This window comes from Brevundimonas sp. EYE_349 (assembly GCF_023147505.1).
In the GTDB taxonomy this organism is placed as follows: Bacteria; Pseudomonadota; Alphaproteobacteria; order Caulobacterales; family Caulobacteraceae; genus Brevundimonas.
Genome location: NZ_JAHXPB010000006.1, coordinates 57672 through 166899, shown reverse-complemented (window position 1 = coordinate 166899; position 109228 = coordinate 57672). Strand labels below are relative to the sequence as shown.

Below are 109228 nucleotides of genomic sequence, written 5' to 3'. Positions count from 1 at the left end.
GATGGCCGTGGCGGCCGGCGTCCAGGTGGCTGAATGCCGTCTGCTCGAGGAAGGCGGCCGACGACATTTTATGACCAAGCGGTTCGACCGCCTGCCGGGCGGCGGCAAGCTGCACATGCAGTCGCTGGCGGCCCTGGCCCATTACGACTTCTGCGATCCGAACGCCTACGCCTACGAACAGGCCTTCCTGGTCATTCGTCAGCTGGGTCTGCCGATGGCGGCGATCGAGGAACAGTACCGGCGCATGGCCTTCAACATCATCGCCCGCAACCAGGACGACCACGTCAAGAACATCGCCTTCCTGATGGACCGGTCCGGCGCCTGGTCGCTGTCGCCGGCCTATGACATCACCTGGAGCTACAACTCGACCGGCCTGTGGACGGCGCGTCATCAGATGTCGATGAACGGCAAGCGCGACGGCTTCACCCTCGAAGACTTCGACGCCAGCGCCCGCACCGCATCGATCAACGCGCGCCGGGCCCGAGCGATCGTCCAGGAGGTCCGCGACGCGGTCCAGCGGTGGCCTGAGTTCGCGGACGCCGCCAGCGTCGGAGAAGACTGGCGAAAATCCATCGACCCTTCACTCAGGACCACGCTCTAGCGTCGTCGCTCACTGTGCCGCGATGGCGATGGAGGACAGGTCGGTCGCGGCGTCGAGCGGGATTCCGGCCGCCTTGCGCTCGGAATAGCGGTCGACGAGCCGGGCGGCGTGCGGGCGGGTGAGGATAGTGAAGCGCACCAGTTCCTCCATCACGTCGACGATCCGTTCATAGTAGGCGGACGGCCTCATCCGCCCGGCGTCGTCGAACTCCTGGAAGGCCTTGGCCACGCTGGATTGGTTGGGGATGGTGATCATCCGCATCCAGCGGCCGAGCAGCCGCAGGGTGTTGACGGCATTGAAGCTCTGCGACCCGCCGGAGACCTGCATGACGGCCAGGGTCCGGCCCTGGGTCGGGCGTACGCCGCCCAGGCTCAGAGGAAGATGGTCGATCTGGAGCTTCATCAGGCCCGAGACCTGGCCGTGCCGTTCGGGGCTGCACCAGACCATGCCCTCGGACCACAGGGCGTGCTCACGCAGTTCGCGCACAGCCGGGTGGTCGTCGTCGCCGGGCGACCCCGGCAGAGGCAGGTCCGACGGATCGAAGATGCGGGTTTCGCATCCCATCCATTGCAGCAGGCGGGCCGCCTCCTCGACGCAGAAGCGCGAATAGGACCGTTCGCGCAGCGATCCGTAGAGGAGCAGGATCCGGGGCGGAGGGTCGTGCGGCCCCAGACCGCTGGCCGGATCGGCCGACAGATAGGCCTTGTCCAGGGCCGGCAGATAATCCGGATCGGGCAGCGATCTCAGGCGGGCGAAGGTCATCAGAGGTCCTTGATCAGATAGGCCGCCGATGCCGGGCAGAGCCCCGCGAACTCGCGGGTCCGCCGCATCGCCTCCGGCGCCGTCTGGCGGTTCGCCGTCCGGTAGCCGTTCCGGGCGAAGAAGGGTTCGGCCGTGGTGGTGAGCAGGTGCAGCCGTGCAGCGCCCATGTTACCGGCGACGATCTCGGCGGCGGCCAGCACCCGGGCTCCCAGGCCGCGCGCCTTGCGGTCGGCGAGGACGACCAAGGAGCGCAGCAGCAGATCGCGCCCCTCCCCTTCCAGCCCGACGTAGCCGACGACCGCGCCGGAGTGATCGGCGCTGAAGTAGCGGCCGGCGTCCGGCGCGGGCAGGCCTTCGGCCCGCAGCGCGGCGATGAGGCCGGCGTCGGTCGCTTCGATCAGATACAGGACCACCATCACGGGGCGTCCGCCGGCGGGACCGTGTCGGGGAACCAGCGCCGGCCCATCCAGAGGGCGACCGAGACCAGCAGGATCAGCACAGGCACCTCCACCAGCGGACCGATGACGGCCGCGAAGGCGACCGGCGAGGCCAGTCCGAACGCCGCGATGGCGACCGCGATGGCCAGCTCGAAATTGTTGGAGGCCGCGGTGAAGGCCAGGGCCGTGGTGCGCGGGTAGTCCGCCTCGATCAGCTTGCCCATCAGGAAGCTGACGACGAACATGACGAGGAAGTAGATCGTCAGCGGAATGGCGATGCGCAGGGCGTCCAGCGGCAGGGCCACGACCTCTCCGCCCTTGAGGCTGAACATGGCCACGATGGTGAAGAGCAGCGCGATCAGGGTGATCGGCCCGATGCGCGGCAGGAAGCGGCGCTCGTACCAGTCGGCCCCCTTGCGGGCGATCAGGCTGCGACGGGTCAGGAATCCGGCCAGGAACGGAACGCCGAGGTAGACGAGCACGGCTCCGGCGATGGTCCAGACGCTGACGTCCACCACGCTGCCCTGCAGGCCGAACAGCGGCGGCAGAACGGTGAGGAAGAGCCAGGCGTAGAGGCTGAAGAACAGGATCTGGAAGATCGAGTTGAAGGCCACGAGACCGGCCACATACTGGTTGTCGCCGCGCGCCAGCTGGTTCCAGACCAGCACCATGGCGATGCAGCGCGCCAGGCCGATCAGGATCACGCCGGTCATGTACTCCGGCTGATCGCGCAGGAAGATCACCGCCAGGGCGAACATCAACACCGGACCGAGCACCCAGTTCTGGATCAGGGACAGGGCCAGAACCCGTTTGTCGGCGAACACGCGCGGCAGGGCTTCGTAGCGGACCTTGGCCAGCGGCGGGTACATCATCAGGATCAGGCCGATGGCGATCGGGATGTTGGTGGTCCCGACCGAAAGGCTGTCGACCCAGGCGGGCAGGCCCGGCACCACGGTTCCGAGCAGGACGCCCACGGCCATGGCGGCGAAGATCCACACCGTCAGCCACCGGTCGAGGAACGACAGGCGGCGCGGCGCAGCGGCGGGCGCGTCGGTCATCGTCCCACCCGCCGGCCGTCGGCGTCGATGACGACCTCCCCGTCTTCCTTGGTGAAGGGCTTCAGATCGTCGGCCGGCAGCAGGTCCAGTACGGCCTCCGACGGGCGGCACAGGCCCACGCCCAGAGGACTGACGACGATCGGTCGGTTGAGCAGGATCGGATGGGCCTCGATCGCATCAAGCAACTGGTCATCCGTCAGGCCGGGGGCGTCGAGACCCAGTTCGGCGAAGGGCGTGCCCTTCTCCCGCAGCAGGTCGCGCAGCGGGGCGCCGGTCCGCTCCGCCAACCAGGCGACCATGGCGCGCGACGGCGGGGTCTTCAGATACTCGACCACATGCGGCTCGATCCCGACGTGGCGGATCAGCTCCAGGGCGTTGCGAGACGTCCCGCAGGCGGGGTTGTGATAGATGACGACGTCCATTTCAGCCTCAGTCGCAGCAGGCCAGCTCGGCCAGAAGCGGCGCGCACAGTTCCGAACGTCCCTGGCAGCAGTCCTTGAGCAGGAACATCACCAGGCCGCGCACCCGCTCCAGATCGGCGCGGTAGACGATCGACCGGCTGTGGCGCTCGAAGCTGACGAGCTTGGCGCGCGACAAGACGCCCAGATGCGACGACATGGTGTTGGCGGGCACGGCGAGCGCCTGGGCGATCTCGCCGGCGGGCAAGCCGTCAGGCTCATGGCGGACGAGCAGCCGGAACACCTCCAGCCGGGTCGATTGGGCGAGGGCGGCGAGCGCCAGGATTGCGTCTTCGGATTCCATATTTCCAAACTAATGGAATTGTGAGTCCGGACAAGCCCCTTTTTCCGGCGACCCGGTCCGGGCCGCCGGATCAGGAGGTCAGTTCCGGATACGGACGTCGAACGCGCCCGACTGGCCGGCGGCGATCACCGTGCCGCAGGTTCCGGGCGGCGAGGTGAACGGGCACTGGAACCGGGTATCGTCGAACTCCAGCGTCAGCGGCCCGGTCGTCGAGGCGCGAAACTCGCAGCGCCCGCCGATGATGCTTCGGCCGGCGATGACCTGCTGCGCGTCGCGCGGTCCCGTCATTTCGCGCTGCAGGGTGCGGCCGCCGACGCGCTGAAGGGTGCAGGTCGCCTCCCAGCCGCGCTCGCCCTCGCCCCGGAAGGCGAAGAAGCCGGCTGTCTGGTTCTGAGCGGCGGCCTGGGTCGCCAGCACGGCCATCGCAAGTCCGATCATGATCGTTCGCATGAAGATTCTCCCCCGCCTCTATGGGCGACATACCCATAATTCTGGAACGGTGGAATCATGATTAGTCACGGGATGTGACAAGTCGCGGATGGTTGCGTGACAGCGGTCCGCCACTGCCCGCGCTGCGCGGTCGGGTCGCAGCCTCGCCGTCGCCGAGCTGACACGAAACGCGGCGTATCGAGCGGGCGCGATCGACGGGGGCGGCGCCGCGAACGGCCTCTTGCGACGTCTTTTTTCAGGATCGAGGCCGACCCATCATGAGAACGCTCCGCCGTCTGACCGCCGCCGCCGTCTCCGCCTGCCTCATCCTCTCCTCGGTCCCGGCGACGGCGCAGGACGGCGCCGCGCCCGCCGCAGCGGCCCAGACCGGCGCGACGGGCCGGCCCGCGCCCGGACGGGCGCGCAACGTCATCCTCTTCCTCGCCGACGCCGGCGGCGTGCCGACGCTCTCGGCGGCCAGCCTGCTGGGCTATGGCGAGCCGCTGCGGCTGCACGTTCAGGGCTGGCCGCATCTCGGCCTGAGCGAGACCTCGCCGGTGGACGACTTCGTCTCCGATTCCGCCAACGGCATGTCCGCCATCGTCACCGGCGTGAAGACCCGCAACGGCGTGATCAGCCAGGGCCCCGACGCCGTGCGGGGCCAGACTGACGGCGCGCCGACCAAGACCCTGCTCGAATACGCGGAGGAGCGCGGCTTGCTGACCGGCGTGATCACGACGCAGGCGATTACCGACGCCACCCCGGCCGCCAACTACGCCCATGCGAACGATCGCGCGAAATGGGGCGAGATCTTCCCCCAGGCCTTTACGCCCCGGTTCGGGGACGGCGTGGACGTGCTGTTCGGCGCCGGCCGCGAGGAGATCGCCGAGCAGCTCGCGGCGCGCGGCTCGGGCTTCGACGCGCTCAGCGCGGCCCACGGCCGTCCGATCTACGCGACGCTCGCCGATGCGCCGGCCGACAATCTCCGACCGGTCGTCGTCGCCGACGCGATGGACGTTCGCGCGGCGACGCTTCGGGCGCTCGAGATCCTGGAACGGTCGGACACGGGCTACTTCCTCGTGGTGGAATGGGACGCGCACACGGACGATCCGCGCCAAGGCCTGCAGAACGTCGTGGATTTCGACAGGCTGATCGCCGAAGTGCAGAGCCGCGTTGATCTCGACGACACCCTGCTGCTGTTCACGGCGGACCATTCCTTCGGTCTGCAGGTCGACGGCGGCCGCCGCGGCGAGCCGCTTCTGGAGGGCTATGACGCCTGGAAGACCTCGGGGCGCGAAGAGGGCCTCGTTCGGCTGGAGAACGTCCTGGTCAACGACAGCCACACCGCCGAAGAGGTGCCCGTGCTGGCGATCGGCGTCGGAGCCGAGCGCGTCCGCGGCTATTTCCCGAACACCTACCTCTTCAAGGTGATGATGGACGCCTGGAGTTGGAGCGCTGATCCGACCGCGGTCGACCAGACCGCCACCCGCAGCGATGGGCCTCGCCCGTAGACGAGCGGGCGTAAGCTTGCGGCCTTCACCTCTCGCGGCCTTTCGCGTTCGAATCCTCCCGAACAGAACGGGATTTCGACATGGCCCAGGCCGACCCGCCGCTCAGGCGCACGATCAAGAAGACGCAGTTGCGCCAGATGGTGCCGCTGGCCGACAGCACCATCTGGGAGATGGAGCAGCGTGGCCAGTTTCCGAGGCGGTTCCTGCTAACGCCGAGATGCGTCGTCTGGGACCTAGCCGAGATCGAGGCCTGGCTGGCGCTTCGCCGCGCTAAGCCGATCCGCCGGGCGCCGCCGCCGGACGTGCGCAAACGGATCACCCGCCCCGTCAGAGCCGGGGATCGAAGCGAGGACCGGCCGTCTCCGGGATGACGAGCACGGGCGTGAACGCCCGTCCGGCCTCCCAGGCGTCCACGGCGTTCGACCACTCCTGCGCCATGTGACGGCGCTGGGCCTCGAACTCGGCCTTGTTGTAGACCCCGCGCGATGACCGCTCCTCGTGCGCGAGTCCCTTCTCGATCCAGTCCGAATTGAACCCCATCTCGTGCAGAAGGGTCGAGGCGGTCCGACGCAGGTCGTGGACCGTGAACGGCTCCAGAGGCAGGCCGCGCTCCCCTGCCCGTTCGGCGATGGCGCTGGTCACGCGATTGAAGGTGGCCCGCGACATCGGCGCGTCCGCGTCGTAGCGGGACGGCAGGATGTATCTCGAGTTCCCCGCACAGGTCTTCAGCGCGATGAGGATGTCGAGCATCTGGGTCGAGAGGTAGACGTTGTGCGGCCGGGACCGCTTCATCCGCTCCTTCGGGATCGACCAGACCGCGTTGGCGAAATCGACCTCGTCCCAAACTCCGTCCTGAAGCTCGCTCTTGCGGACCATGCTGAGCAGGATGAACTTCAGTCCCAACCGGATCGTCGGCAGGGTCGCCACCTCGCCGAGCAGTCCGAGCATGATCCGGATTTCGGTCGGCGACAGCGCCCGGTCCCGGGGCCGGAAGGTCGCGATGGAGGCGGGACCGACCCCGTCGGCGGGGTTGTCGATCTTCTCCCCGTGCAGGATGGCGAAGGCGTAGATCTGTTTGACGATGTCGCGGACATGGATCGCCGTCGCCGGCGCGCCGCGTTCGACGATCGTCTGGCAATGCGCCCGCAGGTCGCCGGGCGTGATCTCGTTCAGCAGCCTGTTGTCCCACTGGGGCAGAACTTCGCGATTGAAGATGGACCGCCGCATGTTGCGGGTGCTGTCCGCCATGGGCGCGTGATCCATCCAGCGGCGGGCGACATGGCCGAAGCTCCGGGCCTCCTTCAGGCGCCGCTTGGCGCGCTGCTTTTCCAGGGCGGGCGAGACGCCTTCAGCGATCAGACGCTTGGCATCGATCACCTTCTCGCGCGCTTTGGCGAGGGACAGGCCCGCCGGGCCGTAGGACCCCAGCGTCACCGATTCACGCCGGCCGTTGAAGCGGTAGTCGTACTTGAAGGCGATCCCGCCGGCGGGAGACACCAGAATGTAGAGACCGTCCCTGTCGGTCATTTTGTAGGATTTTGATTTCCCACGGATATTTCGCAATGCGGCGTCCGTAAGCATGCCGTTTGACTCCAAAAGACCGTCACCTGCTTTCGGGGTCTTTCGGAGACATTTTCCTCAACCAAGTCAGTTGCTTGGTTCGAAAAAAGACCGTCAGGCCGCCTTCAGCCCCCTGACGGTATGGAGCGGATTCCCGCCAGGCAATGGCGGCGGGGACCGTCGGAGGGACCGACACAGCGGTTCGCAGCCCCTCGAAAGGTATCGAGAGACTGCGACAGCATTTTTCTTGTAAGTCAGTATTTTAGCGAGGAAATCGAAAGCGTTCTGGAAAGTTTCAGAAGGCCCCGAATTATTCCCACTCGATCGTCCCCGGCGGCTTGGACGTCACATCGTACACGACGCGGTTCACGCCGCGGACTTCGTTGATGATGCGGGTGGCGGTCTTGGCCAGGACGTCCCAGGGGAATTGGTAGAAGTCGGCGGTCATGCCGTCGGTGGAGGTGACGGCGCGCAGGGCCAGGACTTTTTCGTAGGTGCGGGCGTCGCCCATGACGCCGACGGTCTTGACCGGCAGAAGCACCGCGAACGCCTGCCAGATGTCGTCGTACAGGCCGGCCTTGCGGATTTCGTCCAGATAGATGGCGTCGGCGTCCTGAAGCGTCGCCACGGCGTCCGGCGTGATCTCGCCGGGGATTCGGATGGCCAGGCCCGGTCCGGGGAACGGGTGGCGCCCGACAAAGGCGTCGGTCAGGCCCAGTTCGCGGCCAAGGGCGCGAACCTCGTCCTTGAAAAGTTCGCGCAAGGGCTCGACCAGTTTCAGCTTCATATAGTCGGGCAGGCCGCCGACATTGTGGTGGCTTTTGATCACATGGGCCTTGCCGCTGGACGAAGAGACGCTCTCGATCACGTCCGGATAGAGGGTGCCCTGGGCCAGGAATTCGGCGCCTTCGATCTTGGCGGACTCGCGGTCGAACACCTCGATGAACAAGCGGCCGATGGCCTTGCGCTTGGTCTCCGGGTCGGAAATCCCGGCCAGCTCGCCCAGGAATTCCGTCGATGCATCAACATGCACCAGCGGGATGTTGTAGTGTTCGCGGAACAGGGTGGTGACCTGGGTGGCCTCGTCCTTGCGTAGCAGGCCGGTGTCCACGAACACGCAGGTCAGCTGGTCGCCGATGGCCTCGTGGATCAGAACGGCGGCGACCGAGGAGTCCACGCCCCCCGACAGGCCGCAGATCACCTTGGCGTCGCCGACCTGTTCGCGAATCTGGGCGATCTTTTCGTCGCGATAGGCGGCCATGGTCCAGTCGCCCTTCAGACCCGCGATGCCGTGCGTGAAATTCTTCAGCATCTGATGGCCGCGCGGGGTGTGCATCACCTCGGGGTGGAACTGCACGCCATAGAAGCGGCGGGCCTCGTCGGCGATCACCGCATAGGGCGAACCGTCCGAGGAGGCGACGACGTCGAAACCTTCGGGGATCGCGACGATCTTGTCGCCGTGGCTCATCCAGACCTCTTCGTTCTCGCCGACGGGGGCCAGGTCCGCCAGCAGGGGCGAGGCCTTTTCGACCGTGATCTCGGCGCGGCCGAACTCGCGGGTGTGGCCGCCCTCGACCTTGCCGCCCAGTTGCTCGCACATGGTCATCTCGCCGTAGCAGATGCCCAGCACCGGCACGCCGGCCTCGAACACGCCTTGCGGCGCGCGGGGGCTGCCTTCCTCGTGGACGCTTTCGGGGCCGCCCGACAGGATGACCGCGGCTGGGTTCATGGCGGCCAGGGCGGCCTCGGCCTTCTGGAACGGATGGATTTCGCAATAGACGCTGGCCTCGCGCAGGCGGCGCGCGATCAGTTGCGTCACCTGGCTGCCGAAATCGACGATGAGGACCTTTTGGTGGTCTTGCGGCGTGGTCATGGCGTGATCGAATCCGGGGCGGGAAGTTGCGCGGGGTCTTGGCCGGGTAAGGCCGAAAGTTCAAGGGCGGCGAGGCCGTCGGTCTCGAGCACCGCGATCAGGCGATCCAGCGCGACGGCCAGGTTCCGATCGACGTGATGCAGGGTGGAGGTCCAGTCCTCCAGCGCCTTCAGCTCGGCGCGGCCATCCGATACGCCGCGAAGGGCGATCAGCGGCACGCCGAACGTCTGGGCGGCTCGGACCAGGGCCCAGGTCTCCATGTCCACCATTTCGGCGTCGATGGCGTCATAGGCGGCGCCGGACACGACATCGCCGCCGGTCGACAGGCGCGCGACCGGCACGCCGGGGATGGGGCACGGCAGGGGCAGGACCGCAGGCTGATCCAGCAGCGGCGTCACGCCCTTGGGGAAGCCCAGCGGGCTGGCGTCCATGTCGCGATAGGCGACGGACGAGGTCTGATAGACGACGGCGTGCTCCAGCACCCGTGATCCGCATGACCCCAGCGATACGATCAGGTCCGGCAGGTCGCCCGCCGCCTCCAGCCGCGCCAGAGCCGTACTCAGCACCACCGCCGCCTCGACGGGGCCGACGCCGGTCATCAGGGGCTGGATGCGGGCGCGCAGGTCTTCGCCGTACTCGGCCGGGGCCGCCATGACGCACAGGACCGAGACGTCGCCGTATCGCTCCTGGCGTCCCGTCCTCACGCCGTGCGCTCGTAAACGGCGGCGAAGAAGCCGTCGGTGTCGGCGGACAGGGGCGACAGCCTCAGACGCGCGCCGGACGTCAGTTCGGCGAACTTCGCGCGCGCTGCGTCGGTCAGTTGACCTGCCGACAGAAGCTCAGGCGCGGCGACCGGACTGAACTCGCTGTTGGCGGCCTCGAACGCATCCACGCTGGCCTCGTTCTCACGCGCCAGCATCGAGCAGGTGACATAGATCAGACGGCCGCCCGGCTTCACCAGCTTGGCCGCCTGCCCCAGGATGCGGACCTGCAGGCCGTGCAGTTTTTCGACCTCTTCCGCCGTCAGACGCCAGGCGTCCTCGGGGCGACGACGCCAGGTGCCGGAGCCCGAACAGGGCGCATCGACGAACACCAGATCCGCCTGACCGTTCAGGGCCTCCAGACCGCCGCCGTTCTGACCGATCAGGACCAGATCCGCCTCGACACCCGCGCGTTGCAGACGCGGACGGATGTTCTCCAGACGCTTGTTCACGACATCGGAGGCGACCAGTTTCCCCTGCCCGCCCATGGCCTGGGCCAGACCCAGGGTCTTGCCGCCGCCGCCCGCGCAGTAATCCACAACCGTCGTGCCGGGTTCGGCGCCCGCCAGCCAGCAGACGACCTGGCTGCCTTCATCCTGGATCTCGAACTTGCCGGCCTTGAACCCTTCCAGCGCCTGAATGTTGGGGGGCGGCTCGGACGGCACGCGCAGGCCCCATTCGGACCACGGCGTGCGCGACACGTCCAGACCGGCTTCGCGCAACTCTGTCTCGACCTCTTGCACCGTGGCGACCGCCCCGTTGACGCGCAGATCGATGGGCGCGCGCGGCGCCATCAGGGCGTGGGCTTCCTCGGCCCAGCGTTCGCCGAAGACAGCCTTGAAATCCTCGACCACGAACTCGGGCAGACCGGCTGCGACCCAGCCGGGCAGTTCGCCCTGCCCGGCCGTGATGCGGCTGCGCTCCTGTTTCGACAGCGGACGCGGGCCATAGCCGTCGCCCGAATGCAGCGCCTCGATCTCTTCCAGAGGCAGGCCGTCGATGGCGTGCAGCGAGCCGATCACCAGGGCGCGCCCATCCTCGCGCCCGCCCATGATCCACGACAGGCGACCGCGCGCGCGCAGCACCTTGTAGACGCGGTCGGCGACGGCGCGACGATCCTTGGACCCGGCGTAGCGATTGGCGCCGCCCCAGGCTTTCAGGACGGCCTCGGCCGGTTGGCGACCCTGGGCGATGGAGTCCAGTATGGAGGCGGCGGCGGCGAGACGGGCGGCTGGGGTCAAGTCAGGCTTTCAGGAAAAACAGGGACGCCAGCACCATGACCAGTCCCGCAAGCGAGACCAGCCAGACCAGCGACCGAACATAGGGAACGCCAAAGGCGTAGAGCGGCACATAGACGACGCGCGCCCAGAAATAGAGCGCCGTCCCCCACAGGGTCAGGGGGCTTTCCGCACCGATAACATGGGCGATCAACACGGCGCCGATGAACAGCGGCAGGGTCTCGAACAGATTGGCCTGCGCGCGTTCCAGACGGCCGGTCAGCGGGCGCGTCGCCGCCGGCGTCGTGTCGCGAGCGCCTGCATTCCATTTCGAACCGAACTCGACCGTCCGCGCCCCCGCCGGCAGGAAGACCTGCACCAGCGCCAGGATCAGCGTCAGGGCCAGATAGGTCAGTTCGGTCGTCATGGCCTCAACCCTGTCTGTAGTTCGGCGCCTCGCGCGTGATCATCACGTCGTGGACATGGCTTTCCCGCAGGCCCGCGCCGGTGATGCGCACGAAGCGCGCGCGCTCCTGGAAGTCGGTGATCGTGCCCGCGCCGACATAGCCCATGGAGGCGCGAAGCCCGCCGACCAGCTGGTGCAGCACCGGCGCGATCGGCCCCTTGTAGGCGGTCTGGCCCTCGATGCCCTCGGGCACCAGCTTCTCGGACGAGACTTCCTTCTGGAAATAGCGGTCGGCCGAGCCGCGCGCCATCGCCCCGACCGAACCCATACCGCGGTACGACTTGTAGGACCGGCCCTGGTACAGGAAGACCTCGCCGGGGCTTTCGTCCGTGCCGGCGAACATCGAACCCATCATGGCCACATTGGCGCCGGCCGCGATGGCCTTGGCCAGATCGCCCGAATATTTGATGCCGCCGTCGGCGATGACCGAAGCGCCCGTGCCCCGGGCGGCGCGCGCCGCATCCATCACCGCCGTCAGTTGCGGCACGCCCACACCCGCCACGATGCGGGTGGTGCAGATGCTGCCTGGACCGATCCCCACCTTCACCGCATCGGCGCCGGCGTCGATCAGGGCGCGCGTCGCGTCATAGGTGGCCACGTTTCCGGCGATGACCTGCAGACGGTTCGACTCGCGCTTGATCCGCTCCACCACCTGGGCGACCGAGGCGGAATGGCCGTGGGCGGTGTCGATCACCACGACGTCCACGCCCGCCTCCGCCAGCGCCATGGCCCGCTCGTAACCGGCGTCGCCGACGGTCGAGGCGGCGCCGACCAGCAGGCGGCCCTGCTCGTCCTTGGCGGCGGTCGGGAAGGCCTGGGCCTTCTCGATGTCCTTCATGGTGATCAGGCCGACGGCGCGGTAATCCTCGTCCACCACGATGACCCGCTCGATCTTGCGGGTCCGCAGCAGTTCGCGCGCCTCTTCACGGCTGGCGCCCTCGCGCACCGTGATCAGGTCGCCCGTGGTCATCAGCGAGGCGGCCGTGACGTTCAGATCGCTCTCGAACCGCATGTCCCGGTGGGTCAGCATCCCGACCAGTTTTCCGGTCGCCGGATCGACGACGGGGAAGCCGGTGATCTTCTTGGCCTCGACGATCTGGCGCACCTCGCCCAGCGTCGTCCGGGGGCCGACCGTCACCGGATTGACCACCATTCCGCTCTCATAGCGTTTGACGGCGCGTACCTGATCGGCCTGCTCCTCGATGGTCATGTTGCGGTGCAGCACGCCCAGGCCGCCGGACTGGGCCATGGCGATGGCCAGTCGGCTTTCCGTCACCGTGTCCATGGCGGACGACAGCAGGGGGATGTTCAGTCTGATGTCGCGCGTCAGCTGGGTCGAGACATCGACCATCGCCGGCATGAACTCGGACGGGCCGGGTTCCAGCAAAACATCGTCGAAGGTCAGTCCTTCGCGTATCTCCATAGGGGAGTCTCCGTTTTGCGGGCCGCGTATAACGGGATGCGGGGGGGCGGGGCAAGGCCCGCGCTTATGACCGGGATAGATTTTATTGCTTTGCAACCGTAACGACGGCTCACCATTCTGATCGCATGGTCGGCGTGATCCTCAGCACAGCGCGAAAACTGGCGATGAAGATCGCCAGCTATGGGCTGATGCATCTGGTGGTGGCCATTCTGACCGCCTTCGTCATCACGCGCGACTGGCGCATCGCCCTGGCGGTCGGGGTTGTCGAGCCGATCTTCCAGACCCTGGCCTATTCCATCCACGACCGCGTCTGGCACCGCATCGAACGGCGTCGCCTAGCCTCGGGACTGGAAGAGGCGACCGAGGCCGTCGCCGCGCGTCTGGACGTCATGTCGCCGGACGAACAGGCGCGGGTCCACGATCACGCGGGCCACAGCCACGCCCTGCCCCGGTCGTTGCGGCAGATCGCGATGAAGACGCTGACCTACGGCGTCATGCATTTCACCGTGGCCGTGACCGTCGCCTTCGCCCTGACCCACGACATCCGCACGGCCCTGGCCATTGGCATGATCGAACCGCTGGTGCAGACGGGCTTCTTCACCTTGCACGATCGTATCTGGTCCCGGATCGAGGCCCGACGCGCCCAGGTGGCGGCCGCCTGAGGCCTCAGCGCTTATTCAGCGCCACCAGGAAGACCTCGGCGCTGTCCTTGCGGCTGGATGCGGGCTTGACGTACTTCACCGTCTCGAATTCCTCGCGCAGCCGCGCCAGAACCCCGCCGGCGTCTCCGCCCTGGAAGTTCTTGGACACGAAGTTTCCCCCCGGCCTCAGGGTGCGGATAGCGAAATCGGCGGCGATCTCGATCAGGGCGATGATCTTCAAATGGTCCGTCTGACGGTGACCCACGGTGTTGTGCGCCATGTCCGACAGCACCAGGTCCGGCCGCCCCCCGATGGCGTCGATCAATTGCTGATCCACGCCCGGATGGGTGAAGTCCGCCTGCAACAGGGTCGCGCCGGGGATCGGCTCGATCATCAGCAGATCCACGCCCGCTACCGCCCCGGCCCCGCGATCCAGCGCCACCTGGACCCACCCGCCGGGCGCGGCGCCCAGGTCGATGACCTTCGACCCCCGCTTGATCAGCCGGAAACGATCGTCGATCTCGATCAGCTTGAAGGCCGCGCGCGACCGCCAGCCCTCGGCGCGCGCCTTCTCGGACCATTTGTCCGACAGCTGGCGCTTGATCCACTGCTGGCTGGACATCGACTTGGTGTCGGCCGTCTTCATCTTCGTGCCCATGCCGCGCCCGGCTGCGGTCCCGCCCGTGGGGGGACGCACCATCCGTCGGCGCTCTTGGGGCTGTTCGTCGTCGCTCATCGTTCCCACATAGCCCCGACCGGCGTTGCGGGCTATGTCCCGCCTCAAATCAACCCCAAGAGGACGACCGAAATGGCCGACACCCTGACCTTCACCCTGGACACCGGCGACGGCGAAGCCCGCGACGTGGTCATCAAGCTGCGCCCCGACCTGGCCCCCGGCCACGTCGCCCGCATCACTGAACTGGCTTCGGAAGGCTTCTACGACGGCGTGGTCTTCCACCGCGTGATTCCGGGCTTCATGGCCCAGGGCGGCGACCCCACCGGCACCGGCACCTCGGGCTCCACCAAGCCGAACCTCAAGCAGGAGTTCTCGGCCGAGCCGCACGTGCGCGGCGTCTGCTCGATGGCCCGCACCTCGGACCCCAACAGCGCCAACTCGCAGTTCTTCATCGTCTTCGACGACGCCACCTTCCTGGATCGCCAGTACACCGTCTGGGGCCAGGTCGAATCGGGCATGGAACACGTCGACGCCCTGCCCAAGGGCGAGCCGCCGCGCGCCCCCGGCAAGATCATCAAGGCGACGGTCAACTAGGAATACAATCTTGACGTTTTCCGACGATGGCCTTCAGTTGCGAAACTGACCCATCGTCGGGGGACGGCTGGCGTGCGTATTCTTCAGGTCATCGAGCCGTCCAGCGGCGGCTCGGGACGCCATGTCATCGATCTGAGCGCCGCCCTGATCGACGCCGGCCATTCGGTCGCCCTGGCCTATTCGCCCCTGCGCGCGGAACCGCGTTTTGAGGCTGAGGTCGCGGACGTGCCTTTCACCGCCGTCGATCGACTGATCATGCGCCGCGCGGTCGGTCCTTGGGACGTTTCCGCCCTCAAGGCGCTGAACCGACTGATCGCCCGACGGGGGCCGTTCGAAATCCTGCACGGCCACAGCGCCAAGGCCGGGGCGGTTGTCCGTTTGGCCCAGGCGCCCGGCGCCGCCAGGATCTACACCCCCCATGCCCTGCCGATGATGGGCGCCGCCGGCTTGTCCAGGGTCGTGGCCGGCGCCGCGGAATGCGCCCTGGCCCACGCATCGACCGACGCCGTCGTCGCCGTCTCGACCGAGGAAGCGGCCGTGGCCCGCAAATGGGGCCTTCCGAACGACCGCCTGCACGTCGTGCCAAATGGTCTTGCCGCCCCTCCCCGGCCCGACCGCGCCGCCGCCCGCGGAACCATGGGCGCGCTGGATGACGCCCAGATCGTCGGCTTCGTCGGCCGCCTGTGTCGCCAGAAGGACCCAGTGCGCTTCGCCAGGGCCGTGCGGCTGGCCAAGCGGTGCAATCCCCGCCTGCTGGGCGTCATGATCGGGCAGGGCGATCTGGCGGCCGCCGTGGCGAGCGCGGGCGGCGCGGCCGTGCGCCTGCTGGGCGCGGCGGACGCGAACGGACTGATGGCCGGATTCGACCTGTTCGCCCTGACCAGCCGATACGAGGCCGACGCCTACGCCCTGATCGAGGCCGCCGCCCTGGGCCTGCCCATCGTCGCGACCGAGGTCGGCGGAACCAGCCGGCTGATGGCGGCCGGCGCGCGGATCGACCGCCTGCCCGTGGATGCGCCCGCCGAAGATCTGGCCCAGGCGATGCTGGCCGCCCTGGCTCGCCCGCCCAGGCTATGCGCGGCGGCGACCCTGCCCTCGGCCGCGCAGATGGCGGCGCAGACGGCGGACATCTATCGCCGAGCCTTCCAGCGGCGCCGACTGGGTGGCTGAACCCATCCTGATAAACGGGCGGTTCCTGACCCAGCCCCTCAGCGGCGTGCAGCGCTACGCTCGCGAGATCGTCCGCGCCCTGGACCGCCTGCCGCACGCCGGCCTTCGCTATCGGCTGATGGTCCCCAGCGGCGCCGATCCCCTGCCCCTGGACCGGATTCAGACATTCCGCCTGTCCGGCCCCGGCGGCCATCTGTGGGAGCAGGTCCGCCTGGCGGATGCGACGCACAGCCATCGCCTGCTGTCCCTGTGCGGCGCCGGGCCGGTTGGACATTCGCGCCAGCTGGTGGTGATCCACGACGCCGCAGTCTTTCGTCGCCCCGACCTGTTCAGACCCCGCTACGCCCTGGCGCATCGGATTCTGGATCGACGGCTGGCCAAACGAGCGCGACTGGCCACGGTCTCGCGGTTCTCCCAGGGCGAACTGGCGGCCGTGCTGAACCTGGCGCCCGACGCCATAGCCGTGGCGCCGAACAGCGCCGATCATCTGCGGAACATCCCGCCCGACACGCACATCCTGCGGGCGCTGGACCTGCTCGAACGCCGCTACTTCGTCGCCGTCGGCAATCTGACGCCCAACAAGAACCTCGCCGTCGCGGCCCGCGCCCTGATCCGTCTTCCCGATCCAGACCTGCGGCTGGTGTTCGTCGGGGCCCGCCTGACCGGCGTGGTCAGCGCCGCCCCGACGCCCGACGACCCGCGCGTAATTCTGGCCGGTCGCCGCACGGACCCGGAGGTCGCCGCCCTGCTGCGCGGCGCGGCGGGGCTGATCTTCCCCAGCCTGTACGAAGGTTTCGGCATCCCGCCGCTGGAGGCCATGGTTCAGGGCTGCCCCGTGATCGCCTCCGACATCCCGGCGACGAGAGAGGTCTGCGCCGACGCCGCTCTCTATTTCGACCCGACCGACGACGCCGCCCTGGCCGATCGGATGGGGACGCTGTTGAAAGGCCCGAACCCCGCGCGTATCGAAACGGGCCTACGCCGCGCCGACCTCTACAGCTGGTCCCGTTCGGCGGCCATCCTCGCCGCCCTTCTGGACAGCACCTGGTCATAGAGCTCCAGATGGGCCTGAACCACCGCCGCCTGGGTCCAGCGCGGCGGTCGCGACGCGGCGAACCGCCAGCGTTCGGGCTCAGACATCGCCCCCTGCATCGCTCGCGCCAGGGCCGCGACATCGCCGGCTTCGATCAGCGCCAGCGCGCCGGCGCCGTCCGTCGCCTCGGGCAGGCCGCCGATACGCGAAGCGATCACGCCCCGCCCCTGCTGCACCGCCTCCGCCGCCGCCCTCCCGAACGGTTCGGCCCACAGCGCGGGCGCGACCAGCACATCCGCCATCGGCCAGAAATCGACGGCTTCGACCTGCCCCAGCCAGACGATGCGCGGATCGGGAAACCCGGTCCGAAGCCGCGCCACATAGGCCGGATCGCCGCGCCCCGCGATCCTCAGCCGCCAGTCTCCCTTCAACTGCGTCGTCGCGCGCAGCAGGGTTTCGATCCCCTTTTCCGGCTCGACCCGCCCCAGAAAGCCAAAGGTCAATCTCGGCTCCTGCGACCAGGCCGGCCGCCGGCTGGGCGTCGTCAGGGCCGCCGCATTGCCGATGACCGAGCCGGCGCTAGGCCGAAAATAGCCGGCGCTCCGATGCGCCTCCAGAACCGGGCCGCTCAGCCCGATCACATGATCGACCCCTTGCGACCGCGCCCGCTTGCCGGCCGTCAGGACGACGCACGACGCGCACCGCCGCGTGCAGCGCCGCCCCCGTCGAAACAGCGACGCCCGCGCGCACATCATCGACCAGTCCCGCAGCGTCTGGACCAGCGGCAGGCCCCGCCGCGCCGCCGCCCGGTGAACGGACTGCGAAAACCCGGTCGTCAGATGCAGATGGATCAGATCGGGCCGAACCTGCGCCACCACCTGGTCCACCCCGTCGTCCATCAGCGGATTGGCCGCCTCCAGCCCATGCCACAGCGCCCGTTTCGCCGCCGCGCGGGGCTCGCCGTCATAGGGCCAATACAGGTTCTTCAGCCGCCGCCGATGAACGGCGACGCCCCCGATGGTCTGCTTCGCGACATCGCTGGGCGACAGCGTCAGCACCGACGTCTCGACGCCCGCGGCCGCCAGACCCTGGGCCAGTTGCGCCACGCTGCGTTCGGCCCCGCCGACGTCCTCTGGCGGATACAGGGTGTTGACGATCAACACCCTCATGGCGGCGTCGCCCCTCGCCAGGCCAGGGCCGCGACCAGGCAACACAGAAAGACGAACCCCGCCCCCTGCGTCAGGTCCTCGGCGAACATCGCCGTCAGCAGATAGGCGGACAGCGGGGTGAAGACGTCCATCCGCGCCGCCGAAACCAGATGCAGCGCGAAAAGCACGACCGCCGCCGCCATCCCTACGGTCCGCGCCATGAACAGATAACCGTTATGACTGACCGACAGCGCGCGATCGGCGCCCATTTCCCGGGCCGTCGTCCAGCCCGCACCCCAGGGTCCTACCGCCACCTGATCCAGCGTGCGCCGCCAGGTCTCGACCCGGCCCGCCAGATTGTCCGCCAGCGCCGACCGGTCGAACCGCTCGGCGAAGCGCATGTCGTCCAGATCGGCGCCGCCTTGCAGCGTCAGCACGCCCGCGGCGACGACGCACAGCGCCAGCACCGCGCCCAGGACGTTGAACCGCTCGCGCCATCGCCAGCCCACCGCGATCCGGGCCAGCCAGGCGACGCCCGCCGCCGCCAGACCGGCCCGCGACAGCGTGCCCACGAACCCCGCCAAGGCCAGACCGACCCCCACCCAAGTCGCAACGCCCCGCGTCCACCGCCCCCGCGCCAGGGCGATCCCCGCCGGAACCGCCAGACCGATCATGGCCATGGCGGCGTTCGGATGTTCGGCCAGGGTGGTGATCCGCACCTGGGCCGCGACGGTCGTGACCATGGCGCGCGGCGAGGCCAGCCCGACAGCCTGCAACGCCTCGCGCCCGATCAGCAGCGACAGCCCCGACGTCGCCACATGAACCGCCGCGCCCGCCAGGACCGCCGCGAAGAACAACGGCCTGCACGTCGCATCCCGCACCAGCAGCCCTGCCACCGGCGGCGCGACCAGACTGGCGGCGATCCAGCGAAACCAGAAGGCGGCGTCCCCCGCATCGAACCCCGCCCCGATCGCCGACTGTTGAACCAGCAGCGTGACCGTCAGAACGAAGGCGGCGATCCACCCTATCGCGCGCAGCGGCCGCGTCATCCGCCTGAACTCCACCACGGCCATCGGCAACGCCGTCAAGAGCGCCAGATCGCCCAGGCGCGGGCCGCTGAGTGGTCCTGGCGTCAGAAACAAGGGCGCCGTCGTTCCCAGGCCCAGCAGGACCAGACACGTCCGCCCATAGGCCGCCCTGACCTGCGACCACCGCAGACCGCGCGCCCGCCCGGCCGCTACAACCCCGTGCAAAACTCGACCTCGGGATCGAAGCGCGCGCCGTCCAGGACTCCGGCGACCAGAACTCCAGCCTTCCGCCATCGCCCCCTCACCGCCAGGCCGCCCGCCATCCTCAGCCGCGACGCCGCATAGCGCAGCGCCGATCCCGCTCCTTCGTGCCTTCGTTTGGCCAGGATGACGTTGCGGGTCAGATAGCGGTGCAGCCGCTCGCGCTCGGCGTCAGGCTCGGTCTCGATGCTCAATCGCCCCGGTGCGGCGCGGACGTGGACCACCCGGCTGGCGGCCACCAGATGGCCTGGCCCGTCGCGCGACAGCCGCAGCGTATATTCCGTATCGTCGCCCCAGATGAACATCGGCGCCAGCGGCAGGCCGTTCCGCAGGACCGCCGCCCGCCCCACCATCAGGGACACGAAGGTCGCCTGCCGCACTGGCATCAACCCCCGATCCAGACGCTCGCCCCAGTCCGGATAGCCCAGGGCGTTCTCCCGCCGGTCGATCTCGGGCGTGTTGGTCAGATGCCCCTCAGGCGAGCGGACGCTGGAACACAGGAAGGCCGGCGACGCGCCGTCGCCGGCCAGCGACGCTTCCGCCGCCAGCAGGGCCTCCAGTGCGTCGGGCGCGGCCATCACGTCGTCGTCCATCAGCCACAGCCGCTCGGCGCCCCCCTGCATGGCGGCGCGCACCCCGGCGTTGAATCCGCCCGCCCCGCCGGTGTTGGTCGCCATCCGCACCACCGTCGCCCGTCCTGCCCAGGCGTCGGCCAGCATCTCGGCGGTGCCGTCGTCGCTGGCGTTGTCCACCACGATCAGGCCGTCGCACGGCCGCGTCTGGGCCGCCAGATGCGCCAGACACTGTTCCAACAGGGCGCGACGGTTCCATGTCACCACCACGGCGAAGACAGCCGGCGACCTCATGCCGCCATCCCCGCCACGGCCGGCGCCAGCGTCTTGTCGACCAGGCTCAGGGCCCGCCCCACCGCCTGGTCCATGTTGTAGTAGCGGAAGTCGGCCAGCCGTCCCGCGAACCACACCTTGCCCGCCAGCGTCCGCGCCATCGCCCGATAGTCGTCCGCCAGCCGCCCCGACGCCTCGCACAGGACCGGATAATGGGGTTCGGTCACGCCGGGCGCATGGGCCGTCGGATATTCGGTGACAAGGGCGGTCGTCGGGCCCGCCTCGTCCGTCAGATGGCGGAAATCGGTGACGCGGGTGAAGTCGGGCGCCTGCGGATGGTTGACCGTCCCGACCGGCAGGCCCTCGCGAACATCCACCGCCCTATGCGCGAACCGAACGCTGCGATAGGGCAAGGCGCCCGCCGACCGCCCGAAATAGTCGTCCAGCGGCCCGCAATAGACCATCCGGTCCCACGTCGCCGGCTCGACCCCCGCCATCGCCGTGTTCAGCGACACATGAATGTTCGGGTGATCCAGCAGCCGTTCGAACAGGGCCGAATAGCCGTCGCGCGGCATTACTTGATATCGGTCGGTGAAATAGCGGTCGTCCTCTCCCACCACCACCGGCACCCGGGCCAGGATCGAGGCGTCCAGCGCCCCGACCGGCACGCCCCACTGCCTGGCCGAATACGGGGCGAAGACCCTGTCGAACACATAGTCGGCGATGCGCCGCAGATCGGGATCATCGGCCGCCGCCCTCAGGTCGTGGATGGTCGGCCGGGCGTCGCGGCCGAACGCCTGCACCAGCCGCTCGGACAATCGCGCCGCCGTCGCCTCCGGGAACAGCAGCCGCAGGGAGGTCAGATTGAAAGGCAGCGGAACCAGCCGCCCGTCGATCCATCCCCGCACCCGATGCTCATAGGGTCGCCAGGCCGTGAAGCGGCTCAGATAGTTGAAAATCCGCGCGCTGTTGGTGTGAAAGACGTGCGGGCCATAGGGGTGGATCAGCCGCCCGCCTTCGTCGCGGCGATCATGGGCGTTGCCCCCGACATGATCGCGCCGGTCGATCAGCAGCACACGCTGATCCAGGCCGCGCGCCAGTCGCTCGGCCACGACGGCCCCGGTGAAGCCCGCCCCCACGACCAGCCAGTCATACCGACGCGACATGACGGCTCCGTGCGGGAAACAGCGCGGCCCAATGGCCTTTCAGGCACCCGACGCAGATCAGGACGACCACCGCCTCGCCCATGATCCTGGCCCAGGCCATGCCGGTCGCGCCGAACGCCGGAGCCAGAGACCACGCCGCCGCCAGGGTCGCCGCGCAACCCGCCGCCGTCATCGCCGCGAACCGGCCGTCCATCCTGAGCGAGGTCATCAGATGCAGGCCCATCACCTGGCTGACCGCCACCAGCGGCAGGGTCGCGGCCAGCAGCCGCAGGCTCGCCTCCGCCTCCACGAAGGCCGCGCCGAACAGGCCGCGCACCAGGATCGGGGCCCCCGCGATCAGGCCGATGCAGACAGCTGTCGACGCCGCAAAGGCGCTGGCCAGCGTCCAGCGGGCGGTGCGAAAGGCCGCGCCCGGATCATGGGTCAGCAGGCCGGCGATCCGAGGCGCGATCAGCCCCGCCAGCGGCCGCATCAGCGACCCGGCGGCCGAAACCAGCCGATCCGCGACCCCATACAGCGCCGCCTGCGCCGGGCCGGCCAGGGCGGCGACCGCGAACACCCCCGCTCCCGTGTAGGCCGCGATCACCGCGCGACTGAGGAACAGCGGTCCGCCGTCTTGCAACGCCCGGCCCACGGACGCCCGTGACGGCCACGCGATACGCTCGCGTCGCCAGACCCGCGCGGCGCCGACCGCCGCCCCGCTCCAGACGCCAGCCGCCTGTATCGCCAGCGCCCCCGCCACGCCCAGGCCCGGCGACGCCAGGATCGACAGGGCGGCCGCCAGCATGAAGCCGACCTCCAGCATCGCCATCGGCGCCGGATCCCGGACTCCCTGAAAATACCACAGCAGGCCGGCACCCTGCCCGACGCCCAGCAGGATGGCGATGGCCGTCGCCCCCGCCGCCCCGCTCAGCGCCGGGGTCAGGCTCGCCAGACACAGACCCGCACCGATCGCGGGCAGGATCAGCACCGCCCGCAAAACCACCGCCTCACCGATGATCCGGCCCCGGTCCGCACAGCCCGCCGCGATGTCGCGCGGGCCGGACACCGACAGACCGTAATCGACGATCACCGATACGATCAGCGCCAGCGACAGACCTGCCGCATAGACGCCGAACCCCTCGACCCCCAGCCTTCGCGTCAGGACCGGATAGATCAGCAGCGGCGCGGCGTACCGCGCGATGTGGGCGACATACAGCCAACCGGCGTCGGCCACGCTCCGCGCAGACAGCCCTCGCCGTCGGTTTCGCCCCACCTGTCGCCCCCGACACTCAACCCCGGCGCGACGTTACACACGCACCGCGTAGCCCCGCAAGTGCGACCCCGGCCTTGGGTTCAGCCGAACCGGCCCTCGGCCCAGCGCGCGGCGAAATAGCCGCCGGTCGCGGATGTCGCGGTCAGCACCGTGCCCCACATCAGGTCGATCACCGTCAGCCTCGTCTGCCACGCCGCCAGCGTCGCCTGGTTCGTGAGATCATAGGTCGCATAGGCCACGAACCCCAGCACCGCCCCGTTCAACGCCGCCCGCGTCCAGTTGCCGTCCTTCAGCGCGGGCGCGACGGCCAGATAGACCGTCCCGGCGATGGAGATCAGATAGAACAGCACCGCCGCCTTCATGTCTGGCCTGTCGGCCATGATCGGCCCCAGCACGGGCCGATACAGCCGGTCGGTCATGGTGGTCAGCCAGACGAAGTCGATGGCGGCGAAGGTCAGGCCGGCCCCCAGATAGGCCGCGACATATTTGATCATGCTCGTGTCCTCAAACAGGTTTCAGTCGGTAATGGCTGACCGCCCACGTCCGCCCTTCGTCGTTGCCGAACAGGCCGGCCGTCGCCAGGTAGAACCGCCGCCAGCGACGGGTCCACAGCCTGGCGTCGTCGCCATAGGTCTGGCGCATCAACACCGCGACCCGCTTGGCGTTCCGATCCATGTTGGCCAGCCAGTCGTTGGCCGTCCGGGCGTAATGGCCGCCGTTCCATGTCCATTCCTGCTCCACCGCGAACAGGTCGGGGAATTGCCGGATCAGGCCGTGGCTGGGCATGACGCCGCCGGTGAAGAAGTGCTGGGCGATAAAGTCGTCGCTGTCGGTATGGTCGAACCGATAGGGGGCTTCGCGGTGGGTGAAGACGTGAATGAACATCCGCCCGTCCGCCTTCAGCCAGCCGCGCGCCTTGGTCAGCAGGGCGCGCCAATTGGCCATATGTTCGAACATCTCCACCGAGACGATGCGGTCGAACCGCTGGTCGGTCTCGAAGGCGTTCATGTCGCGGGTGATGACCGTCAGATTGGTCAGGCCCCGTTCCGCCGCCTGGGCCTCGATATGGCCGCGCTGGCCGTGGCTGTTCGACACCGCCGTGATCCTGGCGTTGGGATAGGTCTCGGCCATCCACAGCGACAGCGATCCCCAGCCGCAGCCCATCTCCAGGATCGTCTGACCGTCCATCAGATCGGCATGGGCGCAGGTCTCGGCCAGCGCCGCCGCCTCAGCCTGATCCAGGGTTTCCGCGCCGGTCGGATACAGGCAGCAGGAATATTTCAGCCGTTCCCCCAGGCACAGCTGAAAGAACTCGGGCGGCAGTTCGTAATGCTGCTGGTTCGCCGCTTCCGTATGCTCGGCGATGGCGCGCTGAGCCATGTCTCGGGCGAACGCCGCCTCGTCATGCGGACTGTCGCGATCCAGCCGCTTCCTGGCCTCCGTCACCAGGCTGTCGATCGCCGGACGGGTGATGAAGTCGGGAAAGGGCGCATCCTGAAGCTGGCGAATGGCGACATTGGTCAAGTTCATCGGGCGTCCTTGGCGATCAGGCGAAACTTGCAGGTCTCGGGGAATACGCCGCCTCGCCTCCGCCGGATGCATCCACCCTTGAACACGGCGCCCCCGATGCCGACATCAGGTCCGAAGCGGCGCGATTTCGGACCAAGTGCACACTTTGCACCCTGTTTTTTTGACGCCGATGCGGGGTGAATTCTGGACGAAGTGCACCAATTGCACCCTGTTTTTCACAAGGGGTGGGTCTGAAAATCGCGACACTCGATCCACGGCGCGACTTGCCCCCCGCCCGCCCCCGCGTTAGGCGTGGTCAACAGCCGATATTCACCAGGCGATGAAAAAAGGGAGAGCGATGGGAAAGATCTACGCTGACGTCACGTCCGCGCTTGAGGGGCTGACCTTCGACGGCATGACGGTCATGTCCGGCGGCTTCGGCCTGTGCGGCATCCCCGAGAACCTGATCGCCGCCCTGCGCGACAGCGGCGTGAAGGGCCTGACGGTCATCTCGAACAACGCAGGCGTGGACGGCTTCGGCCTGGGGCAGTTGCTGGGCACCCGCCAGATTGCGAAAATGATCTCGTCCTACGTCGGCGAGAACAAGGAGTTCGAGCGCCAGTATCTGGCCGGTGAGTTGGAGCTGGAGTTCAACCCTCAGGGCACCCTGGCCGAGCGCATCCGCGCAGGCGGCGCAGGCATCCCGGCCTTCTTCACCGCTACTGGCGTCGGCACTCTGGTCGCCGAAGGCAAGGAAGTGCGCGAGTTCGACGGCCGCAAATACGTCATGGAGACCGGCCTGGTCGCTGACCTGTCGATCATAAAGGCCTGGAAGGCCGACGAGCGCGGAAATCTGGTGTTCCGCAAGACCGCCCGCAACTTCAACCCGATGATGGCCACGGCTGGAAAGGTCACGGTCGTCGAGGTGGAGGAGATCGTTCCCGTCGGCTCGCTCGACCCCGACCACATCCACACGCCCGGCGTCTATGTCGACCGTCTGATCCAGACCGTGTCCGAAAAGCGCATCGAACAGCGCACAGTCCGTCAACGTGCCGCCGGCGCCGCCGCCGGATCGGAGGTCTGATCATGCCCCGCACCCGCGAACAACTCGCCGAACGCGCCGCCCGGGAACTGCAGGACGGCTTCTACGTGAACCTGGGCATCGGCATCCCGACCCTGGTGGCCAACTACATCCCCGAGGGCATGACCGTCACCCTGCAGTCCGAGAACGGCATGCTGGGCATGGGCCCCTTCCCCTATGAGGGCGAGGAAGACCCCGACCTGATCAACGCCGGGAAACAGACGATCACCGAGATCCCGGAGTCGTCCTACTTCAGCAGCGCCGACAGCTTCGCCATGATCCGCGGCGGCCACATCAACCTGTCGATCCTGGGCGCGATGGAGGTGGCCCAGAACGGCGACATCGCCAACTGGATGATCCCCGGCAAGCTGGTGAAGGGCATGGGCGGCGCCATGGACCTGGTCGCGGGCGTCAAGCGCGTGGTCGTGGTCATGGAGCACGCCAACAAGCACGGCCAGTCCAAGGTGCTGAAAGCCTGCACCCTGCCCCTGACCGGCGCCGGCGTCGTCAGCCGCATCATCACGGACCTGGCCACCTTCGACGTCAAGCCGAACGGCGCAGGTCTGGAGTTGGTCGAACTGGCCGAAGGCGTCACCCTGGACGAGGTCGCCGCCAAGACCGAGGCGGCCTATTCGGTCGCGGCCGGCCTCGCCTGATCGGACCAGCCGCCTCAGGCTGGGTCCTGGGGCGGCGTCCAGCCATCCAGCCTGCGATAGGCGGCGCCGACGAAGGCCATCGTCAGCGGCGCCTGGATTGCGGTCAGCACCACGACGAACACGACCCAGCCCGCCACGCCGGACAACAGGCCTGCGCCCCACAGCAGCACCAGGCCCATCTCGGGCGCGCCAGTCACGATCAGACCAGCCAGCAAAGACAGGAATGCCCCGCGCGCGATGGTCATGCTGTTCAGGGACACCATGTGGCCGCGCCCGACCGTCGCCGGCGCGAACAGCGACAGCCGCGCGCTGAAGGCCACAACTGCGAACAGGGCGAAGGCCGTGACGACCGCCAGCAGGGTCAGCTTCCAAGCCGGCCCGACCGCGCCCCACCGGCGCATCTCGATGGCCTGAGCGTTCAACTCGGCCATGCCGAACACCGCCAGCAGGACCAGGGCGACGACCGACAGGATCATGGCCATGAACACCGCGCACAGCAGGCCCGCGCCCAGCAGTCGCATCTCCGGCCGCCCGAACTGCAACCCCGCTGGCCCCAGACCCAGCCCGCGCGCCTGCATCAGGTCATCGGCGATCGAAATCCGCGCCAATGCGCCGACCAGCGCCAGCGTCCCGGCCAGAGCGAACGGCGCCCAGACCAGCCCCGCCATGCCCGCCGCGAGCGGCTGGACGCCCCAGACCACGGCCGCCAGCAGGATCGCGCCCCAGGCGCCCCGCCAAAGCCGAGGCAGGGCCGATCCCGCCGCCGACAGCGTCTCGCCCAGTCGCAGAATCCGACGTCCGTCCAACACCCGCCCCCGATTGCCGGCGGCGGATATAGCAGGGGACCATGACACCGCGCCAGCCAGTGGCTAGAAGGCCGCGATGACCGCTTCCTCCCCCTCCCCCTCGCTCATTCACGTCATCGGCGGCGGCCTGGCCGGCTCCGAGGCCGCCTGGCAGATCGCCCAGGCCGGCGTGCCCGTCATCCTGCACGAGATGCGCGGCGTCCCCGGCGTCAAGACCGACGCTCACCACACCGATGGCCTGGCGGAGTTGGTCTGCTCCAACTCCTTCCGATCCGACGACTGGGAGTACAACGCCGTGGGTCTGCTGCATGCCGAGATGCGGGCGCTGGATTCGATCATCATGGCCTGCGGCGACGCCCATCAGGTGCCGGCCGGCGGCGCCCTGGCCGTGGACCGCGAGGGCTTTTCCGCCGCCGTGACCTCCAGGCTGGAGGCCCATCCTCTCGTCACCATCGTCCGAGAGGAGATCGCGGGCCTGCCGCCGACGGACTGGGACAATGTCATCGTCGCGACCGGCCCCCTGACCTCGCCCGCCTTGGCCGAGGCCATCCTGAAGGCGACCGGCGAGGAGTCCTTGAGCTTCTTCGACGCCATCGCCCCCATCGTCCACGCCGACAGTATCGACTTCGACATCGCCTGGCGTCAGTCGCGTTATGACAAGGAAGGCCCCGGAGGGGACGCCGCCGCCTACGTCAACTGCCCGATGGACAAGGCCCAGTACGACGCCTTCATCGACGCCCTGCTGGACGGGCCCAAGGCGGAGTTCAAGGACTGGGAAAACGTCCCCTATTTCGACGGCTGCCTGCCCATCGAGGTCATGGCTGAGCGCGGGCGCGAGACCCTGCGCCACGGCCCGATGAAGCCTGTCGGCCTGACCAATCCGCGCGACCCGACGGTCAAGCCGCACGCCATCGTCCAGCTGCGTCAGGACAATGCCCTGGGCACCCTGTTCAACCTGGTCGGCTTCCAGACCAAGCTGAAACATGGGGCGCAGGCCGAGACCTTCCGCATGATCCCGGGGCTTCAGAACGCCCAGTTCGCGCGTCTGGGCGGCCTGCACCGCAACACCTATCTGAACAGCCCCCAACTGCTGGACAAGCAGCTGCGCCTGAAAGCCATGCCGCGCCTGCGCTTCGCCGGTCAGGTGACGGGGGTGGAGGGTTATGTCGAAAGCGCCTCCATGGGCCTGCTGACCGGCCGCCTCGCCGCCGCGCAGGCGCTGGGTCGCGACCTGTCCGCCCCGCCGCCCGAAACCGCCATCGGCGCCCTGGTCGAACACATCACCGGCGGCCATCTGGAAGGCGCAAAGTTCCAGCCGATGAACATCAACTATGGCCTGCTGCCGCCGCTGGAGGCGCCCAAGGTCGACGAGGACGGCAAGCGCATCCATCCCAAGGAACGCGGCCGCGCCAAGAAGCGGCTGATGAGCATTCGCGCGATGGAAAGCCTGAAAGCCTGGCGCGACGCAGCGGTCTCTAGTTAATGATTGAGACTAAGCCTGAAATGATCACCAACAGCAACGGCGCAATGGCGATCATTATGGCGACGCGATAACGTCGTAAAATAAAAGTCACCCACCCTGCCAGCGGACAGACCAGTAGTAGAACGTAGAAGATCACGAAAACGAGTGACGAACCGAACCTTTCGCCTTTTTCGAGATCGTCCAACGCGAAAAGCACGGCAAGCGACGCGACATATGTTCCAAACAGCCCGAACAAGGTCGCGACCGCGAGAATGACAAGCGCTGGATTTCGCCAGTAATCCCGAGAATAGGGCGCCATCGCCAAATGCTTGTCCCATCGTTTAGAGGTCTCGCACTACTATTCACGTTGTCTAAAGGCGAACAAGCCCTTCAGCGCAGCTTGGGCAGGCCCGGCCGGAAGCCCAGCGTCATCACGCCCAGCAGGACCACGCCGACGCCCATCAGCACCCAGGCCTGGGTCAGGTCGGCCATGTGATCGCGCAGCAGGCCGGCGCCCAGCGGCGACAGGCTGGCGATGATGTATCCGCCGCCCTGGACGAAGGCCAGCAGGTCGCCCGACCGCGCGGGATCTTCGATCTGATCCATCGCCAGGATCAGGCTGAGCGGGAAGATCGCCCCGATCCCCAGGCCGAGGACCAGCACCACCGGAACCGCCAGGCTGATCGGTGCGACCACCAGCCCCGCCAGACCCAGCAGGGCCAGGACCAGCGCCGTCAGGATCGGTCCGCGTCGATCCGGGAAGCGGCCGATGGTCATCGACACCAGCAGGCCCGCCGCGACCTCTGCGCCGGTCATGCCGCTGAGCAGATAGCCGGCCGTGGCCCGGGGCTCGCCCAGGTCGATGTAGAAGGGCGGCAGCCAGGCCAGCACCAGCGTATAGGCCGACGTCCCCAGCCCCATGATCAGGATCAGCCGCCACGCCCGCCCCTGACGCCAAAAAGGCAGTTCCGGGTCCGTGGCCTCGACCAGGGCCGCGCGGTTCGGCTCCTCGGCCGCCGGATCGCGCGACGCCGCCAGCCAGATGATCGCGGCGACGAAGGCTGGCACGCTCCAAAGCGCCAGCGTCCCGGCCCAGCCGACCGTTTCGGCCAAACCCGCCGCTGTGGCCGCCGCGATCGCCGCGCCGCCCATGATGCCGGTCGTGTATAGCGCCATGACCGTGCCGAACCGGGCAGGAAAGGCCCGTTTGATGACGACCGGCGCCAGGGCCTGGATCAATGCGACGCCGACGCCGACGACCGCCGCGCTGGCGATCAGCCCCGCCGTATCTTTGAGCGTAACCCGCACCAGACAGGCCCCGCCGATCAGCAGCGCGCCCAGCAGGACCCCGCGCCGCTCACCCAGCCGCCGCCGCAGGGGCCGGATCGACAGAGCGCCCAGACCGATCATCAGAACCGGCAAGGTGGTCAGCAGGCTGGCGGCGGTCGAACCCATGCCCGTCGCCCGTTCGATCAGGTCCAGCAAAGGTCCGACCGCCGCCATCGCCGGACGCAGGTTCAGCGCCAGGGCCACGATGGCCGCCAGCAACAGCAGCGACGCGCCGCGCGTCGGCGCGGCGCCGGATCGTACGCTCATGGTCAAGACTCCCACTGGAATTCGCGTTAGTCTCTCGACCTCAAGTATCTCGATGTCAAGATAACCATGCCCGACAGAGCTTCTCGCGCCGCCGCCCAATGGGCTGTGCAACGCCCCGATCTGGATATGCTGCCGATGGAGGTGCTGGGCCGGCTGAACGAGGCGTCGCACCTGGTGATCCGCGAGCGTCAGACACCGTTATTCGCGCGCCACGGCCTGCAGCATGGCGAGTTCGACGTCCTGGCCACGCTGCGTCGCTCGGGAGAGCGCGACGGCCTGACGCCGACCGCCCTGTTCGAGGCGGCGATGATGTCTTCGGGCGGCATGACCGCGCGGATCGACAGGCTGGAGAAGGCGGGCCTGGTCGAGCGTCGTCCGCATCCCAGCGACCGACGCGCCACGCTGGTCCGCCTGACGGACAAGGGCTTCGCCCTGATCGACGCCATCATGCCCAGCCATCAGGACACGGCGCAAGAGGCGCTTTCGGGTCTGTCTGTCGAGGAACAGAAGACGCTGAACGTCCTGCTGGCGCGCCTGATCGCCGGGCTGAACGGCTAGGTCAGATACGCCCCCGAAGCACAGCCCAAAGCAGGCGCAACCGCTTCAACGGCTCGGGCCGTTCGGGGTCGGCCAAGGCGGCGTGGGCCACGGCGGGGAAGCCGACGGGCGGGAGGCGCTTCAAAGCCGCATTGGCCGTGGATCGCAGGGCGGTCGCCTCTTGGCCCCGGCCCGTCTGCGTCAGGCCCCGGACACGGCCCGCATCCGCGACGGCCGCGTCATGGCCCTCGCCCGCCAGGATACGCACCCCGACCTGCATCGGCCCGACGTAGAAGGCGTCCAGGTCGTGCGGCTCTTCGCGCACGCGCCCGATATGGGCCTCGATCAGCGCGTCGAACGGCGCGCGGTCCAGGCCGTGACGCGCAACCAGATCGGTCAGGGCCTCCAGCACCGGATGGCCTTTGCGCGGCGCGCCTGCGAAGACGCCGTCCATCTGTTCCGCCCACCAGGTGTAGCGCATCTCGGCCAACAGCGGCTGGGTCACGCGGGTCGGTATGGCCATCAACTCGGCCTCGAAGGCGTAGAGCGTGATCAGGTCGGCGCGCGCGGCGGGCTGCGCGACCAGGCGGCTGGACAACCAGCGATCCTGATCGGCGGCGCGGACCTGCTGGTCCAGGGTGTCGGCGGGGGCCGGGGCGGCTTGGGTCACGGTCAGGCCGCGCGCGACACCGCGAAATCGGCCAGGTCCTCCAGCGCCGCGCGCCAGTCGCCGGCGGGCAGGACCGACAGGGCGGCCTTGGCGGCGTCGGCGTATTCGCCGGCCAGATCCAACGTCGCGCCGATGGCGCCCGAGCCCACCACCAGTTCGCGGGCGCGGGCGAAATCCTCGGGTGTGCGTTCGCCCTTGGTCACGGTGCGATCCCAGAAAGCGTCCTCGCGCCCCCTGGTGCGGGCGACCGCCAGCAGCAGCGGCAAGGTGGCCTTGCCCTCGTTGAAGTCGTCGCCGGCGTTCTTGCCCAGGGCCTCGGCCGTGGCGCCGTAATCCAGAGCGTCGTCGGCCAGCTGGAAGGCGATGCCCAACGCCATGCCGTAATCGCGCATCGCCGTGACGGCCTCGGCCGAAGCCCCGGCCCCGACCGCGCCCGCCTCGGCGGCGGCGGCGAACAGTTCGGCGGTCTTGGCCGAGATGATCTGCAGATAGGTGGCCTGGTCCAGGTTCAGGTCATGGGCGCGCGTCAACTGCAGCACCTCGCCCTCCGAAATCACGCGCGACGCCGAGGCCAGAATACCCAGCGCCCGAAGCGAATCCGTCTCGACCATCAGCTCGAAGGCGCGGGCGAACAGGAAATCGCCGACCAGGACGCTGGTGGGCGCGCCCCAGATCAGATGGGCCGCGACCTTGCCGCGACGCAGTTCCGACGCATCGACGATGTCGTCGTGCAGCAGGGTGGCGGTGTGGATGAACTCCACCGCCGCGGCCAGCTTCTTGGGCGACAGAATCTCATCGGCGGCGCCCGCCGCGCGCGCGGCGGCGACGGTCAGCAGGGGACGCAGGCGCTTGCCGCCGGCCGACACCAGATGCTCGGCCAGCTTGGGTATGATCGGCACGTCCGACTGCATCCGATCCAGGATCAGCGCGTCCACGGCGGCCATGTCGCGCTCGGCCAGCCGGACAAGAGCGTTGACGTCGCCCTTGGAGCGGGGAGCGGCGGCGAGAGCGACTTCCAAGAGATACTCTTTCACTGGCGCGGCGGACCGCGTCGAAGGATTAGGCGGCCGGTTCGACTTGCCCCGGCGCACTGCGGCGCACAATGATGTTCGCCCCCTTGAGGGTCAAGGAGATTGAGGCTTGAACGCGGTCGAAACGACGCCGCCGCAGATCGTGGAGAACGGCCTGCTGAACGGACGGGTGCGGTTGCGCCAGCCCGCGCGCGGCTATCGCGCCGGCATGGACGCGGCCCTGCTGGCGGCCGCCGTTCCGGCCCTGCCGGGGCAGACGGTGATCGAGGCCGGCTGCGGCGCGGGCGCGGTTCTGATGCAGATCGCGGCGCGACGACCGGGCGTGCGGCTTATGGGGATCGAGCGCGATCCGGCCATGGCGGCACTGGCGGTCGAGAACGCGGCCCTCAACCGCGTGGCGGCGACGACCACGATCCACCCCGGCGACGTGGCGGCGGGCTTTCGGGCGTTGAACGCGGCGCCAGGCGACTGGGCCGTGTCCAATCCGCCCTTCTTCGACGACCCCGCCGGCCTGCGCGCCCCTGCCGAGGGCAAGCGCGGCGCCTGGATGGCCGAAGACGGGCTGAAAGCCTGGACCGGCTTTCTGCTGAAGGCGGTGCGCGAGGGCGGGCGGATCGTGGTGATCCACCGCGCGGATCGGCTGGCGGACCTGTTGGCCCTGCTCGGCGACAAGGCGGGATCGTTCGCCATCCGGCCCATTCATCCGTTTGCGGACAAACCGGCGAAGCGGGTGCTGGTCCAGGCGATCAAGACCGGACGGGCGCCGCTGCGCCTGCTGCCGCCCTTGGTGCTGCACGACCGAGAGGGCGGCAAACACAGCCCCCAAGCCGAGGCGATCCTGCGCGGCGAGACGGCCCTGGATTGGTGAGCCGGGTGGTCATTCGCCGCCAGACCTCCTAAATGCGCCCTCCCCTTCAGCAGAAAGACTATCCGACGTGCCCGCCGATCATTTGCCCGACGACCTCAAGGAAGGCCTGATCGCCGTCGGAGAGGCCGCGCGCGACCTGAAGTCGCCGTGGTGGATCTTCGGCGGGGCGGCCATGGCGCTATACGGCCTGGACGAGATCCATGTGCCCGACATCGACGTGCTGTGCGCGCCGCGCGACGCCCGCGCCCTGCTGGCGTCGCTGGACGGTCATGTGGTGGCCGATCCTGGCGAGGGCCTGTTCCGATCCGCCGTGTTCGGCCGCGCGCCGGACCAGCCGATCCTGATCGAGGTGATGGCCGGACTGGAGGTGCGCGACGGCGGCGACTGGGCGCCGGCCGCCTTCGCCTCGCGCCGTCAGGTCTTTGTGGAGGACACGGCGCTGTTCGTGCCCGATGTCCGGGATCACATCGCCCTTTACCGCCTGTTCGGCCGCCCCAAGGACCTGGCGCGCGTCGAGCAGCTTGAACGACTGATCGCCTGATGCCCTTACCGTTTGAGATTTCCGCCACCGAGGGCCGCGCCCGCACCGGCGTGCTGAAGACGTCGCGCGGCAACATCCGCACCCCCGCCTTCATGCCGGTCGGCACCGCCGCGACGGTCAAGGCGATGACGGTGGATCAGGTCAAGGCGACCGGCGCCGACATCCTGCTGGGCAACACCTATCACCTGATGCTGCGTCCCGGCCCCGAGCGGATGGAGCGCTTGGGCGGCCTGCACAGGTTCATGGGCTGGGACAAGCCGATCCTGACCGACAGCGGCGGTTTCCAGGTCATGTCCCTGGCCGGGATTTCCAAGGTGAAGGAGGAGGCCGTGACCTTCTCCAGCCACATCGACGGCTCCAAACACGTCCTGACGCCGGAACGCTCCATCGAGATTCAGGCCGACCGTATCGGCGCCGACATCTCCATGCAGTTGGACCAGTGCGTCGCCTATCCGGCGGAGAAGGACGCGGCCCGAAAGGCGATGGAGCTGTCGATCCGCTGGGGCGCGCGCTCCAAGGCGCGGTTCGGTGCGCGCGAGCATCAGGCCCTGTTCGGCATCCAGCAGGGTTCGACCTTCGAAGACCTGCGTCGTCAATCGTCCGAACAGCTTCAGGAGATCGGCTTCGACGGCTACGCCATCGGCGGCCTGGCCGTGGGCGAAGGCCATCAGGCGATGTGCGAGGTGCTGGATTACGCGCCCGAGTTCCTGCCTCAGGACCGCCCCCGCTATCTGATGGGCGTGGGCAAGCCGGTCGATCTGGTCGAGGCCGTCTATCGGGGCGTCGATATGTTCGACTGCGTCCTGCCGACCCGCGCCGGGCGCCACGGTCAGGCCTGGACCTGGGACGGCCCGCTGAATCTGAAGAACGCCCGCTTCGCCGAGGATCAGGACCCGCTGGATCCGACCATCGACGGGCCGTCGTCGCAGTATTCAAAAGCCTATCTGCACCACCTGATCCGCGCCGACGAAATCCTAGGAAAGGTGCTGCTCAGCTGGCACAACATCGCCTTCTATCAGGCCCTGACGGCGGCCATGCGGGCGGCGATTGCCGAAGGCCGGTTCGAGGCCTTCCGCCGCGACTTCCATTCGCGGCATACGTCGAACGGATAGACGCCCTGTTCTAAACCGTCATCCTCAGGTCAAGCCCGAGGATGACGCAGGAAACAAGCCACTAGCGCTGCGGCCTGAACCAGCTGGGCGCGGCGGGCGGGGCGCAGTTGCGCTGCATCCCCATCCCCTTCAGGAAGGCGCGGCGCATCCGGCCGGACTGGATGGCGGACTGGACATGCTTGGAATGCTGCTCGGCGCCGCTGAGCCTGCGAATCCAGCTGCGCCCTGGAATGAAGTCGGTGGTCGTGCCGCGAATGGCCTCCAGCGTGGCCCGGGCCGCGGCATCGGCCGCCCGTTCGCTGAGATAGGCGCCGTCCTGGCGCGGCGGCTCGTCGGTGTCCGGTCCCAGAGCCTCGTCCAGCCGCGCGACCTCGGCGCCGATGGTTGAGCATTGGTTCAGGTTACGCAGATCGTAGGGATTGGCCTCGGCCTGAAGCAGCACCGTCGGGATCATCTGACGACGCAGGTTGAAGTCCTCCAGCGGCGCTGTGGCCGCCGCGGCGAACCCCGCCCCAACCTGCTCGGCTCCGCCCATGGCCGAGCGCCCGGCGTTGCAGCCCGCCAGACCGATCGACGCCACGCCGCCGACCGCCGCTATCGCAAAAACAACTGTCTTCATCCGGCCCCTTAGATCACGTCCGGCCGCTAGAGCCAAAGGTCGGGTGGTCGCGACCGCGTCGTCACAGCGGCCAGAACAGCAGGATCAGCGGCGGCGCGACAAACAGAACCAGCAGGCTCAAGAGGGCGCCAAGCTGGGGATAGTCGCCGAACCGATAGCCCCCCGGCCCCATGACCAGCGTCTTGCACCGGCGCCCGAGGGGCGTCAGGAAGTCGCAGGCCGCGCCCACCGCCACCGCCATCAGGAAGGGTCGGCGTTGCACCCCAACAGCTTGGTCAGAGTTGCGCCGAAGAAGGCGACCGCCTTCCTTAATTTTCAAGGCGATGGCGCCATTGTCGTGATGGCGCATTCAGTGGGAATGACGCCATCCATCGCCTTCGTCGGAGCCGGGCCGACGACGATCTACACCCTGGCCGCCCTGCTCGCCGAAGGTCGCGCGGATGTCGACATCACCGTCTTCGAACAGCAGCCGACGGCCGGCATGGGCGCGCCCTATCGTCCGGGCTGGAACGACCCGGCGATGCTGGCCAATATCGCCAGCATCGAAATCCCGCCCGTGCGGGAGACGCTGTTGACCTGGCTGGAACGTCAAGCTCCGGCCGATCTGGCGGCCTTGGGCGTCGCCCCGCATCAGATTGATGCGCGGGCCTTCCTGCCGCGCTTGGTTCTGGGCCGCTATTTCGCCGACCAATTCGCCGCCCTGGTGCGCGACGCCCGGGCTGCGGGCGCCAGCATCGAGGTCCGCACGGCCTGTCGCGTCATCGACGCCGCGAACGTGGCGGAGGGCATAAGACTGACGGTCGCGCCGCATCTGGGATTCGTGACGGACGAGACCTTCGACCATGTGGTGCTGGCGACCGGCCATCAATGGCCGTCGGACCCTGAGGTGCGACCCGGCTACTTCCTGTCGCCATGGCCGGCGTCGAAACTGTCGGGGCTGCCGGCCGCGCAGGTGGGGATCCGCGGATCCTCCCTGACCGCGATCGACGCGGCCGTGGCCCTGGCTCTGGCGCACGGCGATTTCGTCGAGGAAGAGGGCGGCGACCTGATCTACGTTCCCCATCGCGGCGCGGAGGCCTTCGGCCTGACCATGATGTCGCGCAAGGGCCTGCTGCCCGAGGCGGACTTCTACTTCCCCCTGCCCCACGCGCCGCTCGCCCTATGCACCGAGGCGGCCATCGCCGATCTGATCGCGCGCAGGACCGATGATTTGCTGGACGAAGCCTTCGATCTGTTCCGACAGGAACTGACGCTGGCCGACCCCGGCTACGCCCAATCCATCGGACTTGCAGATGCGACCGTGGAATCCTTTGGAGAGGCCTATTTCGCAGCGCGTGCGGCGACCGACCCGTTCGTCTGGGCGCGCCGGAACCTGCAGGAGGCCCGCCGTAACCACGAACGACGCTTCACCATTCCCTGGCGTGACGCCATCCTGCGGATGCACGAGGTGATCGGCGCGATCGTGCCCCATCTGGACGGTCGCCAGTTCGAACGGTTCGAGCGTTGGCTGAAACCGGTGTTCGTGGACGATTACGGCGCCGTGCCCCACGCCTCCATCACCCGTCTTCTGGCGCTGCACGACGCGGGCCGACTTCAGGTGCTGGCGCTGGGCGACGACTATCGCCTGGACACCCAGCCGGTGGAGGGTTGCGGCGCCGCTGTGCAGTATGACGGGATGCGGCTGCATTTCCCGGTCTTTGTGGAGGCTCTGGGCCAACGTCCGCTATCCGCCGACGCCTTCCCCTTCCCGTCCCTGATCTCGCAAGGGGTCATCCTGGATCAGATCTCGCCCGATGCGCCCAAAGCGGTGCGCGGCGTGGCGCTGGACGACGCCTTCCATCCGGTCACAGACCGACTGCCGCCCGACCGCCTGTTCTGCCTGAGCCTGCCCTTCCTGATGGGCCGCCACCCCTTCGCCCAAGGCATCACCAGTTCGCATGAAATGGGAGCGGTCGTCGGATCGGCATTGGCCCAGGCCATAGCCATCCAACCGCCCGACATCGCGCGGATGGTTACGGCCGAGGCGGCCTAATCCCAAGGGCCGCGCGTCAAATGAAAATGGTACGTCCTCTCGGGCTCGAACCGAGGACCCTCTGATTAAAAGTCAGATGCTCTAACCAACTGAGCTAAGGACGCACCGAGCGACGTCCAGGCGCCGCCCGAACCGTCGAAGGGCGCCTTCTGTTGCAATCCGGCCTTCCGGTCAAGGCCGCGTCTGCTACTCATGTCGAATGCAACCACTTCACGGCCTCCGCATCATCGAATTCGACGGCCTGGGGCCGGTGACCTTCGCCGGCATGATGCTGGCCGACATGGGCGCCGAGATCCTCAGGCTGACCCGCAGCGAATCAGCGGCGCCCGCCGTGTTCGATCAGGTGGGCGAGGCGGTGCTGCATCGCGGGCGCGCCGCCGTGCCGGTGGATCTTAAGGATCCGGCGGACCAGGCGCGCATCCTGACGCTGATCGACGGCGCAGACGCGGTGATCGAGGGGTATCGCCCCGGCGTGTTGGAACGGCTGGGGTTCGGGCCGGATGTCCTGCAGGCCCGAAATCCCGCCCTGGTGGTCGGGCGCGTCACGGGATGGGGCCAGACGGGGCCCCTGGCGCAGGCCGTGGGCCACGACCTGAACTACATCGGCCTGTCGGGCGTGCTGCACGCCATGGGCGATGCGGACCGACCGCCGACGCCGCCGCTGAACCTGGTCGGCGACTATGGCGGCGGGGCGATGATGCTGGTCGTCGGCGTGCTGGCGGCTCTGATCGAGGCCCGGAGTACGGGTCGGGGTCGGGTGGTGGATGCGGCCATGACCGATGGCGCGGCCCTGCTCGGCGGCATTTTCCAGGCGTTTCGGGGACAGGGGATGTGGAACGACCGGCGGGGCGCGAACCTGCTGGACGGCGGCGCGCCCTTTTATCGCTGCTATGCTTGTCGAGACGGCGGGTTCGTGGCCGTAGCGGCGCTGGAGCCGCGATTCTACGCCGCCTTGCTGAAGGGGCTGCAGATTCCTCCCGATGCGGCGCCTCAATACGACATGGCCGGCTGGCCCGCGATGCACGTACGATTCGCCGATCTGTTCGCCCAGCGCGACCGTGACGACTGGGCGAACCATTTCGAGGGCAGTGAGGCCTGCGTCACGCCGGTCCTGAGCCTGGCCGAGGCGCCGGACCACCCGCACAATCGCGCGAGGGGAGCGTTCGACCACGGCCTGCCCGGTCCGGCGCCGCGCTTCGACGACGAGGCATCCAAGCCCGGTCATAGTTCAGCCCTGCGTCTGGAGAAGGCTGTGGCCCTGTGGTCGGCTGAGGGGTCGACCCAGAGATCGGACCAGGCCGGATGACCCCAGAGGTTTTCGGCGCTAAGGGAACGCCAGCGCGCGACGAGCGTTGCAAGGGCGAAGACCCGGGGAATTCAATGAGACGTTCCAACACCCTACTGGCCGCCGCCGCCCTGGCTGCGCTCGCGCTGTCGGCTTGCGATGATCGCCCGTCCCGGTCGGACGACGACCGCGAACCTGTCAAGGTCGAGCAGGAAGCGCCCGCTCCGGTCGAACAACCGCCCGCCCCCGCGCCGGAAGTGCGCGACCCCACGCCGACGCCGCCGCCCAGCGACAGACTGCCGCCCGAGGAACGGTCGTCGGAACAGTCGGTCCAACCCGAAAGCGAAACCCTGTTCTACTGAGAGAACCGGGATTCGACGCGCCGCGCTTTGACGAAAGATGGAGTTTGACGTTCAGGCCTTCCCTGCTGGTCGCGGCGCTCGCGGCCTTTTCGGGCTGCGCGCACGCCGCCGCCGCCGACCCGCGCGCCCAGATTCGCGGCGATATGGACGCCGACCTGCGCCGCGCCCTGGAACGCGCCGTGGGCGAGGTCGACGGCGCGCCGGAAAGCCGGTTCGAAGCCCGCAGACGCGCCGAAAGCGCGGTGGCCTCGGCCACCGCGCTGCTGCGCTCGGAGGGTTACTACCAGCCCACGGTCGAGGATCTGGTCGAGGGCGACGACAACCCGGTGGCCATCGTGTCGGTCCAGCCGGGCCGTCGCTTCCTTCTGACCGACCCCAAAGTGGCCTGGAGCGATCCCGCGCCGGAGGCCGAGGCTCAGGCCAAAGGTCGCGACGCCATCGGGCTGAAGGCGGGGGAGCCGGGCCGTGCGGTGGACGTGATCTCGGGCGAAGGGCGGCTGGTCGCGGCCCTGGTGCGCGACGGCTACGCCGACGCCAAGGCCGATCCGCGTCGCGTGGTGGTGGATCACGCCGCCTATACCGTCGCGCCGGAATACCGGATCGCCTCGGGCGGCCTGGTGCGACTGGACGGCGTTCGCGTCCTGGGCCGTGGCCGCACAAATCCCGAATGGGTCGCCGGCCTGGCGCCGTGGAAGGAAGGCGACCGCTACGATCCCGACCAGGTGGCGGAACTGGAGCGGCGGCTGCTGGACACCGGCGTCTATGACGGCATCGGCGTGTCGCTGTCGCCCCTGGACCAGACCACGACCGAGGGTCTGAGGCCCGTGATCGTCAGCCTGCAGGACCGGCCGCGCCGCGTGCTGGAAGCCGGCGCCACCTGGTCCACCGCCGAGGGCGCGGGTGTGGACGTGATCCAGACCCGCTACAATCGCTTCGGCCGGGCCGATACGCTGCGGCTGGAAGCACGACTGGCGGATATCGACAGCCGCATCGGCGCCGATCTGTCGCTGCCCCACTGGCGTCGGCCGGGTCGGACGCTGAAGCTGGGCGCCGCCGTGGTCAATGAAGACACCGACGCCTATCTTCGGACCGCCGCGGTGCTGTACGCCGACCTGCAGCAGCGGATCGGCAAGACCTCTTATTTCAACTATGGCATCGGCCTCGACGCGGGGCGCTACAGCGAGACGCGGTACGACTACACCACCCTGCCGCCGCAGAGGGTGACGTTCGACCGAGACCTGGCGATCATCACCGCGCGCACCAGCGCCTACATCGACCATTCCAACGATCCGCTGAACCCGACCAAGGGCTGGCGCGTCAATCTGGCGGTCCAGCCGACGGCGGTGACGGGCGACAGCAACGTCCTGTTCCTGCGCACCGAGACTCAAGGCACCGCCTATGTGCCGGTCGCCGGGGACCGAACCATTCTGGCCGGCCGGGTGCGGATCGGCTCCATCGTCGGCGGCAGCGAACTGAGCGTGCCGTCAGACCGCCTGTTCTATTCCGGCGGCGGCGGGTCGGTGCGCGGCTACTCCTATCAGGGCGTCAATCCGCAACTGCCCGACGGTACGCCGCGTGGGGGCGTGTCGCTGTTCGAGACCTCGCTTGAGGCGCGCCAGTCGATCGGCCAGAGCTTCCAGGCCGTGGCCTTCGTGGACGCTGGATCCGTTGGCTTCCAGGAGACGCCGAACCTGACGAACATGCGCTATGGCGCCGGCGTCGGGGTGCGATACATGCTGCCGTTCGGCCCGATCCGCGCAGACGTCGCCATGCCGTTGAACAAGCGTGAAGGCGATTCCAACTTCCAGATCTACATCAGCATCGGGCAGGCGTTTTGATCGACATACCGCCCGAGACCGGCCCCGACGCCCAGCCCGACGCCGTGACGGAAGAAACCCCGCCGGCAAAGCCGACGCCGGCCAAACGGGCGCGCAAGCGCGGCCTGATCCGGCGCGTCGCCTTGATCGCAGGCGCAATCGTCGCCGGTCTTCTGGTGCTGGTCGCGGCGACCCTGGTGGCGGGGCGGTTCTACATCGCGTCGGATGGCGGGCGGCAGCTGGTGCTGGAGCGGATCCAAGATCTGAAGATCAGCCGCTACGGCCGGCTCAAGGTCTATGGGCTGAAGGGCGATCTGCTCCGCGATTTCACCATCGACCGCATAACCCTGGCCGACAGCCAGGGCGTCTGGCTGGAGGCGAACAACCTCAGCATGGACTGGTCCTATCTAGCCCTGCTGAACCGCAGCTTCCACGCCAACGACATCAAGGCCGAGACCATCCGCGTGCTGCGTCGCCCGGTGGTGGAGCCGCCGACCAACGAGCCGTCCGCCCCGCAGCCGATCTCGGTCCGCATCGACAAATTCGCCGCCAACGTCGAACTGATGGAAGGCTTCTCAAAGGAATACGGTCGCTGGAGCCTGTCGGGCGACGCCAGCCTGCCGCGCAACGGCGCCAAGAGCGCGACCGTGAACGCCGACAGCCTGAACCGGCCCGGCGACTTCCTGCGTCTGGCGGCCAGTTTCGGCGGCAAGCTTGAGGACACGCGCCTGAACCTGCGCGCCAACGAGGCACAGGGCGGACCGCTGGCCGGGGCGCTGGGTTACTCGCCCGACCAGCCCTTCTCCGCGACGGCCGTGCTGAACGCCGACGTGGTCAACGCGCGTGTCCAGACAGGTCGGTTCACGCCCCTGATCGTGCAGGGGCATTTCGGCGACAAGGGATCGCGCGTTTCGGGCTTCGCCGACTTCAGCGGATCGGACCTCTTGGCGCCCTTCGTGACCAAGGTCGGGCGCACCGCCCGCTTCGGCTTCGCCATGGTCCCCACGCCGGACAAGACGGGCCAGGGCGTGGCCTGGAAGCTGATTTCCGACAACGTCCAGTCCGAGGCGCGCGGCCTGATCCGCAACTCGGATCGTAGTTCGCCGGACGGCATCAAGCTGGACATCCAGACCGCATCGCTGAGCCGACTGGTTGGATCGGATGTGGCCGGGCCGGCCGCCTATACCGGCCTGTTCAAGGGCGACGCCCAGAACTGGAGCCTGAACGGCGCCGTGACCTTGTTGAACGCCAATGTGGCCAGCTATCGCGCCACCCGCATGGCCGGGCCGCTGAACCTTGTGGTCAAGAACGGCCGGATGGATCTTGACGGCGACATTCGCGCCAACGGCGGATCGGGCGAAGGGATCATCGGGGGTCTGCTTGGCGCATCGCCCCGCGTGCAGATGCAGGCGGCGCGGATGAAGGACGGCGCCATCCTGCTGAAGACGGTCGATCTGCAGGGCCAGGGGCTGACGCTGAAAGGCTCCGGCTCGCGCAATCTGCTGGGTGGAATGAGCTTCCGGGGCGAGGCGCAGCTGACGGACGCCAGGCGGGTGCTGCCGGACGCGCGCGGCGCCTTCGGGGGGCCGATCCGGGCCTCGTCGGCGCGGGCCGGCGCGCCGTGGGTCCTGAACTTCGACGGACGCGGCCGAAACCTGACCATCGGCATGGAAGAGCTGGACCGGCTGCTGGGCAAGACGCCCCGCCTGCAACTGGCCGGGCGGCTGAACGGCGGCCGGATCGAGGTCGAGCGCGGCGAACTGACCGGCGCGGCCGGACGGGCCGGCGCCAAGGGTCTGATCGAGACGGCGGGCCGTCTGCGGCTGGCGCTGGACTGGAACGCGCGCGGACCGTTCGCGGCCGGGCCGGTCGAGATCGGCGGCGACATGAACGGACGCGGCGCCCTGACCGGCACCTTGTCCCAACCGCGCGTCGATCTGACCGCCGGCTTCCAGCAGGTCACGGCCGGCGCCCTGACGCTGAACAACGCCGACATGACCCTGAGCTTCCGCAAGGGCGCCGATGCCTCGGACGGCCGGATTTCGGTGGTCAGCGGTTCGAACTATGGACCGGCCCGCGCCTCGGGCAACTTCTTCCTGGGCGGCAAGCGTATTCGCCTGAGCGATCTGGACGTCGATGCGGGCGGGGTGACGGCCAAGGGCGCCATCGCCCTGTCGAACAACATCCCGTCCAGCGCCGACCTGACCTTCACGGCGCGGGCCGGGGCCTTCCTGGCCTCGGGCGAAGCCAACGGCCGCGTGCGGCTGACGGACGGCGGCGGGTCGGACAGCGCCATCCTGGACGTCAACGGCCGCAATGTGCGGCTGGCCGGCCAGAGCTGGATCATCCGCACCCTTGACCTCAAGGGGCGCGGCACGCTGAACAATCTGCCCTTCACTCTGGCGCTGGACGTCGGCGGGCCGACGCCGGCCCAGTTCAACGGCACGGGCGTCTATTCGCGCCAGAACACGACCCACGGCCTGACGCTGCGCGGCGGCGGTCGGGTGCGCGAGGTCGCCTTCACCACCCGCAGCCCCGCCTCGATCACCCTGAACGGGGCGAACCGGACGGCGCATCTGGACCTGGGCGTCGGCGGCGGCGTGCTGCTGGCCGATCTGAGACAAGATGCGCGCACCGTGGCGGTGCAGGCCGACCTGACGCGCGTGGATTTGGGCTCCATCTCGCCTGAGCTTCGCGGCAGCGTGACCGGCCAGGTGGCCATGCGCGGCGCGGGCGGCGACCTGTCGGGCACGGCCAATGTCGATCTGCAGAACGTGCGCAGCATCGATGCGCCGCGTGGCCTGGCCGTCAATGGTCGTGTGGACGCGACCCTGGAGGGCGACCGCCTCAGCATCAAGGCGACGGCGGTGGACGAAGGCGCGGTTCAGGCCTCGGCCGATGTGGTCCTGCCGGTCGAGGCGTCGGCCGCGCCGCTGCGGCTGGCCATCGCCCGGACGCGCGAGATGTCGGGTCGGGTGTCCATCAACGGCCAGATCCAGCCGATCTGGGACCTGTTCCTGGGCGGCGAGCGCAGCCTGGCGGGCCAGGTGGCGGGTCAGGCGACCATCGGCGGCACGCTGAACGCCCCGCGCCTGAACGGCCGGTTCGACCTGAGCCAGGGCGCCTATCGCGAAAAGGCGGTGGGCCTGGTGCTGAGCGATCTGACGCTGCGGACCCGGTTCGACGACACGGCGGCCCAGATCGAGACCTTCACCGCCAACGACGGCAAGGGCGGGACCGTGTCCGGCCAAGGCCGCGTGGGTCTGCGACAGGGTTCGGGCTCCAACGCCCAACTGATGCTGAACCGCTTCCGGGTCATCGACAACGACATCGCCGAGGCGCGGGCGTCGGGTCCGATCACCATCGTTCGCGGCGCCGACGGCAACATCCAGCTGGGCGGTCAGATCGTGGTCGACGAGGCCAAGATCGAACCCGAACTGCCCGGATCGACCGGCATCGTCTCCATGGACGTGGTCGAGATCAATCGCCCCGGCGGCGATCCGGTCGAAAGCGAGCAGAAGGCGCGCGGCCCGCAGATCGGCATGGATATCAGTCTGCGATCTTCGGGCGGCAAGGTGCGGGTCAACGGACGCGGCCTGAACGTTATCCTGGACGTCAACGCCCGCGTGCGCGGCACCATCGCCGAACCCCAGCTGACCGGCTCGGCCAATGTGGTGCGCGGCGATTATGAGTTCGCGGGCAAGCGGTTCGTGTTCGACGACACTGGCCGCGTCACCCTGTCGACCGATCCCAAGCAGATCCGTCTGAACCTGTCGGCGACGCGAGAAGACGCGGCCCTGACCGCCACCATCAACGTCACCGGCACGGCGGCCGAGCCGAAGATCGCCCTGACCTCCACCCCCTCCCTGCCCCAGGACGAAATCCTGTCGCAGGTGTTGTTCGGACGGTCGGCGTCTCAGTTGTCGGCGTTCGAGGCGGCGCAGCTGGCGGCCGGTGTCGCGGCCCTGGCGGGCGGCGGCGGGTTCGACGTGATCGGCAACCTGCGCGAACTGGCGGGCCTTGACCGGCTGTCGTTCGGCGGCGACGCCTCGGCGGTCACGGTGGCCGGCGGTCGCTATATCACCGACGACGTCTATCTGGAGGTCATCGGCGGCGGTCAGAACGGCGCGGCGGTGAAGGTGGAGTGGCAGCCCCGCCGCAACGTCGCCATCGCTTCGCAATTCGGCGGCCAGGGCCAGACCAGCCTGTCGATCCGCTGGCGTCACGAAAGCCGCGAGGCCGGCGACCGTCGCCCCAACCGCGGCGGCCGTAATCGCTAGCGGGTTGCGCCCCCTCTGCCGCTCGTCCCGGCTTTCGCAGGGATAAGCGGAAAAGTGGGAGCCTGCTAGAGAACCTCGAGCACCCGCTCCAGCGGGCGACCGACGACGGCGCCCTTGTCGGTCTCGACGATGGGGCGTTCGATCAGGATCGGCTGGGCCAGGGCAGCGGCCAGCAAGGCGTCGTCATCGGCGCCCGCGTCGAGCAGGGTCTTGGCCTCGGCCTCCTTTCGGCGCATCAGCCCCGCCATGCCCACGCCGGTTCGCGACGCCAGCCGCTCCAGCGTCGCCCGATCCCAGCCGGTCTTCAGATACTCGACCACCGTCGGCTCAATCCCCCGATCCCGCAGCAGGGCCAGCGCGTTGCGCGAGGTCGAGCATTTGGGATTGTGATACAGGACCACGGTCATCAGGGCTCGCTCCGCAGACGGTGCAGCATCATCGCGCCCTGCAGCGACGCCACATAGATGACGGCCGAGATCGCCGCCGCCGGCCAGGTCGTCAGGGTGATCCACAACGGCAGGTCGGGCGTCGGCATCGTGGCCAGCAGCCGCATCCCCATATTGGCCACCAGGCTGTAGGCGATCATGGCCAGCATGACGATGGGGATGGCGCGCGTCATCGCCCGCCATTGAACCACGCCCAGCACGCCGTAGAGCAGGACGGTGAAGACGGCGCCGGGAACGATGGCGAAGGGAAAGATGGCCTTCATCATCTCGCGCTGCATCGCGACCTGATCGGCCGACAGACCCATTTTGGCGTATTCGCCGCTCATCGCCGTCTCGAACCAGCCCGAGGTGAACATCCACCAGGTCGGGATCAGGCCGACGACCAGGGCGATGGCCAGGCCGAACACCATGGACCTGGCCGACCGCTGCGCCTCGGCCATGCCGCGCGGCAGCTTCAACGGGTTCATGGCCCGCAGCCACAGGGCGATGGTCGAACGGTTCATGCCAGAAGTCTCTTGTTCGGTCGGAAACTAGCGATGATCGAGCCTCACTTACAGACCCGTCCTTCACCTTTGTCGCCGGTCCGTCTAGGGTCCGGCCGATGCGGATTCTGACCTCCGACCAGGCCGTCCTCGACCACGTCGCCGCGCGACGCGAGGCCATCATCGGGCGCACCATCGATTGGGCGAACATCAACTCCGGCAGCCGAAACGCCGCCGGATTGAACGCCGTGCTGGATGCGCTGGACGCCGCAGCGCGCGGCCTGTCCGCCGTGGTGCAGCGCATCCCGACCCAAGGCTCGACCACCGTCGCCGACGACGGCCGGGTGCGGACCGAGGCCCACGCCGACGCGCTTAAGATCACCGCCCGACCGGATGCGCCGATCCAGGTGGTGCTGACCGGCCATTACGACACCGTGTTTCCCGCCGACAGCCGGTTCCAGACCGTGACCACTCGCGCGGACGGCGCCCTGAACGGGCCGGGCGTGGCGGACATGAAGGGCGGGATCAGCGTGCTTCTGGCCGCGCTGGAGGCGTTCGAAACCCACCCCGACCGCCACGGCGTCGGCTGGACCGTGCTGCTGAGCCCGGACGAGGAGATCGGCTCGCCTGCGTCTGCGCCCCTGCTGGCCGAAATGGGCGCGCGGGGGCATGTCGGCCTGACCTATGAACCGGCCTTGGCCGACGGCACCCTGGCGGGCGCGCGAAAGGGCAGCGGCAACTATCATCTGATCGTCACCGGCCGCGCCGCCCACGCAGGCCGCGCCTTCGACGAGGGCCGCAACGCGGTCGCAGGCGCCGCCATTATCGCCGCCGCCCTGCATGGGCTGAACGGCCGGCATGACGGCGTCACCGTCAATGTCGCCAAGATTTCAGGCGGCGGCGCCTTGAACGTGGTCGCCGACAACGCCGTGGTCCGCTTCAATGTGCGGGTGCCGGACAAGGCCGCCGCCGACTGGATCGACGCCCAGGTTCGCCGCCTCGCCGCCACGCCGCCGTTCGAGGGTCTGACGCTGGACCTGCACGGCGGCTTCACCCGCCCGCCCAAGCCGATGGACGCCGCACAGACCGCCCTGTTCGAGGCCGTCAGGGAGGCCGGCGCCCTGCTGGGCCAACCCATCGCCTGGAAGCCGTCGGGCGGTGTGTGCGAGGGCAACAATCTGCACGCCGCTGGACTGCCCAACATCGACACCCTGGGCGTACGGGGCGGCGACATCCATTCGGATCAGGAGTTCGCCTGGCCCGACAGCTTCGTCGAACGCGCCCAGCTCAGCGCCCTGATCCTGTGCAAGATCGCCTCGGGCGAGATCGACGCGGCCAAACTGAAATCCCTGCGGATGGAAACTCTGTAGAATGCTTGTCGTCCGTCCCGCCGGCCCCGCCGACCTCGACCATCTGTTGGAACTGGCCATCCTGTCCGGTCCCGGCTTCACCAGCCTGCCCGAAGACCCTGACGCCCTGTCCGACCGGCTGGAGCTGAGCCAGGCCAGTTTCCGGGGCGAGATCACGCCGCAAGAGGCCTGGTACACACTGATGCTGGAAGACGGCGACACCGGCGACATCGACGGGGTCGGATCGGTCAAGGCGACGGTGGGGCTGAAACGGCCCTTCTTCTCGTTCCGCGTGGTGAACAACACTGTCCAGTCGCCATCCCTGGGGGTCAAGCTGGATCACCAGACGCTGGTGCTGGTCAACGAATGCACCGGCTGGACCGAGGTCGGATCGCTGTTCCTGAAGGCGGATCGGCGAAAGGGCGGCGCGGGCCGTCTGCTTAGCCAGTCGCGCTATATGCTGATCGGCGCCCAGCCCGAACTGTTCGCCGAAAATGTGCTGGCCGAGTTGCGCGGCGTCTTCACCCCCGATGGCGCCTGCCCCTTCTGGGACCATGTGTCGCACAAATTCTTCCCGATGGACTTCGACCACGCCGACCGGATGACCGGATCGACCGACAAACAATTCATTCTGGACCTGGCGCCGCGCCACCCGATCTATGTCGAACTGCTGCCCGAACCGGCGCGCGCTGTTATCGGCAAGGTGCATCCGCAAGGGGTGCCGGCCATGGCGCTGCTGGAAAGCGAAGGCTTCCGTCCCAACGGACTGGTGGACATCTTCGATGCCGGGCCGACCGTCTCGTGCGGGCGCGACAATATCCGCACGGTGCGCGATGCGCGGCGGCTAACGGTCGAAATCGCGGATGGGGTGGAGGCCGAACTACCGGCCCTGATCTCGACCGACAACGTCTCAGCCTTCCGCGCCGTGCGCGCCAAGGCCGACATCGACGGCGACACGGTTCGCCTGACCGCCGAAACCGCCGCCGCGCTGAAGGTGCGCGCCGGAGAGACTGTGCGAGTAAAATCATGACCCGTTTCACCTCGACCGACCCCGCCACCGAAGCGACCAACTGGGAGGGCGAGGCCGCCAGCCCCGCCCAGGTCCAGTCCGCCGTGGACGCCGCCCGCGCCGCCTTCCCCGCCTGGGCCGACGCCCCGCGCGCCGAGCGGATCGAGGCGGTCAAACGCTATCAGGCCGTGCTGAAGGACCGTGCGCCCCAGATCGCAGAGGCCATCAGCCGCGAGACCGGCAAGCCCCTGTGGGAGACCAAGACCGAGGCCGCCGCCATGATCGGCAAGGTCGACATCTCGATCCGCGCCTATGACGAACGCACCGGCGAGCGCACCAGCGACACCGCCTTCGGCCGCGCCACCCTGCGTCACCGTCCGCACGGCGTGGCGGCGGTGCTTGGCCCGTTCAACTTCCCCGGCCATCTGCCGAACGGCCATATCGTCCCGGCCCTGCTGGCGGGCGACACGGTGGTTTTCAAGCCGTCGGAAGAGACGCCCCTGGTCGGTCAGGCGATGGCCGAGGCCTTCGCCGCCGCCGACCTGCCGACAGGCGTGGTCAATGTCGTCCAGGGCGGGCGCGAGACGGGCGCGGCCCTTCTGGACGCCGGCATAGACGCCCTGATGTTCACCGGCTCTGGCGCGGCGGGCGCGCATTTCCGCAAGAAGTTCGCCGACGATCCGCACGTCATCCTGGCGCTGGAGCTGGGCGGCAACAATCCGCTGGTCGTCTGGGACGTGGCGGATGCACAGGCCGTGGCGGGCATCGCGGTCCAGTCCGCCTTCATCACCACCGGCCAGCGCTGCTCGTGTGCGCGTCGCCTGATCGTGCCGGAAGGCGCCCAGGGCGATGCGATCATCGAAGCTGTCGCCGCCTTGTCCGACCGGCTGATCTTTGGCCCATGGGATAGCGATCCCGAACCCTATGCCGGGCCGCTGATCTCGGCGCGTGCGGCCGAGGCGGCGCTGAAGGCGTTGCAGGACCGGATCGACAGCGGGGCCAAAGTCATCCGCGCCTCTGGACCGGTCGCTAATCTGCCCGGCGCCTTCGTCAGACCGGCCATCATCGATGTGACGGGCGTCGATGTGCCGGACGAGGAGATGTTCGCGCCCTTCCTGTCGGTGACGCGGGTTGCGACCTTCGACGCTGCGATCCAGGCAGCCAACGCCACCCGTTATGGCCTGTCCGCCGGTCTGGTCAGCGATGATCCGAAGAACTGGGACCATTTCATCCGCCGCATCCGCGCCGGCGTGGTCAACTTCAACCGTCCGACGACAGGCGCGGCGGGCGACATGCCGTTCGGCGGCCTGGGCGCCAGCGGCAACCATCGGCCCAGCGCCTATTACGCCGCCGACTACTGCGCCTATCCGGTCGCCAGCTTCGAGGCCGACGCGGTCGCCAATATCGAAGGCGAGATCAAGGGGCTGCGATGATCACCGCCGTCGAAGCCAATGCCGACGGTCTGATCGGTCCGACACATTCCTATGCGGGCCTCAGCCCCGGCAATCTGGCCTCCAGCCTGAACAAGGGCGAGGCGTCCAACCCGCGCGCGGCGGTGTTGCAGGGTCTGGACAAGATGAAACGGCTGGCAGATCTGGACCTGCCCCAGTTTGTCCTGCCGCCGCACGAACGGCCGAACATCTCCTTCCTGCGCGCGCTGGGCTTCACCGGCGCGGATGGACAGGTGTTGGAGCGCGCGTGGAGAACCGCACCATCCTTCGCCGCCGCGGCCTGTTCGGCCTCGCCCATGTGGGCCGCCAACGCCGCGACCGTGACCCCGTCCAGCGACGCCGCCGACAGTCGGGTGCATTTCACCCCCGCCAACCTGCACACCAATCTGCACCGCAGCCTGGAGCACCAGCAGACCAAACGCGCGCTGGACGCCCTGTTCCCGGACGCCAGCCGGTTCGCCGTCCACGACGCCCTGCCCGCTGTCGCCCATCTGGCCGACGAGGGCGCGGCCAACCACGTTCGGCTGTGCGCCGACCATGGCGGTCGCGGGGTCAATCTGCTGGTCTGGGGGCGCGAAGCGTTCGTGCCTTGGGACGGCCCCTTCCCCGCCCGCCAGACGCGCGAAGCCTCTGAGGCCATCGTCCGCCGCCATGAGGCCGGGCAGCCCGTTCTGGCGCAGCAATCCCGCGCCGCCATCGCGGGCGGCACATTCCACAACGACGTGGTCTGCGTCGGGGCGCTGGACACCCTGTTCTTCCACGAACTGGCGTTCGAGGACGCCGACGCAACCAAGGCCGCCATACGCCGCGCCGCCGACGGCCTGTTCGAACCCCAATTCATCGAGGTCTCCGACGCCGACCTGCCCCTGGCCGACGCCATATCCAGCTATCTGTTCAACTCCATGCTGATCCAGGTTCCGGGCGAGGACCGCCTGACCCTGATCTGCCCCACCGAGACGCGCGACAATCCGCGCAGCCACGCGGTCGCCGAACGGGTCGCCGCCTCCAACGGACCGATCGGGACGGTGCGCTATGTCGATGTGCGACAGTCGATGCGGAACGGCGGCGGTCCGGCCTGCCTGCGCCTGCGGGTCGTGCTGAACGAGGCGGAGCTGGCGGCGACCAATCCGGCCATGCGCCTGACCGACGCCCTGTACGCGCGCCTGTCAGACTGGGCAAACCGCTGGTATCGCGACGAACTCCGTCCCGCCGATCTGGCCGATTCGGCCCTGCTGGACGAGACGCGCGGGGCGCTGGACGAACTGACCGGCATTCTGGACCTGGGTGCCGACTTCTATCCGTTCCAGCGCGCCTGACCGTCAGGCGGCGAACCGCCCGCCCTTGTCGGCATAGGCCTGGGTGCCGTGGGTGATGACGCTGTCGGTCGGCAGGATGGTTTCGATCGCCAGATCGTCCTGCCCCTTCAGCGCCGCATAGACAGGACCGAAGTCCTTGAGCGTCATCTGCTTCAGGGCTTCAATGCTGTCGATGACGAAATAGACCTGCTGGAAATCGTCGATCCGGTAGAGGGTCCGCATCACCCGCTCCAGATCGAAGCCCAGGCGGTTGGGCGACGGGTCGTCCAGGGCGAACACGCTCTCGGTCGAGGAGGACACGATGCCCGCGCCATAGATGCGTAAGGCCCCCGCCTCCTTCATCAGGCCGAATTCCACCGTGTACCAGTACAGCCGCGCCAGATTGGGCAACATGCCCAGCGACGCCGCCCGCTGGCCGCCCTTGCCATAGGCCTCCATATAGGCGGCGAAGGCCGGATCGGTCAGCATGGGGACGTGGCCGAACACATCGTGGAAGATGTCCGGCTCCTGCAGATAGTCCAGTTGATCCGGCGTCCTGATGAACTGGCCCGAGACGAAGCGTCGGTTGGCCAGGTGATCGAAAAACACCTCGTCCGGCACCAGCCCCGGCACGCAGACCACCGTCCAGCCGGTCAGGGCCTGGAGCTTGGGATTGATCACTTCGAAGTCGGGAATGCCGCCCGCATTCAGGTCCAGCGCCTTCAGCCCGTTCAGAAAGGCGTCGCAGGCGCGGCCCGGCAGCACCTTCATCTGACGCGCGTACAGCGTGTCCCAGGTCCTATGCTCGACCTCGGTATAGGCGGCCCAGTTCTGGGGTATGGTCCAGTCCGCTCCGGCGCCTTCGGGCGGCTGTTCAAAAACATGTTCGAAGTCGGACATGGGACGCTCCTCAGATCTTTTCCTCAGTCTAACAAGGACTTTCAGCGTCTTCCACCGTCTGTTCAGCCGCAAGGGCGCGTGAAGCAGCAACTGACGTCGTCGGGCTGTGTGAACCTGGATCATGGTTCTGATACGCCACGACCTCTGACGCAGGCCCCGCCGGGCCGTTCATCTTCCTGACAGAATGGCTTGGCGCGGACGATCTTCGCGCGCTAGGCTGATGGGGACGGGCGCCGCTTTGGACCGCCCACATCGGAATGACGACCCATGCCGGAGACCCACGGCGCGCCCCGACGGCGCGACGAGCGGTCCCAGCCTTCCCGTTCGCGGGATGCGTCGGGTCGGGATGCGCCGCTCTATGGCGCGCTCGATCTGGGGACCAATAATTGTCGGCTGTTGATCGCGCGGCCGTCGCGCGACGGCTTTCGCGTAGTGGACAGTTTCAGCCGCATCGTGCGCCTGGGCGAAGGCCTGTCGCGCACCGGACGACTGGACCCTCAGGCGATGGACCGGGCCTATGACGCCTTGGCCTTGTGCGCCGAGCGGATCGTCAGGAAGGGCGTGGATTCGGCGCGTCTCAGCGCCGTGGCCACCCAGGCTTGTCGCGCGGCCGAAAACGGCGCGGACTTCATCGACCGCGTGCGCAAGGGCACGGGCCTACGCCTGCGCATCATCGACCCGGCCGAAGAGGCGCGGCTGGCGGTCGAGGGATGCCTGAACCTGATCGACCCCAGGGCCGAGGGGGTGATCATCATCGACGTGGGCGGCGGCTCCACCGAACTGTCGTGGCTGAAGCGCGAGGAGGCGGAATGGCGCACCACCAGTTGGATGTCGGCGCCGCTGGGCGTCGTCACCCTGGCCGAACGTCACCCGGAGCCGGAAAACGCGGTCGAGCCCTGGTACGAAGCCATGGTCGCCGACATGGGCGCGGCCCTGGCGGCCGGCGGCATCCAGGACGATGGAATGCTGGACCTGCTGCGGCGCGACCACGCGCACCTGATCGGCACCTCTGGCGCGATCACCAGCCTGGCGGGAATTCACCTGAAACTGCCGCGCTATAATCGCGACCGGGTCGATGGTTTGTGGATGACGCGCAGCGACTGCGAGGCGGCAGCGGATCGGCTGAAGGCCCTGGGGCCGGAAGGGCGCGCGCGCGAGGCCTGCATCGGCCCCGACCGCGCCGATCTGGTGCTGGCCGGGGCCGCCATCCTGGAGGCGATCCAGCGCGCCTGGCCGTCCGAGCGGGTTCGCGTTGCCGACCGGGGCCTGCGCGAAGGCCTGCTGCTGCAAAGGATGCGCGACGATCAGAAGCCGCCGCGCCGCCGTCGACGCCGGCGCGGTCGCGGGCGGGGATCGGTCGGCTGAGGCTTTAAGCCCCGGGCGTGACCTGCGCCGGAATGTCGATGTCGCAGACGGAGAAGTCGGCGCCCTTGGCCTGGCGCGCCTGATCCACCAAGGCGCGGAAGGCGGCGGAGGTGGTGTTCATCATCTGAACCTTCGGGCGTTCGGCCTGGGGCAGGTCGGCGGCCAGACGCACGCGGGTCATGCGATCCGGCTCGGTCACGATGCCGTCCGGGTTGGGACTGGCCTTCAGGGCGCGCACCACGTCCAGCCCCGAAACCACCCGCCCCCAGACGGTGTAGCGTTTGTCCAGCGCCGGATAGGCCTGGCGCATCAGGAAGAACTGGCTGTTGGCGGTGTCATTGCCTTCGTCGCGCGCCATGCCGGCGACGCCGGGGCAGTATAGGCCCCAGCCGTGCACCTTCTTGTCGCCGGTGCCGGCCATCAGGTCGTCGGGCTGGGTCTGGACCGGCACGGAGCGGACGAAGCCGATCAGGGCGCCGGTCGGGGCGGCGACGGGGGTGAAGGCCATGTCCGGACCGCGACGGAAGGTGAACTCGCCCTTCAGGTCGGGATACCAGCTCTGACCGTCGCCGGTGCCCAGCGGATCGCCGGTCTGGGCCATGAACCAGTCGATCACCCGGTGCCAGGCCAGATTGTCGTAAAACCCACGCGCGGCCAGCAGCTTGATCCGCTCGACATGGGCGGGCGCCAGCTCGGGGGCCAGCTCGACCAGAATGCGCCCCTTGCTCGTGTCGATGACCAGAAGATCACTGGGCGAGACCGCGCGCCAGTCGGTGGGGGCCGGCGGGGGCGGAGGCGGCGACGCTTCCTGCGCCAGAACCGGCCCTGACAGAAGGGCGGCCAGGACCGCCGCCGCCAATGCGTTTCGAACCATGTCCCCTACCCCTCCTGATGGTCGATCCGGCCTTCAGCCGCCGACGACCTCGGCGACCGGCTGGACGTCGCAGATGCTGAAACCCGATCCGCGCGCGGTGCGAGTTGCGGCGATCCGGTCGGCGAATGCCGCGCTGGAGGCGTTCAGCACGCGAACGGTCGGGCGCTGCCCCTCCGCCAGGGCCGAAGCCATGCGGACGTGGGTCATGACGTCGGGATCAGTCACCTTGCCGTCCTCGGCGTCAGAACCCTTCTTGATCTTGTCCAGCACGTCCAGGCCCGACACCACGCGGCCGAAAGCGGTATAGACGCCGTCCAGCTGATCGCGGGTGCCCATCATCAGGAAGAACTGGCTGTTGGCGCTGTCGGGCGAGCCGGATCGCGCCATACCCAGCACGCCAGGGCAGAACAGACCGTGGGCGTCCACCTTGAAGTCGGCGGTGACCATCATCTGGGCGTCAGGCTGGGTCTGGACCGGCAGATCGTTCACAAGGCCGCGCACGCCCATGCCCGAGTTGGGTACGGCGACGAAGCCGGCGTCGCGACCGCGACGGAAGTTGAACTCGGCCTTCAGGTCGGGCAGCTCGCTGCCGCCCTCGCCGGTGCCCTTGGGATCGCCGGTCTGGGCCATGAAGCCGGGAATGACGCGGTGGAACTTCAGCCCGTCGTAGAAGCCCTGATTGGCCAGGGTGCGGATGCGTTCGGCGTGATTGGGCGCCGCCACCGGAACCAGCTCCACCAGGATGCGGCCCTTGGCGGTGTCGATGACCAGCAGGTTCTCGGGCGCGATGGTGCGCCAGTCGGCGGCAGGGGCCGCGACAGGGGCGGCGGCGGGCGCCGCCGTCTGGGCCTGGACCGCGCTGGAGGCCAGAAGGGCGCCGAGTCCGGCCGCGATGATCGCCTTACGCATAGTCGTTCTCAAATCCCGTTCTTGACCTTGTCCCGCACGCGCGCGGCGATGGCGGGGCTGACGAAACTGTCGATCGCGCCGTCCAGACGGGCGATTTCCTTGACCAGCCGCGAGGCGATGGCCTGGTGGCGCGGATCGGCCATCAGGAATACCGTCTCGATGTCCTGATTGAGGCGCTGGTTCATGGCCGTCATCTGGAACTCGTATTCGAAGTCGGCGACCGCGCGCAAACCCCGGATGATGACATTGGCGTTCAGTTCCTCGGCGAAATGCATCAGCAGGTTCGAAAAGGGCTGGACCACGATGTCCCCGCCCAGGCCCGCGACCTCGTCCTGCAGCATCCGAACCCGCTCGTCGGTGGTGAACAGCGGGCCCTTCTCGTCATTGCGCGCCACGCCGATGACCACTCGGTCCACCAGCTTCAGCGCGCGTTTGATGATGTCGGTATGCCCGTTCGTCACCGGGTCGAAGGTGCCCGGATAAAGTCCGATGCGCATGGCGTGTCTCCCCAGCCTGTCGCCTGCCGTTCGGCGTCGTTTAGCAGGTGCGAAATCAGCGGCCTAGCCGGCTGACGCCTTCGTCATCGTCGCGGGCCGCGATCGCTTGCGGCGACTGCGACGCCCACGCGCGCTGCAACCGGTCCAGCATCGCCGGATCGGCGGCGAATGCCGTGTCGTCGATGGCCGTGATGGGACAGGCCGGGGTGGCGCTGTTGCACAGGAAGGCGGCGTTGAAAGCCGAGATATCGGACAATGAGACCGGACGGGTCTCTGACGTAAGACCCGCGCCAGACAGGCCGCGTTGAATCAGGGCCTGGGTCACGCCCGCGAGCATCGGCCCCTGCGGCCAGACGATCCGCTCGCCCCGAATGAAGCCGATATTCCAGAGCGCCCCCTCCAAAACCCGCCCCTCGGCGTCGGTGAACAACGCATCGTCGAAGCCATCCGCGCGGGCGGCGCGCCGCGCGCGGGTCAACCCCATGGTCGCGACGTGTTTCAGATGCGGCGCTTCCCGCTGATAGGCGATCGTCTTGACCCGGACCGAGACGGCCAACGGCGGCGGGGGCGGCGAAACCGCCGTCATGACTTTCGGCCGACCGGCGAACGACGGGGCGCGATGACCGATTTCCGGGGAAAACAGGCTGACCCGCAGCCAGCAGGCGTGGTGGCCCTCGACGGCCTGGGCCATCAGACGACGCAACTCTGCCTCGCCTGGGCTTTCACCGAACAGTTCGACCGCCGCCTGCTCCAGCCGCGCCAGATGCAGGTCGAGGCCGCGCACAGCGCCCTGCTCCACGCAGAACGATGTGTAGGCGCCGTAGTTGACCAAAGCCTGATGGGCCAAGTCATCGGCCGTGGCGGGGTGACCGTCGATCAGGATTGTCGCGTTCAACCCATCCTCCCCCATTCATGGGGGAGGGGGACCACGAAGTGGTGGAGGGGGCGGACCGAAGGCCAGTGTTTGGGGTCGCCCCCTCCACCATGCTGCGCATGGTCCCCCTCCCCCGCTGCGCGGTGGAGGATCAGCCCTCGCCCTCTTCGCCCGCGATCTCCACATCGTCCCCACCGCTTTCCGGCAGGCGTTCGACCGAGACGACCTTCTCGTCCTTGCCGGTGCGGAAGATGGTCACGCCCTGGCTGGAGCGGCCGACGATGCGGACCTGATCCATGCGGGTGCGGATCATCTGACCGCCCGAGGTGACGAGCAGCAGATCGTCCGATTCCTCGACCGGGAAGGCCGCCGCCAGGCGCGTGCCCGCGCGTCCGCCCAGGCCGTGGGCCGTCAGACCCTGACCGCCGCGACCGGTGCGGCGATACTCGTAGGCCGAGGACCGCTTGCCGAAGCCGGTCTCGGTGACCGTCAGGATGAACTGTTCGGCGGCGCCCAGTTCGGCGATCCGTTCGACCGTCAGAGCGGCGTCGGCGACCTCGTCTTCGGCCTCGGCCGGAGCCGCGACATCCTCTTCGCCGTCCGCGCCGGCCAATGCCTTGCGCATGGCGTTGGCGTGTTTGACGTAGGCGGCGCGCTCCTCGGGCGTCGCGTCGACGCGGCCCAGGATAGCCATGGAGATGACCTCGTCGCCGTCCTGCAGGCGCACGCCCCGGACGCCGGTCGAATCCCGGCCCTTGAACACGCGCACGTCGTCGGCCTTGAAGCGGATCGCCCGGCCCAGCGCCGTGGTCAGCAGCACATCGTCATCGGCGGTGCACAGGCCGACGCCGACCATCCGGTCGGTCCCTTCCAGCTTCATGGCGATCTTGCCGGCGCGGTTCACCGTGGCGAAGTCCGACAGCTTGTTGCGCCGCACGTCGCCGGTCGAGGTGGCGAACATGATGTCGTAATCGCCCCAGGTCGCCTCGTCCTCGGGCAAAGGCAGGACGTTCATGATGCTGTCGCCCGGCTCGATGGGCAGCAGGTTGACGAAGGCCTTGCCCCGCGACTGCGGATTGCCCAGCGGCAGGCGCCAGGTCTTCAGCTTGTAGGCCTTGCCATTGGTGGCGAAGAACAGGACCGGCGTGTGGGTCGAGGCGCTGAAGACGCCGGTGATGGCGTCCTCGTCCTTCATAGACATGCCGCTGCGGCCCTTGCCGCCGCGATGCTGGGTCCGATAGGCGTTCAGGGCGACGCGCTTGACATAGCCGCCGTGGGTGACGGTGACGACCATGTCCTCGCGCGGGATCAGGTCCTCGTCCTCCATCTCGCCGTCGCCCTCCCCGATCAGCGTGCGACGTGGAACGGCGAACCTGTCCTTCACCTCGATCAGGTCGTCGCGGATGATGGCCAGGACGTTCTTGCGGTCCGACAGAATGGTCAGGTGACCCTGGATCGTATCGGCCAGGCTGCGCGCCTCGCCGAAGATGTCGTCGCGGCCCAGACCGGTCAGGCGCGAGAGGGTCAGGGCCAGGATGGCGCGGGCCTGTTCATCGGTCAGGCGGATCTTGTCGCCCTCGACGATGACGCTGCGCGGGTCGGCGATCAGTTCGACCAGGGCCATCATGTCCCCGACAGGCCAGGCCTTGGCCTGCAGCCGTTCGCGCGCCTCCGTCGGATCGGCCGAGGAGCGGATGATGTGGATCACTTCGTCGATATTGGCGACGGCGACGGCCAGACCGACCAGCACATGGCCACGGTCGCGGGCCTTGGCCAGTTCGAACTTGACCCGGCGGACCACCACCTCCTCGCGGAAGTCCAGGAAGACCTCCAGCAGTTGGCGCAGGCCCATCTGCTCGGGGCGGCCGTGGTTCAGCGCCAGCATGTTGACGCCGAACGAGCTCTGCATGGCGGTGTAGCGCCACAGCTGGTTCAGGATCACATCGCCCGAGGCGTCGCGCTTGAGCTCGATGACGATCCGCATCCCCTGACGGTCGGATTCGTCGCGGACGTCGGAAATGCCTTCCAGACGCTTCTCGCGCACCATTTCGGCGATCCGCTCGATCAGCGTCTGTTTGTTGACCTGATAGGGCAGTTCGGTGACGACGATGGCTTCGCGGTCTTTTCTGATCTCCTCGACCGAGGCGCGGCCGCGCACCACGACCGAACCGCGCCCGTCGCGCAGCGCATTGCGCGGCGCCGTGCGGCCCATGATCTCGCCACCGGTCGGGAAGTCTGGACCGGGCACGATGTCCAGCAGGGCGTCGTCGGAGATGGTCGGGTCGTCCAGCAGGGCCAGGGCCGCGTCCACGACCTCGCCCAGATTGTGCGGCGGGATGTTGGTCGCCATGCCCACAGCGATGCCGCCCGCGCCATTGACCAGCAGGTTCGGGATTCGGCTGGGCAGGACGACCGGCTCCAGCTCCTTCTCGTCGTAGTTCGGCTGGAAATCGACGGTGTCCTTGTCGATGTCCGTCATCAGGGCGACGGCGGCGGGCGCCATCCGGGCCTCGGTGTAACGCATCGAGGCGGGCATATCGCCGTCGACCGAACCGAAGTTGCCTTGGCCGTCGACCAGCATCAGCCCCATCGAGAAGGGCTGCGCCATCCGCACCAGGGCCATATAGACCGAGGCGTCGCCGTGGGGGTGGAACCGGCCCAGCACGTCGCCGACCACGCGCGCGCACTTCGAATAGGCGCGCTCGGGCGTCATGTTCAGGTCGTGCATCGAATACAGGATGCGCCGATGCACCGGCTTCAGGCCGTCGCGCGCGTCAGGCAGAGCGCGCGACACGATCACGCTCATGGCGTAGTCGAGATACGAACGCTTCAGTTCGTCCTCGATCGTGATCGTGGAAATGTCGGAGCCGCCGCCTCGGCCATTGATCGGGGATGCGGCGTTTTCGTAGCTGTCGTCGGTCAAGGAAGCGTGGCTTTATGCGGCCGGAATCGGAACGTGATCCGCTGTGACGATTTCTAGCATTCCAGGGGCCCGGTGGCAAAGCGACGCCGCCGTGAAAGCCCGTCTCTGAAAGGACATTTCATATGCGCGTCCAAACGCTCGCCGCCGCCCTGATGATCGCCTCGCCGCTGGCCCTGACCACCGCCTGCGCCGCCACCGGCAACGCCCCGCAGGCCGCCGCCGAACGCGCCCCCGTGGGCGCCACCGGCCAGGCGGTTCTCGTCAACGCCGCGGGCGCCAATATCGGCCGCGTCGATCTGCGTCAGGGGCCGACCGGCCTGTTGATCAAGATCGAGGCCTCGGGCCTGACGCCCGGTTGGCACGGCATCCACATCCATGCGACCGGCGAATGCGCCGCGCCCTTCACCTCGTCCGGCGCCCACATCAACCACGGCGAGCCCAAGGCGCCGCACGGCCTGCTGAACGCGGCCGGACCGGACGACGGCGACCTGCCCAACGTCTGGGCCGGGGCGGACGGCAAGGTGAACGCCGAACTGTTCACCACCCGCGCCCGCATCTCGTCCGAAGGCCCCGGCCAGTGGCTGTGGGACGCCGACGGCTCGGCCATCATCATCCACGCCAATCCCGACGACCATACAACCCAGCCCATCGGCGGGGCCGGCGACCGTGTGGCCTGCGCGGCGCTCAGCGCCAGTTGAGGTTTCCGAAAACCGGATCGAGAGCGCCCGCTGAATCCCGGTTCAGCGGGCGTTTCTCTCTTGCAGCAGCCGCTGGATCATGTCGGTCTGCTCCTGCTGACGAGCGGTCAGATGCTCGACCTTCTCCAGAAGGGCCATGATTTCGATCTCGGCCTTCAGATTGACCTGATAGTCATTGCCCGCGTCCAGGCGATCCTTGGCCGCCTGCCGGTTCTGGCTCATCATGATGACCGGCGCCTGCACCGCCGCCAGCATCGACAGCACCAGGTTCAGGAAGATGAAGGGATAGGGATCGAACGCCTCTTTGCGCAGCAGCAGATTGATCACCGTCCACAGGGCAAGAAACACCCCGAAGGCGATGATGAACGGCCAGGAGCCGCCAAAGGCCGCCACCCGATCCGCCAGACGCTCGCCGAAGGTCTGATGGTCGTCGAAGGTCTCGTTGATGTCTTCCGAGATCGGGCGGCGGTCGGCCGCGCTGGCGACCACGCTGGCCTCCGGGTCCTGCAGTTCTCGCGCCGCCTTGCCCAGCCAGCGGCGAGAGACGTGGTCGGCGTCGAGGGGGATGTGGTTCACGGACGGCTCCTGCATCGTTTCCGATCAGATCAAGCCTTGGCGGCCCCGGCGCGCAAGCCCCGTTCGGCCAGAGCGACCAGAACCACTCCGCCCATGGCGATAGCCGAGCCGGTCAGGATCTGCGGCGTCAGCACATCGCCCATCAGGCCCCAGCCGATCGCCATCGAAACCACCGGCGTCGCCAGCAGATAAGGCGTCACACGCCCCGCCTCACGCCTCTGCACCAGCCAGAACAACAGGGTCGTGGCCAGGACCGAAGACACCACCCCGGCCCAGAGCAGCGAGACCCAGACCATCGGCGGCGCCGTGCGGATCGCCTCGATCTGACCGTGTTCGAACACAAGAGAGCCGAAGGCCAGCACCGGAAGGGTCCCGGCCGCCAGCAGACCCTGCATCTTCAGCGGCGGGATCGACGTGGTCCGCCGCGCCACCACGGTCGCCAGGGCCCAGGCGGCGCCGGCGGCGATCCCCACCAGAATGGCGCGCCAGTCCTGCAACGCATGGGTGTCCAGCGTCATCCAGGCCACGCCGACAAAGGCGACGCCCATGCCGACCAGCGCCCCCCGGCTCAACCGTTCGCCCAGAATCGCGAAGGCGAACAGGGAGGTGAAGGGAATCCACAACTGGTTGGCCACGGTCACCGGGCTGATGTCGTGCGCCAGCCAATAGGCCGTATAGACCAGGCCATACTGGATCGGCCCGCCGACCAGCACGATGATCAACAGACTTTTCCAATCGGGAAACGGCGGCCGCACGAAGGCGAACAGACAGGCGCTGGCGATGCCGAACCGGATCGCCCCGACCAGCAGCGGGCTGAGATGCTCCGTCGCCAGCTTGGCCCCGGCGTTGTTCACCCCCCACACCACGATGATCGCCAGAATGGCCGCGATCTCCAGTCCGGTCAGGGCGTGGGGCTTCACAGGGAGGGGCGCGGGTGCGGGCGCGGTATCTGGGGCGGCGTCGGTCATGGGCGGTCTATGGCACGGCGCGGGCGGTTTCGTCGCTCACATGAGGTGTCGCGGCGTTGCATTGACATGTACAGCCTCAACGACCAACCTGTACATATGACCGAAGTCACCCTGACCGCCCTGCGCAAGGATCTCTTTCGACTGGTGGACAGCGTGCTGGCCACCGGCGAGCCGCTGGTCATCCGGCGCGGCGGTCGACGACTGACGCTGATCGCCGAGGCGCCCAAGCCCGCCCTGACGCCGGAGGAACGCTATGACGCCTATATGGCGCAAGGCGTGCGCGAGGGCGCCGACGACTGGGCAGACGACATCGACACGAACAAAAGCCACTGGACCTGGGACCCCGACACCAAGTTCGATCTGGGCGACAAATGATCCATTTGGACACCCAGGTCGTGGCCTGGCTCTATCTGCGCAAGACCAAGAACCTGAGCGATGTCGCCAAACGACTGCTACGCCGTTCCGGCGCTCCCGTGATTTCGCCGCTGGTTGTTGTCGAGCTTGAAATCCTCACCGAATTGGGTCGGATAAATCCGCCGTCCGTCCCGGACATGATCGCGGCGCTGGAAGACCAGATCGGCTTGGTCCAATCCGACGCCTCGATGTCGGCCGTCGCTCAGGCGGCCTGTCGGTTCGGTTGGACGCGCGATCCGTTCGACCGGCTGATCGTGGCCAACGCCATGGCCGATGGCGCGCGGCTGATCACGGCGGATCAGATGATCCTGCGCCATTTCGATCAGGCGGTCTGGTAGGCGATCAGAACTCGGGCTTTGCGACCATCAGCCAATAGATGCCCAGGACGCCCGCAAAGGCCGGCCAGCCCAGTCCGAACCACCAGCGGAAAAGCCGGTTATAGGCAGGCGGCAATGGCGCGCCCTGCCCCGCCGCCTGTTCGGCCAGTTTCATCATCCGGTACTGTATCCACACCACCGGCAGCCAGCAGACGCCCACGAAGACATAGAGGCCATAGGCCGCCAGCAGCCACGGGCTGGTCAAGGACCAGCCCTGCAGATGGATCAGCCCCAGCCCGCTGATCGGCTGAACCACCACGGCGCTGGCGGTGAAGACGAAATCGGCCAGGACCACGATCTTGCCGACATCCGCCACCGTCTTGGCGTCCCGGGTCGCATGGGCGCGCAGCATGAAGAAGGCGATCCCCGCCCCCGTCCCGAACAGCACCGCGCCCGACAGGATGTGGATGATCTTCAGCATGACATACAGGCTCATCGGCGGGCGTCCGTGGCGGCGACGAACAGGCACAGGGCCATCATCGGCAGGACCTTCAGCCATGGCCCCAGCGGGTCGATCCAATAGTGCGGCAGGCTGATCGTCCCGGCGATCAGATAGCCGACCGTGGCCAGGCACATGAAGATCGCCACCCGCGCCGTCCACGGCCGCACGAACAGCATCAGTCCCAACACCACGTCCAGCAACGCCCCCACCAGGCGACAGGACCAGCCAGACGGCCATAACCGCCCTCATGCAGTATGGCGACGGCGCCGTTCCACCCTGGCCCGAAACTGATCAGGCCGGTGATCAGCCAGAACAGGCCCAGCGTCAGGATGGCGACCGGCCGCACGAACCACAGCCGCGCGTGCCAGACATCCTGAACCGAAGCCGGGGTCTGGGCCAGAAAGTCCGTGAAGCCGCGCGGACGAACGCCCAGCGCCTGGGCCCAACCGCTGTCACGGCCGGCGACATCGTGATCCATCTGTTTGATGGCGGTCGTACGGATCGGCGACGACCATCCCAGACGCCCCAGCAGATCGCCGACGGCCAGGGCGGGCGCGGCCAGGGCGCGCGGCACGCGAACGACCGGCGCCGGCTTCAGACCCATCCAGCCGCGATAAAGCCGCACAGTCTCGACCATGGTCACGGCCTGCGGCCCCGGCATGTCAAACGATTGGCGCGCCGGCGCACCCGGCTTCACCGCCGCGACGACGGCGGCGCACACGTCGCCCAGCGGAATCGGGCGGAAGGTCTGGTCGCCGCCCACGACCGGGCTGAACGCCGGGAAGGCCGCCAGCGCCCGGATCAACCCCGTGCCGCCGAAGGCCGCGCGATCCACCACCAGCGATGGCCGCAGGATCAGCCAGTCCAAACCGCTGGCCTCGACCAGTCGTTCGGTTTCGGCCTTTGTGCGGGCATAGGGGGTGCCGGCCGCCTCGTCCGCGCCGACGGCGGAAATATGCACCAGCCGCCGCACGCCCGCCGCCTGACACGCCGCGATCAGGGCGCGCGGTCCATCGACGTGGGCGGCGAGGGTGCTGTCGCCGCCGCCATCCTGCAATACGCCGACGCAGTTCACCACCGCATCCACGCCGTCCAATATCTGCTTCCAGGCCTCGGCCGAGATCAGTCGTGAAAAGTCGGCGGACACCCAGTCAAAACCGGGCGCGCGGCGAGCCGGCTCGGCGATGCGGCGCGCGCCGGCCAGCACGGACCAGCCGGCCGAGGCCAGAGCCGCCCCGACGTGGGAGCCGATGAAACCGTTCGCGCCCAGCACCAGGACCCGTCCGCTCATCCCACCACCCTGTCGCTCAGATCCACACCTTGCGGCGGCATGGCGCACCATGTCGCGCCGGGAAGGCGGCGACGATGGCGTGCGATGAAATCATACAGGGTGTCGCGAACCCCGCGCGGGACGATCCGCCCCAGAACCGCCAGCCGATAGGGCCACGGCAGAAGGGCGGCGATGCCCAGCGCGCCGTCCGAACGCTGGTACGCCACGCCGTCCTGGATCAGCAGCATCGTATAGGGATCGTCGGGATCGACGCCATAGTGGACCAGCAGCGCCCGCCCCAACGTCGACTGGGTGGGCGCCAGACGGATGCTGCCCGCCAGGTCGTGCTTCAGTATCTTGCGCGCCGAGCCCGAGCACAGGGCGCAATCGCCGTCGAACAGCACCAGCGGCCGGTCGTCCGGGAAGGCCGGCACGGCGGGATCCTCACGATAGCTGTAAGCCCCCCGCCCCACCGGTCAGACCTTAGAAGGGAATGTCGTCGTTCAGGTCGTAGCTTTCCTTGGGACCGCTGGGCTTGTTGGCCCCGCCGGTCGAGAAGCCGGACGAATAGTCGTCGTCGCCGCGCCCCCCGTAGTTTCCGCCGCCGCCGTAACCGCCGCCCGACGACCCGCCTTCCGAACGACCGCCCAGCATGGTCAGTTCACCCTTGAAACGGCTGACCACGATCTCGGTCGAATACTTCTCGACACCCTGCTGATCGGTCCATTTGCGGGTCTGGAGCGCGCCCTCGATATAGACGGTCGAGCCCTTCTTCACATAGTTTTCGACCACCTTGACGATGTTGTCGTTGAAGATGACGACCCGGTGCCACTCGGTCTTTTCCTTGCGCTCGCCCGAGGACTTGTCGCGCCAGGTTTCCGAAGTCGCGATCGACAGATTGGCGATCCGGTCGCCGTTGGGCATGGAGCGGATTTCCGGGTCGCGACCCAGATTGCCGACCAGAATGACCTTGTTGACGCTGCCCGCCATGAAAACTTCCTTTTCTCGAAGGGCGGCGCATCTCTGGCCCGCCCTATAATTCAGCCCGATGTCTTAGGGCCGATGCGGATCACCGCCAGCCGCATTCGACATCCGACCCGCCAAACCGGTGGATTAACGAAATGTTCCACCTTTGTTCACGGCACGCAACTTTTACTTCGCGGCAGGCTCCGACGCCACGGCGACCGGACGGCCGGTCTCGTCACGCTGAATGGCGCCGGGTATGGCCAGCCGCCCGTCGCCGGTGCGCGCCATCGAGAAGAAGCGGCTGCCGGTCAGGCTCTTGCCAATCTTGACGCCCTCTCGGTCGATGAAGATGAACCGCCCCTGATAGGCGCCCGCGATCTCCTGGTTCGACCCGCCCATGCGCAGGAAACGCAGACGCATCTCCTCAAGGCGGGCGGCGCATTGCTCCAGTTGCGGCTGGTCGTCGGCGATCTTCTGCAGCCGCGGCGGGGCATTGTCCGGCGTCGCGACGAAATAGCAGGCGCCTTCCGCAAACTCATATTTGGGCTGGTTGGAGCAGGCGCCCAGGACAGCGACCCCGGCGACGGCGGCGAGAACGGCGAGGCGCATCAGTTCATTCCCGGAAATTGGCAGTTGCGATCCTGCTCGGCCAGGGTGCGGAAACGCGCGTTGTCGTTCGACTGTTCCACCCGACGCGGCACCAGACGCAGGGTGGTGTCGCCCCAGCGCCCGTATTGAGCATCGCCCGGCCCGACGCAGGTTCCGGCATACAGCGCCTGGACGCAGGCGTTCAGGCTCATGGATCCCGACAGGGTGCGCCAGTCGGATCCGGTGTGACGCAGGCACGGGCTGCCCGAAGCGGCAGGCGTCGGGCGCGGCGCGGGGGTCTGTTCCACACTGGCGGCCGGCGGGGTCTCGGTCATCTGCACGGCGGGCAGTTGCGGCGGCGGGGCGAAGGCGGCGGTCGGCGCGGCGGCCAGGGCGCCGGTCGAATCCAGCCCGACGTCGAGCGCATCCGTCGCCAGGCCGTTGCGGCGCGCGCAGTCCGCCAACGTCGCCATGCCCACGAACTGACCATCGACGAAGCAGCGCAGTTCGCGTGTCGGCTCCAGGCTGGGCGCCTCGGCCAGATTGACCACCAGCCCGCCCTTGGACGCCGGCGGCGCCTCGGTCGGCTTGTCGCCGCCGCCGGTGAAGATCAGGGCCAGCACGACGGCGGCGACGATCACCACGCCGGCGCCGACCGCCAGGATGACGCGGTTGTCTTTCGGAAGGGCCATGAACGGGCTTTCGCTGAAGGGAAGGCCAATAAGGCCAAGCGGGAGCCGGGCGTCAACCGCCTTGGGCGCGCTTGCGCGGCGTCACGCCGTCAGACGGTTCAGGGCGGCCTGGAAGTTGGCGGCCTGGGTCTGCTGATAGGCGGTGGAGGAGCCGCCGCCCGCCTGGGTGTTGGTGGTCGGCGCCGTCTGCGGTCCCAGGGACCGATAGGCCGATCGCACCGCCGTCATGGCCTGGGCCAGGGCTTCGATCGCGGCCTTGATGCTGGCCGGATCGTTCAGGTTCAGAGTGTTGGGCAGGTTCAGCCCATAGGTCTTGGCCGACTTGTCGCCCGTCTTGCCGACGAAGCCGGGCGACAGCCCCAGCGCCGCCAAGGCGTCCTTGCCCACCGCCCCGGCCGAGATGACGGCGCCTTGCTTGTTGTCGGCGGCCACGATCTGGAGCCGCTGAACCGGCGGCGCGACGCGCGAATCGGTGATGACGGTGGCCTTCAGCTGGCGGTTGGAGGCCGTCATGATCTTCTTGGCCAGGGTGTCCAGCGTGTCCTTGGCCTCGATCGTCACGGCGAAGGCGCGTCCCCCGCCGGCCGGAGAGATGCTGAACTGATCGCCGACGCGCGCCGAGGTGGCCACGGTCAGCAGTCTGGAGTCCGCCTGCATGATCTCGCCCTGCGGCAGGCCCAGCCGGTCCAGAACGCTGGCTCCGTCAGAAACGATGCTGAGGCTGGTCGGCGTGACCTGGTCCCCCTCCCCGCGCCAGGTCTGATTGTATTCGACCGCGCCGGTGGCCAGGTCCAGCCGGGCCAGATAGGCTCTGGTCGGATCGGTCTTTGCGGCACCCGCGTCACGGTTCGTGCCGGTGATCCAGACCTTGCCGTCCTTGATCTCGACGTCGGCGGCGGTGTCATTGCCAGACCCGCCGAAATAGGTCAGCCGGTCGCTGGCGGCGGATTGCAGATCCGTCGACAGCGTGGCCACGAAGACGTCTGTCCCGCCCGCGTGGGCGTTTGTCACCGTACCGATGTCCAGGGCGGGATTGTCCGTCTGTCCCGTCAGCACGACCTGGCCGTTCTCGACCGAAATCCCGGCGATAGCGCCGCTGGCCAGCCCCAGGTCGCGCGTCGCCGCCAGGGTCGGCACGCCGGCCCCATCCAGGGTGAAGCGGCGCACGACGGCGCGTCCGTCCTCGACCCCTGCAGTGTAGATGTCGGCCCCCGACACCGTCATGGCCTGAACGGAATCGTCGCCATCGGTGCCGAACTGAAGCGTCGATATGTTCACCCCGACATCCGGGCCGTTGATCTTGACCGGCTTTTCCTGGAACGTCTGAAGATAGGAATCCCAGCCGCCAAGGGCCGCCTGGCCCGGCATGGCGGACTTGGAGCGCCCGGCGACATAGACCATGCCGTCCGCGCCGAAACCGACCTCTGTCGCCTCGTCCGCAGCCTTGGCGCCGCGCCGCTGGGTCCACAACTCCCTGCCGTCGTCGTCGAAGACCGTGACGAAACTGTCGGCGGTGTTGGCGACATCGCCGCTCTTGCCCGGCTCCAGCGCCCCGGTGACGGACCCCGCCACCGCGACCCGGCCATCGGCGTCCACCGCGATGGAGAAGCCGTTCGCGATGGACGCGGCGCCCAGCAGCTTGGTTTGGAGCAGGTTTCCGCCGGAATCGTATTTCAGAAGGGCCACGTCGCGGGCGCCCTTGATCGGCTGGTTGGCGGCGCCCTGGGTCAGGTCGGCGACCACCCAGATCGAACCGTCGGGCGCTGGCGCGCTGGCGCGGACGGCCGCGACCCCGGCGGGCAGATCGGTCTGTCCCGCCCGCCCCTCGACCCAGAAGGGATCGTCGACGCCCTGCTGGGCGCCAGGCGCCGCGCCGCCGTCCGCCTGGAACTTCAGCAGCTGCGCCGCGCCCTTGGCGCCGGAGCCTTGGGTCACATAGACCGCATCAGACGTATCGACGGCCTGGAAGCCGACGGTTTCGCCCACGGCGCCGCGCACGCGCAGCGCCCACTGGTCCGGCCCAGCCGGCAGGGTGATGGTCCTGGAGCCGCTCTTGATGACCTTGGGCTGGCTCTCGATCATCTGACGCTCGACGCGGGTGTCGACCCCGGCGGCCTCCAGCGCGCCGTTGATATGGGCGATCACATTGTCCATCGTCCGGGGCGTGGCGCCCATGTCGGACAGGTCGATCCCGATCGACTGCGTCCCGGCGTTGGTGCGGATGGTGACAGCGAACTTCACGTTGCCCTGAAACGCCTTGACGCTGTCGCTCAGCGCGCCGTCGTGAATCGGGGTCGTGGTGAAGGTGGTCTGGGCCTTTTCCAGCGCAAAACCGGTTTTGACCGTGGACTTGGACACGCCCTGCACCATCCGCACGTCTTCGAAACCGGCGGACTTCAAATAGTTGGACATCTCGACCATGCCCGCCTCGAACCGCTTGCCGACCTGGGCGGCTTCGGCGCTGCTCAAGCCCTTGGCGTTGGCGCGGTCGGCCAAGGCGCTGAGGGCGTTAAGCCCCTGATAAAGAGCGAACAACTTGCGATAGTCGGCCGAGCCGCCGGCCATGTCGAGATCGACGGCGGCCTCGTTGATCAGTCGCCGCCCGGCCAGCGCGGCGCGCACCATGTCGCTGGCCTTGGGCGCCGCTGCGGCGGCGGTGGAGGCCCACGGCGCCGTCGGCTGGGTCTTCTTGGCCTTTACAGGCGCGGCCATGCCGATAGGCGACGACGACGCCCCCGTCGACGTCCCGAACAGACCCAGCAGATAGCTGTTGTTGATCATTCAGGCGGCTCCGCGTCGATCATGCCGCCCGTCCCGATAACGAACCCTTAAATCCCGATCAGCCCTTGAACAGCGACAGGATGATCTGCGGCGACTGGTTGGCGATGGACAGGGCCTGGACGCCCAGTTGCTGCTGCACCTGCAGGGCGGTCAGGCGGGCGCTTTCCTTGGCCATGTCCGCATCCACCAGATTGCCGATCCCCGCCTCAAGCGCGTCGGACAATTTGCCGACATAGGTGGTGTGACGTTCGATCTGCTTGGACTGGGCGCCCAGTTCGGCCAGGCGCGCCGTGCTGGTGGAGATGGCGGCGTTGATCCGCGACAGGGCGTTGTCGGCATTAGCCTTGCTCAGCAGATCGGGCGCCGTCGTGGCGGGCGTCGCCGCTGCGTTGGCGGCCAGACCCAGACCCGTCAGGGTGAGGTTTTGGCGGTTCAGCGTGATGGTTTCCGCACCATCGGCGCTGGCCAGGAAGTTGATGCCGGCGGTCGCCGACCCGTCCAGAATGTTGGATCCGTCGAAGATCGCATTTTCCGCGAAAGACTGAACAGACTTCAACAGCGCCTGGAACTCGTCGTTGTAGGAGGTCCGCATCGCCAGGGTGGCGCTTTCGTCGGAGGCGGCGGTCGCCTTGCTCTTCAACTCGACCAGAAGGTCCGAAATCTGCTCGCCGGCCGCCAGCGACACATCGGCGATCGAGGTCGCGCGTTTCAGGCTGGTCGCGACGGCTTCCAGCGATCCGCGATCCGCGCGCTGGCCTTGAGCGACGGCCCAGACGGCCGCGTTGTCACGCGCGCCCTGAACCTTCAGCCCCGTGTTCACCCGGCTCTGCGTCGAGGCCAACTGATCGTTGGTTCGATTCAGGTTCTGCAGGGCGATCATCGCCGAGGTGTTGGTGTGGATGCTGGTGGTCATGGCTTCAAGCCCCGGACGTTCTGTGGCGTCCAGTGTTAACCATGAGTCGTGATCGGAGTGTTAACGGGCCGGAAACCATGATTGCGCCGTCCGGCAGGCCGGCGGCGTTCAAATCTTCAGAACCGTTTCCTGTCGTCAGACCGAGGTGTCGACCACCCTGCCGCCGCGATAGGTCGGATCGACGGCCAGCTTCTCCACGTCCTCGCGCGGCAACTGACGGATCACCTCGCCCGTCACCCGGTCCAGAACCTTGTAGACGTAGCGGTTGTTGCCGATCGCCTCGATCGTCAGGCGATACTGGCCGACGTCGCTGTTGTCGTTTCGGGCGTGGTGATGCGCGACCGAGCCGGACGCAGGCGTTGAGGCGGTCTGGGGTACGCTTGTTACTCTCGCGACATGGTTTGTCATGGCTCCCCGCGTGAATGGGTCCACGCGCCTCTAGGGGGTGACGGACGCTCGGCCGGGGCGACGGGGCCGCCCCGGCCGGTCGCCTTAGCGGAACAGGCCCAGCAGGATCGAGCTGGACGAGTTGGCGATCGACAGCGCCTGCACGCCAAGCTGTTGCTTGGTCTGCAAGGCCGTCAGCTTGGCGCTTTCCTTGGCCAGATCGGCGTCCACCAGATTGCCGACGCCGGATTCCAGCGCGTCCTGAAGCTTGCCGACGAAGTTGATCGTGCGACCGACAGACTTCGACTGAGTGCCCAGGGTCGCCATGTCGGTGGTCATAGCCTTGATGGCTGCGTCAACCTTGGTGGCGAAGGCGGCTGTGGTCGCGGCGTCCGTCGGAGCGGCGGCGGTCGCCGTGATGTCGGTGATCGCCGTGGCGGCCGCCTTGTCCGTCGTTCCGAAGCCGATCTGGTAGGTGTTGCCCGTCGACGCCGTCGAGGTCGTGACATTGGTCGCCGTGGTGGTGTTCCACAGGTTCACGCCGTCGAAGCTGGCGCCTTTCAGAGCCGAATCGACCTCCTTGCCCAGCGCGTTCCAGTCGGCCAGATAGGCCGCCTGGGCGTCGCCCGACGAAGACGCGATATTGACCGCCAGGGCCTTCATCTCTTGCAGGGCGGACACGGCTGTATCGCCCGCGGCCAGGGCGACGTCGATGACCGACTGGCCCCGTTGCAGCGAGTTCTTGACCGCATCCTGCGCGCCCATGTTGGCCCGCTGGCTCGTGGCGATGGCGAAGATGGCGCCATTGTCCTTGGCCGAAGACACCTTCTGACCGGTGTTGATCCGGTTTTGGGTCGTCTGCAGCTGAGCGTTGGTGTTGTTGAGGTTCTGCAAGGCGATTGCAGCGCCGTAGTTGGTATTGATGCTGTTAGCCATTTTGGCTGTCCTTCTTCACTTCGTGATGGCCGTCGCCTTTTTGGCGACGGGAGCGTTTTGCTCGGGGTAGTCGGCGGCCGGCCGAAGCCGGCCCCCGGTGATGAAGCCTTGGCGCGCCGTCGAAACGGATCACGCCTCCGGGCCTCAGCGGAATAGGCTCAGCAGGCTCTGGCTCGAGGAGTTGGCGATCGACAACGCCTGAACGCCGAGTTGCTGCTTGGTCTGCAGCGCCGTCAGCTTGGCGCTTTCCTTGGCCAGGTCGGCGTCCACCAGATTGCCGATGCCGGCCTCAGTCGCGTCCTGCAGCTTGCCGATGAAGGTCAGCTGACGGCCGACCGACTTGGACTGGGTGCCCAGGGTGGCCAGGCTGGTCGTCACGGTCTTGATCGCGGCGTCCACATTCGTGACGGTCGCATTGGCGGCCGTGATCGCGCCCGTGTTGACGGCTGTCAGGGTGGCGTCGGCCGACGGCGCGGCGGCGAAGCCGATCCCATAGGTGCCGCCCGACGTATTGGTCGTCAGGTTGGTGACGGCGGCCGTGGTCCACAGATTGGCGCCGTCGAAGCTGGCCCCCGAAAGCGCAGACGCGACTTCCTTGCCCAGGGCGTTGTAGTCGGCCAGATAGGCCTTCTGCGCGTCCGAGTCGGCTGCCGACGACTGGATGTTGACCGCCAGGGCCTTCATCTCCTGCAGGGCCGAGGTCGCGGTGTCGCCCGCCGCCAAGGCCACATCGACGATCGACTGACCGCGTTGCAGCGAGTTCTTGACCGCATCCATGGCGCCCATGTTGGCGCGCTGGGTCGTCGCGATGGCGAAGATCGCGCCATTGTCCTTGGCCGAGGAGACCTTCTGACCGGTGCTGATCCGGTTTTGGGTCGTCGACAGGGCGGCGTTGGTGGCGTTGAGATTCTGCAGCGCGATGGCCGCGCCGTAGTTGGTATTGATGCTGTTAGCCATTTTGGCTGTCCTTTTTCACTTCAAGTGATTTCCGGCGTCATTTTGACGCCAGGAGCTTTTTGCTCGGTGGGTAAGAAGCAATTGCCGGGCCAGGCCGGCCTAGCGGAAAATCGCATAAGTCACTGTTGTTACATGTTAACCTATGATTTACCGTCCTTCCTTCTCGGCAGAACTTGCCGAGTCGACCGCTGCACCCGGCAAGATTTGCCTAGGCACAGGCGCGCTTTAGGGGGCGGGCGCGCGACTGGCCCGCGCCCAACCGTCAGGCCGAACCGCCGCCTTAGTTGCGGAACAGGCTCAGCAGGCTCTGGCTGGAGGAGTTGGCGATCGACAACGCCTGGACGCCCAGTTGCTGCTTGGTCTGCAGCGCCGTCAGCTTGGCGCTTTCCTTGGCCAGGTCGGCGTCCACCAGATTGCCGATGCCGGCCTCGGTCGCGTCCTGCAGCTTGCCGATGAAGGTCAGCTGACGGCCGACCGACTTGGACTGGGTGCCCAGGGTGGCCAGATTGGTGGTGACTTCCTTGATCGCCGCATCGACGATGGTGGTCGTGGCGCCGGCCCGATCAACTGCGCCGCCCGAGACAGCCGTGATCGGGGCCGCCGCAGCCTTGTCCACCGCACCGAAGCCGATCTGATAGGTTCCGCCGCTGACGCTGGTGGTCAAGTTCGTCGCCGTGGTCGTGTTCCACAGGTTCACGCCGTCGAAGCTGGCGCCCTTCAGCGCCTTGTCGATCTCGCCGCCTAGAGCGTTGAAATCCTTCAGATAGGCGGCTTCGGCGTCGGAGCCGGCGACCGACGACTGGATGTTGACCGCCAGGGCCTTCATCTCTTCGAGCGCAGCGGTGACGGTGTCGCCGGCGGCCAAGGCGACGTCGACGATGGATTGGCCGCGTTGCAGCGAATTCTTGACCGCATCCATGGCGCCCATATTGGCGCGCTGGGTCGTCGCGATGGCGTAGATCGCGCCGTTATCTTTGGCGGTGGCGACTTTCAGGCCCGTGTTGACACGGTTCTGCGTGCGATCCAGCTGAGCGTTGGTCGCATTGAGGTTCTGCAGCGCGATGGCGGCGCCGTAGTTCGTATTGATGCTGTTAGCCATTTTGGCTTTTCCTGTTCACTTCGTGTGATGTCCGACGCCATTTTAGCGTCAGGAGCGTTTTGCTCGGTCACATCAGGAGCAAGGGCGGGGCCAGCTTCCAGACCGTGTTCTGACCTGACGCCGCCCTGATTTCATTGAACTTATTTGAGAGAGCGGCGAGACGACCCGGCAAGTCCGGCCATCGGGCGGCAGAAGTTGCCGAGTCGTTTCTGCAGGGCTTTCATCGCCGCGCGCCCTGCCCGGTCCGTTGCGCCGCCTGCATGGCCCATTAGACCAGCAGCGTTTCGCTCTAGGCGTCGCGCGCCGTCGGCTCAGCCGGCAGGACGGCCAGGGCGCGCGGTCGCGTCGCCGCCTCGGCCGAGGCTGAGGGGGCCCGATATTGCGCGGTCGCCAAACGCTTCTGACGAACGTCCAGAGGGTCCCAGCGAAGGCCCGAGCCGCCCAGCAGGACGACGAGGCAGGCCACGGCTGCGGCGCCCGCCGCCAGCCAGCCCAGGGGCATCAGAGCGCGCAACAAGGACGGACTCATGGAAACGCCTTTCGGTCCAGTTCGAAGTGCGGCCCGTCGCGCAGCGTCTTCCAGTCGCCGCCCCAGATCAGCGGCGTCTCATGCTCATGCGCCGCCGTCTTGAACGCCTCGGCGATCCGGCCATACAGCGGCCAATCCCAACGCACCTGCCCCTCGACCAGGGCGGCGACGTCGACGGCATGGCCGGTCAGGTGCCGCGACCGCTGGGTCCGGCTGGCCCCGGCCTTGACCAGGAGCGCCTGACGCTCGGGCGTGCGCAGCCCTTCGGTGATCATGAAGTCCACCGATGAGCGGACGATGGCCGCCTCGACCACGGCGACCAAGGCCGGATGTACGCCCTGCAGCCGCGCACGCGAGCGGACGGACAGACGAAAGCTCATGGCCGTCCTCCCGGCATCCCTAGCCGCGCATTGGCCGACAGGGCGATCAGCTGCTGGGCCGTCGGCGCCACCAGGTAGAGGACCAGGATCAGCGCCAGCAGCCCCATCAAACCGTCCGCCGTGCGCGGCAGCATCTGCGGCGGCATCCGCCCCACCACCTGCATCAGCAGAACCCACAGCCCCGCGCTGACCGCAAAGGCGTAGAGGCGCCGAAACAACCAGCGTCCCTCGGCCAGAGGTTTCTGAACTCGCCCGCTCATCGTCCGTCCTCCTCGTCATAGGGGGCCGGATCGCAGCGGCCGTCCCAGCCCGACTGCGCCCGCCATTCCGTATCGCTGAGACTGTCGGGCGCTTCCCACGCCTCGTCCTCCAGCACCTCGACCGGCTCGGCCGGATGTCTACGCCGGCTCATCCGACCACCGTCAGCCGAACCGCGCCGCCCGCGCCCGCGCCTCCCACGCCGCCCGCCGTCAGACCCGCGCCGCCTCCACCGCCCCCGGCCCCGAACCCGCCGCCGGGGCCGCCCGGCGACCCTGCGCCGCTGGCCGAGGCGTTTCCGCCCCCGCCGCCTCCGCCGACCAACGACAGCGTCGGATCGGACGCCGCGCCCGCCGCACCCGCAGCCCCGCCCGGTGCGCGCGCCGTCGACCAGCCGCCGGACCCGCCGACGCCGCCCGCTCGTGTGATATCGGCCGCGCTCAATCCGCCGCCGCCCGCGCCGCCGCCCGGACCGTCGGGGCACAGGCTCTCGCCCCCCGCGCCGCCAGACGCCGTGATCGAGGACGCCCCGCCCCCGTTCGCCGGGCGCAGACCCAGGCCGCCGGAACCGCCGGCCGCTCCCCCGACCGCGCCGGTCGATCCCGCCGACCCGCCCGAGGCGCGCAGCAGGACGACGCCATTGATCGCGACCCGGCTTTCGCCGCCCGCCCCGGTCTGCCCGCCCGCGCCGACCGTGATCGACAGGGCGCCGTCCAGATCCTCGACCGCCCAGCGAGCCCGGCTCAGACCGCCTGCGCCCCCGCCGCCCCCGCCGAAACGGGCGGTTCCCGCGGGTCCGGCCAGACCGGCGCCGCCCGCACCGCCGCCGCCGACGCAGACCGCCTCGATCCAGCGCGCCCAGGCCGGGGGCGAATAGTCTCGGTCGGCGCTCACTAGGATCGTCTCGCGCCGCACCGCGCCCTGATCGAAGGCGGCGCGGCCGGTGGCGCGATCGACACGGAAGACAGAGCGCCAGACGCCCGCCTCGTCGCAGGTCTTCAGCGCCAGATCGTCGTCGCCAATCAGGCCCAGTTCGGCGCGGGCGGCGTATCCGCTCTGGAACAGCAGCGACAGCACATCGCCGGCCGCCTGTTTGTTGAACGTCAGCCGCAAATCGCCGTCACCGCCCTCTTCGACCGTCCGTGCGGTGAACAAGGCGGCGTTCAGCTTGGCCGCCAAAGGATTGGCCGCATCCGCCGTGGTCCCCAGCCCCAGCCGGGTCAGCCCCTGCGCCTCGCGCAGCCAACACCCCAACGGCGTCCAGCCCGCATGGTCCCGCACCACCACCACCGCTTCGTCCCGCACCACGGCGATCAAGCCGGGGGGCGTCGGCACTGCGGTCCAGCCGCCTGCCTCGAACCGCATCAGGCTGCCCTCGCCTCGCCCCGCCCACGCCGCGCCCTGGGCGTCGGCCGGCAGGATGTAGAGGTCGCCATCCGCCGGATCGCCCGGCTGGGTCGCCGTCGTCCGGCTGACCGCCGCCGTCTGCAACAGGGCGTCCAGCCGCGTCAGGGCCGTGTTCAGGGTCACATGTTTCTGCATCTGCCCCGCCGCCAGATAAGGCAGGGCCAGACGCGCGCTGAAGTCGTCGCTCATCGAAATCTCCGTTGTCGTCGGAGATCAGTCTGCTTGCGTTGCGTCCTCAGGCCGGAAGATGGTCGCTGGCGCCCGCCAAGTTACTGTTTTCACGCGATTTCATTCCGGCAGATAGGATGGAGCGCGCCCCCCAGCCATCCTATTTCAGTCGTGCAGATAGACGATCCGCTTCAAGCCTTTTTCGCGCTGCACCTTGGCCTCATGAAGATCGTGGTCGCCGCTGGCGCGGGCGTTGGCCTCGCTATCCTCGACCCAGTGGGTGCTTTCGATATGTTTCTGCAGCGCCCGCGCCGCCATCAGTTGGCCCGGAAAGAAGGTGTCCACCAGATCACCGGCCAGCGGCACCGTTCCTGTCGCCGCGTCGAAGGCCATATAGGCGCCCATCCGCGCCAGGGTCGCGGGCGTCGCCTTGGCCCGCACCGCCTGCAGCATCAGCCAGCCGCCGGTGCCCACCGTATAGGCCGTGCCCACCACCGGCACCCAGGTCAGCAACGCATCCAGACCCATGCCGAACGGCCCGATGCCGATGACCCGGTCCGACAGCTTCTTGACGCCCTCGACATTGGACCAGATGTTTTCGATATCGCGGATTGACCGTGCGGCCATATCGCCCTCCAAGCGTCGCCCTAACGCGGGACGACGCGCCCTTTTTCAATCCGAAAGGTCGGTGCGCCGATGACCCTGTTCAAGCTGACGGCCAACGCACTGGCCGGCGTCGCCCTGGCGGGTCTGGCGGTGTTCGGGATCGCGGCCCTGAGCGGCGTCGGCCATCGGTGGGTCGACATCCTGGCCCAGTTCACCGCTCCGGCTCTGTTGGCGGCCATGGCGGCGACCGCCGTCTGTCTGTTGCTGCGGCTATGGCCCGCCGCCGGCGTGGGTGCGGCGGCCTGTCTGGTGCTGGCGATTGCGGTCTGGCCTCAGTGGACGCCGACGCGCGGGACGGCCGCGACGGACACGCCTATCGTGCGGCTGTATTCGGCCAACCTGTGGGTTTTCAACACCAACGTCGAGGCCATGCGCCGCTCCATCGTCGCGGCCGACGCCGACATCCTGGTGCTGGTCGAGGTGGGCGACGCCCCGGCGGCCCAACTGGACACGCTTTTGGCCGGCTATCCCCACCGCACCGCCATCAGGCGGATGCGGGGGCCTGGCGACCATGCCCAGTCCATCGTCGCCTCGCGCTATCCGATCGTCCAGCGCCTGCCCGACCGGCCGGACGGCCTCAGCGCGGCCGGCGCCGTCGTGGAGACGCCCATCGGGCCGATCAACGTCTTCGCCGTGCATCTGACCCGGCCCTGGCCCTATCAGTATCAGTGGGGCCAGATCACCCAGGTCATGGCCCTGACCCAACGGCGGCTGGCCGCGCCCGCCAATCCCGTCATCGCCGCCGGCGACTTCAACAGCGTCTCGACCGCGCGGATCGGCAAACAGATTCAGGCCGACATGAACCTGATCCCCGCGCCCGGCTGGCCCGGCACCTGGCCCAGCCAAGCCCCTGCCTTCGCCGGCATCACCATCGACCAGGTCTATCGGTCGCCTGACCTAGCCCTGATCACGCGCCGCCTGGGCCTGCCCACCGGCTCGGACCACCGGCCGGTCGTCACCGAGTTCACCCGCGCCGGCTAGAGCGTTCGGCGGTTGTTTGGGACTTGAAAGCATAAGGGTTCGCCACAACGGACATAGCCCTGTCACGGCGAACACAACGGGGACATGTTCCGGTTCGGCGAGCCTTGAAGTCCTGCGGCGGCGAAGCCGCAGGTTCATCGATGGCTTTCAGAGACTGGCAGCCGACGCGCGTTCGGTCTCGTCGTAATCTGCGTGACCCGGCTGTGTTCTTTGTGATGAACGCCCTGTCAGGCCCGCATCAACTCAAGCGTCGCTGGCTCTAGCCGCGATCAACGCCTTCAGCCGCGCCTCGTGCCCCTCGGTCGGAAAGTCGTCGGCGATCCAGCCGTCCTCGAACGCTTTCAACAGCCGCCCCGTCTCCGGTCCCGGCGTCACGCCCAGTCGCGCCAGGTCGCGACCGCTGACCGGCGGCTTCGGCGACGTCCAATCGGCCGCCAGCGCCCTCAGGGCCGAGCCGTCGCCGCCCCCCGCCGCCTCGGCCCGCGCCAGCCGATCCTCGAAGGCGCTTCGCCCCAGCCGATACAGGGCCGCCCGCGCCCGGACCGCCCCCATGTCCGGCGCGACGACGGGACCGTCCGTTACCGCCGCCGTCAACCGATCCCGCTGCGCGTTCGACAGGCGCAACGCCGCCGCCACGTCCGCCACCGCCGCCGCCTCGGCGGGCAGCAGGGCCGACAGCCGCAGGACAGGATCGGGCGTCAGATCGCAGATGGCCTGAAACAGCGTCAGCGGCTGGACCTGCGGCAGCACCTGCTCCAGCACCCCCGCCTCGGCCATCGCCTGCACCGCCGGTCGCGGATCGGGCGCGGCCAGCAGTTTCAGCAGTTCCTTGGACACCCGCTCGGCCGACAGCTGATCCATGCCGGCCTTCAGCGCCGCGCAGGCCGCCAGCCCATCAGCGTCGGGCGCGCCCCTTCCATACCAGGCGTAGAACCGGAAAAAGCGAAGGATACGCAGATAATCCTCACGGATGCGCGTCTCCGCCTCGCCGACGAAGACGATCCGCCCCGCCGTCGCATCGGCCAGGCCGCCCCCCGTCGGATCGAACACCTGGCCCGCCGCATCCGCATAGAGGGCGTTCAGGCGAAAATCGCGCCGCGCCGCATCCTCGGCCCAGTCCTGGGTGAAGGCGACCACGGCGCGCCGTCCGTCGGTCTCCACATCGCGACGCAGGGTGGTGATCTCATAGGGTCGGCGCTCGGACACCCCCGTCACCGTGCCGTGCTCCACCCCGGTCGGCACGGCCTTCAGCCCGGCGGCCTTCAGGGCGGCCATCGTCTGGGCGGGCGTCAGTAGGGTGGCGATGTCGATGTCGTCGACGGGCTGGTCCAGCAGGCTGTTCCTGACGCAGCCGCCGACGAACCGCGCGCAGCCCGGCCCGCCCGCCGTCTCCAGGGCCGTCATCACCGCGCGGGTGGCCGACGCCTCCAGCCACGGCTGACCGCGCATCGACACGCTCACGCCGCGTCCTCGTCGGCGGCGGCGGCGGGATGGGTCTCGTCGCCGTACAACCGCGCGTGCAGCCCCTTCAGAATGCCGGCCGTCACGCCCCAGATGTAACGTTCGCCCCACGGCATGGCCCAGAACCAGCGCCGCAGCCCCTCGTCCAGGTCATAGAAGTCGCGCCGATGGTTGGCCGCATCCATCAAAAAGTCCCACGGCGTCTCGAACACCTCGGCGACCTCGTCCGGCGACGGCGTGACGGTCGGCGCTGCGTCCAGCCAGCCGATCACCGGCGTCACCAGAAAGCCGGTTCCGGTCTCATAGGCGTCAGACAGGCCCAGCACCTGGACGGCGGACGGTTGGAGGGCCACCTCCTCGTCCGCCTCGCGCAGGGCCGCCTGAACCGCGTTTTCGCCGGGGTCCAGCCGCCCGCCGGGAAAGGCGATCTGGCCCGTGTGCCGCGCGAGGGTGTCCGCCCGGCGCGTCAGAAGCACCGTCGCCCCCTCGGGCCGGGCCACCACGGGGATCAACACCGCCGCAGGCCGCAGTTCCCCCGCCGCCCGCGCACTGCCGGGGTTCAGGTCATAATCGGATCGGTCGGGCTTCACCCCCGGCCGCCAGACCGGCGCCAGCTTCTGCGTCAGGCGCGCCTTTAGCGTGTCCAAGCTCACGCCACCGATCCCAGCGAAAAGGCCTGACCGGCCGACCGGACGATCAGCCGCCCGTCCACCTCCTCGGCCAGTTCCACCAGTTCGTAGAACACCGGCCGCGCGATCCGCGCCCACAGACTGCGGCGCACATGGATGCGGGGCGCCGGCTCGCCCGTCACCGGATCAGTCTCGACCTCGATGGGGTCGTCGGGACCGGCCCGCACCTCGTCGCCCACATCGGTCGTGAAAAACAGGTCTTCACCCTCGCGCCCCAGGGCCACCGCCCGAAACGGCAGGTCCTCGACCCGGATCTTCATCTTCTCGACGGGCGTGACGAGATGATAGCCGTCGTGATCCTTGCGCAGGACCGTGGAGAACAGCCGCACCAGCTCCGTGCGGCCGATAGGCGATCCCTCGTGCATCCACACGCCGTCGCGCCGAATGACGATGTCGATTTCGCCGCAATGCTCGGGGTTCCACAGATGAACCGGCGGGATGCCCCGTCCCGGCGCCTGATTCGCCGCTTGCGCCAGGGCGTTCAGCCCGGTCTTTGATGCCTCGTCCGCCATTCGCAAGACTTAGGCGCGCCGGATCGGTTCGTCACCTGTCCAGCACGCCTTCGGCCCTCGAGGTCGACGGATCAGAACTTGCGGCCGAACCCCACGGACACGACCCACGGGTCCAGGTTCACGTCGCTTTTCAACGCGCCGTCGTTGATGTCGGCGTCGGTGTTGAACCACACCTTCTTGACGTCGACATTCAGGCTCCACGGTCCCTTGACGCCGATGTCCGCGCCCGCCTGCAGGGCGTAGCCGAAGCCGTCGTCCAGCTTGACCTTGAAGTTGTTCTTATCCTTGCCGTCGAAGAAGACCATGTAGTTCACGCCAGCCCCGACATAGGGGCTGAAGCGGCCTTCGGTCAGCGGGCGGTATTGCAGGGTCACCACCGGCGGCAGGACCCAGGTTTCGTGAACCGCGACATCCGTGGCGCCGCCCTTGGCGCGGATCTCATGCTGGGTGGCGCCCAGAATGGCCTCGATGGCCAGATGGTCGGTCAGGAAATAGGTGAAGCCCAGGGTGGGCATGACGCTGTCGCCCACATCGACGTGCAGGCCGCTGTCGGCGCCGGCGGCGGTGGTGATGGCGTCGTCCGCCTGAGAGAAGACATCGGTCAGGCGACCGGTGACGATCCAGTCGCCGGCGCGCGGCGTAGTCCAGGCGTCCGCGCTCGCGCCGGCGGCGCTCTGGGCCAGGACCGGCGTGCTGACGGCGGCCGCCGCGACGGCGGCCATGATGGCGAACTTACAAGCTTTCACTTCGGTTATCCCCGACGTCCAGGCCGCCTGATGCGGCCGCTTTTCGGCGTCGGGGGCGTGATGCGCGCGGTCGGCGGGGCGCGCCTTGATCCAGCGCAAAAATCCTTATCGACCGATGGCGACCGCGCCGGATACGGTCGGGGCGCCTGTCGCCAGCCAAAGGATGCGCCGACGATCCACCGGCCCGGGCAGCACCACCTCTGGCGCGGGGACGAAGCCGAAACGCTCGAAATAGGCCCGGTCGCCCACCAGCAGCACCCCGCCGACCTGCCCGGCCAAGGTCCGTGCATGATCCAGACAGGCCGCGATCAGTTCGGCGCCCAGGCCGTCGCTGCGGCGCCCGGCGTCCACCGCGATGGGCCCCAGGAACAAGGCCGGCGTCGGCCCGACCCTGACGGGCCACAGGCGCACCGAGCCGATCACCCGACCTTCCACATGGGCCACGAAACCGGCCGATGGCGCCGACCCTTCGCGCAGGCGCTCGGCCGTCTTGGAGAACCGTCCCGGCCCGAAGGCGGCCATGACCAGCGCCTCCACGCCTTCGGCGTCAGCCGGGGTTTCGGCTCGGATACGGCTGACAGCCGGGGGCATGGCGAGGGCGTGCGACATTGGCGCGCGCACCTAGAAGCAAAGCTGCGCCAAATCAAGGCGCAGTCTTGCGACGGTCAGCCCACCTTGGAGAAGTCCGGCGCCCGCTTCTGGGTGAAGGCCATGAAGGCCTCCATCGCCTCGGGGCTCTTCATCTGCGACACGAAGGCTTCGCCCTCGCGCTGCATCAGGTCCCACAGCGCCTCGGCATCGCGCATCAACCGCTTGGTCTTGCGGATGGAGTTCGGCGCCCTTGCGGCGACCTTCGCGGCCAGGTCCGCCGCCGTCGCATCGACCTGATCGGCCGGAACCGCCCGATTGGCCATGCCCCAGGCCAGGGCCGTGCGCCCGTCCACAGCCTCGCCGAAAGCCAGCATCTCGAAGGCGCGCTGATGGCCGATCACCGCCGGCAGCAACAGGCTGGACGCCGCCTCGGGCGCGATGGCCAGATTGACGAAGGGCACGGACAACAGGGCGTCCTCGGCCAGGACCACCAGGTCGCAGTTCAGCAGCATGGTCATGCCCACGCCCACGGCGCGCCCCCTGGCGGCGGCCACGGCCGGCTTGTCCAGATCGGCCAGCGACTTCAGGAACCGGAACACCGGCAGGTCGGAAGGCGTCTGGGTTTGCGATCCTAGGCTGATGAAATCCTGAATATCGTTCCCGGCGCAGAAACTGTCGCCCTCCGCCCGGAACAGCAGCACCCGAACCGCATCGTCGGTCCGGGCCCGTTCGCTGGCCTCGGCCAGGCCCGTGTACATGGCCTGGGTCAGGGCGTTTTTCTTGTCTGGCCGGTTCAGCGTCACGGTCAGGACGCCATCGGCCAGTTCGGTGCGGATATGTTCGCTCACGTCGTTTCCTCGTCCTGTTCGACGGCGGTCCACCAGTCGACGCCGTTCTCGTCGCGCGTCCGTCGGGCGCGCCCGCGCTTTTCCAGATAGTTCAGATGCGCCTGAGCCTCGCCGGTCGCCATGCCCAGCACACCGTCTCCGACCGTCCGACCGAACACGGCCGGAAAGCCGTCGATCACCCTAGACGGTTGACGCAACGTCCGCTCAAGCCGTTTCAGCGCCGTCTCGTGCCCGCGCTTCAGCGCCTCCAGCCGCGCATGAACGCCGCAAAAGGGCTCGCCGTGCGCCGGCAGGATCAGCGCGCCCTCGGGCATTATCCCACGCAGCCGGTCCAGCGACGCCATCCAGTCGCCCAGCGGGTCCGCCATCGGCTCGGTCGGCCAGACCGAGACGTTCGACGATATGCGCGGCAGGATCTGATCCCCGGCCAAGAAAACATCGTCCGACCGCCGCCACAGGCAAACATGCTCAGGGCTGTGGCCCGAGCCGATCACCACCGTCCAGTCGTCGTCGCCGATCCGAACCGCATCGCCGTCCGACAGCCGACGATGGCTGCGCGGCATCGGCGCGACGCCCTTGGCGAACCCGCCATAGTCCCCGCGCCATTTTTCGATCTGATCTTCCGTCCAGCCGGCGGCGCGGAAGAACCGCACGCCGTCCTTGGGCGCATCGCCGGCCTCCTCGGCCATCAACATCCGGGCCGTCACATATTCCAGCCGCGACATCCACAGCGGCGCCCCCGACCGCTCGCACAGCCAGCCGGCCAGGCCGATATGGTCGGGGTGCATATGGGTGCAGATCAGCCGCGTGATCCGCCGCCCCTCCAGCGGTCCCGCCAGCGCCGTCTCCCACGCCGCCACGGTGTCTGGCGTCCGCAGCCCGGTGTCGATCACCACCCAGCCCGCGCCGTCCCGCAGCGCATAGGCGTTCACATGATCCAGTTGAAACGGCAGGGCGAACCGCAGCCACAGCACGCCGCGCGCAACCTCGACCGCCTCTCCCGGCGCCGGGACGCCGGCGAACGGATAGGTCAGCCCCCGCGCATCTCTCGTCACCGCCGCAGCGCCATCGTCCGCCAAGTCCGTCTCCTATCGCAACGCATCGCGTTGTAGTCTGGCGCTGCCGGTCGCGTCCACCCGCCTTGACCCGGACCCAATAGGCGGTCACGAAGTCTGCCAGTCTTCAGAACCCAGGTGTTTCCCAATGAAATCCCGTCTTCTCGCCGCCGTCGCGGCGCTTCTGTTCAGCGCGGCGGTCGCTGCGCCCGCCCTGGCGCAAGATGCGGAGACACACTCCGCTGACCCGCAAAACGGCGTACGGGCCACCACCCAGGCCGTGACGCCGTCACGTATTAGAGGGCGAAACAACGAACCCCGTCGCGAACGTGCGCCGGCCGCCCCCACCGCCGAGCAAATCCTGGCGGCCGCCCAGGAGCAGATGGCCCTGACCACGACGGGCTGTCAGGTCAGCGAAGCCAAGCTGCTGGGCAAGACGGCCGCCGGCACCACCGTCTATGAAGTCGCCTGCGGCGCCGCGCCGGGCTATATGGTCGAAACCAAGACGCCGCCCGAGGCGTCCAGCTGCATCATCCTGGCCCACACCGCCGAGCAGCGCCGCGCCGCCGATCCGGCGGCCGACGTCGGCCCCCAATGCACCATCGCCGCCAACACCGACACGCAGAAGTTCCTGCGCGAATACGCCAAACAGGCGGGCGTGCCCTGCACCGTCGATCAGGCCAAGATTCTGGGCCAGTCCGGAGCCGGCGCGATCGTCTATGAAATCGGCTGTTCGGACGCCGCCGGATACTGGATCAAGCAGGACGCCGGCGCCTGGACCAAGACCCCCTGCATCCAGGTTCTGGCCGAAAACGGAAAGTGCGACTTCACCACCACCGCCGAGAACGCGGGCTATGTGAAGACGCTGCTGGCCGGATCGGCCGCCGCGCCCTGCAACGTCACCGAGGCCCGCCTGATGGGTCAGAACGCCAACGGCGTCTTCTATGAAGCCAAGTGCGAGGGGGCAGACGGCGTCATCGCCCGCCTGAACGCCGAGAACGTGGTTCAGCAGATCTACCCTTGCACCACCGCCCAGCAGATCGGCGGCGGCTGCAAGCTGACGACGGCCCCGGCCGCTGCGCCTGCCCCCGCCGGCGGCCGCCCGTAGGCGACAGTCAGATATCGACAAGGAAAGGCCGCCGGGCGATCCGGCGGCCTTTTTCTTTTGAACGACGGTCTTTTCGGATCGCGAGACGCAGCCTAAGCCTTGACCCCATGCGCATCGCCACCTGGAACGTGAACTCCGTCAACGCCCGCCTGCCCACCGTGCTGGCGTGGCTGGAACAGGCCGCCCCCGACGTCGCCTGTTTTCAGGAAATCAAATGCGTGGACGAGAAGTTCCCGCGCGAGGCCTTCGAAAGCCTGGGCTACAATGTCGAGACCCACGGCCAGAAGAGCTACAACGGCGTCGCCCTGCTGTCGAAATATCCGATGTCCGACCTCCGGCGCGGCCTGCCCGGCGACGAGACCGACGAACAGGCCCGCTATATCGAGGCCCTGATCGAGGCGCCGCGCCCCATCCGCGTCGGCGCGATCTATCTGCCGAACGGCAATCCCATCGGGACCGAGAAGTTCGCCTACAAACTGGCTTGGTTCGACCGGCTGAACCGCCATGCGCAGGCCCTGCTCAGGTTCGAAGAGCCGCTGGCCCTGTGCGGCGACTACAACGTCATCCCCGAGGCCGAGGACGCCAAGACCCCCGCCGCCTGGACCGACGACGCCCTGTTCCAACCCCAGAGCCGCCAGGCTTTCCGGGCCCTGAAGAACCTTGGCTTGGCCGACGCGCACGAGATCGGCGGCGAGCCGGCGGGAACCTACACCTTCTGGGATTATCAGGCCGGCGCCTGGCAGCGCGACCACGGCATCCGTATCGACTTCGCCCTGCTGTCGCCCCAGGCCGCCGACCGCTGCCGGGGCGTCGAGACCCACCGCGACGCCCGCGACATGGAAAAGCCCAGCGACCACGTCCCCGTGGTGGTCGATCTGGACCTGGAGGCCTGACGCCGATGGCCGACGTCTTGCGGGTGGGTCTGCTGATCGCCCTGGCGGCGGCCCTGCTGACGACCCTGGCCCTGGCGCTGTCGTGGTGGATGGAGCCGCCGCGCCGACTGCGCCGCGCCATGCTCAAGGCCCTGGGCGCCGCGCCCGAGGTGGAGGCCCTGTCGCCCGGCGAAGGCCGTGCCTGCGCCCTGAACTTCGACGTCGAACAGGTAGTGGTGCTGTGGGCCAACGGCGCCCACGGCCTGGCCTACGCCTTCGACGAGGTCGAGGGCGGCGAGATCATCGTGGACGGCCATGTCGTCGCCCGCGTCCGGCGCGGCGAGGCGCGCAAGTCGCTGGACGTCCTGGCCCCCGACGCCGAACAGGTGGTTCTGCGCCTGATGTTCGCCGACGCCCGCAATCCCGAGTTCGAACTGGCGCTGTGGGACGCCGCCCTGCCCGTCCAGACCGGCTCGCCTGGCGAGGCCCTTCGCCTGGGCCGGCGCTGGCTGTCGCACATGGAGGCCCTGCTGAAGGGCTGATCCGCGACAGGGCCTTTCGGTCGCCGCGATGGGGCGTTAGAAGCCCCGCTCATTCCTACCGACGCCTTTATCAAGGAGGCCGCCTTGGCCCGCCTTTTCGACGCCTATGTCGTCGCCGACTGGACCGCCGCCGAAACCAAGAAGCTGGGCGACACCTCGCTGTGGATCGGCGTGGCCAAGCGCGACGTGCGTTTCCGACTCTATACAGAGACCCACAATGTCGCCACGCGCGCCGAGGGCGAGGCCTTGCTGGCCTCCATCCTGGCCGATCACAGGAAGCGTGGCGACCGCGTTCTGGTCGGGCTTGACTTCAACTTCGGCTATCCCGCCGGCACGGCCGCGCGGCTGAATCTGGACGGCACCTCCGGGCAGGCCCCTTGGCAGTTGATGTGGAAATTCATCGCGTCCAACATCGTGGACAAGGCCGACAACACCAACAACCGGTACCAGGTCGCGGCCAAGATGAACCGGCTGATGACCGACGAGGCCTGGCCGTTCTGGGGCGCCCCGGCCAAACAGGCGCAGCGCTGGCTGACCACGACCAAACCCCCCGCAGACGCAGGCGCCGACATCCCCGAGTTCCGCGCCACCGAGGACGCGGTTCGCAAGGGCCGGCTCCAACCCAAGAGCGTCTGGCAGATGCATGGCGCGGGCGCGGTGGGCGGCCAGACCTTGGTCGGCATTCCCGCCGTGCGCCGCCTGTTGGAAAGCCTGGGACCATCCGGCGCCGTCTGGCCGTTCGGCACGGGCTGGCGGGAACTGACGCCCGACGACGTCGAGCCGCTGTCCGCCCTGGTCGTGGAGGTCTGGCCCTCGATGTTCGCGACCACGCTGGAGCCCGGCGAGTTCAAGGACCAGGCCCAGGTGCGCACCACCGCAGAGGCCCTGGCCCGGATGGACGACGCCGGCGACCTGGCCAAGGCCTTCGCCCCGCCCAAGACCGCCACCCCCGACCTTATCGCCCAGGTCGAACACGAAGAAGGCTGGATTCTCGGCGCCTAAGGCCCGACGCCTATCCGATCAACGCCCGCGCCGCCGCGCGGGCTTCGTCGGTGATGGCGGCGCCCGACAGCATCCGGGCGATCTCTTCGCGGCGGTGATGGTCGTCCAGGGCGACGACGGTGGTGGTGGTCATCACGCCGATCTCGGAAGGCGCATCGGCCTTTTTGACTTTCCAGTGCGCATGGCCGCGCGCCGCGACCTGGGGGCTGTGGGTCACGACCAGGACCTGGGCGCCAGTCGACAGCCGTTTCAGGCGCGATCCGACGGCCTCCGCCACCGCGCCGCCCACGCCCTGATCCACCTCGTCGAAGATCATCACCGGCTGGCGCACGTCCTCGCGGCTGGCCAGAGCCGCCTTCATGGCCAGGGCGAACCGCGCCAGTTCGCCGCCCGACGCTATGGCGTCCAGCGGGCCGAAGTCAGTTCCGGCGTTGGTGGCGATCTGGAACCGTACGGTCTCCAGCCCTTCCGGCCCGCGCCGTCCGTCGATCCGCTCCAGCGCCACGCGGAACCGCGCCCGCTCCAGCTTCAGCGGTGCCAGTTCGCCCATGACGGCGGCGGTCAGCCGGTCGGCCGCCGCCTCCCGCGCCGAGGTCAGGAACTCGGCCGCCAGATCATAGGCTTCGGCCGCCTGCGCGGCCTCGCGGGCGGCATTGGTCAGCGCCTCCTCGCCGTCCTCGATCAGCCGAAGCTGCTCGCGCAACCGGATCCGCAGCGTCGGCAGGGCGTCGACCGTGGTGTTCAGCTTTCTCGCGGCCGCGCGCAGGGCGAACAGCCGTTCCTCCGCCTTGTCCAGCCGACCGGGTTCGTAGTCGAAGGCGTCGGCGGCGGCGTCCACGGCGGCGATGGCCTCGGCCGCCTCGACCATGGTGCGGTCGATGGCCTCGACGGCGGCCGACAGTTTCAGAATGACCGGATGGTCGCCCTCGGCCCCCGCCTGCCCGGCCCGCTGGCGCGCATGTTCGACGGCGCGCAGGGCCGCACCCAGCTTCTGGCTCAGCTTGTCGCCGCCCAACTGGGTTCGGGCGTCGGCTAAATCGGCGATGGCCTTTTCCGCCGCACCCAGCAGGGCGCGTTCCCCGGCCAGCTCGGTCTCTTCGTCGGCGCGCGGGTCCAGCGCATCCAGTTCGGCCAGGTTCAGGCTGATCTCTTCCAGACGCGCGGCGGCGTCGGCGGCGTCGGCCTTCAACTCGGCCAGCTTGGCTTCGGCGGCCTTCAGTCTGATCGAGGCGGCGGCCACCGCCGACAACTGCGGCTGAAGCCCGCCATAGGCGTCGAGCGCCCCGCGATGGGTGCGCCAGTCCAGCAGGCCCACGGTTTCGTGCTGACCATGCACCTCCACCAGGGCGGCGCCGATCTCGCGCAGGGCCGTCACCCCGGCCGGCTGATCGTTGACATAGGCCCGGCTTCGGCCGTCCGCGCCCAGCACGCGGCGCAGGATCAGATCCTCGCCCGGCTGAACATCGAATCCCTTGTCGGCGATCAGGGCCAGAAGGTCGGGATCGTCGGGCGCGGAAAACACCGCCGTCGCCACCGCCTGTCTGGCGCCGTGACGCACCAGTCCGGCGTCGCCCCGCCCGCCCAACGCCAGGCCTAGGGCGTCCAGAATGATCGACTTGCCCGCCCCTGTCTCGCCGGTCAGCACGGTCAAGCCGCTCTCGACCTCGAGATCGAGCACGTCCACCAGGACGACGTCGCGAATGGACAGGGCGGTCAGCATGGGCGCACGCGATTCGACATCGCCGCCATTCTAGCGCGGCCGATCAAGGAACAAATCAGGAATTACAGCCCCGATGCGCGACGAATCCTTCAGCCTGGGATGAGGCGCTTCAGCCAGCTTTCGCGCTTGGCCTCGGGGGCCTTCTCGGGCGTCTGGCCGTTTTCGGTCAGCAGGGCGTAGGCTTCCGAATACCAGGGGCTGCCGGGATAGTTGTAGCCCAGGACCGCGCCGTTGCGGGTCGCCTCTTCCTTCAGGCCCAGCTGCAGGTTCACCTCGACCAGACGATACAGGGCCTCGGGCGTGTGCGAGGTGCGCTGATAGTCGGGGTTGGCGATGACGGCCTTATAGCGGTTCAGCGCCGCCAGCGGCTGGTTGGCGCGCTGATAATAGCGGCCGATGTTCATTTCCTTGCCGGCCAGCTGGTCGTTGACCATGTCGATCTTGACCGCGGCGTCCGAGGCGTAGGGCGTGCCGGGATAGCGGCGGGCCACGTCCTTCAGGCCGGCCAGGGCGGCGGTGGCGTAGCCCTGGTCGCGGCCCACGTCGGTGATCTGTTCGAAGTTGCAGACCGCCTTCATGTAGAAGGCGTAGGCCGCCGACGGATTGCCGGGGAACAGCTGGATGAACCGGTCCGCCGCCGCGATGGCGTCGGCGTAGTTGTTGTTCTGGTAGTAGGCGTAGATCTGCATCAGGATCGAGCGACGCGCCCAGTCCGAATAGGGATGCTGGCGTTCGACTTCCTGGAAATAGTCCACCGCGTCGGACCAGCGCCGCTGCTGCAGGCGGTCATAGCCGGTGTTGTAGAGCGCCTCGACCGGACGTTCCTCATAGGCCAGCTTGGGACGCTTTGTGCCCGAGCAGCCTGAAATCGTCACGGCGGCGAGCGCCGCGGCCATCAGCACCATGCCGGAACGGAACTTAGAAGCGGACAAGGACGACCCCATGACGTGTGAAGACAACGGTCATAAGACCGCTTCCCCCGGAAACCAAGGCGGCGATCTCTAGCACCCGCGACCGAGCCGCGCCATGCCGAGGAAATCTCCGCATGTGACTTGCCCTGCCCGGCACCGCTGGTAAAGAGCGCGCCAACCGACCGCCGTTCATGGGGGGCGGATGACGGCGAAAGGATGACCGGCCGATGAAGCTGCTCTCTGGCAACTCCAACCGCGCGCTGTCGCAGGCCATCGCCGACCACCTCGACGCCCCCCTGACCAAGGCCCAGGTCAAGCGGTTCGCCGACAACGAGGTCTTCGCCGTCATCGAGGAGAATGTGCGGGGCGAGGATGTCTTCATCCTGCAATCCACCTCCTACCCGGCCAATGACAATCTGATGGAGTTGCTGATCATCACCGACGCCCTGGTGCGGGCCTCGGCGAAGCGGATCACGGCCGTCATGCCCTATTTCGGCTATGCCCGTCAGGACCGAAAGACCGGCGGCCGCACCCCGATCTCGGCCAAGCTGGTGGCCAATCTGATTACCCGCGCCGGCGCCGATCGCGTTCTGACCATGGACCTGCACGCGGGTCAGATTCAGGGCTTCTTCGACATTCCGACCGACAATCTGGTCGCCACCCCGGTCCTGGCCCAGGACATCAAGGACCACTATCCGCGCGGCGACGACCTGATGATCGTCTCGCCCGACGTGGGCGGCGTGGTGCGCGCCCGGTCGCTGGCCAGCCGTCTGAACGCCGACCTCGCCATCGTCGACAAGCGCCGGCCGAAGGCGGGCGAAAGCGAGGTCATGAACATCATCGGCGATGTCGAAGGCCGCCGATGCATTCTGTTCGACGACATCGTCGATTCGGGCGGCACCCTGGTCAACGCCGCCAAGGCCCTGATTGACCAGGGCGCGACCGAGGTCTCGGCCTATATCAGCCACGGCGTCCTGTCCGGCCCCGCCGTCCAGCGCATCACCGACGGCCCGCTGAAGGAGCTGGTGATCACCGACTCGATCGAGCAACCCCACGAAGTTTTGAACTGCTCGAAAATCCGAACGGTTTCCGTGGCTCCGCTTATCGGAGAGGCTATCCGACGGATCGCGAACGAGGAATCGGTTTCCAAACTGTTCGATTAACCGTCGGATAGCGGGGCCTGTTAATCGACGGCTCGCTGATGACCGCCCTGCCTGGGTGCCGTCCGACTTTTCGGGGTGTTTCCGACTTGGGCGCAAGTCGGACGTCCGACTTGCGTTCACGGATGTTCTAGGCGGCGGTCAGAGCGACGCCCTGGGATTTGGCCCAGGCGTGCAGCTTGGATGCGCTGTCTAGGGCGCTGGCGTCCATCAGGCTGAGATAGTGTTCGCGCAGGATGTTCTTGGCCGTATCGACGGCCCAGCCGCCCCATGAGGCGATGCGGTCCAGGGACACGTCGGCGGCCGCCAGGCGGGTGACGCAGGTGTCGCGGGTGTCCTGCAGCGTCTTGTCGAGGAAGGATGGCGGCATGGCCCCGGCGGCGACGGCGGCGCGGCGCGCCTCGCGGAAGCGAGTTCCAATGGTGTCGGACGTGTGCCGGCGGTTCATCCGGTAGTCCCAGAGATAAGGCGTGGCGTTCAGGTGACGCAGGGGCGCGGCGTCGGCCTCGGCCCGGCGACGGGCGACCCGCACCGCCAAAGGCTCCAGAATGCCCGCCAAAGCCTCCTGACCCTTGCGCTCGGTCTTTTGCGGGACATAGCGCCAGGTGGCCCCTTCCAGCTCGTGGACGGCGGCCTTGGCGACATCGACCTGGCGCGATCCGGTCCAGAGGCAGGCGGTGGCGGCGTCGGCCACATCGACGAAGCCGTTGGCGTCGCACCAGGCGACGAAGTCGCGTTCCTCCTCGACGGTCCAGAAGACGCGGCGGCCGGCGGATTTCTGGCGGCCGACGCCGACGGCCGGGCTGGCCACGATCCATTGCGGATCCTGCCACATGGCCCAGCGGAAGAAGGCGCCGGCCGCGCCGACGGCGGCGTTGGCGGTGGCGGTCGAGACCTCGGCCTGCAGATCCAGATACCAGGCGCGCATCTGCGGCAGGGTGATGGTGTCCACGCGGCGCGCGCCGAACCGCTGGATGAACTTGCGCGAGTGGACGCGATAGGCGCGCTGGCTGGCGGTCGAGATACGCTTCAGCGCCTGGGCGTCGGCGAAGAAGCCTTCGACCATGGCGGCGCCGGTGCGGGGCGCGGCCCCCTCGGGCATCAGATCCGGCTCGCGCGCCTCGATCACGGCGCGGGCGCGTTCGATCAGATCCGCGACCAGGACGCGGCGGTGACGGGCCTCGACCTCGACCGGCGCGGGCGGCAGGCGTTCGAGAGCGGCGGCTAGCATGGAGCGGGCCTTTGACCCCTCCCCATCGTCGCGCATGGCCTCGCGCACCAGGCGCGCCCACAGGGTGCGCGCGTCCGCCGCCGTCGTCGCCGCGCCGCGATCCATCCAGCCGCCGGCATGGTCGCGCAGATCCATGCCGGCGAAACCGCAGGCCCGGTTGGCGGGTGACGGCTCCCAGCGCGGGCGGCCGTCACGCCATTTCAGGCCGTTGCGGAGGTTGGAGGGGGCGGCGGGCTTGCGGGTCATGGCGAAGGGTTAACCCGCTTCCGGAGCGGCGTCACCTTGGGGCGCTCCCCCTTCCTTCGCGGCGGTCGATTTCAGGGCGGCTAGGGCTTCTTTCAGGCCAGCAATGCGGCCTCGGTCCCACGCGCCATGCGTCGGGCCGGTGAGGGGCGCATTTATCTTGGCATTGAACGCCTCCACCGCGATCTTTACCCTGTCTTCATCGGCGGCGGGCGGCGGGGATGGGTGGGCGTAGAGGGGGACAACTTTTGCGCCATCTCCCGCATGATCCGCCCAACCCTGAGCAATCCTTTCTGCGTCGAACGTGTGCCGAAGACGCTTACCCGGAAACTGCAAGCCCCACGCCATAGGCTCCCCCGCCGCCCCTTCGTCCTGCGAGACGTAACGATCTTCTGCCCCTCGGTCAGTGAAAGCCGCAGAGCGCAAATCGTCCTGTTTCGGTGACAGCGACCAATCGTGATGCCATGCAAAGGCGCAATAGGCGGCGACATCGCGCGGGTCGCCCTTCTGGATGTGACGCAATAGGTCTTCGATCAGCTTGTCGCGCCAATCATCGGCCTTCCACGCGTCGTCAAAGCCATATTTCTCGCCAGCCGCACGCAGCTTGGCTTTCAGAGCGACCGCAAACCGATCAACCAGATCATCAGTAGCCGCCCCTTCGTCCTGGGCCTCGGCTCGGGCGGGGGTGGTGGAGAGGGCGTTGATGATCGCCGCCAAATGAGCGCGGCCTGTCCCAACGTCCTTGCAGGATAGGAGCGCCCGCATCGTTTCGTCAGTCACCGATTGCGTCAGGCTGTCGGCCGTCACCCCCTGCTGGCCTCCCAAGGCGAGGGGGCGGGCGGATAGGAGGGCGAGGATGGCGGGAACGTCGTTAGCCGTTGCAGGCGTGAAGTCGTATTGCGACGTGCTGGCGGACCATCCCTCGTTTCCGACACGCGGATATTGACCCGGCGCATATGGCGTCGGCTTCCCTGCGTTCCACACAAAGACGATCTCGCCTTCGGTCGTCGCGTCCTTCCATCCATCGCCGTTGATCTTCCCGACGCCTTTTAGCACTGCCTCCTGCGTCTCTCCGCTCGGTTGGGGGCGGAGGTCTGTCGAGCCGCAATAGCAGTGCGCCATCTCATCAGAGAACGACGTCCCGCCCCAGCATTTCGGACCATGCTCCCGCTCCGACCCGCTCGCTTCGACCGGAGCGGTGGGGGCTACTGCTCTGCTCATTGCACCGGCTCCAGCGCGCGGAAATCGACCGTGATGCCGGGCGATCCGGTGATGATCATCGGCGGAACGGCGGCCTTGGCCAGGTACAGGACGGCGCGCTGGAGCTGGGGCGACAGGTCCAGCCAGGCGCGGGCGAGTTCGACGCCGGAGGGATGGGCGCACATGGCGGCGACGGGGCCGGCGGCGGCGTCGGGGGCTTCGCCCAGCAGGGCGGCGGCCGGGACATCGAGGGCGCGCGCGATCAGGGACAGGCGGGCGGCCGCGATGCGGTTCGTTCCCTTCTCGTATTTCTGAACCTGCTGGAAGGTGACGCCAATGTGGGCGGCGAGCGCGGCCTGGGTCATGCCCTGCTGCTCGCGCCGGGCGCGGACGCGGCTTCCGATGGTTGCGTCGTGTGGCGTGGCGGTGGACATGGTCAGTTCCCTTGGTGGTCAGGTTGGTGGTGGTTCAGCCGGCGGCGGCGACGAGGGCCGCGACGGTGTCGGGGGGCGGACGACGCACGGCGTCGTTCGCGGGGGCTTTGGCGGCCGACAGGGCGACGGGCGGAGCCTCGGTCGCGGCCCAGCGGCGGCCATGCATGAAGTCGATGACGGCCTGGCGCGCCCAGCGCGGGCGTTCGCCCTTCCCGCCGCCCAGATAGGGCGGCGGGAAGCCGTCGATGGTGCGCCAGGTGCGCTGCAGCTGGCTGTAGGAGACGCCCAGCAGCACAGCGACACCGTGCAGATCGAGGGCGTCGGGGGCGATCATGCGGCGGCTCGCGAAATTGGGCCGCCGTGCTGGATCCGCAGGGCCAGACATTCGCCCAGCTGCTCGCCGATCTGGCGGCTGACGCCGCGCGCGGCCTCGACCGATCGCAGGGCGTCGTAGGATCCGGCGATCTGGGTCGTGAAGTTGCGGCCGTCGATCTCGACCGTCACCGAGATCTCGACCACGGACATGCGGGCGGCGGCCATTAGCGGCGATCCACCCTGGCCTGCAGCATGTCGCCGATGATGCCGAGCGGCCAGCAGATGGCGTTCGACAGCGCAATGCAGACGTAGGCGGGGCCGAGGTCAGCCGGTTCGGCCGCCCTGATCGACGTGGCGAGGTCGATGGCGGCCGCGCAGGCATAGGCGCCGATGATCAGGGCGGCGATCATTACGCGGCCTCATCGGTCGGGGCGCGGTTCAGGGCCGAGCGGCCTTCCGAGGTGACGCGGACGCCGCCCATGTTGCCGGCGGTCGGGACATCTTCGGCCAGGCCCGCCGCGATGAAGGCGTCGACGGTGGCCTGGTCGATGTAGGGCGGGCCGTAGTTGGAGCTGTAGCCCTCGGGAGACTTGTAGAGGCGGCGGGCCGTGACGAGGATCCGCAGCTCATGCAGGCGCACGGCGACCGAAGCCGTGTCGGTCGGGATGTTGACCAGGCCGTCGTCCAGAGGGACCGTCGCCGTGGCGGGATCCGCGACGGTTTCGCCCTCTTCGGCGATGACGGCGCCCTCCCCGCCCGTCGTGGCGGCCGCGACCTGTTCGGCGTCGAAGGTGTCGGCGGCTTGATCGTTCCAAGGCTCCTCGCCCTCGTGAAGCCGGGCGACGGCTTCTTCGCCCTGCATGTCCACCGTGTAGTGAGCGGTTCCCCAGTAATCGATCGCGACCTCAGAGGCGGCCTCCATAAGGTGCGCTGGATCGATGTCGTTCTGACCTTTGGCGAAGCGGAGCGGCCCGGTGATGATCGGCTGATCGGTCGGCTTGGCGCGCGCGACGAGAATGTCGCCCAAACGCTCCTCGACGACATAGCCCTGTTCGCCCCAGGCCAGGGCGGCGCGCTTATTCAGTTCGGCTTTGACTTCGTCATCGGAAACCTCGCTGGTCCACCGGCGCGCGGCGATAGCAAAGGGCGGTTCAGCCGTCGCAGCCACAGGGTCGGCGTCGGCCATCGGCGCGGTTTGATTGCCGGGCAGAGAGCCGCCCGGATCGCCGTCGCCGTCGCGGTCGAGGGGGTGGGTGCGTTTGGACTTGGCGGTCACGTGGGATCTCCGATCAGTGACGGGTGGGTGAAAGGGTGGGCGCGCTGCACGACGCCAAGGCCAAAAGCCTCACCGATCTGGCGAAAGGCGACGTGAAGGAGCAGGCGCTGGCGCGCTGGCTGGACGCGCGCGGCTTCCGCGAGGCGGACTGGGCGATCATGCGGGCGGCGCCGGTGTTCGAACCCCGACCAGGGGCGACGTTCCTGAAGCCGGACGACATCGCCCAGCCCGAGCTGGGGCTGCGGCTGGCGGAAGCGATCGATCTGGAGACGCGGCTGGTGTCGCCGGAGACGACGCTGGAGGCGCGGTCAATGTTCATCACCCAGCGGCCCGGCACACTGTGGGGCGAGATCCAGCGTTCCGCGTCGATGTTCAAGGGGTTCACCGCCACCCTGACCACCCTCTACGCCCAGGAGATGGCGCTGCAGGCGCGCGCGCGCGGCGGGAACGCCCTGGCCAATCTGGCGGGCATGGCGGCCGAGGCGGTGATCTTGCTGACCATCGGCGGCGCGGTGACCATGCAGTTGCGCGAAATGGTCAAGGGCAACGATCCCAAGCCTATGGACGACGCCAAGTTCTGGGGCGCAGCGCTGGCGCAGGGCGGCGGCCTGGGGATCGCGGGCGACTTCTTCTATGCGGCCCAGGCGCGGAACGGGGCGACGGCGCCGGTGGCGGCCTATGGTCCAGGCGGTCAGCTGATCAGCGATATTTGGGGGCTGACGGGCGGCAATGCGCTGGAGATCGCGGCCGGTTTGGCTGATGGCGAAGACCTGGGCGAAGCGGTCGCGGGCGCCCGGCCGGGGCGGGATGCCGCCAGGTTCGTCGGAAACTACAACGCCCTGTCCAGCCTGTGGTGGAGCCGCGCCACGTTCAGCCGACTGGTGACGGACAACCTGCAGCGGGCGCTGGATCCCGAAGCCGAAGAGGCGTTCCAGCGCCGGGCGCGGCGGATGGAGAAGGAAACCGGCCAAGGCCAGTGGTGGCCGCAAGGATCGAACGCACCGGATCGCGCGCCGGATCTGGCGAACATGGGCGGTCAATCGGACTAGCGCTCCACCGCGTTGCGGCCCCTGCCCTGGCGGCAAAGTCGTGTCATGGCCGCATTGCCCGAAAACGACCGGATTGCCGGTCCCTTCATCGCCCTCGCCGGCCAGACCGACTTCCCGGCGGATTTTCCGTTGCTGAACCCAACTGCCGTTCGCGCCCGCCTTCTGCGGGCCGGGGCCGCCTTTGAGTTGACGCCTCCGCTGGTGGCGGCCGTTGAGGTGTCGTCGGAGGGGTTCACCGGTCGTCTGGACTATGACGTGCTGGCGGGCGATCTGGTCTGGATCTACAGCGAGCTTCCGGCGGCAAGGCTACGTCAGCACACCCCGAACGGCGCCGTGCGTTCGGCGACACTGGAGGCCGACGCCGAAGCGTTTCAAGCCCAGTTGCAAGAGCATCGCGCCAAACTGGGCCGCAGCATCGTTCTGCCAGTCGGGGTTGTTGGGGGCGTCGCGCCCTGGGCGCCCGGCATGGGCGAGCGGTTCCTGACCATCGGCGCCGACGGTGCGCCGCGCGTTCAGACCCGGCCGGACGATTTCGCCGCCCTGGGCAAGCTGAACCGCACCGCCGACAATCTGGACGGCGAGGACGAAGCCCAGGCGCTGCGCGAAAATATCGGCCTGAGACGCGCGACGCCGACCGAGGCGCGCGACGAGGCCGTGGACGATGTGTCGATGACGCCCAAGGCGGCGTTCGCCGCCGCGCGCGTGCTGGTCGAGTGGATCAATCCACGCGAAAAGCGTTTTGCTGGCGGGGCGCGCCTTAACGGCGTGGACGACGATGCGCCGTCGATCCGCGCCGCCATCGCCTTTGCACGCACGCAGGGAACGCGCTTCGGCGGCGGATGTCCGAAAATGAAGCTGCCGGCCGGTGTCGTTCGGCTGGCCAGCGCGCACCCTAGTCTGCCGGACCGGACGCTGGACGTGACCGCGGCGGATAATCTCGTGCTGGAAGGTGAAGGCGATGGCGCGACGACCCTGCTGAACCTGGGCGACCGCGCCGCGATCAAATCATCCGACGCCCAAGGCAATCCCTTGTTCCGCCTGGGCCTCAAGGACTTCACGGTCCAGGGGCCGGGATCGACCTATGTCAACGCCGATGGGATCGACCTGGGGCCGAACAACAACTGCCTCGTCAACAACGTGCGGATCTTTGCGGCGCGCAGGGGCCTTGCCTATGGCGACAGCTTCCATTCCCGGTTCACCGGCGTGCAGATGAATGGCCAGGGCGGTCTGGCTGTGCGAGATGGCTTCTTCGCCAAAGAGGGCACGCTGACCCAGCCGGAGAACGCGGTCGAGATCATCGGCGGACAGGTGTTTGGCGCGACGCGATATGGCTTCCGTGGCGAGTGCGTCACGGGGACGAAAGTGTTCGGCACCGAAGTGCTGGGTTGCGGGAACATCGGCGTTTACATCGGTGAAAGCCCGAACGGCAAAGACTTGAAATGGTTCACATGGGTGGGCGGCCTGATCGATACCTGTCCCGACCTTCTGGTCATCAAGCGCGGATCCGCCGCGCTGGCCCACTACATGCACCTGTCGGGGATGTGGTTGGGCTACGCCAATGAAGGCTTGCCGGGGGCGGGTGTCGGCGTCGAGCTGGACGGTTTGAAGGACTGCGCCTTCAGCGCCGATATGTTGGTCAACACCAGCTACGCGGCCTTGGTGAGCAACTGCGAGCGCATCTACTGGGGGGCGCGCACCGTCAGTCAGTATGATCGCCTGCTGCAGGGTTCGCCTGCCATTGTCGTCAACAACGTCACCCGTTCGCGGTTCGACATCGGCACGACAAATCGTGAAACCGGGGCGCCGTCGACGCAGGCCTTTATCGAACAGGGCGCGTCGAACCGAAACTACGTCACCGGCTATTTCGACGGCACGGTTACGCTGGTCGGCGCACAATCTCGTTTCGACGGCGTCACGGGCTGAATTGCTTTCGACCAGAGGCTGGGTCAGAATCCCGCCATGATCGATGCTGCTGGCCATCTGGACACCGTGCTGTTGGAGCGTCACCGCGCCCCGACCGACGGGCTATGTTCGACGCCCGGGCGCTTCACCAACTGGCTTGGCCTTCAGACCAGAGCCGATCTTTTCCCCGGCGCAGTCGGCCTAGATGGCGCGATCATGGATGCGCCCCCCGTTCCTGATGATGGCGTCTATGGCGGCGCGGCGGAATACTGCGCGCTTCTTTCCGCCATCGAAGCCGCACCCCGCGACCGCTTCACCGCCGTTGAGCTGGGCGCCGCATGGGCGCCGTGGATCTCGGCCGCCGGCGTGGTGTGCCGACGGCAGGAACGAGACGCTGTCCGCCTGGTGGGCGTAGAAGCCTGCGCCCGCAAGGCCGCTGTGGCGCGCGAACATTTGACCCACAATGGTCTGGACGCTTTCAGCCCGACGATCCTTGAGGCCGCCGCTTGGTCGGAAGACGCGCGCCTGTGGTTTCCGCGCGAAGCCGCTTTGGCCGATTACGGGGCGGCCGCGACCGCCGATGCGGCTGAAACGGACTATCGCGGCGGCGTGTTCGACGGCGCGCCAGTTCAGGGCCTGTCGGTTGAAACGATCTGCGCCGGACTGGATCAGATCGACTATATGCATTGGGACATCCAGGGGGCGGAAGAGCGGGTAGCCGAGGCGTCAATCGCCTTCCTGACCGGCCGCGTCCGGCAAATCTGCATCGGCACGCACAGCCGCCGGATCGAAGGCGTGCTGATGGAACTGTTTCATAGCCACGGCTGGACCCTGCTGTGGGAGCGCGCCTGCGGCTTCCGCTACGATCCCAACCGGCCGACGATTGAGGGCATGACGCACACGGACGGCGAACAGGTCTGGCGCAACACGCGCCTCTGAACCGCGCGTTGCAGGCTATGCCGGCGGGCCATTCTGCCCGTCATGCACTGGAAGCCCGCCCTTCTCGAAATCCTTGACGGCCTGCGCCACTGGCTGGAGCCGTTCGTGCCGGGGGCCGTGGGCGCGGCCATCGGCCAGATGTGGGAACCCGGCCTGGGTTGGCGCGACCGCTTGGCGCAATGGACCGTGGGTGTGACATTCGCCGCCTTCCTGGTTCCAGCCGCCGGCCATGTCTTCCACTGGCCCCTGCCCCTGATCAACGCCGTCGGCTTCGTCGTCGGGACGCTGGCCTTCAAGGCCTACAAGCCCCTGCGCGAGGCCTTCATCGCCGGGGCGTCCGGCGGGCTGAAGCTGTTCTTCACCAATCTCGGCAGCTGGGTTCCGCGTCGCGGCGCCGCGCCGGTTCCCCCGCCCACTGAAGGAGAAGGCTGATGGCCCCGACCCAGCGCCTGTCGGCGCATTTCTCGCTCGCCGAGATGACCCATTCCGCCACGGCGGCCCGCAAGGGCATCGCCAACGTCGCGCCGCCGCACATCGTCGATCAGCTGATCCTGACGGCCGACCGCATGGAGCATGTGCGGACCCTGCTGGGCGACCGGCCGATCAGCGTCCTGTCCGGCTATCGCAGCCCCGAGGTCAACACGGCCGTGGGCGGATCGCCGACCAGCGCACACCGCACCGGCCATGCGGTGGACTTCATCTGCCCGTCGTTCGGCACGCCCGCCCAGGTCGCCGCCTACCTCGCCAAGCACCTGAAGGACTTCGACCAGATCATCGAAGAGTTCGATCAGTGGGTTCACGTCGGCTTCGGCCCCGGCAAGCGCAAGCAGCTGCTGACCGCGCGCAAGGTGGCCGGCCGGACGAAGTATTCGCCGGGGATCGGCTAGCAGATTGTCCCGAATGGCGAAATGCGAGCCGGGCGCTCTCCCGGCAATCTGAACTGGAGACCTAAAATGGACAGTGCAGCCCTTAAGGCGACCGAAGAATATTCGGCCGCAAAAGCTACCCACCCTCGGGTGTCGCTGGACGACATGAAGTCCAAGATCATCGGCGAGCATTACTTCACGGCCGGCGCCGCCGCTGAAGCTCTGGGCCAACCTGCGCACCCATCGCTGTCACTGCTGACGATCTGCATCCTCGTCATGCAGAACGGCTTCACCGTGATCGGCAAGTCAGCGACAGCCTCGCCGGAGAACTTCGATCCTGAAAAGGGCAAGCTGTTCGCCTATGAGGACGCCATCAAACAGCTCTGGCCTCTTGAAGGCTATGCGCTGCGTGAGCGTCTATCGGCCAAGGCGGCCTGATCATGCTGACCGCCCTCGCCCTGTTCCGCGCCAACCGTCGGTTCCTGACGCTGCTGGTCCTGCTGATTGGGGCGGCGGCGGCCTACTTCTGGCTTGAGAAAGCCAAGGCTGATCGCGCCCTGTTGCTGACCCAGGCGCGCGAGATCTGCGCCACGGTCAATGTGCCATTCCAGCCCGAAGGCTCGCGCCAGAAGGACTGGGGCCGCCTGTGCAACAGGCGCGTCGCCGAGCTGGTGAACTACCAGGACAAGGTCCAGTCCGGATCGCTCGACGCCATGCTGGCCGACCTTGAGCGCCGCGAAGGCAAGCAAGCGGCGGATGCGGCCCTGGCGGCCGTCTATGCCAAACGGGCGACCGACGCCCTCACCCGAATGGAGGCGGCCGATGCGGCAGTCGAGAACGATCATGTCGGCGGCGATTGGGCTGCTGCTGTCAACGACCTTGCCGGGCTGCGCTAGCGGCCCGGCGCCCGTCGCGCCGCCCCCCGAGGTGGTGGTGCGCACGGTGCGCGAGACGCCGCCGGCCGAGCTGCTGCGCTGTCCCGCCGCCGTCCCCGGCCTGCCGACCGACGGCGGCGCCATGATCCCCGCCGACTGGCGCGCCGGCATCCGCCGCCTGGCCAAAAGCCGGGGCGACCTGTTCGACCAGGTCAGCCGCCTGATCCAGTTCCATACCGGCGAGGCGTGTCCGGCCGGTTGAGGTCGCGTTGCCGCATTCGTCGGGGCCGTAGCCTGATGATCAGATCGCCATGGTGGCGGTCGTTCTGCAGGAGAGCGCCCCATGGCCCTGAACAAGAACCAGCTGTCGAAGGTCAGCAACCTCAACTCCGTCACCGGCGCGGCCGCCAGCCGCCAGATCTGGCACTATGACGCCGGGGCCGACAGCGTCGCGACCGCCGTCGCCGCCGGCTATTTCAACGACGTGCGCGGCTATCTATTCGCCGGCGACGTGATCCACCTGGTCGCCGCCGGCGGGACCGCCTTCCGCGTCCTGACCGTCACGGCCGCGCCGAAGTCCGGCAACGTCACCGTGGCGGCCGCCGCCTTCAGCTGATCCGGTTCGCCCGGCGACGCGCGGTCTTGTTCCCGCCGCGCGCGCTGTGATGCGACGAACGCCCCGGCGAATAATGACGCCGGGGCGTTCTGCTGTCCGATGAGGCGTTCGGGCGGGGTGCGATCCGGTGCGACGGCGTCCGACTTAAGGCGACGATTAACCCGGAAGTCGGACGGTCTTTCGAAAAAAGTCATAGGAAACAACAGGCGATTTTCGCGGCCATCTTAACCGTCGGGTAACCATGAGGAACGCCTTATAAGCGCCCATAGTGTTGGCGCTTTTGCGCGCGTAATCGCCTTGAGGATGTTCCAATGAAATCGGCCCCCCTGCGCCGCGGCGTCTCCGCCGTCGCCCTCGTCGCCGCCATGATACTCGCAAGCTGCGAGAGCGGACCCTCCAAGGCCGAGCTGGAGGCTCAACGTCTTGCGGCTGAACTGGCCGCCCGCCAGCCGCCGCCCATTTCGCTGAACCAGGGCGTAGCCGAAGCCGCATCCATCTATGTCGCCTTCCTGCGCGAAGCCCGCACCATCCAGCCGGGCGGCTTCCCGGACGCGGAGTCGATCCAGGCGGCGATCCGCAAGGGCGCCTCCTATGACGCCGAACAGCTGTCGCGCGGCCTGATCGCCTATGGCGCCATCATCGCCATGCAGTCGCCCGAGTTCGTCGCGGGCGTGCGTCAATACGCCATCGATCCGACGCAGCGTCAGCAGATCGTGGCCCAGATCGTCGCCGACCCAGCCTACGCGGCCACCCTGCCCGGCGCCGACGCCGCCGCCGGCCTGATCGCCAGCACTATCGGCAAGGATTCGGTCGCCATGCGCGCCATCGCCGAGGGCATCGAACAGGACGCCTATACGATCCAGGGCCGCAGCGATCCGCGCCGACGCTGGGCCACCACCCCCATCGCCAACCGCGAGGTCCGGCTGGAGGGCGCCAAACACCTGTCCGAGGTGGATATGCTGCCGTCGGCCGAGGAATCGGCCCAGCTGTTCGCCGCTGGCAACAGCGGAACCGGCCTGCGACTTGAACCGTCGCGCAAGGGTCCGCCCTATACCCCGGCGGTCGTGCGTTCGCTGGCCATCGCGGCCCTGGGCGCCCTGGGCGCCGGCGGCGACGAGGCGCGCGCCAACACCGAGGCCCTGACGCACGAGCCGAACAGCGAGTTCTGCTTGAGCATGTCCAAATTGATGCTGTTCCAATGCTTGGCCGCCTCGCGTCCCAGCTATGAGGACATCTTCTGCCTGGGCCGTCACGTGACCCGCGATCTGGCGACCTGCACCACCGAGGCCACCCAGATCACCACCATCATCGTCGGCGATCCCCAGGAAACCGGCGCCCCGGCCCGCACGCCCGTCGCCGCTGTGGCGCCGGCCCAGACATCGGCCCCGGCCGCAACGCCGGCCGTCGCCACCACTCAATCGCTGAACACCGGCCCGACCACCCGCTAAGGTCGCCCGATCACGAACGACGAAAGGCCCGCCCCGATCGCTCGGGACGGGCCTTTTTTTCATACGCGGCGGCCTATTCGTAGCCGTGGGCCGCCTCGTTGATGACCTGCGACGGCATGGACGAGAAGTCCACGGCGACCGGCGTCGCGGTCTTGGACTGATAGGTTCGCAGCACGTGCGTCATGCGACGACGCACTTCGCGTTCGGCCTCCGTACCGCTGTCGAGCGCCAGGGGCGCCAGGCAGAAGTCGATGATGGCTTCGGTTCGGGTCAGCGGTTCCATTTGTGCGGTTCCTTTTCTGATTAAGCCGCGGTGGTGAACTGGGCGGTCTCGGTCGAGTCCTTCAGCGCCGTGGTCGACGATGTGCCGTTGGAGATGACCGTGGCGACCTGGTCGAAATAGCCGGTGCCGACTTCGCGCTGATGGCGGGTGGCGGTGTAGCCGCGCGCCTCGTTGGCGAACTCGCGCTGTTGCAGCTCCGAATAGGCCGCCATGCCGTTGTCGCGATAACCGTCCGCCAGCTCGAACATCGAGTTGTTCAGGGCGTGGAAGCCCGCCAGGGTCACGAACTGGAACTTGTAGCCCATGGCCCCCAACTCGCGCTGGAACTTGGCGATGGTGGCCTTGTCCAGCTTGGCCTCCCAGTTGAACGACGGCGAGCAGTTGTAGGCCATCAGCTTGCCCGGATGCTTCTTCTGCACGGCTTCCGCGAACTTCTTCGCGTCGTCCAGATCCGGGTGGCTGGTCTCCCACCACAGCAGGTCGGCGATATTGGCGTAGGACAGGCCGCGCGCGATGCAGTGGTCCAGGCCCGTGCCTTCCTTCAGGCGGAAGAAGCCCTCGGGCGTGCGGTTCTCGCGGTCGATGAAGGGCTGGTCGCGCTCATCGATGTCCGAGGTGATCAGCTGGGCCGATTCGGCGTCGGTGCGGGCGACCGTGATGGTCGGCGTGCCCATGACGTCGGCGGCCAGGCGCGCGGCGACCAGGTTGCGCTCATGCGCCTGGGTGGGGATCAGCACCTTGCCGCCCAGGTGTCCGCACTTCTTCTCCGACGCCAGTTGGTCCTCGAAATGGACGCCCGCGGCGCCCGCCTCGATGAAGGCCTTCATGATCTCGAAGCTGTTCAGCGGGCCGCCGAAACCGGCCTCGGCGTCCGCGACGATGGGGGCGAACCAGTCGCGCTTGGCTCCGCCCTCGGCGTGCTCGATCTGGTCAGCGCGTTGCAGGGTGCGGTTGATGCGGCGGCACAGTTCCGGCGCGGCGTTGGCCGGATACAGCGACTGGTCGGGGTACATGGCGCCCGCCGTATTGGCGTCCGCCGCGACCTGCCAGCCCGACAGATAGATCGCCTTCAGACCCGCGCGAACCATCTGCATCGCCTGATTGCCGGTGACGGCGCCCAGGGCGTTGATGAAGGGCTCGGTGTGCAGCAGCTCCCACAGGCGGTTCGCGCCCCGCTCGGCCAGCGTATGGGTGACCGGCACCGAACCGCGCAGGCGCAGGACGTCCTCTGGCGTATAGGGGCGCTCGATGCCGTCGAAGCGGCCGGCGGGCGAAGGAACCAGGTCGGCGAAGGTGGTCATGGTCGAACTCGTCTCTGGGAAAGGCGCGGCCGCAGCCGCCGTCTCGGAGACAAGAACACGGCGAAGTCACGAATGACACAGCGCGAACCACCATATATAAGTCACTTTGTCACAACACGACTTTGCACAATCAGTCATGTTGTGACATTCTGCACGTATGGACGCCTCCGCCGACCGAAAACTGTTCCTCGGCGCCCGGCTGAAGCGCCTGCGGCGCGACCTTGCCCTGACTCAAACGGCCATGGCCGCCGACCTGGGCTTTTCTCCCAGCTATCTCAATCACATAGAGCGGAACCAACGACCCGTCTCGGCCCAGCTTCTGCTGCGGCTGGCCGACACCTACGATGTCGATCTGCGCAGCCTGAACCAGGCGGGCGCGGCTGACGAGGCGCGCCTGACGGAGGTCTTGGCCGACCCCCTGTTCAAGGGTCTGTCCGCCCCCCGGCATGAGCTGGTGCGCTTGCTGGAAGAGGCGCCCGGCGTCGCCGACGCCCTGCTCCGACTCTATCAGGCGTTCGACGACGGCCGCGCCAAGGCCCGCGCCGCCGCCGAGACCGGAGAAGGCCTGATCGAATCCAGCCCCGCCGACTGGGTGCGGGAATATATCCAGTCGCGCGGCAACCACTTCCCCGACCTGGACCAGATGGGCGAGGCCCTGGCCGAGACCCTGGCGGCCGAGGCGCCGGTCCACGCCGATGGCTTTGAACCCGCCGCGCGCCAGCGTCTGGCCGCACGCCACGATCTGGGCGTCCGCACCCTGCCCGCCGAGGTCATGGTGGAATGGACGCGCCGCTACGACCTGCACCGCCGTCGCCTGCTGCTGTCGGAGACGCTGGGCCCGTCGTCACGCGCCTTCGCCATCGCCTATCAACTGGCCCTTGTCGAACAGGGTCCGGCCCTGCACCAGATGGTCGAGGCGTCCGGCGCGCCCGACGCCGCCACCCGCGCCCTGCTGAAGGTCGCCCTGACCAACACCCTGGCCGCCGCCGTCCTGATGCCCTACGCCGCCTTCCAGCGGGCGGCCGAGGACGGCGGTTACGATCTGGCCCGGCTTCAGGCACGGTTCGGCGTCAGCTACGAACAGGCGGCGCACCGACTGACCACCCTGTCGCGCCCCACCGCGCGGGGCGTGCCCTTCTTCCTGATGCGGGTGGATCAGGCGGGCAATATCTCCAAACGCTATGCGGCCGGGGCCTTTCCGTTTTCGCGTTTCGGCGGCGCCTGCCCGCGCTGGCGACTGCATTCGGCCTTCCGCACGCCGGGCCGGATTGTCACCCAGATCATCGAGACGCCGGACGGCAATCGCTGGTTCACCTTCGCCCGCACGGTCGAGCGCCAGGGTCACGACGGCTATGGCGAGAGCCACGACCTGGCCGTGGGCCTGGGTTGCGAACTGCGCCACGCCCATCGCCTGGCCTACGCGCGCGGCCTGGACCTGGACAGCCCGGACGTGACGCCCATCGGCCCGGCCTGCCGCCTGTGCCACCGCCACCCCTGCGCCGAACGCGCCGCGGCCCCCATCGACCGCCCGCTGGCCGTCGACGACTGGTCCAAGTCTGTCAGCCCCTACCCCTTCGGCGCGGCCTGACGCCTACCGCCGCTGGTCGGCCGTGCGGTCCCGGATGGCGTTGAACTCGGCCGTGGGCTTCCAGGCGGGCCAGCTTTCGCTGTCCGCCACGGTCAGGCCCAGCCGATACAGCAGGTCCAGGTTCTGCAGGGCCGCCGTGAAATCATAGTCGGCCCGCCATTCGTCGGTCAGCTTGTGGTAATAGCGCTCCATCTGCCCCTCGTAATAGGGCTTGCCCGCTTCGATCCCGCCCTCGATGAAATCGCGCCCGGTCCACGGCATCAGGGCCGGCACCCCGCCCGCCGCGAAGTTGAAGTGGTCCGAGCGGTAGTAGAAGCCTTCCTCGGGATAGCCGTCTCCTGTCACCACCCGCCCCTGCACGGCGGCGAACCGCCCCAGGATGTCCTCCAACTCCGACTTGCCGACGCCGAACACCGCCACGTCCCGCGTCGCGGGCGTGAAGGGCAGCATGTCGATGTTGATGTCCGCCGCCGTCCTGGCCAGCGGATAGACCGGATCGGCGGCATAGGCTTCGGACCCCAGCAGCCCCTGCTCCTCGGCCGTGACGTGCAGGAAGACCACGGTGCGCTTCGGGGCCGGCCCCGCCTTGAACGCCCGAGCCATCTCGATCAGGCCGGCGGTGCCTGACGCATTGTCCCAGGCGCCGTTGAAGATGTCGTCGCCCTCGGCGTTGGGCGTCTTGGCCTTGCCGACGTGATCCCAGTGGGCGGAATAGAAGACATATTCGCCCGGCCGCTCCGTGCCGGAAATCTTGGCCAGCAGGTTGTTGGAGTGGATGACTTCGGTGGTTTCGGCGATATCCACGTCCAGACGTGCGCCCAAATCCACCGCGCCGCCCAGGGCGCCGGTCTTGGCCCGCGCCAGAGCCGTCTCCAGCACCGGGCCGCCGATGGCCGTGGCCGCCGCCATGTTGATCGATCCGGTGAACCGCGCGTCCTGGGCGCCCTTGATCGTCATTTGCGGTCGGGTCGCGCCAGCCACGGCCCGGCGCCAGCGGCCGTCCTGCTCCTGCAGGGTGATGACCCCCACCGCCCCGCGCTTCAGCGCCTCCTGCATCTTGTGGGTCGTCGAGCCGTAGAAGTTGGGGTCCGCCCCCATGCTGGCCGGCTGCCCGCGCAGCACGACGACGATCTTGCCGGTCAGGTCGGCCGCGCCATAGTCGTCCCATATCGGGCCGGAAACGCCATAGCCGGCGAAGACCAGCGGCGCGCCCGCGATCCTGACCGCCGGATCGGCCGCCCCGGCGCGCAAGGTGATGTCGGCGCCCGAGGTCAGCACGTGGCGCGCACCGTCCGCCCCCGTCCAGGCCGCCGTCGGCGCCCGCTCAGGCGTGAACCGCAGCAGATCGACCGGCTGCAGCCACGATCCGTCGCGACCGCCCGGTTCCAGCCCCATCGCCTCATATTGCGCCTGCAGATAGGCCAGGGTCAGCCGTTCGCCGACCAAGCCGGGGAACCGTCCCTCCAACTCGTCCGACGCCAGGTATTTGATGTGGTCCGACAGGCGCTGCGCTGAACTGTGGCGTCGCGGCCGAGGCGGCGGCGAAGGCGTCCGCCGCTTGGCGCGGCGCAGGGACCGGCGCGGTGGCGCAGGCGGCCAGCGCCAGGGCCGCAAAGGCCACGAAGGGGGAACGACGAAGGATCATAGGCTTAACTCGATACGAAAACGGCGAACGGGACGGAGATGCCTCCCCGCCCCGCCCCAAACACTGTGCGGAAATCAGCGACGCTCTGACGCCGTGGTCGCCCGCACCGGCCCGAACTCCGATCCCGGCTTCCACTGCGGCCAGTCGCGGCTTTCAGCCAGGGCGCGGCCGACGTCGTAGAAGACCTGCAGGTCCTCGATCATGCCGCGATAGTCCCAGTCCGGCGACCACTCGTCCGCCGCCTGGTGATAACGTTTGGCCCCATACTCCGCCCTCGCCGCCTCGCGCGCGGCGATCGGCGCGTCGCGGAAGTCGCCACGGCTTCCGGCATAGGCCATCGGCACGCCGCGCTTGGCCAGGGGGAAGTGGTCCGAGCGATAATAGGTGCCGGCCGCGTTCTCGTGATCGGGAACCAGGGTCCGCCCCTGCGGCTGGATCGCCGCCGCCAGCCGCTCGTCGAAATCCGACTGGCCGTATCCGGTGACGCCCAGGCCCGTGACGCGCCCATAGACGTTCATCGAATCCATGTTGAAGCCACCGACTGTCTTGGCCAGCGGATAGACCGGGTTCACCGCATAGTATTCCGAACCCAGCAGGCCGCTTTCCTCGCCGGTGAAGCTGATCATGACGATGGAGCGTTCGGTGCGCGGCGCGCGACCGAACATTCGCGCCAGTTCCAGCAGGCCCGCCGTGCCCGAGGCGTTGTCCACCGCCCCGTTGAAGATGCGGTCGCCGGTGGCGTCCGGCTCGCCCATGCCGATGTGATCCCAGTGGGCGGTGTAGAGGACCGTCTCGTCCGGGTGGGTCGCGCCCGGCAGGCGGGCGATGACATTGTGGCTGGTGACCTGGTTGGTCGCCACGTCGAACTCGGTCGAGAAGGACGCCCCTGTCAGGGCGACGGGCTGGAAGTCGCGGCTGCGCGCCTTGACCTTCAGAGCCTCGAAATCCAGACCGGCGCGGCGGAACAGATCGACGGCCACGTCACGTTGGACCCAGCCCTCCATCGGCACGCGCTCGGCGGCGGCGTTCTGG

The 109228-nt window shown here is 68.2% G+C and carries 120 protein-coding genes and 1 tRNA gene (2 of these 121 only partly in view); 44 read left to right on the top strand and 77 right to left on the bottom strand.

The window, feature by feature from the left end; translation table 11 throughout:
* Positions 1–601, top strand: partial view of a HipA domain-containing protein gene (locus tag KZX42_RS12440; RefSeq protein ID WP_248119700.1) — the 3' portion only. The gene continues 701 nt to the left of window position 1, outside the view; the window shows 601 of its 1302 coding nt (coding positions 702–1302); the start codon falls outside the window, past its left edge; it ends in the stop codon at positions 599–601.
* A gap of 9 nt (positions 602–610) precedes the next feature.
* Here the strand turns inward: KZX42_RS12440 and arsH are convergent, their stop codons facing one another.
* The 6 genes from arsH to KZX42_RS12410 form a co-directional block, all read right to left on the bottom strand.
* The gene (gene arsH / locus KZX42_RS12435; RefSeq protein WP_112862359.1) at positions 611–1363 is read right to left on the bottom strand and encodes an arsenical resistance protein ArsH; all 753 of its coding nucleotides are present in this window, start codon (positions 1361–1363) and stop codon (positions 611–613) included.
* Complete coding sequence (locus tag KZX42_RS12430; RefSeq protein ID WP_112862360.1) at positions 1363–1779, bottom strand: GNAT family N-acetyltransferase; 417 nt, start codon at positions 1777–1779, stop codon at positions 1363–1365. Before KZX42_RS12430 ends, arsH begins: the two co-directional genes overlap by 1 nt.
* Positions 1779–2858, bottom strand: coding sequence for an ACR3 family arsenite efflux transporter (gene arsB / locus KZX42_RS12425; protein WP_112862361.1), 1080 nt, complete (start codon positions 2856–2858; stop codon positions 1779–1781). Before arsB ends, KZX42_RS12430 begins: the two co-directional genes overlap by 1 nt.
* Entirely contained in the window at positions 2855–3280 is a 426-nt protein-coding gene (gene arsC, locus KZX42_RS12420) for an arsenate reductase (glutaredoxin) (protein ID WP_112862362.1), read from the bottom strand. The genes arsB and arsC (KZX42_RS12420) overlap by 4 nt, the downstream gene beginning before the upstream one ends.
* 7 nt (positions 3281–3287) lie before the next feature.
* A complete protein-coding gene (locus KZX42_RS12415) occupies positions 3288–3620 on the bottom strand; it encodes a metalloregulator ArsR/SmtB family transcription factor (RefSeq protein ID WP_112862363.1) in 333 nt (110 codons plus the stop codon).
* 78 nt (positions 3621–3698) lie between these two features.
* A complete protein-coding gene (locus KZX42_RS12410) occupies positions 3699–4070 on the bottom strand; it encodes a hypothetical protein (RefSeq protein WP_248119695.1) in 372 nt (123 codons plus the stop codon).
* Between the two features lie 257 nt (positions 4071–4327).
* Here KZX42_RS12410 and KZX42_RS12405 point away from each other — a divergent pair, with 257 nt between their 5' ends.
* Together KZX42_RS12405 and KZX42_RS12400 are read left to right on the top strand one after the other, a co-directional pair.
* Positions 4328–5560 (top strand): alkaline phosphatase, encoded by a 1233-nt coding sequence (locus KZX42_RS12405; protein ID WP_248119693.1) that lies wholly within the window; start codon positions 4328–4330, stop codon positions 5558–5560.
* 80 nt (positions 5561–5640) lie between these two features.
* Positions 5641–5931: an AlpA family phage regulatory protein gene (locus tag KZX42_RS12400; protein WP_112862366.1), complete on the top strand. Its 291-nt coding sequence runs from the start codon at positions 5641–5643 to the stop codon at positions 5929–5931.
* On the opposite strand, the gene KZX42_RS12395 is transcribed toward KZX42_RS12400, so the two are convergent.
* From KZX42_RS12395 to guaB, 6 genes are all read right to left on the bottom strand, one after another.
* Positions 5888–7141, bottom strand: coding sequence for a tyrosine-type recombinase/integrase (locus KZX42_RS12395; RefSeq protein ID WP_248119691.1), 1254 nt, complete (start codon positions 7139–7141; stop codon positions 5888–5890). The two genes, KZX42_RS12400 and KZX42_RS12395, sit on opposite strands and share 44 nt — an antisense overlap.
* Positions 7142–7430: 289 nt before the next feature.
* Positions 7431–8993 carry a glutamine-hydrolyzing GMP synthase gene (gene guaA, locus KZX42_RS12390; RefSeq protein ID WP_248119689.1) on the bottom strand — a complete coding sequence of 521 codons (1563 nt, stop codon included), beginning with the start codon at positions 8991–8993 and terminating at the stop codon, positions 7431–7433.
* The gene (locus KZX42_RS12385; protein WP_248119687.1) at positions 8990–9697 is read right to left on the bottom strand and encodes a 5'-methylthioadenosine/S-adenosylhomocysteine nucleosidase; all 708 of its coding nucleotides are present in this window, start codon (positions 9695–9697) and stop codon (positions 8990–8992) included. Before KZX42_RS12385 ends, guaA begins: the two co-directional genes overlap by 4 nt.
* Positions 9694–10995, bottom strand: coding sequence for an RsmB/NOP family class I SAM-dependent RNA methyltransferase (locus KZX42_RS12380; protein ID WP_248119685.1), 1302 nt, complete (start codon positions 10993–10995; stop codon positions 9694–9696). The genes KZX42_RS12385 and KZX42_RS12380 overlap by 4 nt, the downstream gene beginning before the upstream one ends.
* A gap of 1 nt (position 10996) precedes the next feature.
* On the bottom strand, positions 10997–11398 hold the full coding sequence (locus tag KZX42_RS12375; protein ID WP_248119683.1) for an MAPEG family protein: 402 nt from the start codon (positions 11396–11398) through the stop codon (positions 10997–10999).
* A 4-nt stretch (positions 11399–11402) separates the two neighbouring features.
* Complete coding sequence (guaB, locus tag KZX42_RS12370) at positions 11403–12860, bottom strand: IMP dehydrogenase (RefSeq protein ID WP_248119681.1); 1458 nt, start codon at positions 12858–12860, stop codon at positions 11403–11405.
* A gap of 125 nt (positions 12861–12985) precedes the next feature.
* On the opposite strand from guaB, the gene KZX42_RS12365 reads away from it, so the two are divergent.
* A complete protein-coding gene (locus KZX42_RS12365; RefSeq protein ID WP_248119679.1) occupies positions 12986–13522 on the top strand; it encodes a DUF2061 domain-containing protein in 537 nt (178 codons plus the stop codon).
* 4 nt (positions 13523–13526) lie between these two features.
* On the opposite strand, the gene KZX42_RS12360 is transcribed toward KZX42_RS12365, so the two are convergent.
* On the bottom strand, positions 13527–14237 hold the full coding sequence (locus KZX42_RS12360) for an RlmE family RNA methyltransferase (RefSeq protein ID WP_248119677.1): 711 nt from the start codon (positions 14235–14237) through the stop codon (positions 13527–13529).
* Positions 14238–14309: 72 nt separating this feature from the next.
* Between KZX42_RS12360 and KZX42_RS12355 the strand changes: the two genes are divergently transcribed.
* The 3 genes from KZX42_RS12355 (at position 14310) to KZX42_RS12345 (ending at position 16995) form a co-directional block, all read left to right on the top strand.
* Positions 14310–14771 (top strand): peptidylprolyl isomerase, encoded by a 462-nt coding sequence (locus KZX42_RS12355; RefSeq protein WP_248119675.1) that lies wholly within the window; start codon positions 14310–14312, stop codon positions 14769–14771.
* Positions 14772–14843: 72 nt separating this feature from the next.
* Positions 14844–15941 (top strand): glycosyltransferase, encoded by a 1098-nt coding sequence (locus tag KZX42_RS12350; RefSeq protein WP_248119673.1) that lies wholly within the window; start codon positions 14844–14846, stop codon positions 15939–15941.
* On the top strand, positions 15934–16995 hold the full coding sequence (locus KZX42_RS12345) for a glycosyltransferase family 1 protein (RefSeq protein ID WP_248119671.1): 1062 nt from the start codon (positions 15934–15936) through the stop codon (positions 16993–16995). Before KZX42_RS12350 ends, KZX42_RS12345 begins: the two co-directional genes overlap by 8 nt.
* Here KZX42_RS12345 and KZX42_RS12340 read toward each other — a convergent pair.
* The 7 genes from KZX42_RS12340 to KZX42_RS12310 form a co-directional block, all read right to left on the bottom strand.
* On the bottom strand, positions 16935–18143 hold the full coding sequence (locus tag KZX42_RS12340) for a glycosyltransferase (protein ID WP_248119669.1): 1209 nt from the start codon (positions 18141–18143) through the stop codon (positions 16935–16937). The two genes, KZX42_RS12345 and KZX42_RS12340, sit on opposite strands and share 61 nt — an antisense overlap.
* Positions 18140–19375 carry an O-antigen ligase family protein gene (locus KZX42_RS12335; protein WP_248119668.1) on the bottom strand — a complete coding sequence of 412 codons (1236 nt, stop codon included), beginning with the start codon at positions 19373–19375 and terminating at the stop codon, positions 18140–18142. The genes KZX42_RS12340 and KZX42_RS12335 overlap by 4 nt, the downstream gene beginning before the upstream one ends.
* Positions 19360–20277 carry a glycosyltransferase gene (locus KZX42_RS12330; protein WP_248119662.1) on the bottom strand — a complete coding sequence of 306 codons (918 nt, stop codon included), beginning with the start codon at positions 20275–20277 and terminating at the stop codon, positions 19360–19362. The genes KZX42_RS12335 and KZX42_RS12330 overlap by 16 nt, the downstream gene beginning before the upstream one ends.
* A complete protein-coding gene (gene glf / locus KZX42_RS12325) occupies positions 20274–21422 on the bottom strand; it encodes a UDP-galactopyranose mutase (RefSeq protein WP_248119661.1) in 1149 nt (382 codons plus the stop codon). The genes KZX42_RS12330 and glf overlap by 4 nt, the downstream gene beginning before the upstream one ends.
* A complete protein-coding gene (locus KZX42_RS12320; protein ID WP_248119660.1) occupies positions 21406–22638 on the bottom strand; it encodes an oligosaccharide flippase family protein in 1233 nt (410 codons plus the stop codon). Before KZX42_RS12320 ends, glf begins: the two co-directional genes overlap by 17 nt.
* Before the next feature lie 119 nt (positions 22639–22757).
* On the bottom strand, positions 22758–23171 hold the full coding sequence (locus KZX42_RS12315) for a DUF2177 family protein (protein WP_248119659.1): 414 nt from the start codon (positions 23169–23171) through the stop codon (positions 22758–22760).
* 10 nt (positions 23172–23181) lie between these two features.
* Positions 23182–24207 (bottom strand): cyclopropane-fatty-acyl-phospholipid synthase family protein, encoded by a 1026-nt coding sequence (locus KZX42_RS12310; RefSeq protein ID WP_248119658.1) that lies wholly within the window; start codon positions 24205–24207, stop codon positions 23182–23184.
* Between the two features lie 337 nt (positions 24208–24544).
* Between KZX42_RS12310 and KZX42_RS12305 the strand changes: the two genes are divergently transcribed.
* Positions 24545–25270 (top strand): CoA transferase subunit A, encoded by a 726-nt coding sequence (locus KZX42_RS12305; protein WP_248119657.1) that lies wholly within the window; start codon positions 24545–24547, stop codon positions 25268–25270.
* Between the two features lie 2 nt (positions 25271–25272).
* A complete protein-coding gene (locus tag KZX42_RS12300; protein ID WP_248119656.1) occupies positions 25273–25923 on the top strand; it encodes a 3-oxoacid CoA-transferase subunit B in 651 nt (216 codons plus the stop codon).
* A 14-nt stretch (positions 25924–25937) separates the two neighbouring features.
* On the opposite strand, the gene KZX42_RS12295 is transcribed toward KZX42_RS12300, so the two are convergent.
* Positions 25938–26777 carry a hypothetical protein gene (locus KZX42_RS12295; protein WP_248119655.1) on the bottom strand — a complete coding sequence of 280 codons (840 nt, stop codon included), beginning with the start codon at positions 26775–26777 and terminating at the stop codon, positions 25938–25940.
* Between the two features lie 28 nt (positions 26778–26805).
* Here KZX42_RS12295 and trmFO point away from each other — a divergent pair, with 28 nt between their 5' ends.
* The gene (gene trmFO, locus KZX42_RS12290) at positions 26806–28212 is read left to right on the top strand and encodes a methylenetetrahydrofolate--tRNA-(uracil(54)-C(5))-methyltransferase (FADH(2)-oxidizing) TrmFO (RefSeq protein ID WP_248119653.1); all 1407 of its coding nucleotides are present in this window, start codon (positions 26806–26808) and stop codon (positions 28210–28212) included.
* Here trmFO and KZX42_RS12285 read toward each other — a convergent pair.
* Together KZX42_RS12285 and KZX42_RS12280 are read right to left on the bottom strand one after the other, a co-directional pair.
* Positions 28205–28516, bottom strand: a complete 312-nt coding sequence (locus KZX42_RS12285; RefSeq protein WP_248119651.1) for a hypothetical protein — start codon at positions 28514–28516, stop codon at positions 28205–28207. The genes trmFO and KZX42_RS12285 overlap by 8 nt on opposite strands.
* 65 nt (positions 28517–28581) lie before the next feature.
* The gene (locus KZX42_RS12280; protein WP_248119649.1) at positions 28582–29787 is read right to left on the bottom strand and encodes an MFS transporter; all 1206 of its coding nucleotides are present in this window, start codon (positions 29785–29787) and stop codon (positions 28582–28584) included.
* 66 nt (positions 29788–29853) lie between these two features.
* On the opposite strand from KZX42_RS12280, the gene KZX42_RS12275 reads away from it, so the two are divergent.
* Positions 29854–30345, top strand: coding sequence for a MarR family transcriptional regulator (locus tag KZX42_RS12275; RefSeq protein ID WP_248119647.1), 492 nt, complete (start codon positions 29854–29856; stop codon positions 30343–30345).
* A 1-nt stretch (position 30346) separates the two neighbouring features.
* Here the strand turns inward: KZX42_RS12275 and KZX42_RS12270 are convergent, their stop codons facing one another.
* Complete coding sequence (locus tag KZX42_RS12270; RefSeq protein ID WP_248119645.1) at positions 30347–30994, bottom strand: squalene/phytoene synthase family protein; 648 nt, start codon at positions 30992–30994, stop codon at positions 30347–30349.
* Positions 30995–30996: 2 nt separating this feature from the next.
* Positions 30997–32013, bottom strand: a complete 1017-nt coding sequence (locus tag KZX42_RS12265; RefSeq protein WP_248119643.1) for a polyprenyl synthetase family protein — start codon at positions 32011–32013, stop codon at positions 30997–30999.
* Positions 32014–32134: 121 nt separating this feature from the next.
* Here KZX42_RS12265 and KZX42_RS12260 point away from each other — a divergent pair, with 121 nt between their 5' ends.
* The 3 genes from KZX42_RS12260 (at position 32135) to tgt (ending at position 34546) form a co-directional block, all read left to right on the top strand.
* Positions 32135–32893, top strand: coding sequence for a methyltransferase (locus KZX42_RS12260; RefSeq protein WP_248119641.1), 759 nt, complete (start codon positions 32135–32137; stop codon positions 32891–32893).
* A 67-nt stretch (positions 32894–32960) separates the two neighbouring features.
* On the top strand, positions 32961–33434 hold the full coding sequence (locus KZX42_RS12255) for a hypothetical protein (RefSeq protein WP_248119639.1): 474 nt from the start codon (positions 32961–32963) through the stop codon (positions 33432–33434).
* Positions 33431–34546, top strand: coding sequence for a tRNA guanosine(34) transglycosylase Tgt (tgt, locus tag KZX42_RS12250; protein WP_248119826.1), 1116 nt, complete (start codon positions 33431–33433; stop codon positions 34544–34546). Before KZX42_RS12255 ends, tgt begins: the two co-directional genes overlap by 4 nt.
* A gap of 61 nt (positions 34547–34607) precedes the next feature.
* On the opposite strand, the gene KZX42_RS12245 is transcribed toward tgt, so the two are convergent.
* Complete coding sequence (locus tag KZX42_RS12245; protein ID WP_248119637.1) at positions 34608–35165, bottom strand: hypothetical protein; 558 nt, start codon at positions 35163–35165, stop codon at positions 34608–34610.
* A gap of 61 nt (positions 35166–35226) precedes the next feature.
* Positions 35227–35427: a hypothetical protein gene (locus tag KZX42_RS12240; protein ID WP_248119635.1), complete on the bottom strand. Its 201-nt coding sequence runs from the start codon at positions 35425–35427 to the stop codon at positions 35227–35229.
* A 78-nt stretch (positions 35428–35505) separates the two neighbouring features.
* Between KZX42_RS12240 and KZX42_RS12235 the strand changes: the two genes are divergently transcribed.
* Positions 35506–37197, top strand: coding sequence for an FAD/NAD(P)-binding protein (locus tag KZX42_RS12235; RefSeq protein WP_248119633.1), 1692 nt, complete (start codon positions 35506–35508; stop codon positions 37195–37197).
* A 27-nt stretch (positions 37198–37224) separates the two neighbouring features.
* Here the strand turns inward: KZX42_RS12235 and KZX42_RS12230 are convergent.
* Positions 37225–37301, bottom strand: a tRNA-Lys gene (locus KZX42_RS12230).
* 95 nt (positions 37302–37396) lie between these two features.
* Between KZX42_RS12230 and KZX42_RS12225 the strand changes: the two genes are divergently transcribed.
* From KZX42_RS12225 to KZX42_RS12210, 4 genes are all read left to right on the top strand, one after another.
* Positions 37397–38503 (top strand): CaiB/BaiF CoA-transferase family protein, encoded by a 1107-nt coding sequence (locus tag KZX42_RS12225; RefSeq protein WP_248119631.1) that lies wholly within the window; start codon positions 37397–37399, stop codon positions 38501–38503.
* A 74-nt stretch (positions 38504–38577) separates the two neighbouring features.
* Positions 38578–38844, top strand: a complete 267-nt coding sequence (locus tag KZX42_RS12220; RefSeq protein WP_248119629.1) for a hypothetical protein — start codon at positions 38578–38580, stop codon at positions 38842–38844.
* 44 nt (positions 38845–38888) lie between these two features.
* Positions 38889–40682, top strand: a complete 1794-nt coding sequence (locus KZX42_RS12215; RefSeq protein WP_248119627.1) for an autotransporter assembly complex family protein — start codon at positions 38889–38891, stop codon at positions 40680–40682.
* Entirely contained in the window at positions 40679–44941 is a 4263-nt protein-coding gene (locus KZX42_RS12210) for a translocation/assembly module TamB domain-containing protein (RefSeq protein WP_248119625.1), read from the top strand. Before KZX42_RS12215 ends, KZX42_RS12210 begins: the two co-directional genes overlap by 4 nt.
* A 65-nt stretch (positions 44942–45006) precedes the next feature.
* Here the strand turns inward: KZX42_RS12210 and arsC (KZX42_RS12205) are convergent, their stop codons facing one another.
* Together arsC (KZX42_RS12205) and KZX42_RS12200 are read right to left on the bottom strand one after the other, a co-directional pair.
* Positions 45007–45348, bottom strand: a complete 342-nt coding sequence (gene arsC / locus KZX42_RS12205; RefSeq protein ID WP_248119623.1) for an arsenate reductase (glutaredoxin) — start codon at positions 45346–45348, stop codon at positions 45007–45009.
* The gene (locus KZX42_RS12200; RefSeq protein WP_248119621.1) at positions 45348–45890 is read right to left on the bottom strand and encodes a hypothetical protein; all 543 of its coding nucleotides are present in this window, start codon (positions 45888–45890) and stop codon (positions 45348–45350) included. The genes arsC (KZX42_RS12205) and KZX42_RS12200 overlap by 1 nt, the downstream gene beginning before the upstream one ends.
* Before the next feature lie 98 nt (positions 45891–45988).
* Here KZX42_RS12200 and KZX42_RS12195 point away from each other — a divergent pair, with 98 nt between their 5' ends.
* From KZX42_RS12195 to astB, 4 genes are read left to right on the top strand one after another with little or no spacing between them, the layout of a single operon-like run.
* Positions 45989–47239, top strand: a complete 1251-nt coding sequence (locus KZX42_RS12195; RefSeq protein ID WP_248119619.1) for a hydrolase — start codon at positions 45989–45991, stop codon at positions 47237–47239.
* Position 47240: 1 nt separating this feature from the next.
* On the top strand, positions 47241–48248 hold the full coding sequence (locus KZX42_RS12190) for an arginine N-succinyltransferase (protein ID WP_248119617.1): 1008 nt from the start codon (positions 47241–47243) through the stop codon (positions 48246–48248).
* Positions 48245–49660, top strand: a complete 1416-nt coding sequence (gene astD, locus KZX42_RS12185) for a succinylglutamate-semialdehyde dehydrogenase (RefSeq protein WP_248119615.1) — start codon at positions 48245–48247, stop codon at positions 49658–49660. The genes KZX42_RS12190 and astD overlap by 4 nt, the downstream gene beginning before the upstream one ends.
* Entirely contained in the window at positions 49657–50994 is a 1338-nt protein-coding gene (gene astB, locus KZX42_RS12180) for an N-succinylarginine dihydrolase (RefSeq protein WP_248119613.1), read from the top strand. Before astD ends, astB begins: the two co-directional genes overlap by 4 nt.
* A gap of 3 nt (positions 50995–50997) precedes the next feature.
* Here the strand turns inward: astB and phhA are convergent, their stop codons facing one another.
* Positions 50998–51873 (bottom strand): phenylalanine 4-monooxygenase, encoded by an 876-nt coding sequence (gene phhA / locus KZX42_RS12175; RefSeq protein WP_248119611.1) that lies wholly within the window; start codon positions 51871–51873, stop codon positions 50998–51000.
* Between the two features lie 267 nt (positions 51874–52140).
* Here phhA and KZX42_RS12170 point away from each other — a divergent pair, with 267 nt between their 5' ends.
* On the top strand, positions 52141–53238 hold the full coding sequence (locus KZX42_RS12170; protein ID WP_248119609.1) for a Ppx/GppA phosphatase family protein: 1098 nt from the start codon (positions 52141–52143) through the stop codon (positions 53236–53238).
* 4 nt (positions 53239–53242) lie between these two features.
* On the opposite strand, the gene KZX42_RS12165 is transcribed toward KZX42_RS12170, so the two are convergent.
* From KZX42_RS12165 to gyrA, 5 genes are all read right to left on the bottom strand, one after another.
* Entirely contained in the window at positions 53243–54112 is an 870-nt protein-coding gene (locus KZX42_RS12165; protein ID WP_248119607.1) for a peptidylprolyl isomerase, read from the bottom strand.
* Between the two features lie 33 nt (positions 54113–54145).
* On the bottom strand, positions 54146–55021 hold the full coding sequence (locus KZX42_RS12160; protein ID WP_248119606.1) for a peptidylprolyl isomerase: 876 nt from the start codon (positions 55019–55021) through the stop codon (positions 54146–54148).
* Positions 55022–55029: 8 nt separating this feature from the next.
* Entirely contained in the window at positions 55030–55518 is a 489-nt protein-coding gene (gene coaD / locus KZX42_RS12155; protein WP_248119604.1) for a pantetheine-phosphate adenylyltransferase, read from the bottom strand.
* Positions 55519–55573: 55 nt separating this feature from the next.
* A complete protein-coding gene (locus tag KZX42_RS12150; protein WP_248119601.1) occupies positions 55574–56413 on the bottom strand; it encodes an aminotransferase class IV in 840 nt (279 codons plus the stop codon).
* Positions 56414–56543: 130 nt separating this feature from the next.
* Entirely contained in the window at positions 56544–59315 is a 2772-nt protein-coding gene (gyrA, locus tag KZX42_RS12145) for a DNA gyrase subunit A (protein WP_248119600.1), read from the bottom strand.
* Positions 59316–59437: 122 nt separating this feature from the next.
* Between gyrA and KZX42_RS12140 the strand changes: the two genes are divergently transcribed.
* Positions 59438–60013 (top strand): superoxide dismutase family protein, encoded by a 576-nt coding sequence (locus KZX42_RS12140; protein WP_248119599.1) that lies wholly within the window; start codon positions 59438–59440, stop codon positions 60011–60013.
* Positions 60014–60055: 42 nt separating this feature from the next.
* Here the strand turns inward: KZX42_RS12140 and KZX42_RS12135 are convergent, their stop codons facing one another.
* Both KZX42_RS12135 and KZX42_RS12130 read right to left on the bottom strand, forming a co-directional pair.
* Positions 60056–60589 (bottom strand): DUF1003 domain-containing protein, encoded by a 534-nt coding sequence (locus tag KZX42_RS12135; RefSeq protein ID WP_248119598.1) that lies wholly within the window; start codon positions 60587–60589, stop codon positions 60056–60058.
* Positions 60590–60618: 29 nt separating this feature from the next.
* Complete coding sequence (locus KZX42_RS12130; protein ID WP_248119597.1) at positions 60619–61557, bottom strand: DMT family transporter; 939 nt, start codon at positions 61555–61557, stop codon at positions 60619–60621.
* 96 nt (positions 61558–61653) lie between these two features.
* On the opposite strand from KZX42_RS12130, the gene KZX42_RS12125 reads away from it, so the two are divergent.
* Together KZX42_RS12125 and KZX42_RS12120 are read left to right on the top strand one after the other, a co-directional pair.
* Positions 61654–61932: a type II toxin-antitoxin system Phd/YefM family antitoxin gene (locus KZX42_RS12125; protein ID WP_248119596.1), complete on the top strand. Its 279-nt coding sequence runs from the start codon at positions 61654–61656 to the stop codon at positions 61930–61932.
* A complete protein-coding gene (locus KZX42_RS12120; RefSeq protein ID WP_248119595.1) occupies positions 61929–62309 on the top strand; it encodes a PIN domain-containing protein in 381 nt (126 codons plus the stop codon). The genes KZX42_RS12125 and KZX42_RS12120 overlap by 4 nt, the downstream gene beginning before the upstream one ends.
* A gap of 4 nt (positions 62310–62313) precedes the next feature.
* Here KZX42_RS12120 and KZX42_RS12115 read toward each other — a convergent pair whose 3' ends face one another.
* From KZX42_RS12115 to KZX42_RS12025, 19 genes are all read right to left on the bottom strand, one after another.
* Complete coding sequence (locus tag KZX42_RS12115; RefSeq protein ID WP_248119594.1) at positions 62314–62784, bottom strand: DUF2269 domain-containing protein; 471 nt, start codon at positions 62782–62784, stop codon at positions 62314–62316.
* Positions 62781–62966 carry a DoxX-like family protein gene (locus KZX42_RS12110; RefSeq protein WP_248119824.1) on the bottom strand — a complete coding sequence of 62 codons (186 nt, stop codon included), beginning with the start codon at positions 62964–62966 and terminating at the stop codon, positions 62781–62783. The genes KZX42_RS12115 and KZX42_RS12110 overlap by 4 nt, the downstream gene beginning before the upstream one ends.
* Positions 62966–64081, bottom strand: a complete 1116-nt coding sequence (locus tag KZX42_RS12105) for an NAD(P)H-binding protein (RefSeq protein ID WP_248119593.1) — start codon at positions 64079–64081, stop codon at positions 62966–62968. The genes KZX42_RS12110 and KZX42_RS12105 overlap by 1 nt, the downstream gene beginning before the upstream one ends.
* Entirely contained in the window at positions 64078–64494 is a 417-nt protein-coding gene (locus tag KZX42_RS12100; protein ID WP_248119592.1) for a DCC1-like thiol-disulfide oxidoreductase family protein, read from the bottom strand. The genes KZX42_RS12105 and KZX42_RS12100 overlap by 4 nt, the downstream gene beginning before the upstream one ends.
* Before the next feature lie 49 nt (positions 64495–64543).
* Complete coding sequence (ssb, locus tag KZX42_RS12095) at positions 64544–65050, bottom strand: single-stranded DNA-binding protein (protein WP_248119591.1); 507 nt, start codon at positions 65048–65050, stop codon at positions 64544–64546.
* A 162-nt stretch (positions 65051–65212) separates the two neighbouring features.
* Complete coding sequence (locus tag KZX42_RS12090; protein WP_248119590.1) at positions 65213–65635, bottom strand: hypothetical protein; 423 nt, start codon at positions 65633–65635, stop codon at positions 65213–65215.
* Positions 65635–66306 carry a hypothetical protein gene (locus tag KZX42_RS12085; protein ID WP_248119589.1) on the bottom strand — a complete coding sequence of 224 codons (672 nt, stop codon included), beginning with the start codon at positions 66304–66306 and terminating at the stop codon, positions 65635–65637. Before KZX42_RS12085 ends, KZX42_RS12090 begins: the two co-directional genes overlap by 1 nt.
* Positions 66307–66387: 81 nt before the next feature.
* The gene (locus KZX42_RS12080; RefSeq protein WP_248119588.1) at positions 66388–69087 is read right to left on the bottom strand and encodes a transcriptional regulator; all 2700 of its coding nucleotides are present in this window, start codon (positions 69085–69087) and stop codon (positions 66388–66390) included.
* A 58-nt stretch (positions 69088–69145) separates the two neighbouring features.
* Positions 69146–70000 (bottom strand): flagellin, encoded by an 855-nt coding sequence (locus tag KZX42_RS12075; protein ID WP_248119587.1) that lies wholly within the window; start codon positions 69998–70000, stop codon positions 69146–69148.
* A 135-nt stretch (positions 70001–70135) separates the two neighbouring features.
* Positions 70136–70408, bottom strand: a complete 273-nt coding sequence (locus KZX42_RS12070) for a flagellar protein FlaG (RefSeq protein ID WP_248119586.1) — start codon at positions 70406–70408, stop codon at positions 70136–70138.
* An 84-nt stretch (positions 70409–70492) separates the two neighbouring features.
* A complete protein-coding gene (locus KZX42_RS12065) occupies positions 70493–71323 on the bottom strand; it encodes a flagellin (protein ID WP_248119585.1) in 831 nt (276 codons plus the stop codon).
* A 144-nt stretch (positions 71324–71467) separates the two neighbouring features.
* Entirely contained in the window at positions 71468–72280 is an 813-nt protein-coding gene (locus KZX42_RS12060; protein ID WP_248119584.1) for a flagellin, read from the bottom strand.
* Between the two features lie 280 nt (positions 72281–72560).
* Complete coding sequence (locus tag KZX42_RS12055) at positions 72561–73379, bottom strand: flagellin (protein WP_248119583.1); 819 nt, start codon at positions 73377–73379, stop codon at positions 72561–72563.
* 289 nt (positions 73380–73668) lie between these two features.
* The gene (locus KZX42_RS12050) at positions 73669–73908 is read right to left on the bottom strand and encodes a hypothetical protein (protein WP_248119582.1); all 240 of its coding nucleotides are present in this window, start codon (positions 73906–73908) and stop codon (positions 73669–73671) included.
* On the bottom strand, positions 73905–74288 hold the full coding sequence (locus KZX42_RS12045) for a M15 family metallopeptidase (RefSeq protein ID WP_248119581.1): 384 nt from the start codon (positions 74286–74288) through the stop codon (positions 73905–73907). The genes KZX42_RS12050 and KZX42_RS12045 overlap by 4 nt, the downstream gene beginning before the upstream one ends.
* Positions 74285–74548 carry a hypothetical protein gene (locus KZX42_RS12040; RefSeq protein WP_248119580.1) on the bottom strand — a complete coding sequence of 88 codons (264 nt, stop codon included), beginning with the start codon at positions 74546–74548 and terminating at the stop codon, positions 74285–74287. Before KZX42_RS12040 ends, KZX42_RS12045 begins: the two co-directional genes overlap by 4 nt.
* Positions 74545–74700 (bottom strand): hypothetical protein, encoded by a 156-nt coding sequence (locus KZX42_RS12035; protein ID WP_248119579.1) that lies wholly within the window; start codon positions 74698–74700, stop codon positions 74545–74547. Before KZX42_RS12035 ends, KZX42_RS12040 begins: the two co-directional genes overlap by 4 nt.
* Positions 74697–76142 carry a DUF2793 domain-containing protein gene (locus KZX42_RS17250; RefSeq protein ID WP_282438931.1) on the bottom strand — a complete coding sequence of 482 codons (1446 nt, stop codon included), beginning with the start codon at positions 76140–76142 and terminating at the stop codon, positions 74697–74699. The genes KZX42_RS12035 and KZX42_RS17250 overlap by 4 nt, the downstream gene beginning before the upstream one ends.
* Before the next feature lie 144 nt (positions 76143–76286).
* Entirely contained in the window at positions 76287–76748 is a 462-nt protein-coding gene (locus KZX42_RS12025) for a DUF4112 domain-containing protein (RefSeq protein WP_248119578.1), read from the bottom strand.
* 69 nt (positions 76749–76817) lie between these two features.
* On the opposite strand from KZX42_RS12025, the gene KZX42_RS12020 reads away from it, so the two are divergent.
* Entirely contained in the window at positions 76818–77768 is a 951-nt protein-coding gene (locus KZX42_RS12020) for an endonuclease/exonuclease/phosphatase family protein (RefSeq protein WP_248119577.1), read from the top strand.
* Between the two features lie 243 nt (positions 77769–78011).
* Here KZX42_RS12020 and KZX42_RS12015 read toward each other — a convergent pair whose 3' ends face one another.
* The 7 genes from KZX42_RS12015 to KZX42_RS11985 form a co-directional block, all read right to left on the bottom strand.
* Positions 78012–79229 carry a CCA tRNA nucleotidyltransferase gene (locus KZX42_RS12015; RefSeq protein ID WP_248119576.1) on the bottom strand — a complete coding sequence of 406 codons (1218 nt, stop codon included), beginning with the start codon at positions 79227–79229 and terminating at the stop codon, positions 78012–78014.
* Complete coding sequence (locus tag KZX42_RS12010; protein ID WP_248119575.1) at positions 79226–79882, bottom strand: CoA pyrophosphatase; 657 nt, start codon at positions 79880–79882, stop codon at positions 79226–79228. The genes KZX42_RS12015 and KZX42_RS12010 overlap by 4 nt, the downstream gene beginning before the upstream one ends.
* Positions 79879–80430, bottom strand: a complete 552-nt coding sequence (locus KZX42_RS12005; RefSeq protein ID WP_248119574.1) for a DUF1285 domain-containing protein — start codon at positions 80428–80430, stop codon at positions 79879–79881. Before KZX42_RS12005 ends, KZX42_RS12010 begins: the two co-directional genes overlap by 4 nt.
* Positions 80431–80501: 71 nt before the next feature.
* Positions 80502–81152: an OmpW family outer membrane protein gene (locus KZX42_RS12000; protein ID WP_248119823.1), complete on the bottom strand. Its 651-nt coding sequence runs from the start codon at positions 81150–81152 to the stop codon at positions 80502–80504.
* A gap of 129 nt (positions 81153–81281) precedes the next feature.
* Positions 81282–81785: an N-acetyltransferase gene (locus KZX42_RS11995; RefSeq protein ID WP_248119573.1), complete on the bottom strand. Its 504-nt coding sequence runs from the start codon at positions 81783–81785 to the stop codon at positions 81282–81284.
* Between the two features lie 56 nt (positions 81786–81841).
* On the bottom strand, positions 81842–82615 hold the full coding sequence (locus KZX42_RS11990) for an enoyl-CoA hydratase-related protein (protein ID WP_248119572.1): 774 nt from the start codon (positions 82613–82615) through the stop codon (positions 81842–81844).
* On the bottom strand, positions 82612–83694 hold the full coding sequence (locus tag KZX42_RS11985; RefSeq protein WP_248119571.1) for an MBL fold metallo-hydrolase: 1083 nt from the start codon (positions 83692–83694) through the stop codon (positions 82612–82614). The genes KZX42_RS11990 and KZX42_RS11985 overlap by 4 nt, the downstream gene beginning before the upstream one ends.
* 124 nt (positions 83695–83818) lie before the next feature.
* Between KZX42_RS11985 and KZX42_RS11980 the strand changes: the two genes are divergently transcribed.
* From KZX42_RS11980 to KZX42_RS11965, 4 genes are all read left to right on the top strand, one after another.
* On the top strand, positions 83819–84778 hold the full coding sequence (locus KZX42_RS11980) for a hypothetical protein (protein ID WP_248119570.1): 960 nt from the start codon (positions 83819–83821) through the stop codon (positions 84776–84778).
* Between the two features lie 107 nt (positions 84779–84885).
* On the top strand, positions 84886–85671 hold the full coding sequence (gene xth / locus KZX42_RS11975; RefSeq protein WP_248119569.1) for an exodeoxyribonuclease III: 786 nt from the start codon (positions 84886–84888) through the stop codon (positions 85669–85671).
* 5 nt (positions 85672–85676) lie between these two features.
* Positions 85677–86192 carry a hypothetical protein gene (locus tag KZX42_RS11970; protein WP_248119568.1) on the top strand — a complete coding sequence of 172 codons (516 nt, stop codon included), beginning with the start codon at positions 85677–85679 and terminating at the stop codon, positions 86190–86192.
* An 84-nt stretch (positions 86193–86276) separates the two neighbouring features.
* Complete coding sequence (locus tag KZX42_RS11965; RefSeq protein ID WP_248119567.1) at positions 86277–87194, top strand: cobalamin biosynthesis protein CbiG; 918 nt, start codon at positions 86277–86279, stop codon at positions 87192–87194.
* 10 nt (positions 87195–87204) lie between these two features.
* Here the strand turns inward: KZX42_RS11965 and recN are convergent, their stop codons facing one another.
* Both recN and KZX42_RS11955 read right to left on the bottom strand, forming a co-directional pair.
* Positions 87205–88914 carry a DNA repair protein RecN gene (recN, locus tag KZX42_RS11960; protein ID WP_248119566.1) on the bottom strand — a complete coding sequence of 570 codons (1710 nt, stop codon included), beginning with the start codon at positions 88912–88914 and terminating at the stop codon, positions 87205–87207.
* Between the two features lie 89 nt (positions 88915–89003).
* Positions 89004–89858: an outer membrane protein assembly factor BamD gene (locus KZX42_RS11955; protein ID WP_248119821.1), complete on the bottom strand. Its 855-nt coding sequence runs from the start codon at positions 89856–89858 to the stop codon at positions 89004–89006.
* Between the two features lie 194 nt (positions 89859–90052).
* Here KZX42_RS11955 and KZX42_RS11950 point away from each other — a divergent pair, with 194 nt between their 5' ends.
* Complete coding sequence (locus tag KZX42_RS11950; protein ID WP_248119565.1) at positions 90053–90988, top strand: ribose-phosphate pyrophosphokinase; 936 nt, start codon at positions 90053–90055, stop codon at positions 90986–90988.
* 127 nt (positions 90989–91115) lie between these two features.
* Here the strand turns inward: KZX42_RS11950 and KZX42_RS11945 are convergent, their stop codons facing one another.
* From KZX42_RS11945 to KZX42_RS11915, 7 genes are all read right to left on the bottom strand, one after another.
* Positions 91116–92462 (bottom strand): site-specific integrase, encoded by a 1347-nt coding sequence (locus tag KZX42_RS11945; RefSeq protein ID WP_248119564.1) that lies wholly within the window; start codon positions 92460–92462, stop codon positions 91116–91118.
* A gap of 9 nt (positions 92463–92471) precedes the next feature.
* Positions 92472–93515, bottom strand: a complete 1044-nt coding sequence (locus tag KZX42_RS11940; RefSeq protein WP_248119563.1) for a hypothetical protein — start codon at positions 93513–93515, stop codon at positions 92472–92474.
* A 161-nt stretch (positions 93516–93676) separates the two neighbouring features.
* On the bottom strand, positions 93677–94093 hold the full coding sequence (locus tag KZX42_RS11935; protein ID WP_248119562.1) for a helix-turn-helix transcriptional regulator: 417 nt from the start codon (positions 94091–94093) through the stop codon (positions 93677–93679).
* Positions 94094–94127: 34 nt separating this feature from the next.
* Positions 94128–94427: a hypothetical protein gene (locus tag KZX42_RS11930; RefSeq protein WP_248119561.1), complete on the bottom strand. Its 300-nt coding sequence runs from the start codon at positions 94425–94427 to the stop codon at positions 94128–94130.
* The gene (locus KZX42_RS11925; protein ID WP_248119560.1) at positions 94424–94633 is read right to left on the bottom strand and encodes a hypothetical protein; all 210 of its coding nucleotides are present in this window, start codon (positions 94631–94633) and stop codon (positions 94424–94426) included. The genes KZX42_RS11930 and KZX42_RS11925 overlap by 4 nt, the downstream gene beginning before the upstream one ends.
* Positions 94633–94818: a hypothetical protein gene (locus KZX42_RS11920; RefSeq protein ID WP_248119559.1), complete on the bottom strand. Its 186-nt coding sequence runs from the start codon at positions 94816–94818 to the stop codon at positions 94633–94635. The genes KZX42_RS11925 and KZX42_RS11920 overlap by 1 nt, the downstream gene beginning before the upstream one ends.
* Positions 94818–95684 (bottom strand): hypothetical protein, encoded by an 867-nt coding sequence (locus KZX42_RS11915; protein ID WP_248119558.1) that lies wholly within the window; start codon positions 95682–95684, stop codon positions 94818–94820. Before KZX42_RS11915 ends, KZX42_RS11920 begins: the two co-directional genes overlap by 1 nt.
* Positions 95685–95719: 35 nt before the next feature.
* Between KZX42_RS11915 and KZX42_RS11910 the strand changes: the two genes are divergently transcribed.
* From KZX42_RS11910 to KZX42_RS11865, 10 genes are all read left to right on the top strand, one after another.
* On the top strand, positions 95720–96733 hold the full coding sequence (locus KZX42_RS11910; RefSeq protein ID WP_248119557.1) for a hypothetical protein: 1014 nt from the start codon (positions 95720–95722) through the stop codon (positions 96731–96733).
* Between the two features lie 45 nt (positions 96734–96778).
* Positions 96779–98656, top strand: a complete 1878-nt coding sequence (locus tag KZX42_RS11905) for a hypothetical protein (RefSeq protein WP_248119556.1) — start codon at positions 96779–96781, stop codon at positions 98654–98656.
* 36 nt (positions 98657–98692) lie between these two features.
* Positions 98693–99574, top strand: a complete 882-nt coding sequence (locus tag KZX42_RS11900) for a hypothetical protein (RefSeq protein WP_248119555.1) — start codon at positions 98693–98695, stop codon at positions 99572–99574.
* 42 nt (positions 99575–99616) lie between these two features.
* Positions 99617–100006, top strand: coding sequence for a hypothetical protein (locus KZX42_RS11895; RefSeq protein WP_248119554.1), 390 nt, complete (start codon positions 99617–99619; stop codon positions 100004–100006).
* Entirely contained in the window at positions 100006–100461 is a 456-nt protein-coding gene (locus KZX42_RS11890; RefSeq protein WP_248119553.1) for a D-Ala-D-Ala carboxypeptidase family metallohydrolase, read from the top strand. The genes KZX42_RS11895 and KZX42_RS11890 overlap by 1 nt, the downstream gene beginning before the upstream one ends.
* 66 nt (positions 100462–100527) lie before the next feature.
* Complete coding sequence (locus tag KZX42_RS11885; protein ID WP_248119552.1) at positions 100528–100878, top strand: Gp49 family protein; 351 nt, start codon at positions 100528–100530, stop codon at positions 100876–100878.
* A gap of 2 nt (positions 100879–100880) precedes the next feature.
* Positions 100881–101336: a hypothetical protein gene (locus KZX42_RS11880; protein ID WP_248119551.1), complete on the top strand. Its 456-nt coding sequence runs from the start codon at positions 100881–100883 to the stop codon at positions 101334–101336.
* Positions 101284–101577, top strand: coding sequence for a hypothetical protein (locus KZX42_RS11875; protein WP_248119550.1), 294 nt, complete (start codon positions 101284–101286; stop codon positions 101575–101577). The genes KZX42_RS11880 and KZX42_RS11875 overlap by 53 nt, the downstream gene beginning before the upstream one ends.
* 81 nt (positions 101578–101658) lie before the next feature.
* Entirely contained in the window at positions 101659–101931 is a 273-nt protein-coding gene (locus tag KZX42_RS11870; RefSeq protein ID WP_184277448.1) for a hypothetical protein, read from the top strand.
* A 311-nt stretch (positions 101932–102242) separates the two neighbouring features.
* Entirely contained in the window at positions 102243–103379 is a 1137-nt protein-coding gene (locus tag KZX42_RS11865; RefSeq protein ID WP_248119549.1) for a hypothetical protein, read from the top strand.
* A gap of 73 nt (positions 103380–103452) precedes the next feature.
* Here KZX42_RS11865 and KZX42_RS11860 read toward each other — a convergent pair whose 3' ends face one another.
* Both KZX42_RS11860 and aceA read right to left on the bottom strand, forming a co-directional pair.
* Positions 103453–103662, bottom strand: coding sequence for a hypothetical protein (locus tag KZX42_RS11860; protein ID WP_248119548.1), 210 nt, complete (start codon positions 103660–103662; stop codon positions 103453–103455).
* 20 nt (positions 103663–103682) lie between these two features.
* Positions 103683–104963 (bottom strand): isocitrate lyase, encoded by a 1281-nt coding sequence (aceA, locus tag KZX42_RS11855; RefSeq protein WP_248119547.1) that lies wholly within the window; start codon positions 104961–104963, stop codon positions 103683–103685.
* Between the two features lie 157 nt (positions 104964–105120).
* On the opposite strand from aceA, the gene KZX42_RS11850 reads away from it, so the two are divergent.
* Positions 105121–106551, top strand: coding sequence for a helix-turn-helix transcriptional regulator (locus tag KZX42_RS11850; protein WP_248119546.1), 1431 nt, complete (start codon positions 105121–105123; stop codon positions 106549–106551).
* Between the two features lie 3 nt (positions 106552–106554).
* On the opposite strand, the gene KZX42_RS11845 is transcribed toward KZX42_RS11850, so the two are convergent.
* Together KZX42_RS11845 and KZX42_RS11840 are read right to left on the bottom strand one after the other, a co-directional pair.
* Positions 106555–108018 (bottom strand): M28 family peptidase, encoded by a 1464-nt coding sequence (locus KZX42_RS11845; RefSeq protein ID WP_248119545.1) that lies wholly within the window; start codon positions 108016–108018, stop codon positions 106555–106557.
* A gap of 252 nt (positions 108019–108270) precedes the next feature.
* Positions 108271–109228, bottom strand: the 3' portion of a protein-coding gene (locus KZX42_RS11840) for a M28 family metallopeptidase (RefSeq protein WP_248119544.1). Its footprint extends 710 nt past the window's final position; the window shows 958 of its 1668 coding nt (coding positions 711–1668); its start codon lies beyond the right edge, outside the window; the stop codon is at positions 108271–108273.

Coding starts and splice junctions, on each gene's coding strand:
- KZX42_RS12300 (WP_248119656.1), top strand. CDS start 25,273: ATGCCCCGCACCCGCGAACAACTCGCCGAACGCGCCGCCCGGGAACTG.
- KZX42_RS12165 (WP_248119607.1), bottom strand. CDS start 54,112: ATGGTTCGAAACGCATTGGCGGCGGCGGTCCTGGCCGCCCTTCTGTCA.
- KZX42_RS12055 (WP_248119583.1), bottom strand. CDS start 73,379: ATGGCTAACAGCATCAATACGAACTACGGCGCCGCCATCGCGCTGCAG.
- KZX42_RS12280 (WP_248119649.1), bottom strand. CDS start 29,787: ATGAGCGTACGATCCGGCGCCGCGCCGACGCGCGGCGCGTCGCTGCTG.
- KZX42_RS11865 (WP_248119549.1), top strand. CDS start 102,243: ATGAAATCGGCCCCCCTGCGCCGCGGCGTCTCCGCCGTCGCCCTCGTC.
- KZX42_RS12090 (WP_248119590.1), bottom strand. CDS start 65,635: ATGCGCCTCGCCGTTCTCGCCGCCGTCGCCGGGGTCGCTGTCCTGGGC.
- KZX42_RS12125 (WP_248119596.1), top strand. CDS start 61,654: ATGACCGAAGTCACCCTGACCGCCCTGCGCAAGGATCTCTTTCGACTG.
- KZX42_RS12430 (WP_112862360.1), bottom strand. CDS start 1,779: ATGGTGGTCCTGTATCTGATCGAAGCGACCGACGCCGGCCTCATCGCC.
- KZX42_RS12130 (WP_248119597.1), bottom strand. CDS start 61,557: ATGACCGACGCCGCCCCAGATACCGCGCCCGCACCCGCGCCCCTCCCT.
- glf (WP_248119661.1), bottom strand. CDS start 21,422: ATGTCGCGTCGGTATGACTGGCTGGTCGTGGGGGCGGGCTTCACCGGG.
- KZX42_RS12085 (WP_248119589.1), bottom strand. CDS start 66,306: ATGGCCCTTCCGAAAGACAACCGCGTCATCCTGGCGGTCGGCGCCGGC.
- KZX42_RS12395 (WP_248119691.1), bottom strand. CDS start 7,141: ATGCTTACGGACGCCGCATTGCGAAATATCCGTGGGAAATCAAAATCC.
- KZX42_RS12005 (WP_248119574.1), bottom strand. CDS start 80,430: ATGGCGGACGAGGCATCAAAGACCGGGCTGAACGCCCTGGCGCAAGCG.
- KZX42_RS11920 (WP_248119559.1), bottom strand. CDS start 94,818: ATGATCGCCGCCCTGATCATCGGCGCCTATGCCTGCGCGGCCGCCATC.
- KZX42_RS12245 (WP_248119637.1), bottom strand. CDS start 35,165: ATGAAGACAGTTGTTTTTGCGATAGCGGCGGTCGGCGGCGTGGCGTCG.
- astB (WP_248119613.1), top strand. CDS start 49,657: ATGATCACCGCCGTCGAAGCCAATGCCGACGGTCTGATCGGTCCGACA.
- KZX42_RS11870 (WP_184277448.1), top strand. CDS start 101,659: ATGGCCCTGAACAAGAACCAGCTGTCGAAGGTCAGCAACCTCAACTCC.
- KZX42_RS11900 (WP_248119555.1), top strand. CDS start 98,693: ATGATCGATGCTGCTGGCCATCTGGACACCGTGCTGTTGGAGCGTCAC.
- xth (WP_248119569.1), top strand. CDS start 84,886: ATGCGCATCGCCACCTGGAACGTGAACTCCGTCAACGCCCGCCTGCCC.
- KZX42_RS12075 (WP_248119587.1), bottom strand. CDS start 70,000: ATGACCACCAGCATCCACACCAACACCTCGGCGATGATCGCCCTGCAG.
- phhA (WP_248119611.1), bottom strand. CDS start 51,873: ATGTCCGACTTCGAACATGTTTTTGAACAGCCGCCCGAAGGCGCCGGA.
- guaB (WP_248119681.1), bottom strand. CDS start 12,860: ATGGAGATACGCGAAGGACTGACCTTCGACGATGTTTTGCTGGAACCC.
- KZX42_RS12200 (WP_248119621.1), bottom strand. CDS start 45,890: ATGAACCGTTCGACCATCGCCCTGTGGCTGCGGGCCATGAACCCGTTG.
- KZX42_RS12160 (WP_248119606.1), bottom strand. CDS start 55,021: ATGCGTAAGGCGATCATCGCGGCCGGACTCGGCGCCCTTCTGGCCTCC.
- KZX42_RS11930 (WP_248119561.1), bottom strand. CDS start 94,427: ATGATCGCCCCCGACGCCCTCGATCTGCACGGTGTCGCTGTGCTGCTG.
- KZX42_RS12275 (WP_248119647.1), top strand. CDS start 29,854: ATGCCCGACAGAGCTTCTCGCGCCGCCGCCCAATGGGCTGTGCAACGC.
- KZX42_RS12105 (WP_248119593.1), bottom strand. CDS start 64,081: ATGAGCGGACGGGTCCTGGTGCTGGGCGCGAACGGTTTCATCGGCTCC.
- KZX42_RS11905 (WP_248119556.1), top strand. CDS start 96,779: ATGGCCGCATTGCCCGAAAACGACCGGATTGCCGGTCCCTTCATCGCC.
- KZX42_RS11995 (WP_248119573.1), bottom strand. CDS start 81,785: ATGTCGCACGCCCTCGCCATGCCCCCGGCTGTCAGCCGTATCCGAGCC.
- KZX42_RS12040 (WP_248119580.1), bottom strand. CDS start 74,548: ATGAGCGGGCGAGTTCAGAAACCTCTGGCCGAGGGACGCTGGTTGTTT.
- KZX42_RS12405 (WP_248119693.1), top strand. CDS start 4,328: ATGAGAACGCTCCGCCGTCTGACCGCCGCCGCCGTCTCCGCCTGCCTC.
- KZX42_RS12120 (WP_248119595.1), top strand. CDS start 61,929: ATGATCCATTTGGACACCCAGGTCGTGGCCTGGCTCTATCTGCGCAAG.
- KZX42_RS17250 (WP_282438931.1), bottom strand. CDS start 76,142: ATGAGCGACGACTTCAGCGCGCGTCTGGCCCTGCCTTATCTGGCGGCG.
- KZX42_RS12315 (WP_248119659.1), bottom strand. CDS start 23,171: ATGATCAAATATGTCGCGGCCTATCTGGGGGCCGGCCTGACCTTCGCC.
- KZX42_RS12020 (WP_248119577.1), top strand. CDS start 76,818: ATGACCCTGTTCAAGCTGACGGCCAACGCACTGGCCGGCGTCGCCCTG.
- arsC (WP_112862362.1), bottom strand. CDS start 3,280: ATGGACGTCGTCATCTATCACAACCCCGCCTGCGGGACGTCTCGCAAC.
- KZX42_RS12140 (WP_248119599.1), top strand. CDS start 59,438: ATGCGCGTCCAAACGCTCGCCGCCGCCCTGATGATCGCCTCGCCGCTG.
- KZX42_RS11875 (WP_248119550.1), top strand. CDS start 101,284: ATGTCGGCGGCGATTGGGCTGCTGCTGTCAACGACCTTGCCGGGCTGC.
- KZX42_RS11950 (WP_248119565.1), top strand. CDS start 90,053: ATGAAGCTGCTCTCTGGCAACTCCAACCGCGCGCTGTCGCAGGCCATC.
- KZX42_RS12310 (WP_248119658.1), bottom strand. CDS start 24,207: ATGAACTTGACCAATGTCGCCATTCGCCAGCTTCAGGATGCGCCCTTT.
- guaA (WP_248119689.1), bottom strand. CDS start 8,993: ATGACCACGCCGCAAGACCACCAAAAGGTCCTCATCGTCGATTTCGGC.
- KZX42_RS12000 (WP_248119823.1), bottom strand. CDS start 81,152: ATGGCCGCCGTCGCGGCGGCCGCCGTCAGCACGCCGGTCCTGGCCCAG.
- arsH (WP_112862359.1), bottom strand. CDS start 1,363: ATGACCTTCGCCCGCCTGAGATCGCTGCCCGATCCGGATTATCTGCCG.
- KZX42_RS12400 (WP_112862366.1), top strand. CDS start 5,641: ATGGCCCAGGCCGACCCGCCGCTCAGGCGCACGATCAAGAAGACGCAG.
- KZX42_RS11935 (WP_248119562.1), bottom strand. CDS start 94,093: ATGTCCACCGCCACGCCACACGACGCAACCATCGGAAGCCGCGTCCGC.
- KZX42_RS12060 (WP_248119584.1), bottom strand. CDS start 72,280: ATGGCTAACAGCATCAATACCAACTACGGCGCGGCCATCGCGCTGCAG.
- KZX42_RS12365 (WP_248119679.1), top strand. CDS start 12,986: ATGGTCGGCGTGATCCTCAGCACAGCGCGAAAACTGGCGATGAAGATC.
- KZX42_RS12170 (WP_248119609.1), top strand. CDS start 52,141: ATGCCGGAGACCCACGGCGCGCCCCGACGGCGCGACGAGCGGTCCCAG.
- KZX42_RS12115 (WP_248119594.1), bottom strand. CDS start 62,784: ATGAGCCTGTATGTCATGCTGAAGATCATCCACATCCTGTCGGGCGCG.
- KZX42_RS11890 (WP_248119553.1), top strand. CDS start 100,006: ATGGCCCCGACCCAGCGCCTGTCGGCGCATTTCTCGCTCGCCGAGATG.
- KZX42_RS12045 (WP_248119581.1), bottom strand. CDS start 74,288: ATGAGCTTTCGTCTGTCCGTCCGCTCGCGTGCGCGGCTGCAGGGCGTA.
- KZX42_RS11970 (WP_248119568.1), top strand. CDS start 85,677: ATGGCCGACGTCTTGCGGGTGGGTCTGCTGATCGCCCTGGCGGCGGCC.
- KZX42_RS12195 (WP_248119619.1), top strand. CDS start 45,989: ATGCGGATTCTGACCTCCGACCAGGCCGTCCTCGACCACGTCGCCGCG.
- KZX42_RS11860 (WP_248119548.1), bottom strand. CDS start 103,662: ATGGAACCGCTGACCCGAACCGAAGCCATCATCGACTTCTGCCTGGCG.
- KZX42_RS12360 (WP_248119677.1), bottom strand. CDS start 14,237: ATGAGCGACGACGAACAGCCCCAAGAGCGCCGACGGATGGTGCGTCCC.
- KZX42_RS12355 (WP_248119675.1), top strand. CDS start 14,310: ATGGCCGACACCCTGACCTTCACCCTGGACACCGGCGACGGCGAAGCC.
- ssb (WP_248119591.1), bottom strand. CDS start 65,050: ATGGCGGGCAGCGTCAACAAGGTCATTCTGGTCGGCAATCTGGGTCGC.
- astD (WP_248119615.1), top strand. CDS start 48,245: ATGACCCGTTTCACCTCGACCGACCCCGCCACCGAAGCGACCAACTGG.
- KZX42_RS12415 (WP_112862363.1), bottom strand. CDS start 3,620: ATGGAATCCGAAGACGCAATCCTGGCGCTCGCCGCCCTCGCCCAATCG.
- KZX42_RS12340 (WP_248119669.1), bottom strand. CDS start 18,143: ATGAGGGTGTTGATCGTCAACACCCTGTATCCGCCAGAGGACGTCGGC.
- KZX42_RS12305 (WP_248119657.1), top strand. CDS start 24,545: ATGGGAAAGATCTACGCTGACGTCACGTCCGCGCTTGAGGGGCTGACC.
- KZX42_RS12375 (WP_248119683.1), bottom strand. CDS start 11,398: ATGACGACCGAACTGACCTATCTGGCCCTGACGCTGATCCTGGCGCTG.
- aceA (WP_248119547.1), bottom strand. CDS start 104,963: ATGACCACCTTCGCCGACCTGGTTCCTTCGCCCGCCGGCCGCTTCGAC.
- KZX42_RS12080 (WP_248119588.1), bottom strand. CDS start 69,087: ATGATCAACAACAGCTATCTGCTGGGTCTGTTCGGGACGTCGACGGGG.
- KZX42_RS12110 (WP_248119824.1), bottom strand. CDS start 62,966: ATGCTGTTCGTGCGGCCGTGGACGGCGCGGGTGGCGATCTTCATGTGC.
- KZX42_RS12065 (WP_248119585.1), bottom strand. CDS start 71,323: ATGGCTAACAGCATCAATACCAACTACGGCGCTGCAATCGCCTTGCAG.
- coaD (WP_248119604.1), bottom strand. CDS start 55,518: ATGCGCATCGGACTTTATCCGGGCACCTTCGACCCGGTGACGAACGGG.
- KZX42_RS11880 (WP_248119551.1), top strand. CDS start 100,881: ATGCTGACCGCCCTCGCCCTGTTCCGCGCCAACCGTCGGTTCCTGACG.
- KZX42_RS12070 (WP_248119586.1), bottom strand. CDS start 70,408: ATGACAAACCATGTCGCGAGAGTAACAAGCGTACCCCAGACCGCCTCA.
- KZX42_RS12225 (WP_248119631.1), top strand. CDS start 37,397: ATGCAACCACTTCACGGCCTCCGCATCATCGAATTCGACGGCCTGGGG.
- KZX42_RS12330 (WP_248119662.1), bottom strand. CDS start 20,277: ATGAGGTCGCCGGCTGTCTTCGCCGTGGTGGTGACATGGAACCGTCGC.
- KZX42_RS12235 (WP_248119633.1), top strand. CDS start 35,506: ATGGCGCATTCAGTGGGAATGACGCCATCCATCGCCTTCGTCGGAGCC.
- KZX42_RS12025 (WP_248119578.1), bottom strand. CDS start 76,748: ATGGCCGCACGGTCAATCCGCGATATCGAAAACATCTGGTCCAATGTC.
- KZX42_RS11850 (WP_248119546.1), top strand. CDS start 105,121: ATGGACGCCTCCGCCGACCGAAAACTGTTCCTCGGCGCCCGGCTGAAG.
- KZX42_RS12035 (WP_248119579.1), bottom strand. CDS start 74,700: ATGAGCCGGCGTAGACATCCGGCCGAGCCGGTCGAGGTGCTGGAGGAC.
- KZX42_RS11885 (WP_248119552.1), top strand. CDS start 100,528: ATGGACAGTGCAGCCCTTAAGGCGACCGAAGAATATTCGGCCGCAAAA.
- KZX42_RS12190 (WP_248119617.1), top strand. CDS start 47,241: ATGCTTGTCGTCCGTCCCGCCGGCCCCGCCGACCTCGACCATCTGTTG.
- KZX42_RS11945 (WP_248119564.1), bottom strand. CDS start 92,462: ATGACCCGCAAGCCCGCCGCCCCCTCCAACCTCCGCAACGGCCTGAAA.
- arsC (WP_248119623.1), bottom strand. CDS start 45,348: ATGACCGTGGTCCTGTATCACAATCCCAAATGCTCGACCTCGCGCAAC.
- KZX42_RS12050 (WP_248119582.1), bottom strand. CDS start 73,908: ATGAGTCCGTCCTTGTTGCGCGCTCTGATGCCCCTGGGCTGGCTGGCG.
- trmFO (WP_248119653.1), top strand. CDS start 26,806: ATGACCGCTTCCTCCCCCTCCCCCTCGCTCATTCACGTCATCGGCGGC.
- recN (WP_248119566.1), bottom strand. CDS start 88,914: ATGCTGACCGCCCTGTCCATTCGCGACGTCGTCCTGGTGGACGTGCTC.
- KZX42_RS11925 (WP_248119560.1), bottom strand. CDS start 94,633: ATGGCCGCCGCCCGCATGTCCGTGGTCGAGATCTCGGTGACGGTCGAG.
- arsB (WP_112862361.1), bottom strand. CDS start 2,858: ATGACCGACGCGCCCGCCGCTGCGCCGCGCCGCCTGTCGTTCCTCGAC.
- KZX42_RS12220 (WP_248119629.1), top strand. CDS start 38,578: ATGAGACGTTCCAACACCCTACTGGCCGCCGCCGCCCTGGCTGCGCTC.
- KZX42_RS11895 (WP_248119554.1), top strand. CDS start 99,617: ATGCACTGGAAGCCCGCCCTTCTCGAAATCCTTGACGGCCTGCGCCAC.
- KZX42_RS12410 (WP_248119695.1), bottom strand. CDS start 4,070: ATGCGAACGATCATGATCGGACTTGCGATGGCCGTGCTGGCGACCCAG.
- KZX42_RS11955 (WP_248119821.1), bottom strand. CDS start 89,858: ATGGGGTCGTCCTTGTCCGCTTCTAAGTTCCGTTCCGGCATGGTGCTG.
- KZX42_RS11980 (WP_248119570.1), top strand. CDS start 83,819: ATGAAATCCCGTCTTCTCGCCGCCGTCGCGGCGCTTCTGTTCAGCGCG.